Below are 113301 nucleotides of genomic sequence, written 5' to 3'. Positions count from 1 at the left end.
CCAAGGCGGCTTGAGGTGAAGAGGATGGCACTGGTCCGGTTCGTCCTCGCTGCGCTGACGCTCGTATTCGGCGCGAGCGCGGCGAACGCCCACCCGCATGTCTGGGTCACCGCGACCAGCGAGCTGCTCTATGCGGCCGATGGCTCGGTGACCGGCGTGCGCCACGCCTGGACCTTCGACGACATGTTCGCGACCTACGCGCTGCAGGGCCTCGAGACCAAGCAGAAGGGCGTCTACACCCGCGAGGAGCTGGCGCCGCTGGCGCAGACCAACGCCGAGTCGCTGAAGGAATATGCCTACTTCACCTTCCTCAAGGCCGACGGGCGCAAGCAGAAGCTCGAGGACCCCGTCGACTATTACCTCGAATACAAGGACACCAAGCTGACCCTGCACTTCACCCTGCCGCTGAAGGCGCCGGTGAAGACGAAGCAGCTCCAGGTCGAGGTCTACGATCCCAGCTATTTCATCGATTTCCAGATGGCGGAGAAGGATCCCGTCACGCTGGTCAGCGCTCCCTCGGGCTGCAAGTTCGGCCTGGTGAGACCGAGCGACGGCGGATCCGTCGCGCAGACCATGAACGAACAGACATTCCTGAGCGGCGGGGCGAACGCCAATTTCGGAATGAACTTCGCCAACAAGATCTCAGTGGAATGTCCATGACGCCTCGCCCCAGCTCCGCTCGACCGCTCCTGACCTGCGTCGCGATCCTCGTTGCGCTCATTTCCGCGCTCTTGGCCGCCGACGCCGCCTCGCATGCGCTGCTCGCCAAGCCGCCGTTCGGCGCACCGGCCGAGCCACAGGTCGGCGGCATCGTCGGCTGGCTGCTCGCCAAGCAGTCGGAGTTCTACCGCCAGATGTCGGGGGCGATCCGCTCGGCCAAGCAAGATGGCTCGGCGGTGTGGTGGCTGCTCGCGATCTCGTTTGCCTACGGCATCTTTCATGCTGCGGGCCCCGGCCACGGCAAGGCGGTGATCGCGTCCTATCTCGTCGCCAACCAGGAAACGGCGAAGCGCGGCATCGTGCTGTCGTTCGCCTCGGGCCTGATGCAGGCGCTGGTCGCGGTCGTCATCGTCGGCATCGGTGCGGTGGTGCTCAATGCCACCGCGGCCACGATGTGCAGCGCCGAAAAGGTGGTGGAGATCGCGAGCTACGGCCTGATCGCGCTGCTCGGCGCGCGCCTGGTCTGGGTCAAGGGCGCGGCGTTCCTGCGCACCTGGCAGCCGGCGGCGCCGGCTCTGGCGCTGGCCGGTGCGCCCGCGGCTGCCGTGGCGCCGTCAGCCCATGATCATGGCCACGCGCATGATCACCAGCATCGTGAGCATCACGGTCACGGTCACGATCACCATCATGACCACGACCACCACGGCCACGATCATCATCACCACGATCATGCGCATGCGGCGGCTCATGCCCACCACGATCACGTCCACCACGATCACGTCCATGGCGATGATTGCGGTTGCGGCCATTCCCACGGGCCCGCGCCGAGCGAGCTCGCCGGTCCCGGCGGCTGGCAGCGCGGCTTTCAGGCGATCTTCGCCGCCGGCATCCGCCCGTGCTCGGGCGCGATCCTTGTTCTGGTGTTCGCCCTGGCCCAGGGCATGTTCTGGGCCGGCGTCGCCGCGACCTTCGTGATGGGCATGGGCACGGCGGTGACCGTCGCGACCATCGCTGTGCTCGCCGTCGCCGCCAAGGACGTCGCCCGCCGGCTCAGCGCCGGCCGCGAGGGCGGCGGCGCCCTGATCATGCGCGGCCTGGAATTCGGCGCCGCCGGTCTGGTACTGCTGTTCGGCGCGGGCTTGTTGCTGGGCTACATCGCGGCGGAACGCACGACCTGCTTCTGATCGGCGCGGGCTCCGCTCCTGGCCACGCCTTGGTCACTGCGTGCTGGATGCCCCGCATGCGCGAGGCATGACAGCGATGACGGTTGGCCGCGATCGCGCAGCAACAATTGTGTCGTCCCGGGCGAGCCACGAGCGCGCGATAGCGCGGTCGTGGCGCCGACTCGGGACCCATACCTTCCGCCGCGAGTTTTGATAGGCGATTGGAGGTAGTCCCCAGGGCAGAAGCCCACCTCGGCATTGTCAAAGGCCATAGAAGCCAGCGCCTGTTCGACACACGCCCCGCGCGAGGGTCTGCTTTAAGTCAATTCGGCTCCGGCGCGGAAGCCGGCGCAAAGCGTGCGCACGACGTTGCGGGCCATTTTTTCGCTCGGCAGATTGGCCGCGACGGCGGCTGCCACATGAGCGGGGTGGACAAACACGGTGACTGCGTCGCGCACAACGCCCGCGGCAGCCTCGATATCATCAACTCGAATCTCGCGGCGCTTCTTTGCATCAGCCAGAATGCGGGCGATAAGAGCAGTCATTGCTCGTGAGTAAGCGGCGATGATGTCCGGCCGCTCGTCCACAATTCGGCGGTATAGGCCGTAAACCTCGGCATCCGCAGTGAACCGCTCCCGCTTGCGGGCATGCAGCGCGAGCACCATGCCCTCCAGACGCTCCGCGAAAGGTCCTTCCGCCTCGACGAAGCGGCTTGCCATCTCCTCCTCATCACGCATCGCCTCGACGACCAGGGCATCGAAAATGTCCGCCTTGGAGCGGAAGTGGCGATAGATCGTCGTGTGCGAAGTGCCGAGAGCGCGGGCGATGTCGACCACGTTGGTCTTGGCCTCACCATGGCGGCGCACTTGGGCGCGCGCGGTGTCGAGGATCTGCGCCCGAAACGAAGTTTCCTCGGTAGGAGAAGGGGTTGCGGGCATGGATGTCTTCGATTCCATCGTTCAGAAAGGATACTAGAACTCTCCGGTTCATGCAAACGAACATAATATGAAATATGTTCGTTGACTTTTGAACGGGGCGGCCACAAGGTTGGGTCATCTAGCTCAAGGAGGTTCGCCATGACTGCTCCCGCCACGCCATCCGACCAGCGCCGCGTCGCTCTCGTGACTGGTGGCTCCGGCTTTGTTGGCGGCCGCCTGATTACGCATCTCCTCGTGGGGGGATGGCAGGTGCGGGCGCTGGCCCGAAGCGCGGAGAGCGAGGCGCAAGTCAAGACACTCGGAGCAACGCCCGTACGCGGCGAACTCAACGACGAACAAGCGTTGCGAAAGGCGATGACAGGATGCGAGGTCGTGTTTCATGTCGCCGCGCACTTCAAGCTTTGGGGCAACCAGGAGATTTTCGACCGGATCAACGTCGAGGGCACGCGCGCCGTCGTGAACGCGGCCGCAGCGACGGCGAGCGTGCGCCGCCTGGTTGCGGTGAGCGCTGCGGCCGTGGTCATGGGCGATCCCGAACCGATGTTGAATGTCGACGAGAGCCTGCCGCTGCAGGTCCGTGCCTTCTCGCCCTACGGATCTTCGAAGGCCGAAGGCGAGCGCGTGTTGCTGGCAGCTAATGGCATGCGTCCCGGCCTGGAGACCATCGCGCTGCGGCCGCCATTTATCTGGGGAGGCAAAATGCCAACTCTCGATCACATGGTAGAGACCGTGAACGCAGGCCGGTGGCGGTGGGTCGCTGGAGGCACGCAGGCCATGTCGAGCTGCCATGTCGATAATTTGTGCGACGCGCTGATTCTCGCCGCAGATCGAGGCCGGGGGGGCGAAGCGTATTTCATCGCCGATGCCGAGCAGAGCACCTTGAAAAGCTTCATCTCGTCTCTGCTTGCCACTCGTGGGATAACTGCTGCGGACAAGTCCGTTCGTTTCGGAATAGCCTGGACCATGGCCGGCCTCATGGGGGCAGCGTGGCGTGCAATGCGCCTCAAGGGCGAGCCGCCGATCACGCGCCAGATGCTGCGCCTTATCGGCAAGCCGTTCACTATCAGCACCCGCAAGGCTCAGACCGAGCTGGGCTATGCGCCCCGGATCACCATGGACGAAGGGTTGGCCGCGATGCGGCAGCCTGAGTCCAAGCTCGCCAGTTCGTCCGCCCATCGGGGCGAACGTCGCGCGAGCGTCGTCTCTGTATGATTGAGGCGCCGGGTGGGGGTATCTACTTCGTAGGCGACACGGGCTTCGGTGACGGAAGCACCTTCAGAGAGGTGGCCCGGGCGCATCCGCAGTTGCGGTTGGCATTGCTGCCCGTGGGCGCCTACGCGCCGCGCTGGTTCATGAAAGACCAACACATGAACCCGGCCGAGGCGGTCGAAGCGTTCCGGCTGTGCGGCGCGCGGCAAGCGGTTGGTCATCACTGGGGTACGTTCGTCTGACCGACGAAGGTTACGATGAATCTCCCAGAGAATTGGCTTCAGCGCTTCGACGCGCCGGGCTGGCACGATCGTTCGTAACGCTCATGCCAGGCTCCATCGTCAACGAGGCCGGGACGGCGGCGAAGGCGTAGCTGCAGTGTTGCCATGCCCCTGCGGCCGCAGCGCGCGGCCCAAGGCCATCAGTGGGAAGTAGTGACGGTACATGCCGTAGCGGAGCATGAAGGCGCGGGACAGCTCCGGGCCCTGCATCAGCCGCTCCTGCAAAGAGGGATCGGTCAGCTTAATGGTCTGGCCGACGCCATAGCCGGGGAAGCCGGTGCCGGTGAATTCCGGCTCGTCCCAGGTGCCGGCCGACTGGCGCTCGACCAGCCACATGCAGCCGCGCTCGATCGCCTCCTTGTCCTCAGGGCGGTTGACGGCGAGCAGCGCCATCAGCGCCCAGGCGGTCTGCGACGCCGTGGTGGTGCCGCGGCCGACCGCGCTGACATCCATGTAGGAGGCGCAGCTTTCGCCCCAGCCGCCGTCCGGCTGCTGATGCGCGACGAGCCAGTCGCAAGCGCGGCCGATATAGGGTTGCGTCATGTCCTCGCCGATCGCGGCCAGCGCCGGCAGCACCGCGCCGGTGCCGTAGACGTAGTTGACGCCCCAGCGGCCGAACCACGGGCCGCTCGGCTCCTGCTCCCGTCGGATGTAGTCGAGCGCGCGCACCATGGCCGGATGATTGCGCGAGATGCCGAGCTTGCCGAAAGCCTCGACGATGTGGGCGGTGACGTCGACCGACTGGGGATCGAGCGCCTCGCCGTAGTCGCAGAACGGAATCTTGGTCAGGATCTGCTGGTTGTTGTCCTTGTCGAAGGCGCCCCAGCCGCCGCCCTGGCTCTGCATGCCGATCAGCCAGTCGACGCCGAGCTGGATGGACTCGTCGATGCCCTTGGCCTGCCATTTGGGATTATGGCGCAGCGGCGCCAGCGCGATCAGCGCCACGGCGGTGTCGTCCGTGTCGGGATAGTAGTTGTTGGCGTATTCGAACGCCCAGCCGCCGGGCTTGACGTGCGGCAGCTTCATCGACCAGTCGCCGGGCACGCGGACCTGGCGGTCGAGCACCCAATTGACCGCCTTGTCGACGGCTTCGGGGTAGTCGCCGAGCACGCCGGCATCGTCGAAGGCGAGCAGGGTCAGGATCGTGTCCCACACCGGGCTGTTGGTGGCCTGGATGTAGGTGGCGTCGCCGACATCGACCCGCCAGCCGGGATCGTTCAGGGCATCGAGGCCCTTGGCGAGAACGGGGTGATTGAGCGGATAGCCCTCGGCGTAGAGCGCCATCAGGCCGTAGATCCAGGGCGGCTGGATGCCGCCCCAGGCGCCGTCGAAATCCTGGTGGCGGATCATCCATTCCAGCACGCGGCTGGTGGCCGCGGGCCGGAACAGGCCGAGATTGAGCTTGTTGCCGAGGTTCTGCAGGGCATGCAGCACCTTGTCGGCGCCGCGGAAGAACTTGTCCCAGCCGCCGGCATTGGCCTTCACCGGCAGCTCGTAGTCGAACGCGTTGCGCCCATGCGGAAACAGCGCGTCCAGCCGGTTCTCGGGCGGCAGCGGCCGGCTCGGCCGCCGCGCCGACAGCACCGCGATCGGCATCAGGGTGGCGCGCGCCCATTGCGCGAAGTTGTAGATCGAGAACGGAAACCAGAGCGGAAACCAGATCACCTCGGGCGGGATGTTGGGGGTCTTCTCCCACGGCCATTCGCCGATCAGCGCCAGCCAATAGCGCGTGAAGACGCGAATGTTGCGCAAGCCCCCCTTGGCCTCGATCCATTCGCGGGCGCGGCGCACCGGCGGCTCGTCGTCGCGGAAGCCGAGCGAGCGCAGCGCGGCATAGGCCTCGACGGTCGCGTTGATGTCACCATTGGGGGCGCCGAAATAGACCTGCCAGGCGCCGTCCGGGCGCTGGCTGTCGAGCAGCGACTGGCCCAGGCGCTTGCGCAGCGGATGCTCCTCGAGCCCCATGAACCACAGCGCCAGGCACCATTGCGCCTCCATGCAGGCGTTGGATTCGGCGCGGCCGACCCAATGACCGTCGGGCTTCTGGTTGGCGATCAGCCAGTCCGCTGCCGCCCGCACCGTCGATTGCAGGGCGGTCTGGTAATTTCCCGGGTCGCGCGGCGCGCGCGCGGGGGCCGAGCTGGTCAAAGTCATCACGATCCCTCTGGCGGCCTCACAGTGCCGCTGCGGCAGTCGAATTCACTCCGCCCTATAGGGAATTTCGCCGTCAAATCCAATCAACTGGCCGCAGCGGACCGGATCAAAGGAGAAACGAAAGGCGTACAGACGGAGCCCCCATGGCCGTTGTGGTTAGCATCCCGGCGGACACGGCGATGTGACGCGTCTCACGTCCGGAAACCGGCCCACTCAAACCGGCAGGTATTGGCGCAGCAGGGGCAGGAAGAAGATCGCGACGGTGATCAGAAACCCGATCGCCCACAGGATCGAGCGCAGCGACGGCCGGTTGCCGACGTAAGTCAGCACATAGGCGGTGCGCACGATCACGAACAGCACCGACAGCTCGTTGATCAAGTTCTGCGGCGCGCCGCGGAACTCGGCCAGCAGCACCGCCGCGGCAAAGAACGGGAACGCCTCGATGCCGTTCTGATGGGCGCCCAGCGCCCGCTCGCGGATGCCGCCGGCATAGAAGGCGGGATCTCGTGGCCGGGCGTTGTCGTAGCGCCCGGCACCGTCGACGCTGATCCATTTCGCCGGCACGATCGTTAACAGGTAGAGCATCACGCTGGCGAAAATGCACAATTCGGCAATCGTCATGGCTCCTCCAGCCCGATGACATCGGTGAAATGGCCCTTATCTTGACAATGTCGAAACAAGCCGCCAAGCCACGCCCTTCAGCAGTCACGGGCATCATGACCGCCGCCATCTCTCTGGACAATGCCAGGCCTGTCGACGTCAGGCCGTTGCCGGCCGCGAGCACGTCACGTGTCGGCGTGCTGCTGGTCAATCTCGGGACGCCGGATACGGCGGACGCCGCCGGCGTGCGGGTGTATCTGAAGGAGTTCCTGTCCGACCGCCGCGTCATCGAGGACCAGGGCCTGTTGTGGAAGATCATCCTCAACGGGATCATCCTCAATGTCCGGCCGCGCAAGAAGGCGAAAGACTACCAGTCGATCTGGAACACCGAGAAGAACGAATCGCCGCTGAAGACGATCACGCGCGCGCAGAGCGAGAAGCTCGCCGCCAGCATCGCCGATCGCAGCCACGTCATCGTCGACTGGGCAATGCGCTACGGCAATCCGTCGATCAAGGCTGGCGTCGATGGTCTCATGGCCAAGGGCTGCGACCGCATCCTGGTGGTGCCGCTCTATCCGCAATATTCAGCCGCGACCTCGGCGACCGTGTGCGACGAGGCGTTCCGCGTGCTGACTGAGCTGCGCGCGCAGCCGACGCTGCGGGTGACGCCGCCTTATTACAACGACGACTTCTACATCGAGGCGCTGGCGGTCTCGATCGAGGATCATCTGAAGACGCTGGCGTACAAGCCCGAGCTGATCGTGGCCTCGTTCCACGGCATGCCGAAGGAATATGTCGACAAGGGCGATCCCTATCGCGAGCAGTGCGTCGCCACCACCGAGCTGCTGCGCAGCCGGCTCGGCATGGACGACACCAAGCTGCTGCTGACCTTCCAGTCGCGCTTCGGCTTCTCGGAGTGGCTGCAGCCTTATACCGACAAGACCATCGAGAAGCTCGCCAAGGACGGAGTCAAGCGCATCGCCGTGGTGATGCCGGGCTTCTCCGCCGACTGCCTGGAGACGCTGGAGGAGATCTCCGGCGAGAATTGCGAGATCTTCAAGCACAATGGCGGCGAGGAATTCTCCGCCGTGCCGTGCCTGAACGACAGCGCGCCCGGCATGGAGGTGCTGCGGCAGCTGGTGCTGCGCGAGCTGCAGGGCTGGTTGTAAAGGGCTGGCTCTGAGCCGTCGGCGGTATTGCCGGCCCGCTAGGTGAGCCGCCCGCCGGCGCAAGTCGGACGACCGTCCGCGCCTCGAAAATACTTTCCTGAACCGCCCCTAGCGGATCCCCGACAAAATCATGCAGTAATCCCTAGATTGTGATGGCTGCAGAGGCTGGTGAGGGGACGATCGTCTCCTCCCTTGGAGGATCCATGAGCGGTTTCGACATTTTCGCCATAGCGCTGGTGCTGCTGGTCATCTTCACGCTGTATTCCGGCGTGAAGACCGTGCCACAGGGGTTCGACTGGACCGTCGAGCGGTTCGGCAAATACACCCGCACCTTGTCGCCGGGCCTCAACATCATCGTGCCCTTCTTCGATCGCATCGGGCGCAAGATCAACATGATGGAGCAGGTGATCGACATCCCCGAGCAGGAGGTCATCACCAAGGACAACGCCACCGTGACGGTCGACGGCGTCGCCTTCTACCAGGTGTTCGACGCCGCCAAGGCGAGCTACGAGGTGTCGAACCTCAACCAGGCGATCGTCACGCTGACCATGACCAACATCCGCTCGGTGATGGGCGCGATGGATCTCGACCAGGTGCTGTCGCATCGCGACGAGATCAACGAGCGGCTGCTGCGCGTCGTCGACGCCGCGGTGTCGCCGTGGGGCCTCAAGGTCAACCGCATCGAGATCAAGGACATCGTGCCGCCGGCCGACCTGGTCGAGGCGATGGGCCGGCAGATGAAGGCCGAGCGCGTCAAGCGCGCCGACATCCTGCAGGCCGAGGGCCAGCGGCAGTCGGAGATCCTGCGCGCGGAGGGCGCCAAGCAGAGCCAGATCCTGCAGGCCGAGGGCCGCCGCGAGTCGGCCTTTCTCGATGCCCAGGCGCGCGAGCGCGCCGCGGAGGCCGAGGCCAAGGCGACGCAGATGGTGTCGGACGCGATCTCCAAGGGCGACGTCGCCGCGCTCAACTACTTCATCGCCGACAAATACATCAAGGCGTTCGGCCAGCTCGCCGACTCGCCGAACCAGAAGGTGATCATGCTGCCGCTGGAGGCAACGGGCATGCTGGCCTCGCTCGCCGGCATCGGTGAGATCGCCAAGGCGACGTTCGGCGAGAGCGCGGCTTCGGCCGTAGCGGCCGCGCGCCGCGGCGGCTCGGTGCCGTCAGCGGGGACGGCGCCGAAACCGCCGACGCCACCGCAGGCTTGACGCAGGGAGGACACTGATGAGCGACATGTTCGTGACGCTCGGCACCTGGAACTGGCTGATCTTCGGCATCATCCTGATGGCGCTGGAGCTGCTCGCGCCGGGCATCTTCCTGTTCTGGCTCGGCCTCGCCGCCCTGCTGGTCGGGCTGCTGTCGTTTGCGTTTGCGCCGGGATGGCAACTACAGATCCTGCTGTTCGCGCTGTTTTCGATCGCCGCCGTGCCGCTGTGGCGGCGCCTCGCGCGGGCGAGTGCGGCGCCGTCGCAGGACAATCCGTTCCTCAACCGCCGCTCGGCGGCCCTGGTCGGCCGCGAGTTCACCTTGGAGAAGCCGATCGTCGGCGGCAATGGCACCGTCCGCATTGACGACACGGTGTGGCGCGTCGCCGGCCCGGATACGCCGGCCGGCAGCCGCGTCCGCATCGTGCAGGCCGACGGCGCCCAGCTCACGGTGGCCGCGGCGTAGTCCTGCGGGCAACGAGCGAAGCAATCCGGAGTCGTTTCCAAAGCCCTGGATTGCTTCGTCGCTTCGCTCCTCGCAATGACGCCGGTGAGAGCAGGGCTCAGTTCTGCAACCGCACGCCCAGCATCACGACCGTGCCGGAAGAACCGGCGCCGGTGATGTTCGAATCCAGCTTGTCGTAGCGCAGCGTGCCCTTGACCCAGACGTTCCGCGACATCTTGTAGACGAGGTTGCCTTCGGCCGAGTAGGTGCGGTCGCTGCGGCCGTAGCCCTGATAGTCGAGCGTGCCGAAGCTGAACTTGCCGATGCCGGTCAGCCAACGCCGGAAGTCGTGGTCGACCTGAACTGTGTAGGTGCGCACCAGCACGCCGGAGGCGCCGGCCACCGTGGTCTCTGCGAGCTGCGTGTCGGAGAGAAAGCGCGCGGTGGTCAGCGGCGTCGCCGACCACACCAGCGAGGCCGTGGTGAGGAAGCCCTGCAACCGGTTCAGCCGCGGGTCGACATAGCTGCGCGTGGCATAGCCCATCGAGACCTCGCCGGTCACAAGCCGGGTGAACTCGAACGAGGTGCCGGCCTTGGCGTAGCCGCCCGAGGAGTCGCGCTGATAGCCCGAACGGTCGACCCGCTGGTCGTGCACGCGGCTGTCGCCCTGGATTTCGGCGAACGGCTTCAGGCCGGGCATGACCTCGTAGGACACCCGGCCGATGCCGCCGAACTGGTTGTAGTTGCGGTCGTCGTTCGACGTCATCGTGCCGTCGGTCAGCTTGCTCTGCTGATAGCTGGTGCGGTCGGCGGTGGCGCCCGCCGAAATCTGCAGCCGGTTGAAGCGCTGGTCGATGCCGATGGTGGTGCCGAGCGTGGTGTAGACCGGATAGCGCGCCAATCCGGCCTGCACGCTGGGACTGCCGGGATTGTCGGTCGCGGCACGCAGCCGCAGCTGGGCGCCGACCGAGGTGTCGCGGCTGACGTCGAGGCGGCCGTCGACATGGCCGGTGAAGTCGGGGCGGTCGAGCGTGGTCGGCGCCGAATTGATGCCGCCATCCATGATAGCCGGCAGGGTGCTGCCATAGCCGGTGAAGGAGCCCCGCAGGTCGGCGACGAGGGCGTGACGCTCCCAGTTCGACACCGCCAAAAATTCCGGCGCGATCATCCAAGCCGGCATGCCGCGCGGCCTGGCGAGGCGGGCCGGGTTGCTGTCATACCCGGCCGAGAGCTCCACCGCGCCCTTGATCAGGAACGGGCCGGCGTAATCGCCGACTGCGCCGAACGGGTCGTCGTCGATCTTGAGACGCTTGCGCGGCGGCTGGCCGGGCACGGTGCCCGCCATGGCGGCCGGGACCGGCTGCCTGTTGGCTGTGGCCGACGGCGGCAAGGTCGGACGCAACTGCCCGGTCAGCTCGCCGGAAGGTCGCGTGCCGGGGCCCGGCGGCGGCTTGGGCCGCGCCTGGGCGGGATAGTATTTCGGCTTCTTCCGATTGCGGTTCAGCGAATCATAGCCGAATTCGGCAGCGCCGCTCGCCGCGGGCACACCGGGCAGGGGAACCAGATTTCGTCGTGCGGTGGAGCTGGTCGGCGCAGGCGTCGCGGGCAGCCCTGGCGTCGGTACGGCATCGGTCAGGCCGCTGACCACGGTCCGCCGCAGCGGGGAGTCCTGCGGGGCGAGGAAGCCGTCGCGCACCGGCCGGAACGCGTCGATGGTCTGGGAGTGGGCCGCATCGGGGCCGAGCGCGCCGAGCAGCAGGCATGCGGCGGAGGCGCCGCGCCACATCGCGCGCCTTATCGCGCGTCCTGCGCGGCCGCTGTCAGGCCTCCATCCCACGATGAAAAATACTCCAACAAAATCAATTGCGTCGTCGGGACACCCGCGCCGCCGGCAAACCGCCTCGTTAAGGGAGTAAAAACAAATATGGTTAATGGGCTGTTGATGGCGCCTTGCTGCCATACCCATGCTAAAGAGCGGCGCCTGACTGTTCAGCCTTGGAAGTCCGCATGCCGAGATCGAAGCCGTTGCCCGAAGCCGCTCCCGCAAACGCAGATATCCAGTCGGCGCTGCGCACGCTCGACGCCGGCAGCAATGGCATTGCCGCGATCTCCGCTGCACTGCGCGGTCCTCTGGGGCCGGCCTTCGCCGCAGCCGTCGAGCTGATCCGCCAGGCCAAGGGACGGGCGATCCTCACCGGTCTCGGCAAGTCCGGCCACGTCGCCCGCAAGATGGCCGCGACCCTCGCCTCGACTGGAACGCCCGCCTTCTTCGTCCATTCCGCCGAGGCCGGCCATGGCGATCTCGGCATGATCACCTCCGACGACGTCGTCATCGCGCTGTCGTGGTCCGGCGAGCAGCCGGAGATGAAGACGCTGGTCAACTACACCAAGCGCTTCGCCATCCCGCTGATCGCGATTACCTCCAATGCGCAATCCTCGCTGGGGCAGGCGGCGCGCATCGTGCTGGAGCTGCCGAAGGCGCGCGAGGCCTGTCCGCACAATCTGGCGCCGACCACCTCGACGCTGATGCAGGCGGCGATCGGCGATGCGCTCGCGATCGCGCTGTTGGAAGGCCGCGGCTTCACCGCGCTCGAATTCGCCAATTTCCATCCGGGCGGCAAGCTCGGCGCCATGCTCAAGCACATCTCGGACCTGATGCGCTCGGGCGACGCGGTGCCGCTGAAGCCGCTGGGCACGGGCATGCCGGATGCGCTGGCCGAGATGTCGGCCAAGGGACTCGGCTGCGTCGTCATCGTCGATGCTCGCGGCCACGTCGCCGGCATCATCACCGACGGCGACCTCCGGCGGAAGATGCGTGCCGATCTGTTGTCCGCATCGGTCGAGGAGATCATGACCGCGAACCCGCGCACCGTCCGCCGCGAGGCGCTGGCCTCCGAGGCGCTGGAGATCCTGAACTCCGCCAAGATCACCACGCTGATCGTCACCGACGGCGCCAAGCCGGTCGGCATCCTGCACATGCATGATCTGCTGCGGGCAGGGGTGGCCTAGCTCGAAGCGTCGTTTGCGGGCGCCCGGCTGCCGCGCGCTTGGGAAGACCGGTCAGCCTGCGTTGAATCGTGCCGCATCGGCCTCCAGTGGCAGCTGCAGTGCGTTCGCGACATACGACACGGTGCGATAGAAGCCGCACAGCAGGATGATTTCCAGCACCTGATCCTCATCGTGATGCAGGCGGAGGCGGGTGAATTCGTCCTCGCTCAAGGTCGACCGCTGGTGCAAGGCATCGACCGCAGCGATCAGGGCTTGTTCGGGGGCCGACCAGCACGCCGCGTCGGCCGGTGCATTCACGGTGGCGTCGATCTGCTGCGCCGTCAGGCCGGCGTCTGAGCCGAAGATGCGGACGTGCACCCCCCATTCGTACTCGCACGCATTCAGCGCGCAGGTCCGATCGATGACGATTTCGCGCTGACGCAGGGACAGCGGGCCGCGGTCGAGCAGGCTGCCGCCGCGAAATTTGGTCCAGGCGCGCGCATGGCCGGCCATCACCCGGAACAGCATCAAGGGCGGCGCCCCGCGCATGATCTGGTCGAATTGCGCCTGGATGTCGGCCGGGTAGGGCGGCTGCAGCGGGGCGATCCGGGGCATGGCGGTTCCTCCTGCGCGGTGCTACATTTACTGTAGCAGTATGCTACGCTTTCCGTAGCGCTTGGCAAGCTGTTGGAGAGTTTTCGTGCCGAAAGACGTTCAACCGCGCCGGGTGCGCGGCTCGCGCTCGGGCCGGCCGGTCATGGCGCTGCTCGATCTGTTGGGCCGGCGCTGGTGCCTGCGCATCGTCTGGGAGCTGCGCGACGACGCCCTGACCTCCCGGGCGCTGCGCGCGGCCTGCGACGAGGCCTCGCCGACCGTGTTGCAGGCGCGGCTGGACGAGCTGCGCGAGGCGGGCTTCATCGTGCTGGGCGACAGCGGCTACGAGCTGACGCCATTGGGGCGCGAGCTGTTTGAGACCTTCCTGCCGCTGCATCGTTTTGCCGAGCGCTGGAGCCGGCAGACGGGATGAGCCGAGCTTGGGCACGTGCGCGGTCCCGGTCTGGCCGGGCACGGCGGCGTCGTGCTATGGGCTCGCCCGAGACAGGGAGCAGAGCCGATGCCGGGCGCATTCGATCTGGATAGATATCTCGTGCGCATCGGCTATCGCGGGCCGCTGGCGCCGACGCTCGAAACGCTTGCCGGATTGCAGGCGGCGCATGTCGATGCGATCGCGTTCGAGGGCCTGGATCCGCTGCTCGGCCGTCCCGTGAACATCGATCTCGCCTCGGTCCAGGCCAAGATCGTCGACGGCCGTCGCGGCGGCTATTGTTTCGAGCAGAATGCGCTGCTGAAGGCGGCGCTGGAGGCGATCGGCTTTGCGGTGACGCCGCTCTCGGCGCGGGTGCGCTGGCGCCTCGATGCGGCCGCGCCGCTGACGCCGCGCACGCACATGATGCTGAAGGTGGACCTGCCGGAGGGACCTCATCTCGCCGATGTCGGTTTCGGCTCCTGCCTGCTCGATACGCCGTTGCAGATGGTGCCCGACGTCGAGCAGCCGACTGCGATGGGCACGTTCCGTCTGACGCTGTCTGATGGGCTGTATTGGCTCGCGGCGAAGCAGCCGGCCGGCTGGCGCACGATGTATGTGTTTGATCTGGTGCCGCAGATCCATGCCGACTACGTGCTCGGCAACTGGTTCACCTCGACCAGCCCGTTGACGCCGTTCACCTCGATGCTGATCCTGGAGCGGTTGACGCGTGAGGCGCGCTACAAGCTGGTCAATCGCCGCCTGGTCATCGAGGCGCGTGATGGCGTGGTGCGGAGCGAACGGATCATCGAAACGCCCGATGCGCTGCGCAGCGTCATCGAGGAGGTGTTCGGCGTCACGCTTCCGGTGTCCGTCGAGGTGATCTGGAAGCGCATCGAGAGCTGACGGAAGGCATGACGATGGCCGGTGAGCTTCAACTGGATTCCTATCTCGCCCGCATCGACCATCGCGAGCCGCTCGCGCCCGACCTGTCGACGCTCGCAGCGCTGCAGGCCGCGCATGTCGACGCGCTGCCGTTCGAGGCGCTCGATCCGCTGATGGGCCGTCCCGTCCATGTCGACCTGCCGTCGGTGCAACAGAAGCTCGTGCTCAGCCGCCGCGGCGGCTACTGCTTCGAGCAGAACGTGCTGTTCCAGGCGGTGCTGGAAGCGGTCGGCTTTGAGGTCAGCGGCCTGACGGGGCGCGTGCGCTGGCGCTCGGCGCCGACCGATCCGCTCGGGCCGCGCCAGCACATGATGCTGATGGTCAAGGTCGACGGCTATCTGCATCTCGTCGACGTCGGCTTCGGCATCTGCATGATGGATGCGCCCATTCGTCTCGAAGTTGGCTCCGAGCAGCAGACGCCGATGGGAACGTTTCGCATCGGCACGTGGGACGGGCTCTATACGGTCAGCGCGAAGCAGCCGACGGGCTGGCGCATGATGTATGCGTTCGACCTCGTGCCGCAGATCCATGCCGATTATGTGCTCGGCAGCTGGTATACGTCGACCAGCCCGAACGTGCCGGCCACGCATACGCTGATGATGGAGCGTGTCGAGCCCGGCGTGCGTCACAAGCTGGTCAGCCGCCGCTATCAGCGGCAGGCGCGCGACGGAGACGTGATCGAGGAGCGGATCATCGAGAGCGCCGACGAGCTCGGCCGGCTCATCGACGACATCTTCCGTGTGACGCCTCCCGTGCCAATCGAAGACATCTGGGCGCGGACGTCGAGCTGAGCTCCGGACGACCGTGTCGTGGATGATGTTCGATTCTCGAACGTGCTTCGCAATCGATCGAGCTGGCAACAGTCGATACGAAGCTTTTTCGCGTGTTGCGCGGCATTTGAAGGGAATGCCGGCGTCCGCATTGGGCTTATCTTAAGAGTCGCACCTTTAGGTTGCGGGAACCCGAGGGGGCTCGCGGGTCCGGCCGTCGAACAAGGGGGATCGCCCAGCATGACTGACATCGTGATGCACGCGACGCGATTAATCCTGCCGCGGACGTCGGAGCAGGACTGTCACCGCCGCACACGGCCTCACCCTTCCTGACATCAGAGCCGCGCGACGCGGCTCATCCGAGCTGGCCTGACGGCCAGGACGGGTGGGGGCTTCACGGTTGAAACGTCGACCCTGACGCTTCGACGCTCATCCGATCGATCATGCGGCCACGGCCTGACCTGCCACTTCAGGCCGAGCGGCGACTCATGTCGACGAAGCCCCCACCCCTTTTTCTGTTAGCGAGTTGGAGTCTGCTACTCACACCGAAGGCGGTGAACTCCCCTCCCCCTTGCGGGGAGGGGGTGGGGGTCCGCGAGTCGCGCTCTATATGAAAGCTGAGCGATAGGTCCGCGGGCGGGTGCCACCGCGTTATTGCGAGCCAAGAAATCCAGAGTCATTTCCTCGGTCCTGGATTGCTGCGTCGCTTCGCTCCTCGCAATGACGGGAGGGGGGGTGGACGAAGAGCGTCCGGCGAGAGCTGCAACCGCATCAAGCGCATTTGACGCGCTGGCGAACGCAACGAAATTCAGCGTCTGGAGACCCCCACCCCCGACCCCTCCCCGCAAGGGGGAGGGGAGCGCACCGACGGTGCGGCTGCAGATGAGTCCAACTAAGCGGGTCGCATCCAACTAACGCGCTTGATCGGCCGCCGCTAGCGCGGCAGCTCGGTCTTGCCCATCAGGAACTTGTCGACCGCCTGCGCACACAGGCGGCCCTCGCGGATCGCCCACACCACCAGCGACTGGCCGCGGCGCATGTCGCCGGCGGAGAAGACCTTCGGCAGCGAGGTCTGGTAGTCGGTCAGGTTGGCCTTGACGTTGCCGCGCGGGTCGAGGTCGACGCCGAGGCTCTTGAGCAGGCCCTCGTGCACCGGATGCACGAAGCCCATCGCGAGCAGGACAAGCTCCGCATCGAGCACGAACTCGGTGCCCGGGATCGGCTTGAACTGCGCATCGACGCGCACGCAATGCAGCTTCTTGACGGCGCCGTTCTCGCCCTCGAACTTCTGAGTCAGCACCGCGAATTCGCGCACGGCGCCTTCCGCCTGGCTCGACGAGGTCCGCATCTTCAGCGGCCAGTTCGGCCAGGTCAGCGCCTTGTCCTCGCGCTCCGGCGGCGCCGGCATGATCTCGAGCTGGGTGACGGACTTGGCGCCCTGGCGCAGCGAGGTGCCGATGCAGTCGCTGCCGGTGTCGCCGCCGCCGATCACGACGACATGCTTGCCGGCGGCGAGGATGTCGTCGCCTTCGACCTTCTCGTTGCCGACGCGGCGGTTCTGCTGCGGCAGGAAGTCCATCGCGTAGTGGATGCCGGCGAGGTCGCGGCCGGGGATCGGCAGGTCGCGCGGAGCTTCTGCGCCGCCGGTCAGCGCGACGGCGTCATAGTCCTTCAAGAGCGTCTTGGCATCGAGGCCATCCTTGCCACCGACATTGACGCCATAGTGGAAGGTGACGCCTTCGCCTTCCATCTGTCCGATGCGGCGATCGATGATGCCCTTCTCCATCTTGAAGTCGGGAATGCCGTAGCGCAGCAGGCCGCCGGCCTTGGCGTTCTTCTCATAGACGTGGACGTCGTGACCGGCGCGGGCGAGCTGCTGCGCACAGGCGAGACCAGCGGGACCGGCGCCGACGATCGCGACCTTCTTGCCGGTCTTCACGGCGGCCGGCTCGGGCTTGATCCAGCCCTGCTCGAAGGCCTTGTCGACGATGGCGCATTCGATCGTCTTGATGGTCACCGGATTGTCGTCGATGTTCAGCGTGCACGACGCCTCGCACGGAGCCGGGCAGATCCGGCCCGTGAACTCCGGGAAGTTGTTGGTCGAGTGCAGGTTGCGCGCGGCCTCTTCCCAATTGCCGTTGTAGATCAGGTCATTCCAGTCCGGGATCTGGTTGTTGACCGGACAGCCCGTGGTGCCCGGCGCGGCCGAGCCGGTGCCGTGGCAATAGGGGATGCCGCAATTCATGCAGCGCGCCGCCTGGTCGCGCAGCTCCTTCTCGGAGAGCGGCACCACGAATTCCTGGAAATGCTTCAGCCGCTCGGCAACCGGCGCGTACTTGCGATCGTGCCGCTCGATTTCGAGAAAACCTGTGACCTTGCCCATGACCTACGACGTCCCTGACTGCTCGGGCCTCATGGTTCGAGACGGTTGCTTTCGCACCTCCTCACCGTGAGGAATTTCCTCTGTGCTTCCCCTCACCCTGAGGAGCGGCGCTTGCGCCGCGTCTCGAAGGGCGAGGCCCCGCTGTTGGCCTCATGGTTCGAGACGGCGCTACGCGCCTCCTCACCATGAGGAGCGACATCAAGCCCCGATCGCGATCTTCGGCTCGGCGTCGGCGTTGGCCGCGAGCTCCTTCAGGGCACGGCGATATTCCACCGGCATGACCTTGCGGAACTTCGGCGCGTAGTCCTTCCAGTTCGCCAGGATGTCGGCGGCGCGCTTGGAGCCCGTCGCCTTGGCATGGCGCGAGATCAGGACGTGCAGCCGCTCCACGTCGGACGCCAGCAGGTTCTTGAACACGTCGACCCGGCCATGCGCCTCGAGGTCGCCCATCTGGTGATAGGTGTCCTCGGCGATCATCTCCTCCGACAGCACCGGCTCCAGCTCGACCATCGCCATGTTGCAGTGCTTGTCGAAGTCGCCGGCCTCGTCGAGCACGTAGGCGACGCCGCCCGACATGCCGGCCGCGAAGTTGCGCCCGGTCTTGCCGAGCACGACGACGATGCCGCCGGTCATGTATTCGCAGCAATGATCACCCGCGCCCTCGACCACGGCGACCGCGCCGGAGTTGCGAACCGCGAAGCGCTCGCCGGCGATGCCGCGGAAGAAGCACTCGCCGGAGATGGCGCCGTACATCACGGTGTTGCCGACGATGATCGACTCCTCCGGCACGATGCCGGAGTTGCGCGGCGGCCTGACGATGATGCGGCCGCCCGACAGGCCCTTGCCGACGTAGTCGTTGCCTTCGCCTTCGAGCTCGAAGGTGACGCCTTGGGCGAGCCAGGCGCCGAAGGCCTGGCCGGCGGTGCCCTTCAGGCTGACATGGATGGTGTCCTGCGGCAGGCCGGCATGGCCGTAGATCTTCGCCACCGCGCCCGAGAGCATCGCGCCCGCCGAACGGTCGGTGTTGTTGATCTCGGCCTCGATCTTGACCGGCGCGCCACGGTCGAGCGCGGGCTTGGCCTGCTCGATCAGCTTGCGGTCGAGCACGGCCTCGAGGTGATGGTCCTGCGCCTCGGCGTGATGGATCTTCTGGCCCGGCGCCTCCTTCTGCTTGACGAACAGCTTGGAGAAGTCGAGGCCCTTGGCCTTCCAATGCGCCACCAGGCGGGACTGGTCGAGCATCTGGGTCTGGCCGACCATCTCGTTGAACGAGCGGTAGCCGAGCGCGGCCATGATCTCGCGGACTTCCTCGGCGACGAAGAAGAAGAAGTTGATGACATGCTCGGGCTGACCGGTGAAGCGCTTGCGCAGCACCGGGTCCTGGGTCGCGACGCCGACCGGGCAGGTGTTGAGGTGGCACTTGCGCATCATGATGCAGCCGGCCGCGATCAGCGGCGCGGTGGCGAAGCCGAACTCGTCGGCCCCTAACAGGGCGCCGATGACGACGTCCCGCCCGGTGCGGAAGCCGCCGTCGACCTGGACCACGATGCGGCTGCGCAGCCGCTCGCGCACCAGCGTCTGGTGGGTTTCGGCAAGGCCGATCTCCCACGGCGAGCCGGCATGCTTGATCGAGGTGAGGGGAGAGGCACCGGTGCCGCCCTCGAAGCCCGCGATCGTGACATGGTCGGCGCGCGCCTTGGCGACGCCGGCGGCGACGGTGCCCACGCCCACTTCAGACACCAGCTTGACCGAGACCTGACCGTCGGGATTGACGTTCTTCAGGTCGTAGATCAGCTGCGCGAGATCCTCGATCGAGTAGATGTCGTGATGCGGCGGCGGCGAGATCAGGCCGACACCCGGCGTCGAGTGGCGCACCTTGGCGATGGTCGCGTCGACCTTGTGGCCGGGCAACTGGCCGCCTTCGCCCGGCTTGGCACCCTGCGCCATCTTGATCTGCATCATGTCGGAGTTGACGAGATATTCCGTTGTCACGCCGAACCGGCCCGAGGCGACCTGCTTGATCGCCGAGCGCATGGAATCGCCGTTGGGCAGCGGCTTGAAGCGGTCGGCTTCTTCACCGCCTTCGCCGGTGTTCGACTTGCCGCCGATCCGGTTCATGGCGATCGCGAGCGTGGTGTGGGCCTCGCGCGAGATCGAGCCGAACGACATCGCGCCCGTGGCGAAGCGCTTGACGATCTCCTTGGCTGGCTCGACTTCGTCGAGCGGCACCGGCTTGCGCTTGTCGTCCTCGGCCGACTTGATGCGGAATAGGCCGCGCAGGGTCAGCAGCCGCTCAGACTGCTCGTTGAGCAGCCTGGCGAACGCCTGGTAGCGCTCCCTGGAATTGCCGCGCACCGCATGCTGCAGCGTCGCGACCGATTCCGCGGTCCAGGCGTGGTCCTCGCCGCGGGTGCGGAAGGCATATTCGCCGCCGACGTCGAGCGCGGTCTTGTAGACCAGCGCGTCGCCGAACGCGTCGCGATGACGGCGCGTGGTCTCCTCGGCGATCTCCGGCAGGCCGACGCCTTCGATGCGGGTGTGGGTGCCGTAGAAGAACTTCTGCACGAACTCGGCCTTCAGTCCGACCGCGTCGAAGATCTGCGCGCCGCAATAGGACTGGTAGGTCGAGATGCCCATCTTCGACATGACCTTGAGCAGGCCCTTGCCGATCGACTTGATGTAGCGCTTGACGACCTCGTAGTCGCTCAGCGCGCCCGGCAGCTTGTCCTTGAGCGCGATGATGGTCTCGAAGGCGAGATAAGGATTGATCGCCTCGGCGCCGTAGCCGGCCAGACAGGCGAAGTGATGCACCTCGCGCGGCTCGCCCGACTCCACCACGAGACCCACCGACGTGCGCAGGCCGGTGCGGATCAGGTGATGATGCACGGCGGCGCAGGCGAGCAGCGACGGGATCGGAATCCGGTCGGCCGAGACCATGCGGTCGGACAGGATGATGATGTTGACGCCCTCGCGCACCGCGGCTTCGGCGCGGCCGCAGAGATCGTCGAGCATCTGCTCGAAGCCGGCGGCGCCCAGGCTCGCATCGAAGGTGGTGTCGAGCGTGCGCGAGACGAAGTGGCTGTCGGAGACCTCCGAGATCGAGCGGATCTTCTCGAGGTCCGCATCGGTCAGGATCGGCTGATGCACCTCGAGCCGCTTGGTCGAGGCGACGCCTTCGAGGTCGAACAGGTTGGGCCGCGGGCCGATGATCGAGACCAGGCTCATCACCAGCTCCTCGCGGATCGGGTCGATCGGCGGATTGGTGACCTGGGCGAAGTTCTGCTTGAAGTAGGTGAACAGCAGCTTCGGCTTGTCCGACAGCGCCGAGATCGGCGTGTCGTTGCCCATCGAGCCCGTGGCCTCCTCGCCGGTCGCCGCCATCGGCGTCATCAGGATCGCGATGTCTTCCTGGCTGTAGCCGAATGCCTGCTGCCGGTCCAAGAGCGGCAGGTTGGTGCGCGCGCCCGTGGTCGGCGCATCCGGCAGCTTCTCGACCTGGATCTGCGTGCGCGTGAGCCATTCCTGGTAGGGATGGCTGGCGGCGAGCTGCGCCTTGATCTCATCGTCCGGGATCAGGCGGCCCTGCTCGAGGTCGACCAGCAGCATCTTGCCCGGCTGCAGCCGCCACTTGGTGACGATCTGGTCCTCTGGAATCTTGAGCACGCCCATTTCGGACGCCATCACGATGCGGTCGTCCTTGGTGACGAGATAGCGCGCCGGCCGCAGGCCGTTGCGGTCGAGCGTGGCGCCGATCTGGCGGCCGTCGGTGAAGGCGATCGCGGCGGGGCCGTCCCACGGCTCCATCAGCGCGGCGTGATATTCGTAGAATGAACGCCGCTCCTCGCTCATCAAGGGATTTCCGGCCCACGCCTCGGGGATCATCATCATGACCGCGTGCGGCAGCGAGTAGCCGCCCTGCACCAGGAATTCGAGCGCGTTGTCGAAGCAGGCGGTATCGGACTGGCCTTCATACGAGATCGGCCAGAGCCGGCTGATGTCCTTGCCGAACAGCTCCGATGACACCGAGGCCTGCCGCGCCGCCATCCAGTTGACGTTGCCGCGCAGGGTGTTGATCTCGCCATTGTGCGCGATCATCCGATACGGATGCGCCAGCGACCAGGTCGGGAAGGTGTTGGTCGAGAAGCGCTGGTGCACCAGCGCCAGCGCGCTCTCGAAGTCCGGCTCGTGCAGGTCGGCGTAGTACTTGCCGAGCTGGTCGGCCAGGAACATGCCCTTGTAGATCACGGTCCGGCACGACATCGAGCACGGGTAATAGCCCGACATGCCGCGGTCGCGGCGCTGATAGATCGCCTGCGAGATCGACTTGCGGAGGATGTAGAGCTTGCGCTCGAACTCGTCCTCGGTCTTGGCGGCGCCGTTGCGGCCGATGAACACCTGCATGCTGCGCGGCTCGGTCGGCTTGACCGTCACGCCCAGCGAGGAGTTGTCGGTCGGCACGTCGCGCCAGCCGAGCAGCACCAGGCCTTCGTCCTCGATCTGGTCGGCGATGATGCTCTTGATGACGTTCCGCCACGCCTCGTCGCGCGGCATGAACAGCGCGCCGATGGCGTATTCGCCGGGGGCGGGCAAGGTGAAGCCGAGCTCCTTTGCCTTGCGCGAGAAGAAGGCATGCGGGATCTGCACCAGGATGCCGGCACCGTCGCCGAAGCGCGGGTCGGCGCCGACGGCGCCGCGGTGCTCGAGATTGCAGAGGATGCTCAGCGCGTCGGCGACGATCTGATGCGACTTCTGGCCCTTGATGTTGGCGATGAAGCCGACGCCGCAGGAATCCTTCTCCTGGCTCGGGTCATACAGACCTTCGGCTTCCGGGCGCCACGTATGCAGCTCGCGCGTGATCTCGGCCGGTTTTTCACGCGAATCCACAGCCAGCACCGCGCCGCCCAACTTTCCGTGCTCGACCTTCGATCCGCTCATATCCGTCCCCATAAATTATTGGTCAGGGCCTTCACCACAGTCCGGTACAGTCCGTCCGGCGCACCCCGGGCGCTGCGCGGCCCCTCTCCGGAGCCAACGCTCGTCCTTGTCAGCGAGCCGCATTTGCAGAGTTCAGGCCAGCCGCCGGGGGACCATGTCCCCGCTGGACGACCGCGGCCTGTTCATGTCGCAGCGCCCTCAGGCGCCGTAACATCATTGCAAAGTCTCGGTCACCTTTGCAACGAAATTTTAGACAGCATTTCTGTCCTAAACCGCAAGATGCCAAACTTTAACCTATCACACAAGCATCGCGGAGTCCTGAGGTCCGGGCGCAGCAACGCGCCCATTCCCCGGCAAATCTTCCGTTTCAGCCGCTGACCGAACGACCCGACCGGGCCGGGCGATCACGCGCTGCGCTCGATTTTGAAACCTGACGCCCCGATCCCGCCCCCTCGCCGACCCAGGACCGCCGGAATCACGGCAGAACTTCCGCGGCACTTGAGAAGAAGCGAACAGCTTCACGTGCGGGGGCATGCAGGAGCTTTGAGCCATGAAGTTGCTAGTTGGAGTCGTCTCAGCCGCGTTGATTGCGCCGTTTGCCGCGCAGGCCGAGCCGTTGCCGCCATCGGGCGTCCGTGCGCCCTACACGGCGGTCTCCGATTTCGATACGCCCTATCCGGATCTGCCGCCGCCGGCCGTCGTGCCCGCACCGCCGCCGCGTTACGGCTACCGGTCGGGCCCTGACTACGGCTACCGCGACGAGCGCTATGTGCCGCCGGCGCCGGTCTACCGTCAGGACGGCTACCAGCAGGATTATGGCTATGCGCCGACGTTCCTGCCGGTGCATGAGGTCTATGCGATTTTGCGCGACAACGGCTTCTCGCCGCTCGGCGTGCCGCGTCAGCGCGGCAATGTCTACGTCGTGGCGGTGCTCGATCGCGAGGGCGAGGACGGCAAGCTCGTGGTCGATGCCCGCTCCGGCCGCATCATCCGCTTCGTCCCGGCGTTCCAATGGGGCGAGGAGTACGAGCGGATGCGCTATGAGCCGAGCCCGCGCGGCGCCCTCGACCGTCTGCCGCCGCCGAGCGTGATCCGGGCCGATCCGCGCCTGGTGCCGCCGATGCCGGCTGCGCCGCGCGTTGCCACCGCGGTGTCGGTTCAGCCGAAGGTGCCGACGCCAGCAGCCCGACCGGCAGCGCCGTCGCCGCAGACCGCGGCGCTCAACCCGAAGCCGACGGAAGCTCCCAAAGCCCTTCCGCCCAGGCCTGCGGACATCAAGCCGGCCGAAGCCAAACCCGCCGACGTCAAGCCTGCCGAGACGAAGCCGGTCGAAGCCAAGGCCGACGAGCCGAAGACGGGCGAGGCCAAGCCGTCCGAGGCCAAGTCATCCGAGGCGAAGTCATCCGAGGCGAAGCCGTCTGATGCCAAGCCGGTGCAGTCGGCAGCCGCGCCGCCTCAGACCACCGGCTCCGTAGCGCCGGCGGCCGCGGCCAAGCCGACACCGCAGATCCAGCCGACGGCAAAGATGCCTCCGGTGCAGGGGCTGGATTAGAGGCGATTGAGCGGTCTGCCCGGCCGCCAGCCACCACCACAACTGTCATCGCCCGGCGTGACCGGGCGATCCAGTCACCACCAGCATCTCGGTTGCTCATGACTGCCGCGGCGTGCTGAATGCCCGCCTTCGCGGGCATGACAGCGTTGCTTGTTGCCGCTGGGACGAGTCCCGCACCATCAATCGGACTACTCGTGCTGACCGGCGGCCTTCAGGATCAGATCAGCGATCTCCTTCGGATGTGAGACCAGCGACAGGTGCCCGGCGTCGAGCTCGATCGTGGTCGCCTTCATGCGGCTGGCCAGGAAGCGCTCGAAATCCGGATCGATCGTCTTGTCCTGCTTTGACACCGCATAGAAGGAGGGCTTGTCGTGCCATGCCGCCTGGGTGGTGCGGTTGCCGAAGATCGTCGCCGCGGTCGGCCATTGCACCGCATAGAGCTCCTTCGCCGTCGTCGCATCGACGCCGTTGGCGAAATACTTCAGGAAGGCGTCCTCGTTGAGCTTGGTGTCGCCGTCGTGGTCGACGATGCCGGCGCGGGCCGGCGGTGTCGGGTATTGACCGGCGAGCTTGACGAAATCCTCGCCCGCGTCGGGCGCACGCGCCGCGACATAGACCAGCGCGCTGACCTTCGGGTCGGTGCCGACCTCGCTCACGACCGTGCCGCCCCAGGAATGGCCGACCAGCACGGCCGGTCCGTCCTGCTCGGCCAGTGCGCGGCGGGTGGCAGCCGCGGAGTCCGCCAGCGACGTCAGCGGATTCTGCACGGCGGTGACCTTGAGGCCAGCGGCCTGCAGATAGGGGATGACCTTGGCCCAGCTCGAGCCGTCGGCCCAGGCGCCGTGCACCAGCACGACGTTGTGGACCTTGGGCGGCGGCGCCGGCTGCGCCAGAGCGGGGCCGGCAAAAGCCGACAGGGCGGCGATGAGGGTGAGGGTACGAACGACGTTCATGTTAACGGCTCCAGTGGCTCGGGTTGGCGCGGTGATCACTGGGGTCTTCGCGGGCAGGGCGCAGACCGTTACCGTCAGTCACGGTCGTTTGATTGCACTGCAGCACCACACAAAAAAACGCCCCGGCTGCCCGGGGCGTTCGCATTCCTGAGTATGTGTGCCGGTTACGCGGCGGCCTTCTCGGCCGAACCCTCGATCGCCGGCTGCTCAGCTTGCGCGTTCGTCGAGATCGGAATCGACCGCGGCTTCTTGGCCTCAGGGATCTCGCGCACGAGGTCGACGTGGAGCAGGCCGTTCTCGAGGCTGGCGTTCTTCACCACCACGTGGTCGGCGAGCTGGAACGAGCGCTCGAAGGCGCGGGCGGCGATGCCGCGATACAGCAACTCGCTCTTCTTGCCGTTCTCGTTGGCGGCCTTCTCGCCCTTGATCGTCAGCGTGTTTTCCTTCGCGACGAGGGAGAGCTCATCCTTGCCAAAGCCGGAGACGGCGACGGTGATGCGGTAGGCGTTCTCACCGGTGCGCTCGATATTGTAGGGCGGATAGCCGGGGGTGGGATCGCTGGTGGCCTGGTCGAGCAGCGAGAACAGACGGTCGAAACCGACGGTGGAACGATAGAAGGGGGTGAGGTCGTAGGTACGCATGGTCAAAGTCCTCCATTGAGCGACTGTTGGCTAACCCGCCCGCCATCGGGCCGGGCTGTCGTGCAGCCTGACGCGGCCTGCACGGCCTCGATATGGGTCGGACGTTTCGACGTTCAAGGGCGTCCGAGACCTGCTCTTTTTGCCGTTCCACCCCTTGATTCCCACTGCCTTTCACCTATTCGATGGGCGCCTCATGACGCTCGTCTCGATTCCCGCCAATCCCGTCCCCGAAAACGCCACCGCCGGCACCATCAAGACTCCCGATGGCGCCGAGCTGCGCTTTGCGCGCTGGGCCCCGCCGGCCGGGCGCAAGGGCACGGTGTGCGTGTTCACCGGCCGCAGCGAGATGATCGAGAAGTATTTCGAGACGGTGCGCGACCTGCGCGACCGCGGCTTTGCGGTCGCGATCATCGACTGGCGCGGCCAGGGCCATTCGTCGCGGCGCCTGCGCGATTCCCGCAAGGGCTATGTGCGCTCGTTCTCCGACTACGAACTCGACGTCGAGACCTTCGTCACCCAGGTCGTGCTGCCGGATTGTCCGCCGCCTTATTTCGCGCTGGCGCATTCGATGGGCGGCACCGTGCTGCTGCGGCTCGCGCATGCCGGCAAGCGCTGGTTCGATCGCGTCGTACTGTCGGCGCCGATGATCGATCTGCCGGACAGCCGCACCGCGCTGCCGGCTCGGCTGCTGCTGCGGGCCATGCGCATCGCCGGGCAGGGCGGCCGCTACGTGCCGGGCGGAAACGACGAGATCAGCGGGCTGGCGCCGTTCGTCAACAATCCGCTGACCTCTGATCCCGTCCGCTATGCCCGCAACGCCGCGATCCTCGAGGAGGATCCGACGCTCGGCATCGCCTCGCCGACGGTGGCCTGGGCCGATTCCGCCTTCTCGGCGATGATGACCTTCCGCGGCATGACCTATCCCTCCCAGATCCGGCAGCCGATCCTGATGCTGGCGGCGTCCAGCGACACCGTGGTGTCGACCGCGGCGATCGAGGAGTTCGCCTATCATCTGCGCGCCGGCTCGCATCTCGTCATCGCCGGGGCCAAGCACGAGATCCTGCAGGAGCAGGACCGCTACCGCTCGCAGTTCTGGGCTGCGTTCGACGCCTTCGTGCCGGGCACGCCGCTGTTCGGGTGAGCGTGCTGCTGGACACTCCTGGGGCCGGCGAGCTAGCTAGACTCGACCTCTTCCTCGGAGCTTGGCTGCAGACGTGAGTGAACGGCGGAAAAATCAGCAGGCGCAGGCGCTGCAGGAAGCGATCCACGCGCTGCGCGCGCGGCAGTTCGCGCGCGCCGAGCAGATTGCCGCCTCGATCCTGCGCACAGCCAGGACTGATCGCGCCGCGCTGCTCGTCCAGGCCCATGCGTTGCTCGGCCAGCAGCGCGCGAGCGAGGCGATTGCGCCGCTGGAGAAGGCGGCGCTCCGCGGCAGCGATCCGGAGCTCGAGACGCTGCTCGGCGCCGCCTTGTGCGAATCCAGACGTGCCGCCGATGGCATCGCGCAACTGCGCAAGACCGCGGCGCGGCGGCCGCCTTTTCTGCCAGCGTTCCAGGAGCTGGCGGGGCGGCTTGCAAAGTCGGGACAGCTCGGTGAAGCCATCGCCGTGATCGAGGAGGCGCTGACGCTGTCACCCGACAGCGTCGACCTCCAGCTCGATCTCGGACGCCTCCGTCTCCAGGCCAATGACCGCGTCCGTGCCCGCACGCACCTGCTGGCAGCGCGCGAGGCAGCGCCGGGGCGGCCCGACATCCTGATCGAGCTCGCCTGGGTGCAGTTCCTCGACGGCGACTATGCAGAGGCCGCCGGTACCTACCGCCATGCGCTAGGCCTGCGGCCCGACGACACCCAGACCCGCGCCAATCTCGCGATGTGCCTCGCCGAGATGGGGGATCGCGATGGCGCGCAGGCGGCGCTGCGCACGGTGGTGCGCGGCCGGCCGCATCTGCTGACACGCGCGGCCTACACGCTCGCGGTCACCTCGCACGGCCGCTTCTTCTTCCGTCCGAGCGATGCCGCCAGATTCCTGCAGATCGACGGCGCTGCGACAGCTAAGCCCTGAACCGCTTGCGATAGACGCCGGTCTCGCGCTTCAGCGCGTCGCGCACCACGTGGATCTCGGCGATTTCCTCTTCGGTGAAGGCCGAGGTCTGCATCGCCCACGTCTGCCGCTTCACCGGAATGCATTGCGCGACCGGCGTACCCCTCGGGATCACGCCGCGAAACGCCGTGTCATGCCAGTGCGCCGGGAAGTGCACGAACGAGTCGTGAAAGCGGTCGCTGTCGACCAGTCCGGTCACGGTGGTGAAGGGCAGGTCGAAGCGGTTGATGGGATGCGTGAACAGCAATGCCCAGCCCTCCGGCGCCTCGATCGTCCAGAGATTGTGAAACTTGAGCAGGAAGCGGTCGGTCTCGAACAGCGGCGAGCCCGCGACCTGCGCGACGTCGTGGAAGCTGATCGGCGAGCGCGGAAAATCGATCGCGCCGCCCGGCGGCAGCTCGTTGTCCCAACTGATCCCGCCATCCTCGACCTTGAGGTCGCAGATCAGCGGAATGAGGAAGCCCGTCGTCATCGCGTCGATGAAGGGCGGGCAGCGCTTGACGGTCTGCTCCTCGGCCTGGTTGAGCGCGCTGAACGCGGTGGCCGGCATCGTCTTGATCCAGTCGGGAACGCCCATCGGCGCCGGCACCGGCTGCGGAATGAGGCGTTCGAGCTCCTTCGGACAGCGGAATTTCAGCGTGAGCGGTTCAGTCTCGGACATCGGCGCCGCGGCTCTCCTGTGGACGACGGCAGAGGTCTACGCCTTCGCCGCCGAAAGTCCAACAGGGCAGCCGCCGCTACTTGGTCGACAGCACCTCGCCGAACCGCTCCCACTGCTTGCCGGTGAAGCGCATGAACTGCACCTGCTCGACCGGCAGATGGTCGCTCTCGCTGGTGCTGACCTTGATGCCCGGCAGCAGCATCGGCAGCTCCAGGTCCTTGATCGACAGCGCCTGCCGCAAAATGTTCTCGCGCGACAGATCGTTGCCGGCCGCCTTCAGCACGTGCTCCAGCACCATGCCGTTGTTGTAGCCGTTGACGTAGTTGGAATCGCGGATGTCGCCGTCGGGCACGTATTTCGCCATGTAGTCGCGCCAGCCCTTGACGCCGGGATCGTCGGCCCAGGCCGGATCCAGCGGATCCTTCACATAGGCGGTCGAGATGATGCCTTTGCCGGCCTCGAGGCCCGCCGGCTCCATCACCGAGGACATCCACACCGACACGTTGGTCAGGAAGGTCATCGGCCGCCAGTTGATCTCGAAGGTCTTGCGGATCGCCTGCGCGGCGAATTTCGGCGTCGCGGCAATGATCAGCGCGTCGGCGCCGCTGGATTTCAATTTCACGATCTGCGAGTCGATGGTCGGCTCGGTAGCCTCGTAGCTCGCGACGGTCACGGCCGTGTCGAAGCGCTCGCCGAGCACGTCCTTCAGCCCGGTGAGATAGTCGCGGCCGAAATCGTCGTTCTGCGCGAGGATGGCGAAGGTCGCATCCGGCTTCTGCTGCAGCGCGTAGCGCGCATACATCCGCGCCTCGTTGCGGAACGGCGCCATCACGCCCATTACGGCCTGCGGAAACTGCGCGGCATCGCCGAACTTCGAGGCGCCCGAGGCGACGAACAGCTGCGGCACCTTCTTGCCCTGTAGGTACCTGGCGATCGCGGTGTTGTGCGCGGTGCCCATGGTCGAGAAGATGAACGACACCTCGTCGCTCTCGACCAGCCGTCGCGTCTGCTCCACGGTCTTGGGCGGCACGTAGCTGTCGTCCAGCGAGATCAGGTTGACCTTCCGGCCGTTGATGCCGCCGCGGTCGTTGACCATCTTGAAGTAGGCCACCTCGCCTTTGCCGAGGATGCCGAAGGCGGACACCGGCCCGCTATAGGGCATGGTCTGTCCAATGCGGATCTCGCTGGCGGTGATGCCCGGCTGATCCTCCGCCCGAGCGGGTACGGCGAGGACGGACGCGACGACGAACAATCCTGCCGCTGCGATGGCGCTTCGCATGGATACCTCCCTGATGGGCCGCGCTGCCGGCGGCGTTTTGGCGTTGAGCATAGGGGGATGGCGGAGGCTGTGCAATTAAAATATATTTTTTTGATGAAAGTATACTTTTAGGCTCTGCTAGTGTGAATCGATTGTCCCGCGAGAATGAGTCGATGTCCGGCAGCGCCACCCAGACCGTCTACGAGCAGTTGCGTGCCAGCCTGCTCGCCGGCCTCTATCGTCCGGAGGAGAAGCTGAAGATCAGCGAGCTCGGATCAGCCTTCTCGGTCAGCACCGGGGCGATCCGCGAGGCGTTGGCGCGGCTCACGGCGGAAGGGCTGGTGACGGCGACGCCGCAGCGCGGCTTCCGCGTCGCGCCGGTCTCGGTGGCCGATCTGCGCGACCTGACCGACATGCGCGTCGAGATCGAGACCAAGTGCCTGCGCCGCGCCATCGCCAACGGTGATCTCGCCTGGGAGACCACGGTCGTTGCCGCGCATCACCGTCTGGCCGCGACGCCGATCGCGGCCCATGACGGCAGCTTCTCGCCGGCCTGGATGCTGGCGCATGCCGATTTCCATGCCGCGTTGGCCCAGGCCTGCGGCAGCGCCTGGATGATGCGGGTGCGTGATCTCCTGTTTGCGCATAACGAGCGCTATCTCGATCTCGCCCGCAAGACCGATCGTGGTAACCGCGATGCCGCGCGCGAGCATCGCGAACTGATGGAGGCGGTGCTGGCGCGCGACACCGAGCGCGCGGTGACGCTCATGACGGCGCATCTCGACAAGACCCGGGACACGATCGAGGCGGCGCTGCTCGCAGCGACGGCGATGAATGAGGCGAGATAGGATCGAGTCAGGACGCCGACCGCGAACGTCTTCGACGCGATATGTCCCGAGCCGGACGTCATCAACCGGATGACGGGATATGGCCTGGCGGCTACGGCCACGTCATTCGAGGTGTCGATATACTTTCGCTGGGAAACACCGGATTCTCGTTCTCTCGCCGCGCGTACACGAGATCGCTCTGGCGACACAGCCATCGTGCCCCACGCGTGTAGCGGTCCACCCTTGTCGTCGACATTGTGATCCGTTCAGCGCGAGCAGTTACGAAGATTCAACTTTTTCGAGCGCCGGCGCTCTCCTCACCTCGATGCAAATCCAAATCGGCCATCAGTGTTAAGCGGGCTTCATGCCGGGCTTGCTGTGCATTCAAGGATGCATTCACCACGCGCCGATCTCTCCAAGTTTGGAAACGCCCCGGTAACGCACCGTCCCTCTAGTGACGTCCACTAACGACATTCAGGAGGAGGCATTGATGATTATGATGATTGCGCGGAAGCTGGTTGGTCCCCATGCGCTCAATTCCGGATTCGGTCTGGTGACCATGTTCTCGTTGATGGGCGTGGTCGCTTCTCTCGTGCTGGTCCAGCACGGAGTGAATGTCAGCCCGCCCGCGATGTTCTGATCGGGCAGAAGAAGGTAGCTCGCTCCATCCACCTCTGCCCGCGTAAGGCACGCTATGGCGCCAGCCTGCGCCCCATCGCCGCCCGGGAGTATGGGTCCCGGGTCGGCGCACGGACGTCGCTGTCGCGCTCAGTGAGTTGTAGGGACCGGAGCTCATGGACCTCCGTCCCAACCCCTGCCCGCAACCGGGAGGGGAGGGACCGCTCTCGCCGCAAGAGATCAGTCCCACGAGGCCCGTGGCTTCGTCGTGACGAAGGTGCGCAGCCTCACATCCTCACAGCGTCTTCAGATATTCGATGAGGTCCCAGCGCTCGTCCTCCGAGAACGCACCGCCAATGATGCCGTTCGGATAGTCCTTGTTGGGCTTCGTCGGACCTTCGAAGGAATGGCCGAGCGTGCTGTTGCCCTTGATCGGCTTGCCGCTGGAATCCTTGGCCATGAACAGCGTCTGTCCGACCTTGCACGCGCTCTCGCCGCCCTTCGGCACGGCGAAGCCGACCGGCTTCGGGTCATAGTCGCGCGCGCCCTGGCAGAACGAGGTCGGCCGCTCGGCGGCCGGCGTCAGCAGCCAGTACAGCGACGGTACTGAGCCGTTGTGCAGATAGGGCGCAGTCGACCAGACGCCGTTGAGCGGGCGGGCGCGATAGGACTTGCCGGCCGGGTTGGGACAGTTCTTGCGGTCGCCCCACAGCGCGGCGCGCTCGGCCTCGCCGATGTTGCGGTCCTCCATCCATTTGTCGCTCGCCTTCTGCACGACGGCCATCAGCGCCAGCGCGTAGGGCATGTCGGTGGTCGAGCCCTGCGGCAGGTTGCAGCCCTTCAGATCCTTGGCCGGATCGACCTCGAGGAATCCTGCCACCTTGACCTTGCGGTTGGCGAGAATGCTCGCCTGTCCGGGGTCGGTCTGCATCGCGTCGACCGGCTTCTGCACGAGGTCGAGGATCGGACCCTTGGCATTCCAGCCCTTGCTCTCCCAATCCTCGGCGGGCTTGATCTTCCAGAAGCTCTTGTCCGGATAGGTCTTGTCGAACACGGGGTCGGCGACCGGCCCGAGATGGCACTCGACGCAAACAGCGGCATAGAGCTTCCGGCCGCGTTCGACGCGTGCCGGATCGATCTTCCAGGCGTCGTCGCCTGCGAACAGCTTCTCCGGCCATTTCGGCGAGGTCAGCCCGCCGAACGCGGGCGTCGTCGTCGCGAACGGATCGGGACCGCGCAGCATGTTCTCGATGTAGAGCAGGTTATCGATCGCCATCGACGACCGCCACAGCCTGTCACTCGCGGTCTCCGGCGAGAAGTTGATCTGTGCGGAGACGCCGAGCGCCTCGCCGGCATTGCGGATCAGGGGCTGTGCGATCGATCCGTCATATTGCGCCCAGGAGAACCACGGCACGGTCCAGATCGGCGGATAGGACACCGGCGCGTCGATGGCCTCCTGGTTGCCGAGCATGTTCGGCAGCCCGCTCGATGCCATGTCGAGATAGAACACCTGGTTGCCGATGCGGTTGAGGGCATCGAGCCGGCCGAAGCCTTCCTCCGTTTCGGTCTGGCCCTTGGCCTCGATCGTGGTCTTGTAGTTCTTGGCCTGCATGTTGAGCGCGAAATCGGTCGCGGCCTTCAAGCCCTTCTTCAGGGTCTCGCGATCGGCGTCGGAGGCGTTCGGCCCGAGCACGCGATCGGCAAAGCGGGAGAAGCGGCCGGGCACGTATTGCGTGAAGATCATCGCAAAGCCCATGGCTTCTTCCAGCTTGCGTAGGTCGGCCATCCCGGGGCCGCCGTCGAAGCGCACGCTGACGCCCTTGTAGTGGATGCTGCCGGCGTGGCACGCCGCGCAGGTCAGGCCGATCTTGTCGGACTGCGCGGCGCCGGTGGCGGGATCGGTCGCGCCAGTGAGCCGGGCAAAGCCGACTGGCAGGCCGCCTTCGTTGCCGGCCGGGGTCGGCTTCAGGCCGGACGGCAGCGGCGCTGCCGGCTCGGTCTTGGCAGCCGTGGCGGCGTAGCCGAACGGCCGGAGCGCGTTGGGGTCGCCGTCGACGCTCTTCGGGCTCGGGATGAAGCCGAAACGTTCGAGATAGGCGCTGTCGGAGATCAGGCCGGGCGAGCCGAACGGCGTCAGATAAGGCTGCTCCATCGCCATGAACCAGGCGTAGGGAATCGGAAAGGTCGCGGTGCCCTGCGTCACGTGGTGAAACCAGTGCCGGTCCTGCGTGGTCCAGCCCTGATCGAGCCAATAGGCCGCCCTGGTCGGCTCGGTCTCGGGCAAAGCGGGCGGAATGAACGCCGCGGCCTTCTTCGGCAGAACCTTGCCGAGCTTGTCGCTGACGGCGTCGGGCGCGGCCACCCAGGCGAGCAACACGGCGGCGCCGGCCAGCACTGCCGTGCCGACGAGTGCCTTGCCGATGCGCCAGACGATGTTCGCGGGCTTGGGCTTGGCTGTCAGCCGTGCGGCGATACGCTGCGGCAGGCGGCGGTCGACGAACAGCGTGCGGACCTCGGCAACGGACAGATAGCGGCCGTCGCCCTCGCCCTTGCCGAGGATGTTCAGCAGCACTGGCCATTCGCCCTGCATCAGAATGGGGAAGTACCAGCGCGCCCGATCGCCGTCGCGCGTCAGATTGGCCTTCATGAAGGTCTGGATCTGCGCCTCGTTGAGGCCGCGCTCGGTGCCCCCATTGGGATCGGGATAGTCGCTGCCGAAGCTCGCGAACCGGTCGATCTCCTCGGGATGGACCTTGGCCTCGGCGTCGAGGATGCGCGATCCGCCGCCATGCTTGTCGAGCGGACCGTTGCGCAACTGGTCGAGATCGGCGCCGGACCACAGGCTCTTCAGGAGCCGCAGCGGCGACAGGCCGTTCGCGATCAGGGCGACGCCGAAGGTCTCGATGCCGACAAGCCGTTTCTTGAAGCCGGTCTCGCCGCTCGCCGCCTCGACCCGGTCGCCGATGGTCTTCAGGGGGACGCTGTGGCCGTCGACGAAACCGCCGGCGACGAGCGCGCGCAGGAAGGGACACGGGTTATCGGACGAGACCGGAAGCTGTCCGGGCAGGGCGTCACGGACGCGGGCGCTGTCTTCTTGCATCGAAGAACATCCTTGGAAAGCACCTGAGTGATGAAAACGAAATCACGCCAACAAACGAGGGCGGCGCCGAATTGCGCCGAGGAACGGGCGGAGCCCCGCCATCTGAACGTTACAATGCAATCGTCAATGATTGGCGTAACCCGCCCAAGTGTCAACCTCAAGTCGCGATCGCGCTACTCGCCCGCGAATTTCGCCTTGGTGTCCACCAGGGTGAGCTTGGTCAGCGGCACGCCGGCCCTGGTGAGGCCGTCGCGATAATGCGCGATGTCGGCCGGATTGCGCCAGCGGATGTTGCTCAGGAGGCGCTCGATCGTCATCCACGGATGCTGGCTCAAAAGCGCCGCGACGGCCTCGCCGGCTTCGACCGAGCGTCCGAGCTGCGCCAACGCGGCGGCGCGGATGGCGAGGCACTGCAGATGGTTCGGGTTCTGATAGTGCGACTCCCGCGCCCAGGACAGCGAGGCGTCGTACTGGCCGAGCATGTAGTGGCTGAACGCGCTCAGCACCGACCATTGATAGCGCGGATCGCTGTTGCCACGCTGGGCCGCGACCGAGAACAGCTCGATCGCCTGGCGGTGCTCGCCGGCGACGAGATGGCAGACGCCGAGCACGCCGCGCGCACCCATGTCGTAGGGATTGAGCTGCAGCGACTTGCGTGCCGCTTCCATCCCGGCTTCCACCCGACCCTGCATGGCATGGACATAGGCCAGCAGCGAATACGAGAAGGACGAGCGGGAATCGAGCCGGACGCCGGCCTCGGCGAGCGCCATTGCCTCGTCCCACAGCTCCCGCGAATTCCTGATCCAGCCGAAATGGATGCCCTGCAGCAGGATGGTGCCGAGATAGGTGTGGGCGATGGCGAGACCGGGGTCGATCCTGATCGCCTCGCGGAACAGCGAAATCGAGCTCTCGTAGTCGGCCTTGGTCGGCTGGTAGTAGTGCGACAGCCCGCGCAGGAAGCGGTCCCACGCCGTGAGGTCGGTGGTCTTGGACCGCACCGGCACCGCCGCCTCGGCACGGTAGATCTCGGGGATCAGCGCGGTGCACAGATTGGCGGTAATGTCGTCCTGCACGGCGAACAGGTCGCCGATGTCGCGGTCGTAGCGGCCGGCCCACAGCTGCTCGCCGTTCTCCGGCGCGACCAGCTCGGCGGTCACCCTGATCTTGTCGCCGGAGCGGCGCACCGAGCCCTGGATCAGATAGGTCGCATCGATCTCGCGCGCGATCAGGCGGGCGCTCATGCCGGCATGCTTGAAGGCGAAGGTGGAGTTGCGGCTGAGCACGCGGAAGAAGGACTGCAGCGACAGCGCGTGGATGAGGTCTTCCGCCAGGCCGTCCGAGAAATATTCGTCGGTCTCGCCGCTGAGATTGGCGAACGGCAGCACGCCGACGATGGCGGTCCGGTATTGCGCCGGCAGGGTCGTGGCGGACCGCTGCTCGCGGCTCTTCTCCGGCGAGGACGGATCCCAGGTCCAGACGTTGATGGTGTCTTCGATGTTCTTGAAGCGGAACGGCCCGCGGTCGACGAAGGTGACCGTGAGGTGCTTGCTGGCTTCCTGGTAGGCCTTGTGGGAGACGGCAATTCCGCCGGGCGGTGCTGCGGCTTCAAGTCGCACAGCAGTGTTGACGCCGTCGCCGAATACCTCGTCCTCGTCGAAGATGACGTCGCCCATGTTGAGGCCGAGGCGAAACTGCATCACCCGGTCGGCCGGCAAATGAGCATTGCGCTCGGCCATCAGCTTCTGCACCTCGACCGAGGCCGCGATGGCGCCGACGACGCTCGGAAATTCCAGGAGAAATCCGTCCCCTGTGTATTTCACGATGCGGCCGCCGTGATTGAGGATGATCGGGTGGATGGCGCCGCGATGCGCCTTGAACGCGGCATGGGTTCCCGCCTCGTCGGCGCCCATCATCCGCGAGTAACCGACCACATCGGCACAGACAATCGCGGCCAGCCGTCTCTCCATTCCGTCTTTGCTCCTACTCAGGGCGATACCACGGCAACAGCAGTCGAATCCAATCAATTTGCGGAAGCAATGTGTAGGCCATGTGGCGGGCCGACGACATGCGGCCCGATTGGCTCACGTCAGCCCGGCCCTGATCAGTCCGTCGCGGTAGTGGTCGATGTCGTCCCGGCGTTTCCACCGGATGTTCTTGATGTGGCGATCCAGCGTGAGCCAGGGATATTGCGCGCGCAGCGCGTCGACGGCGTCGCTCGCCTGGTCCGTCGCACCAAGTTGCGCCAGGGTTGCCGCGCGGATCGTCAGCGCCTGCAGATGGTTCGGGTAGAGAAACAGCTCCTCGCGGGCCCACGACAACGCGGCCTCATAACGGCCGAGCAGGTAGTGGCTGTAGGCGTTCAGCGCCGGCCATTGATAGCGCGGATCGCTGTTGCCGCGCTGGGCCGCGATCGAGAACAGATCGATGGCCTGCTGGTGCTCGCCGTTGACCATGTGGCAGAGCCCGAGCACGCCGCGCGCGCCCATGTCGTAGGCATTGAGCTCGGTCGCCTTGCGCGCCGCCTTCATGCCGTCCTCATGGGCGCCCTGCATGGCCTGCACGAAGGCCAGGATCGCATAGGCGAAGGAGGAGCGCGCGTCGAGCCGCACGCTGTCCAGCGCCAGGTTCTTCGCCTCGTCCCAGAGCTCGCGCGAGCCCTTGATCCAGCCGAAATTGATGCCCTGCATCAGAATGGTCGCGAGATAAGCGTGCGCGAGGCCGAGCGTGGGATCGAGCGCAATGGCTTGCCGAAACAGCGAGATGGAGATCTCGTAGTCGGCCTTGGTCGGTCGGTAGTAGTGCGACAGACCGCGCAGGAAGCGGTCCCAGGCGGTCGGGTCGGTCGCCGGCGCACGGACCGGAATCGAGGCTTCGACACGATAGATCTCCGGCATCAGCGCCGCGCACAGGCTGGTGGTGATCTCGTCCTGCATCGCGAACAGATCACCGACGTCGCCGTCATAGCGACCGGTCCACAATTGAGCGCCGGTCTCGGGCGCGATCAGCTCCGCCGTCACGCGGAGCTTGTGACCAGAGCGCCGCACCGTTCCCTGAATCAGGTAGGTCGCATCGATCTCGCGTGCGACCAGGCGGGGATTGAGGCCGCGGTCCCTGAAGCGAAACGTCGAGGTGCGGCTCAGGACACGGAAGAACGATTGCAGCGACAGCGCATGGATCAGGTCGTCCGCGAGCCCGTCGGCGAGATACTCGTCGGCGCCGTCGGAGAGGTTGACGAATGGCAGCACGCCGACGATCGCCGTGCGATATTGCGGCGGCAGGCCGGTGACGCTCGTCCCGGCCCGGATCGCCGCCTCGCTGCCGGGCTCCCATGTCCACGCCTGCACCGGCTCCTGCAGGTTCTTGAACTGGAAGCTTCCGGCGCTAGTCAGCTCGATGGGGAGTTGCGGGCCGGCCTCCTCATACGCCTTGGCCGAGACAGCAACACCGCCCGGGACGGCGATCGATTCGAGATTGATGGCGACATTGATGCCGTCGCCGAAGGCCTCGCCGTCGTCGATCGTGAACTCACCCTTATGAATTCCGAGCCGGAAGCGCATGTTGCGGTCGGCCGGCAGATCGGCGTTGCGCTCCGCCATCAGGGACTGCATCTCGACCCCGAACTGGATGGCGCTGGCGGCGTTGGCGAATTCCAGCAAAAAGCCATCGCCGGTGTGTTTGACGATGCGGCCGGCGTGATTGAGAATGATCGGGTGGATGGCGCCGCGATGAGCCTTGAAGGCGGCGTGCGTGCCGTCTTCGTCGATTCCCATCATGCGTGAATAGCCGGCGACGTCGGCGCAAAGGATGGCAGCGAGGCGTCTTTCCATCACATCGTGCTCCCGCCTCGCGCATACCACGACCGAGGCGGCCGAATCCAACGCTTTTCCGGACCCTATCGCGGCACCTTTGCCATGCGGCCCCGCGCCGGCCTCTGCGGTGCGAGACAGCAATGCCGAGGCCAGGTAGATGATTAGACCGGTATCGTTAGGAAATGTTCAATCATGCTCGGCATTCACGATCTGCCTTTGTTTCTCGTCTCCGGGCTGCTGCTCAACGTCACGCCGGGTCCCGACACCGCCTACATCGTTGGCCGCAGCGCGCAGATCGGCTGGCGCGGCGGGGCCGCTGCCGCTTTCGGCATCAGCACGGGGTGCCTCGTTCACGTGTTCGGAAGCGCGATCGGGCTGTCGGCGCTGCTCACGGCCTCCGCCGCGGCCTTCGCGGCGGTGAAATGGGCCGGTGCGGCCTATCTGGTCTATCTCGGCATCACGCAGCTTCTGGCGCGACGGCCGGACACCGCCAGGGCCAGTGATGCGACGTCGATGCCGGCGGTGACGCTCCGCCAGGTGTTCTGGCAGGGCGCGCTCACCAACATTCTCAATCCGAAGGTCGCGATGTTCTTTCTCGCCTTCCTGCCGCAATTCGTCGCAGCCGATGCGCCGCACAAGGCGCTCGCCTTCCTGCTGCTCGGCACGATCTTCATCGTCAACAGCACGATCTGGTGCCTCGGCGTCGCCGTCGTCGCGGCCCGGGCTGCGCGCCGCGTGCGCGGCTCGTCCGCCGCGCTGCTCTGGCTCAACCGCGCGATCGGCGGGCTGCTGATCTATCTCGGCATCCGGATCGCGATGCTCGAGGCGCGCTGACCTACCAGAGCAACTCGACGACCGCCGTGCCGGCGAGATACAGGCCGAGCAGGATCATGGCGATCAGGAACACACGGCGGAACGCTTCGGCCGGCAGTCGGGATCGCGCCGCCTGGCCCGCGAACATGCCGACAAAGGCGCAGGCCATGGCGACCGCGCCGGGCAGGGCGGTGGCCGTGCTGAGCAGGCCGGAGCTCGTCAGGTTGAACGCCAACGTGACGGTGGCGACCGTGAAGAACACGCCGAGCGCCTGGACCAGCTCGTCCTTCTCCAGCCCGATCGCCTGCATGTACGGCACCGAGGGCACGACCTGCACGCCGGTGGCGGCCGAGATCAGCCCGGTGACGAGGCCGACGATGCCGCCGACCCATTTCTCGTGCGGGGGCGCGACCTTGAAGGCGAACTTGGTGAGGCCGAGCAGGGCATAGAGCATCAGCAGCACGCCGAGCGCGACGTTGCCCCAGCGCGTCGAGGCATGGCTGAGCGCGCCGGCGTTGAGGCAGATACCGATCGCGGTGCCCAGCATCAGCGGCCAGAGGCGCCTGGCGATATCGCGCAGATAAGGGCCGGCGAAGGTCTGCCAGATGTTGGTGATCACTGCCGGCACGATGACGATGGCGAGCGCCCGGCCGGGCGGCATGGCGACCGCGAGCAGCCCGACCGAGATGGTCGGCAGGCCGAGGCCGAGCGCGCCCTTAACGAAGCCGGCCAAGGTGAGCGCCAGGGCGATGAAGATGAGGATGGGGTCGATCATGGTCGTCACATTGACCAGACCGCGCTGGCGGCACAATGTGGAGGTTACGGAGCAAGCCTTCGTCCAGGACTGAGGCAGGATGACCATGCGTTTCGATCTGGTCGATCTCAGGCTTTTCATTGCCGTGGCCGAGGCCCGCAGCATCACCGGCGGCGCCGACCGGGCGCATCTGGCGCTGGCCTCGGCGAGCGCGCGGATCAAGGGTCTGGAGGACGCGTTCGGCGTCGAGCTGTTCAAGCGCGGCCGGCGTGGCGTGGATCTGACCGCGGCGGGCGAGAGCCTGCTCGACCACGCCCGCATCATCATGGCCAATGTCGAGGCCATGCAAGGCGAGCTTTCGGGCTTCGCGTCCGGCCGCCGCGCCAATGTGCAGCTGCTCGCCAACACGGTCGGCCTCGCCGAGCATCTGCCCAAGGCGCTGGCCGCCTTCCTGCGCGAGCATCCCGACATCAACGTCGACGTCGAGGAGCGCGAAAGCACCGAGATCGCCGAGGCGATCGCGTCCGGCAGAGCGGATCTCGGCTTTGCGGCGGAGCATGCGTTGCCCGAGACGATCGAGCGCTTCGCCTTCGGCGAGGACCGGCTGATCCTGGTCGCCGGGCGGCGCAGCCCGTTCGCAGCCCGCCGGCAGATCGACTTCAGCGAGACCGCGGGGGAGGATTTCATCGGCCTCACGCAGGGGACGGCGCTCAACGTCCATATCGGCCGGCACGCCGCGCGGCTCGGCATCCGCCAGCACGTGCGGGCCAGGCTGCGCGATTTCGACGCGATCTGCCAGATGGTGGCGGCCGGGATCGGCATTGCCGTCGTGCCGGAAGCGGCGGCGCGGCGTTGCGCGCGGTCGATGCCGATCAGCCTCGTCGCGCTGCGCGATGCCTGGGCCGATCGCCGGCTCGTGATCTGCGCCCGCAGCTTCAAGGCGCTGCCGCGTCCCGCGAAGCTGCTCGTCGAGCATTTGCGCCGGGCCGCTGCATGAGGTGTCCGACGACAGGCCGGACGTCTCCGTTCAGCTCGAGGCGGAGCCAGGCCGGTGGAGGCGGGCTCAGCCCGCTGCCAGCCGCTTCAGCGCCGCTTCATGGACGCGCTTGTCGCCGGCGGCGACGATCCGGCCGCCGTTCTGCGCCGGGCCGCCTTCCCAATCGGTGACGATGCCGCCGGCGCCGTTGATGATCGGGATCAGGGCGGCGATGTCGTAGGGCTTGAGCTCGGTCTCGATGACGAGATCGAGATGGCCGGCGGCCAGCATGCAATAGGAGTAGCAGTCGCCGCCATAGCGCGACAGCCGGGTCTCGGCCTCGACCCGGCCAAAGGTGGCGCGATCGGCCTCGTTCATCAACAATGGGCTCGTCGTATAGCACACCGCGTCCGCGAGACGCTCGCAGCGCCGGACCGAGAGCCGGCGCTCGCCCCCGCCGTTCTTGTAGTTGGCGGAGCCGTTGTCGCCGGCGAAGCGCTCGCCGATGAAAGGCTGGTGCATCATGCCGAACACCGGCGTGCCCTTGTGCAGCAACGCGATCAGCGTGCCCCAGGTCGGAAAACCGGCGATGAAGGACTTCGTGCCGTCGATCGGATCGAGCACCCAGACGTAATCGGCGTCCTCGCGCTCATTGCCGAACTCCTCGCCGACGATGCCGTGCTGAGGAAAGTTCGCCTTGATCAGGCGGCGCATCACCGCCTCGGCGGCGCGGTCGGCCTCCGTCACCGGATCGAAATCGTGCCGGCTGCTCTTGTTGTCGACCAGCAGCGAGGTCCGGAAGAACGGCAGGATGGTTTCGCCCGACGCGGTCGCCAGACGACCGATGAAGGCGGAGAAATCGATGACCGTCACAACGCGTCCTTGGGTGAGGGAATCGGGTGGCAATGAGCGGCTATGCCTAGCTCAAAGCGGTCCGGCGTGCATCCGGATATGGAACGCTGGCGTGGCATCTTGGATACCGTTTGGTGTCCGGCCCGCTGGCCGGGCGCGATTGATCCGTCGCTGGCCTCTCATGTGAAAGTGAAAGTGAAACCCGCGGTCCCTCTCGGGTCGTTTGGAATCTCCAATCAAGCCATTGACATCTATGATGAAAAGGAGAGGGCTGGGTCGCGCTGAACGCAACCCGGCCTATGTTTTTTTGCATGGAGAAGGGCGGAAAAACCCTTGCGCTTTGTGCAGCGCGATTGCATATTGTTGCGGTGCGGTAGCGCTTCGCGTTATCGCTGCCCTCCTTGGGCGTTTCCTCCCTAGACTTGGGCCGCTTGTCATTCAAGCGGCCCTTTTTTTTGTGCCGACGCCACCCGCCGAAATCCCTCGTACCGAAAGCGCAGCCGCTCTATTCCGCCGCCGCCTGGAACGGCCCGAGGTCGCCGAGCGGCACCGTCGCCAGCACCTCGGCGAGCACGGCGAGATCGGAAGCGACCTGCGCGAAACGCGGTCCGCGCTCCCTGCGGCGCTCGTCCATGTAGACCGCGCGATTGAGCTCGATCTGGATCGCATGCAGGCCCGTGGCCGGATTGCCGTAATGCTCGGTGATGAAGCCGCCGGCATAGGGCTTGTTGCGGCCGACGGAATAGCCGAGCCGGCCGAGCACGTCCTCGACCAGGTCCGGCAGCAGCGACGCGCAGCTCGTGCCGTAGCGGTCGCCAATCACCATGTCGGGCCGGCGCGGCTCGTCGCGCGAGACGCCGACCGACGGCATCGAATGACAGTCGACCAGGACGACCGTGCCGAACTGCTGGTGCACGCGGTTGATCAGCCGGCGCAGCGCGCGGTGATACGGCTTGTACAGCGTCTCGATGCGGTGCAGCGCCTCGTCGACGCTCAGCCGGTCGCGATAGATCTCCTGGCCGTCGCCGACCACGCGCGGGATCGTGCCGAGGCCGCCGGCCACCCGCATCGAGCGGGTGTTGGCAAAGCTCGGCAGCCGCCCGGTGAACATCCGCGGATCGAGCTCATAGGGCTCGCGATTGACGTCGACATAGCAGCGCGGGAAATGCACCCGGACCACCGGAAACCCGCGCGACAGGAGGTCGCCGATCAATTCGTCCATGAACGAATCTTCGGAGCGCCTGAGCGACGGCAGATCGATGCGCGAGGCCTGGAGGAAATCGTCGGGGTAGGCCGATCCGGAGTGAGGGGAATTGAAGATGATGGGCGCGCGCCATTCGGTCGGCTCCATGATCTCGAACGGCGGCAATTCGCCATCAAAGTCCGTCATCTCTGGGCGCCGTCCCCTTGGTCACGTGCGTCGATGTCACGTCCGTTGATGCGCCGGTATCCTCCGGCCGATTCGCGCTGGACAACGCAGGCACTGCTCTTGCCAACGCACATCTTCGATAATCCGAGCCGTTCTGCCAAGCGAAAAGCAATGAAAAAGTTCACCCGCCGTTTGGAACAACTCTGAGCTGGCGTGCTGTTTCGGTCGAAGACCGCACCTTCAGCCCTCAAATTGCCTTGCCGATGTCGGATCAAAAGGCGCAATCTTTCACCCGAAATTTACCGCCCGTCAGGCTTAGTGGCGGCAACGCTCCGCCTCTCACCCGGACCAGACAACCCCTCGCCATGCACAAAATCCTGCTCGCCGAAGACGACAACGACATGCGCCGCTTCCTGGTCAAGGCATTGGAAAATGCCGGGTTCCAGGTCTCGCCCCACGACAATGGCATGTCGGCCTACCAGCGGCTGCGCGAGGAGCCGTTCGAGATGCTGCTCACCGACATCGTGATGCCGGAGATGGACGGCATCGAGCTGGCGCGCCGCGCCTCCGAGCTCGATCCGGACATCAAGATCATGTTCATCACCGGCTTCGCCGCGGTCGCGCTGAACTCCGATTCGGAGGCGCCCAAGAACGCCAAGGTGCTGTCCAAGCCGGTGCACCTCCGCGAGCTCGTCAGCGAGGTCAACAAGATGCTGGCGGCCTGAGCCGCCGGGGACGGACGTCCGGAACTGGCGGATTATTCCCAATTTCGGCATTTTGCGTCCTTGCCTGCCTGCGTGGGAGCCGATATAGGGACGCCCACCCGAACGGACTTCTGGACTAGGGCACGTAGCTCAGCGGGAGAGCACTACCTTGACATGGTAGGGGTCACAGGTTCGATCCCTGTCGTGCCCACCATCGGCCGATCCGGCCGGTGACCCAACCTCGGTCCATTCCCCGACCTTCGAAGAACCAGGCACCGAGATCCAGGCGCTGACATTGTCGGCGCGTGCGATTTTCCGGTGCACGGAGGCGCACCTGCGCCGAACGCGAGGCCTGCAGAGCGGCATGCCGATGGACGGTCCGGTGCTGGCCGATTTGGCGAACTTGACGTTGTCGACATGATCAAAGGACATGGCTTCGCTGTCTCGCGGCGCGCTGTCGCGTCCGAGGCTTGCTGATCGATCGCCCTCTTCGAGAAGAGGGCGCGGGGAATGCCGGGCGCTGGCCGCACCCATGGCCCGCCTGCAGAAAAAAAGCAGGCGGCAGTCACCACAGGTTCAGCCGAGAACACCCGGCATTCCCCGCGCGATGGTTTTGACGGCTGCTTCGCGATCTCCCCGGTGCGCCGGGCTTTCTGGCCACCGTATCGCACAACGTGCTTGCGCACGTTGCGCTGGACATCAGCATCGGGATGCCAGGACCACGCGACTTGACCGTGCGCATCAACGTCGTTCGTCGGCGCGGCTCAGCCACGCTGCAACATCGACACGCCCACCGCATCCCGCCTCGACGTTCGTGACGACCGCGAAGCGCCCCTCTTGTGAGACGGGACGGACGAGAGGAAAGCACGATTTCTGGAAAAAAGAAACAGAAATCTTCTTGCTCGAATGGCCGGCGAGGGCGATGTGTTTGAACCGGCGCGCGAAATGAGTTTTTCGGCGCATGCGGTTGGGGCCGCAATCGACCTCGAGCCCGCGGGGATGAGCCGGCACATCGCGCCTCGTGCAGGCTGCTTGCGCGGCAGCGATTTGCCCGGCGGGCCGGGCCACTCGATCTTTCGCCGACGGGTCGTGAGTTCGAAGAGACTGGCCGACGGCCGAACGGACCATTCACCGCGCTGCCTTCAAACCATCGGCGACTTCATCGATCGATGGTCCTGAGGCCGAAAAGCAAGCAGGCTGACGAGAGCGAGCCCCCAAACGCCAACCCCACCGTAAAGCATCACCCATCCAAAGCCTTGGACAAGCGCCTGATGGACGAGCGACTCCGACAGCTCTGGAACGGAAACAAGACTTCCTGCGGCGATCCTCTCGGCGAAGAAGCGCAGATGCGCGGCGTCCAATGAATCCGGCAGCGCATTTTTGAGGTGTGCCAGCACGCCGCTGATCAAGATGAAACCCATCACCGCGATATTGATCGCCAGTGAGATCATCCGGGCGCTCATGTCGATGCCGGACGCCATACCGGCACGATCGCTCGAAACCGCACCCGTTGTCGTATTGGTAACAGGGGTGTTGGTCAGGCCGAGGCCGATCCCGGCGAACAGCGACCCGGGCAGCATCGTCAGCCAGCTTGCCTGCGCGGCGGCGCTACCAAATTTCATCAGAATGAAGCCCAGACCGATCATGAACAGGCCAACGGGAATGACGAAACCGGGCTGATAGCGTAGCGAAAGCCGCTCCGCCAGCGGCGGCACGACGAGCGTCGGAAGGGTGTAGGCAAGCAATGCGAGACCAGCAGAGACACTGTCGTAGCCGAGGCCCGCCTGAAACCAGATCGGCAAATAGATCATGAAGGGCCAGAAGCTGAAGTTCATCGCGGCCGAGCCGATGATTGCGCCGGAAAAAGCGCGGATGCGGAATACCGAGAAGTCGAACATCGGTCGCGGGCTGAACTTTTCGGCGATGATGAAAGCGATGAAGCTCGCGATCGCAACGCCAATGACTCCCAGGGCGGTCGGGCTGGTGAAGCCAAGATCCGGTCCCTGCGTGATGAAGAAAGCGAGACAGAAGACCGACAACGACAGTGTGATGATGCCCGCAACGTCGAGACTGCCGGCCTCAGAGTCCTTCGATTCCTGAACGCCGCTGAGGGTGAGCATCAGTGTCAGGATCGCAAACGCGACATGGACGAAGAACACCCACTCCCAGCTCGAGACCGCGACGATCGCGCCGCCGATGATCGGACCGAAGCCGAGACCAATGCCGAAGATGATCCCCCACCAGCCGAAGGCGATGGCGCGCTGCCGTCCTTCCTGGAATTGATGAGAAAGGATGGCGATCTGACAGATCAGCATCGCGCCGCCGCTCAGGCCCTGGAGAAATCGGGTACCGATCAGCACCGAGACGTTTTCGGTCACGCCGCAGACAAGCGACGTCACGCCGAACGCCGCGATAGAGACCATGAAGATGCGCTTGCGCCCATAGCGGTCGGCCAGCGTCCCAGTCGCCATCAGAACGGTCGTCACCGCGATCGTATAGGCGTTCATGATCCATTGGAGTTGCTTGAAATCGGCGCGCAGCACCTGCTCCAGCGTCGGCAGGATTGCGGGGATGCTGGAAATCTCCAGGCCGAACATGAGGGACGAGAGGCAGGCGGCGGCCAAGGCGATTGTACTTCGGCGTGTCAGTGCAGGGGTCATGATTCGGCCTTCCGACGTTGTGGTCGGCAATGGTGAAATCCAGCGGTGATGAGAGGCGGCGCAACTCGGTTCGCGTGTTGCGGTGGGACGCAACATAGTCGGGACTTGACCATTCCAGAACTGGATGGTTGGATATTTCAAAGACAGCAAATTTGGATAGATGGGATGACCATACTGGACGTAGATGCCGTCCAGGCCTTCGTGACGATCGCCGATCAGCAGAGCTTCACACGGGCGGCGGAGGTGCTTGGCACCACCCAGGGCGCGATCAGCGTAAAGCTGAAACGGCTTGAAGACCGGCTCGGCCAGAAACTGATCGAACGGACGCCGCGGTTGGTCCGGCTGTCGGCGCAGGGCGCGGTGTTCCTTGAATCGGCGCGCGACTTTCTTGCCGCCCATGACCGCGCCGTCGCGGGGCTATCCTCGACTCGTCGTCGGTTTGCGCTCGGCATTGCCAGCCATGTGGCGGGATCGGAGATTCCGACGCTGCTGGCGCGGTTGAACGCACACGACCCGGCGCTCACCATCGAAGTGCGGCTCGACAATTCGCGCAACCTGCTGGACGCTTTCGACCGTGGCGAAATCGATGCGGCGATTATCCGCAGGGAGGACGACCGGCGTGACGGCGAGGTGCTTGCGCCGGAACACTTCGGCTGGTTTGCATCTCCGGACTTCGTGCATCGAGCAGGCGAGCCGCTGCGTTTGGCCGCGTTGTCGCCATCCTGCGGAGTCCGTGACATCGCCACCCGCGCGCTCGACGCTGCGGGAATAGCCTGGACGGAGGTTTTCCTCGGCGGCGGTTCCTCCGTGGTGTCCGACGCGGTTTCGGCCGGCTTGGCCACCGCCGTATTCTCGTGCCGGCTCGCGCCGGCCGGCACGGTCGAGGTTAGCCGGCGGTTCGGACTGCCCTCGCTTCCCTCGTCCGAAATCATTCTTCTCTCGACACTCTCGGACGCCAAATCCCGCGAAGCGCTTAGAACCCTCGCGACTGCGTTTCGCGAGCACCGTCCACCCTCGGCGTAAATTTCGCTTGTCGTCGTCGATCACTCCCCGTCGAGTCGCCCAGGCCGACATCGGCGCTTTGCCCTGCGTGCGGATGACTGGAAGCCGTTCAGCAGACCGCTGACGTCAGACCACATCGATGGTGGGAAACCGCGCGTCGCCCGCGATGCAATCCCAGGCGAACAGGCGCGCGCGGTCGAGCCGGACCGCCGGTGCCATGGCGGAGGTTCGAGCCCTTGGTCAGCGGCCCGGCGGCCCAGGTGAAGCGTCCGCCGTCCAGGAGCAGCGCGTCGAGCGCCTTCGGCACGAACGCGGCCACATCAGCCTGCTGAGCCGGCGTCAGCCAATCCCATCCGAGCAACAGCGGGATGACGTTGCCGGCAAAGCCATGCACGGGTCCGAGAATGCGGTCCTTGGCGCCGCCATACAGATCATGGGTCCAGAGCGGGCCCTGCGGGGGTGTCCTCCAGCTCGGACAACAGCCGTGCCGCCTGCACCTCGAACAGGCGGCGCCAGCGCGACTCCTCGGTCATCCTGGCCATGTGGACCGCCGCGACCATCGACCCCGGCAGGCCCACATCAGCTCGCGGGTCGGTAGCTCGTTGTTCTTCTCGGCGTGCCAGTACACCAGGTCGGCGGGGCTCGACATCGGCGTGAGCCGCATGACGAGAAGGGCCGCGCCATCTCGCCACGGAGCAGCGAGCCAGCTGGCGCTTCAAGAGCCGCGACGACGATCACGTCCCATCCCGCGCTCGCGGCGTCTCCGCAACCCCGGGCAGCTCCGCCCCCGCGAGCGCTATCGCCAGAACACGCGGCCGGAGGCGGTCAAAATTGGACGCCGATCAGGGGGCAATTTTGGATGCCGATTGACAGGTCATCAGACCGAGTTGTCCGCGCGGCAAGTCGTTTCAAGTTGCCCCATCGGGTGGACATGAATCGAGCTAACATGTCCACTCGTGGACAATTGCTCGCTGAAGCCCGCGTCATGTTCTAAGACGATATCTTTGGACACATCGTCGATCGTGCGTATGAGCTCCTGGGCGTCCCGCCTCTCGTCGCCGCCGAAGACCCATGCCTGGAACCAAAAAGTGGCATTTTGCGCGGGCATCCCCATATTAGGTGGATGGCAAAATGGCAGAAATCGAGCACGCGGCAACCGCATAAGACGAAGGCTGAGCTCCGTGAGATGCTGACCGAGGCAGTCCGGAATACGGCGAGTTCGGGCCCGCGACCGAAGCGCCTGGCGAAACTCGACGGCGTTGCTGATGGGGCGGCGGCTTCCGTCGATTAGGCTTCTGCGTCCTGGCCTGGTTCGTTCAGTCCATACGAGCGAAGTCTTTCGAAATTTCGTGAAGGAGTTAGGATGCGCAAGTTTCCCGAGCCCGTCAACGCCGGGCCGTCTGGTCAACGTATTGCTTACTCGTAGCGCAGCGCTTCGATGGGATCGAGCCGAGCGGCCTTTCGCGCGGGGTAGTAGCCGAAGAATATGCCAACGGCTGCCGAGAACAGGAACCCGCCGGCAATCGCGGCCAGGGATATCGGCGCCGGCCAGCCTGTGAGGATGGAGATGGCGACGGACAACGCCGCGCCGATGACAATTCCCACGATGCCGCCGCTGACGCTGATGAAGATCGCCTCGGCAAGAAATTGTAGCAGGACGTGCAATCTTCGCGCGCCAATCGCCATCCGTAGTCCGATCTCCCGCGTTCGCTCCGTCACCGAGACGAGCAGGATGTTCATGATGCCGATGCCGCCGACCACAAGCGAGATGGACGCTACCGCGGCCAAGAGGAGCGCCATGATGCGGCTGCTTCCCTCCGCGGTCTGCGCAATCTGACTGAGGTTGCGCACGGAAAAATCGTTGATGGTGCCTGGGCGGATGCGGTGACGCCGCGCCAGGATTTCAGTAGCCTGATCGATGGCCGCCTGGATGCCGGCCTGATCCACCGCCTGCACGTAAATCTGATTCACATACCCGGTCATGCGCGGTTGAAGCCCATACGGATTCGGCGGCGTCGGATAAATCCAGTTGATCGCCGTTTGCTGCTGGCTTGGGGCGGCAACGCCGATAATCTTGCGCTCGGCGGTGGTGAACGGAACCATGATCAGATCGTCCTGGTCCTGCCCAAAAGATGTCTGTCCCTTGGTTTCGAGAATTCCGACCACCCGCAACGACACACCCTTGGCCTGCACCGTCGCCCCGATCGGATTCTGAGAGGTGCCGAAGAGTTGCCGGCGCACGGTCTCGCCGAGGACCGCAACCAGCGCCGAGCTTCGCTCGTCCTCCGGCGTGATCGCCCGCCCTGCGGCGATCTGCCAGTTCGTCATCGGAGGATAATTGGCGCTTACGCCCTGAATGCCGGTGGTCCAGTTCTGGTTCGCAAAGCGGATCAGCCCCGGCTGGCGAATGAGGTAGCTCACCGCCCCGGCGGCGGGTGCCTCCTGCCGGATCGCCCGGACGTCGGCAACGGTCAGCGTCGAAGCGCTTCCGGAGCCCCCCCGAGCGCCCCCGCTTGTGGCGGCGCCCGGCAGGATGACCACGAGGTTGGTCCCGAGCCTTGCGATCTCCTTTCGGACCGCCTCGTTCGCTCCCTGGCCGACGGACACCATGACAATCAATGCGGCGACGCCGATGAAGACTCCAAGCATTGTCAGCGCTGAACGCATCTTGTTGCGCCAGATCGCCTCGGCGGCCGCCGTCATCACCATCCAGGCAAAGGGCCATGATGCGACCGACATTGCGACGTAGGCCGACCGTTCCCTGGGCTGGACCAATTTGTCCGCCGTCCCGCTCGCCGGCTGCGGCGCCTTGGCGGGCTTTGTCTTCTTCACATCCGTGATGATCTGGCCGTCGCGCATGGTCAGCACGCGATCGGCAAAGGCCGCGACATCCGGCTCGTGGGTCACCACGATGATGGTGACGCCCTGTTCGCGATTGAGCGAGCTGAGCGTCTGCATGATCTCGTTGGAGTTGCGGGTATCGAGATTGCCGGTCGGCTCATCCGCCAACAGCAGGCTCGGCTGATTGATCAGGGCCCGCGCGATTGCCACCCGCTGCTGCTGCCCGCCCGACAACTGGCCCGGCGTGTTGCGTTCCCGGTCGCGCAGCCCGAGCTTGTCCAGAACCGCGCGGGCCCGCTCGAAGCGCGCGCTCGCATGGCTCTGGCCGGACATCGCGTACAGAAGCGGCAAGGCGACGTTGTCGATGGCGCTGGTGCGCGGCAATAGATTGAAGCTCTGGAATACGAACCCAAGCCGCTCGCTGCGAAGGCCGGCGAGATCCGGCTCCGCAAGCTGCGCGACGTCGATGCCGTCGAACCAGTAATGACCGGCGGTAGGCCGATCGAGGCAACCGAGGATCGACATCAGCGTCGACTTGCCCGATCCGGACGCGCCCATGATGGCGATGAACTCGCCATGTTCGACGATCAGGCTGACGTCCGAAAGCGCGCGAACGTCGATGTCGCCGACATGATATGTCCGCGACACTCCCTCAATCCTGATAACCGGCTCCGCCATGTGCCTTCAATCGTTGTAGCCGATGCGATCAGAGGCGGGGCCGCGGCACGCTGGAACGTGCTTTCGCTGAATTCCGTTGCTCCGCGACGATCACCCGGTCGTCGATCTTCAGGTCGCCCTGCACGATCTCCGTAAACTCGTCGTCGTCGAGCCCGACCATGACCTGAACCGGCACCGGCGATCCGTCCCGCAGCACCCAAACGCGCGCTTGTTTCGTGTCGCCAAGGGCGGTCCCGGTCGGGACATAACGCAACGCCCGGTTCGGAACTCGGAGCACGCCGCTGCGCCGATCGACGATGATCCTTGTCGCCGCCGTCAGGCCCGGCTTGAGCGCCAGATCAGGGTTGTTGACGCTCACGACGACATCGTAAGTGATGACGTTCTGCACGGTTTGCGGGGACTGGCGGACCTGGGTCACCGTTCCCTCGAACAGACGTTTCGGATATGCGTCGACCGTGAACGTCGCCTTGTCGCCATTCTTGATGCCGCCGATGTCGCTCTCGCTGACATTGGCGTCCACCTGCATCCTGGTGAGGTCGGTCGCGATCAGAAACAAGGTGGGAGTCTGGAAACTCGCCGCCACAGTTTGTCCCATGGTGACGGCGCGCGAAACGACCGTGCCATCGACCGGCGAGATGATGTTGGTATAGTCGAGATTGACCTGTGCCGCGGCGAGCACGGCTTCGCGCTGCTGGATGGTGGCCCCGTCAAACGCAATTTGCGCCAGAGCCTGATCGTACACGTTTTTCGCATTGTCGTAGGCGTCCTCCGACACGGCGCTTGTCCTGACGAGCGTGGCGAGGCGTTCCAGGTTGGCCTTGGCATAGGTGAGCGATGCCTTGTCCTTTTCCAGTTGCGCTTTCGCGATGGCGAGACTGGCTTTCGCCTGATCGACGATGCTCTGATAGGGGCGGGGATCAATCTTGGCGCAGCTTTGTCCGCGTTTGACCTGCGTGTTGTAATCGCAACTCAATTCCTGGATCACGCCGGAGACATAGGTCCCGACAATGATCGTCAATTCCGGATTGACCGACCCCGTGGCGTTGATGTCGCGCGCGATGTCGCCGATCGCAACAGATGCTGTCTCATATCGAACTGAAGCGTCGCCGCTGAACGACCACCAGATGCCCAGGGATGCAGCAAGAAGCAGTGCCGCGATCCCAACGAGAACCCAGCGCCTCGTCGCAAATCGTGGCTGTACGGCCGGCTCGCTGACCGGGCGTCCAGTCGATGGACGCGGCACATAGGGCAGAGCTTCCCTGCTTTCGGCCGCAGCACCAGTGCCGAGCTGCGTGTTCATCTCGCTTTGGCTCCGGGCCTGGGATGATGGTCATTGCCACCATAGGCTACGGCTAGGCCGAATTGTTGATTGGGATCAAGCTATACGGCCCGGTGCCGGCCAAGGCTGCGGCGCTCATTGGGGGGCCGGTGGAATACCAGCCAACGTCGTCTGGGCGCGGCCTCAGAGACTTCCCTTCAGGCCGAGAAATGGTGGGTGTTACATAGAAAATGTCCCGCCGCGTCACGGGATCCTTTGGAGGGCGCCGGCCAACGCAGCCGGCACCGGCAGAATCAGATCCGACCCAAAAGTAGCAACACGACGAGGACGATCAGGATGAGGCCGACGACACCAATCCCGCCGTGGCCGTAACCGTAGCCGTAGCCGCCAAAGCGGCCGCTGAAGCCACCAAGCAGGAAGATGACGAGAAGGATGATGAGGATAAGTCCGATCGACATTGCCCGCCTCCTTTTTATGGGTCCCGTGGATATTGGGTCTCCTGGTCGTCCGAGTTGAGTACGCAATCTTCAAGCTTCCGGCACAGGCCGTCGCCGGCAGGGAAAGAGCTATGCTACTTCTTTTCTATTGAAATACCGCGCTCGCCGATGCTGATTTCGACGCCAGCGGTCTTCTGTCGATCCCGGTAGACTTGATAGCCCAATGTCACCGCGACGACGGCGAGTGCGTTGAAGCTTACGAGGCCGTCACTACGTCATTTTGATGCAAATCAACCGACACAAGCGAGACCTAGGCTGCAGTCCAGGCGGCGGGTGTCCAAGAGCAGACGAACGCGACCCCGTTCCCTCTACTAGGCTGCGGGGTCGGGCGGCAGCGGGTTGAAGTAGGCTTATGGCGGCCCGAAGAAGACTCGAGGGCGTAATCATCTAGCCGCGAGATCGGCTTCTATGGTATTCCATCCATGGGCCGCAGATTGCCGTCTGCCGGAAAGCGCAAACAGGAGTTGAGAATGTTCGGGCTGAAACGGCCGACTCGCATTGAACTCCGTGCCAACGACGCGGCTATCGTTGTTCGTGAAAATGGCGAGATGGAAAATGTTCATCCGGCAGGCAAAGGGCGACGAGGAACTTCCGCCCGGCCAGGTCGTTCTGGCCCTTTTCGGAATGACATTTCACGATGAGCGAGTGCGCAGACTGTTGGCGCAAATTGTAAAAGAGAAGCAAAGCCCAACATGACGTCGCCGCAGGTCGTCGTGCGCGCGGCGCCGGATCAGTCGGCTTGGGGTGCGGAGTTCATCAGATGATGGCGGTGAAAAGGCGCGGCGAAGTTAGACCTCACGCGAGGGGCCGGCACCGTCGCGATCCTCGTTGAAGAGCGCTCTCAGCAAACGCCAAAGTTCGCGGTGACCAGCTGTTTGACCGCCCTGCGTCAGATAGTCCGAAATATCCATTGTCGCCGTTTGGTATTCGATCGTGCCCCCAATGCCAGTCTCCAAACGCGCCACCTCTCGCTCGACATACAAGTTCTTGGTGTCTGTATCGAAGACAAGGAAACAGCGATCCTCGCGTGTGATATCGGGGCCTTTTACCTGGCGATACAGTTCCCTTTTTAGGAAGGCCATTGTCCGCTCCCGACGAGGACGATGCGATAGCTATGTGTCTTGGGTCAACAAGGTTCTGCCCCTTGTAGCGGCGTCATAGATTTCGATTTTGAGCATCGGATAAGTCGACTTCAGTTTACGACCTGATGCTTCGGCCGCTTCGGCCGTCTCAAACGCCGACTTGAAGTGCCCGTCGACAATGACCACAAATCCTTCCGACGGCGGCCGGTCGGCACGTGGCACCTTCTGCTCAGACTCCTCAATTGAGCGAACTGACTTCTTCATCGGAGCTCTCATTCTATCGCAGAAGCGTGATGGCGGCTCGCTGAGACCATGAAGCCGATCAAGCTACGAAGTCTCATTCGATCGCGGCACCGGAGGAGGCGAATGACCAAATCCGGAGACCGCGACCGGCTTACCTCGGTCTGGTCTCCGGCTTTCTGCCGCGCAGAACTAAGCGGCCTTGCCAGGTGCGGCGGCCTTGTTCGGTGCGGGGCTTGCGCTCGGTGGAGCACCTGTCTTGATATCGATCGTCTTGGTGGTCTTCACCGCCTTGGCCGGCTTCTTGATTGCGAGATGCAGCACGCCTTTGTCGAAGTGAGCTTCGACGGCTCCCTCTTCCGGCTCGAATGGGAGAGACATCGATCGATAGAATGAGCCGTAGCTGCGCTCCTCGACGTGCCAGTCCTTTTCGTCCTTCGTGCTCTCCGCCTTCTTCTCGCCGGAGATAACCAGCTGGTTGCCGTCCAGGCTGACCTTGATATCTTTGTCGTCCACGCCGGGAAGTTCGGCGGTCACTTCGAAGGCATCCTTGGTTTCCGCCACGCTGACTGCTGGCGCCCCGGCACCGATGCTGGGAGAAGGCAAACCCTGATCGAAAACGCGAAGCGCGTTCTCCATTTCACGCCGCATGGCCCTGAATGGGTCGAATGCAGGCTCCTGGCTGGTAGTCCACAATCTCGGAAGGCTCATCTGGTTTCTCCGCAGGTTGAAGAAAGAAAAAAACAGCCTGCTCCTCGCGGTCATGGCGACCTTGATGTAGCGCAAAACCGCGGGGGTAATTTCGAGGCGGAAAGGCCGGCATGACGATAAGGGAGAACGCGTCAACGGAGTTGACCTAGTCACAGCAACAAGCTTGGGCGCCGCTGCGCGGCGCATGTTTAGCCGTGACATTCCCAAACGCAGATGAGCGCTACCGCGTCTCTTCTATATATCTTGGATTAATCGTGCCCTCAGCATGGCACGTGGCGGCGACGATAGCAGTAGGGACAACCGTATTGGCCTGGTGCGTAGTAGCCGGCGCGAAATGGCCGGGTCCGTAGGCAGCGACTCCAGCTTCGGCGCCGGGGATGCCAGAGCCAGTTGCGGACTCCGGAGGCGCGGTAGTAGCGGCCACGATAGCGTCAGCAGTCGACCTCCGTCACGCCGGACGAGCAGGCCCTTGTTTCAGAAGAACAGCGCCCGGCGAGACTGGAGCAGCCTCTGAAGGGGAGCACGGAGTCCAATAATGTCCACTCATTTTCATGAGTGGACAAGGAGGAACGGAGCCCGCCAATGAGGCGTCCAGCTATAGCGGATTTGTTATATTTCGAGCGGTTGATCTGAATAGATCACAGGCTTGAATCACAACAGACAGGCGGAGACTCCGGTTACTCTCACGGGCACGGATGTCGTAAGCCGTCGTAACCAAGATACGTGCCGGAATACGGGTCATAAGACCTGAAGCGTTGCGCACAATAGTTGACGGCGTCGCCCACATAGGGAGCCGGAGCGACGTAGACCGGCCCGGGACCGTAGCCGTAGTATCCGTAGGGTTGCGTTGCCCCAATGATCGCTCCGCCGATCAGCGCGCCAGCGATGCCTGCACCAATTCCGACACCCGCGCCGCCGTGCCAGCCATGGCGATATCGCACGGTCTCGACCGATGGCGCCACGGCGCTGCGCAGCATCAGCGGGGAGGTTACCGGAGCGGCAATGACGGGGGCAACGAGAAGTGGTGTGGTGGCGATGATGAGTGCAGCCAGCACGGTTTTGGACGACTTGTTCATAGGAGCATCTCCAAGTTCATTTTCGGGGAGCGCAGCTACCCGCATCCGGTGTCTCAAAAACGACAATGATCCGAGAAGGCCTGTATGAATTGATTTAGCGCAACGTCAGCGTGCATTGATTGGACAAATCTGATCTCGTCTCATCGGAGAGCTCGTGAAGCTGCAGCGCTGCGTGATTGAGCGCGGTCAGCGCATCCTCGTCATCATCGAAGGTCGCGACGCCGCCGGCAAGGATGGCACGATCAAGTCGATCGTCGAACATCTAAGCCCGCGTGATACCCGCGTCGTAGCGCTGGGGCCGCCAAGCAATCGGGAACAGTGTTCATGGTACTTCCAGCGTCACGTTTCGCACTTGCCCGCGGCAGGAGAGATCGTGCTGTTCAATCGCAGTTGGTATAACCGGGCTGGAGTTGAGCGCGTCATGGGCTTCTGCACTAAGGAGGAAACCGAGGAATTCCTCGAGACCGTGCCGGCATTCGAGGCAATGATCGAGCGTTCGGGTATCACGCTGCTCAAGTACTATCTTGATATTTCGAAACAGGAGCAGTGGAGGCGGAGCCTTTTGCGGGTTGCGAGACGGCCGGGCCGCATAGCAGGATCGTCGCCAATACTGCAACGAATGACGGCGCCACGACGCGAGACGACAATCGCGTGACAACTCCTTTCCGGGACGGACCAGTCGCCCAGTGCATCTACGTAACGGCAATTAGTTGCCCTATCACGAGTGCGGGAACCTGGCTACTGATGGTGAGAAAGATTCTCAGCGGCCGCTGTCGCCAGCGCCGTGATGGATCAGACGCGAATGAGTTGCTTGGGTTTGGCCCGTCGGGACATTGGCCGAATTCGGATTGTTGGAATCGTGCGTGGAATGTTTCATCAAGGAACAGCTTGAAATGGATCGCCTGCCGGCCGGCGCGTTCGTCAGCCCATGCGGCGCGGCAACACGGTTCGACGTCGAGGGACAGCGGGCCGCGGCCGGTTGGAAGTTCCTATGGAGCGGGCGCGGCGGAAGCTGCTAGAATCGACGCATTCACGAGGACAGAACAATGACAGCCAAACGCGTGGTGTTCACCGGGGGAACAGGCAAGGCGGGCAGGCATGTGCTGCCGCATCTGCAGGACAAGGGCTACGAGCTCCTCAACGTCGACCTCAAGCCGTTCGATCACCCCGGGATCAACACCCTGATCGCCGATCTGACGGACAGCGGCCAGGCCTTCAACGCGCTGACCACGCATCATGGCTTCGGCGGCTTCAACGCCGGCCGGCCGCCACGGGCGCCGGATGCGGTGGTGCATTTCGCCGCGATCCCGCGGGTGCTCATCGAGCCCGACAATGAGACCTTTCGCGTGAACACGATCAGCACCTACAACGTCATCGAGGCCGCGGCCAAACTCGGCGTGCGCAAGATCATCATCGCCTCCAGTGAGACCACCTATGGCGTATGCTTCGCGGAGGGCGACAAGGACTTCAGGAGCTTTCCGCTCGAGGAGGACTACGACACCGACCCGATGGATTCCTACGGGCTGTCCAAGGTCGTGAACGAAAAGACCGCGCGGGCGTTTGCGATGCGCTACGGCATCGACATCTATTGCTTGCGCATCGGCAACGTCATCGAGCCGCATGAATACGACAGGTTTCCCGGCTTTCTCGCCGATCCCCCGTCGCGCAAGCGCAATGCGTGGTCCTATATCGACGCCCGCGACCTCGGCGAGATCGTGCACCTGGCGATCGAGAAGGACGGGCTCGGCTTCCAGGTCTTCAACGCCGTCAACGACACCGTCACCGCAACGATGCCGACGCGCGAGCTGCTGCGGCGTTACTGCCCGGACGTGCCGGTGACCCGCGAGCTCGGCGAACGCGAAGCGCCGCTGTCGAACCGCAAGGCGCGCGAGGTGCTGGGGTTCAAGGAAGCGCATGACTGGCGGAAATATGTAAAGGTGGGATAGCGCGACCACATCCAACGATCAGAATTGTTGCCCAGCTCTCTCAACGACGTCGTGGCCGGGTCAAGCCCGGGCATGACGGGTCACTCAACTGGCGGATGCGCACGGCAGCTCGCTCGTCACGACATCCGCCGCCGGATCGCGAGCATCGCCAGCGACAGCGCGATCGTGCCGACGATGAACACGGCCGCCGCCGAGACGATCGCCGGGCTGATGTTCTCGCGGATGGTGGCGAACATCTGCCGCGCCAGGGTGCGCTGATTGGGGCCGGCGACGAACAGCGTCAGCACCACCTCGTCCAGCGACGTCGCGAAAGCGAACAATGCGCCGGAGATGATGCCGGGCAGCGCGATGGGAAAGGTCACCGAGCGCAGCACCATGGCGGGCGAGGCGCCGAGGCTCGCGGCGGCCCGCTCGAGCTGGATATCGACGCCCTGCAAGGCTGAGGAGACGTTGACCAGCACGAACGGAACGGCGACGACGGTGTGCGCGATGATGACGCCGAGATAGGTGTTGGTGAGCCCGTAGCGCGAAAACATCAGCTGCATGCCGACGCCGAGCACGACCGCCGGCACGACCATCGGCAGCAGGAACACGGTGCGCAAGGTCGAGATCAGCAGCGAGGCGCGCCTGCCGCGCAGGCCGAGCGCGGCGAGCGTGCCGAGCAACGTTGCAAGGGCTGTGGTCCCCGAGCCGATCAGCAGGCTGTTGACGATGGACAGCCGCCAGGATTCGGCGGTGACCAGCTCGCGAAACCAGCGCGTCGAATAGCCGGGAATGGGATAGTTCAGGAATACGCTGTCGGTGAGCGACAACGGCAGCACCGCGATCAACGGCCCGAGCAGGAACACGACGACGGCGATCGCGAACAGCAGCTTGATGAGCGGAAGCCATTTCATGCGCGCTGCTCCTCGGCCGAGGTCAGCCGGATGTAGACGGCATAGAGCAGGATCGTCATCGCCAGCAGGACGAGACCGAGCGCGCCGGCCATGCCCCAGTTCGCCGCCCCCGTGGCGTAGTAGGCGATCACCGAGCTGATCATCTGGTCGTTGGCGCCGCCGATCAAAGCGGGCGTGATGTAGTAGCCCAGCGCGGCCATGAACACGAGCAGCGCGCCGGAGACGACGCCGCGCATCGAAAGCGGCAGCAGCACGTGGACGAAGGCGCGCAGCGGATGCGCGCCGAGCGAGGCCGCCGCCGGCATCAGGTTGCGCGGAATCGCGATCAGCACGCTGAAGATCGGCAGCACCATGAACGGCAGCAGCACATGCGTCATCGCGATGACGACGCCGAGCCGGTTGAACATCAGCGGCACCGGCGCTGAAGTAAGGCCCAATCCCCTGAGCGTGGCATTGATCAGGCCGTTGTCCTGCAGCACGACATACCAGGCCGCGGTGCGCACCAGGAGCGAGGTCCACAGCGGCAGCAGCACCGCGCCGAGCAGGATCTGCCGGCGCCAGCCCTCGACCGAGGCGGCCACCATCGCGAACGGCAGGCCGATGAGGATGCAGGCCAGCGTCACCAGCGCCGAGGTCACGAAGGTCCGGATCATGATCAGGCGGTTGGCCGAGGCGCCCTCCGGCATCGCAGCGATATTGCCGGCGGCGTTGCGCTCGAGGTCGACGGCGGCGAGCAGGTTCTTGTCGGTCCAGGGCGAGGCCACGGCCTCGGCGATGGTCGTCCAATAGGAGGTCTCGCTCCAGCGCGAGTCGATCGCGGCGAGGTCGACCGCGCCGGAGCTGTCGAGCGCGCGGCGGGTCTTGCCGAGCAGGCTGCGGAAGCCGGACTGCGCGCTGTTCAGGCGGCGAACGAGATCGCCGAACTGCTCGTCATTGGCCAGCTTGCGGATGTCGTCGACGAACGCGGCCTGTGCGGTTGCAGGAGGCACGCTTGTGCGGTCCCAGCGCGCCAGCGCCTTGTGGGTGCGGGGCAGGGACTCGGTCGCGACCGGATCCGATACCGCCGACTTCATCATCGTCACCAGCGGCACGACGAAGAACGACAGCATGAACGCCAGAAGCGGCGCGAGCAGCAGGGCCGCCTTCAGGCGCTGGGCGAGGTCTGGTCGCATGATCCCACCACCCAGACATCCGACGCCGCGAATGACAGCGCCACGTCGCGGCCGACCTCCGCCGCCTCGCTCATGCGGTCGCCCTTGATGATCAGCCGCTGCTCGCCGACTGACGCCACGAGCCGTACGTGGTCGCCGAAATAGACGGCATCGAGGATGCGGGCGGTGAGACGGTTCGCCGTCGCCGCAGCATGATCGTTGATCCGGATCGCCTCCGGGCGGATCGAAACCTGCACCTTGCCGCCGTCGCCGCGTACGACGCCAGAATGCGCCGACAAGGACAGCCCGGAGTCCGTGGTCAACCGCACGGCTTCGCCGGCCTGCTCATCGACCTGGCAGGTCAGCAGGTTGGTTTCGCCGATGAACTCCGCCACGAACGGCGTGCGCGGCAGCTCGTAGATCTCGCGCGGCCGGCCGATCTGCTCGATCCTGCCGTGGTTGAACACGGCGATGCGGTCGGACATCGTCAGCGCCTCGTCCTGATCGTGGGTGACGAACACGATGGTGAGGCCGAGCCGGCGGTGCAGGTCGCGGATGTCGAGCTGCATCTGCTCGCGCAGCTTCTTGTCGAGCGCGCCGAGCGGCTCGTCCATCAGCACCACCTGCGGCTCGAACACCAGGGCGCGGGCAAGCGCGACGCGCTGCTGCTGTCCGCCGGACAGCTGCGCCGGCTTGCGCTCGGCCATGGCCGACAGCTTGACCATGTCGAGCACGCGGGCGACGCGCTGCGCGATCTCGGGCTTGGACGTGCCGCGCATCTTGAGCGGAAAGGCGATGTTGTCGCGCACGCTCATATGCGGGAACAGCGCGTAGTTCTGGAACACCACACCCATGTTGCGCTTGTGCGGCGGCAGCCCGTCGACCCTGGCGCCGCCGACCTCGATCGTGCCGCTGGTCGGCTGCTCGAAGCCGGCGAGCATCATCAAGAGCGTGGTCTTGCCGGAGCCGGAGGGCCCGAGCAGGGCGACGAACTCACCGCGCGCGATATCGAGATCGAGATCGTCGACCACGGTCAGCGCAGCGAAGCGCTTGACCACCTGCCGGAACGAGATGAAGGGGGTATCCATGACGGAGGCTTTCGGCGCGGACCTCGCCGGGACTCATGCACGAGGAGGGCTGGCGCGCGTCGCGACGACGATCATCGCGCGCCCGGTTTGCTGAAGCGGCGAGCCTCAGCGCGCCAGCCAGGCGTTGAAGCGCTTCGACAGCTCTTCCGAATTGTCGGTCCAGAAGCCGACGTCGAGCGCGATCGCCTGCTTGAGATTATCGGGGGTCGTCGGCAGCTCGGCGGCGAATTTTTCCGGCACCAGCTTGGCGGCGGCGATGTTCGGCAGGCCGTAGGCGATGTATTCGGGCAGCTTGGCCTGGTTCTCGGCCTGGCTCGCAAACGCGATGAAGTTCATCGCGGCATCCTTGTTCGGCGAGCCCTTCAGCACCACCCAGCTATCGACCGCGTAGATGCTGCCCGGAAACACGAAACCGAAATGCTTGCCCTCGGTGCGGTTGATGGCGCTGATGCGGCCGTTATAGACCGAGGTCATCGCGACCTGGCCGGACGACAAGAGCTGCAGCGGCTGCGCACCGGCCTCCCACCAGACGATGTCGGCCTTCAGCGTGTCGAGCTTCTTGAAGGCGCGGTCGACGCCCTCCTTGGTCTTCAGCATCTTGTAGACGTCGGCCGCCGGCACGCCGTCGGCCATCAGCGCGAATTCGAGCGTGTATTTGGCGCCCTTGCGCAGGCCGCGCTTGCCGGGAAACTTCGCCGTGTCCCAGAAGTCCACCCACGTCTTCGGCGCCTCCTTGATCTTGTCGCCGTCATACGACATGCCCGTCGACCAGACGATGGCGCCGACGCCGCAATCGCTCACGCCGGCCGGGATGAAGCCTTTCTTGTCGCCGATCTTGCTCCAGTCGATCTTCTCATAGATGCCGTCGCTGCAGCCGAGCTCGAGCTCCTCGGCCTCGACCTGCACCGCATCCCAGTTCGGCACCCCGGCCTTCACCTTGGCCTGCAGCACGCCGTAGCCGCCGTCCCAGCTCTCGTCGAGCACGGTGGCGCCGAGCTTGGCGGCGAACGGCTGGAAGTAGATCTTGCGCTGCGCGTCCTGATAGTTGCCGCCCCACGACACCACCGTGAGATCGCGCGCTTGCGCCGCCGCGGCGAGGCTCAGCACGGCTGCCGCAGCCACCAGCACCGTCTTCGAGACGGTGAGGACCGCCCGTGGCGTCGCCCGACCCGTTCCGTTCGACACCTTCACACCCGTGGGGCTGGTCCGCCGTGAAAACATGCTCGATGATCCGTCGCGCTTTGAAAGGTTCAAAAAAGCTATCGGCTGTTCCCAGCCGTGGCAAGCGCGAGTTTTGATCGTGAGATGATGCCATTTTGGCGCTAGGTGCGGCGTCGGCCGCGCTGCGGCAGGGCGTGTTGAGATCGTCCGCTGTCGGCGTCCGGCCTGGTTCGGCCGGGTTCACGCCCGGGGCGTGCTGGGGGCTTGCGGCCCTACAATCCGGCGCCGCAGCCTCGATCGTCCGGGCAGGCAAGCGCCGGTACCGGTTCGCTCTCCGCCGAATTGTCGACGACGAGGCCGAGCGCCGGTCTGCTCGTCGCCCGTGCACGGGTCGGAGCCGGCAGCCGCCGCGCTGCACCGTGTGCGCCGATGCGTTCAAAACCCTTTGCCGTCTTCTTCAGCCTGGCGGCGACGAGATGATTCAAAAAATCCATGTTGCAACTCCTTCGGTCGAATGACCCGGCGGCCTGGTGCGGGACAGGCCGCCGGGTCGGCGCAACGTGCTGGAGTTGGCGTCCTCCATTCCGCTGCGCTGGTCTGTGATCCAGTTCACAGTCGCTGAGAATTGATCGTGCCCCGGATCATCGGGGAAGCGTGATGAGGACGCCGACTGTCACTTGCCTCTACGAAACAAGAGACGATTGCGTTTCTCCGCGTCCGACATCACGCTTGTTCACATGCCGTTTACTCCGCAGGCTGCGCTGCCACCGTGCCGTGGCCGCCGTGCTGGGTCAGCGGCTTCATGCCGGTCAGCGTCCGCAGCAGCACGTAGAACACGGGCGTCAGGAACAGGCCGAACACGGTGACGCCGATCATGCCGGAGAACACCGCGACGCCCATCGCCCGCCGCATCTCCGAGCCTGCACCGGTCGATAGCACCAGCGGCAGCACGCCCATGATGAAGGCCATCGACGTCATCAGGATGGGGCGCAACCGGAGCCGGCTGGCCTCGATCGCGGCGCGCAGCGGCGTGCGCCCGGCGAATTCGAGCTCGCGGGCGAATTCGACGATCAGGATCGCGTTCTTGGCGGAGAGGCCGACGAGCACGATCAGGCCGATCTGGGTGAAGATGTTGTTGTCGCCCTTCGAGAGGTAGACACCGAACATCGCCGCCAGCAGCGCCATCGGCACGATCATCAGGATCGCGAGCGGCAAGGTGAGGCTCTCGTACAGCGCGGCCAGCACCAGGAACACCAGCAGGATCGCGAGCGGAAACACCCACAGGCCCGAATTGCCGGCGATGAACTCCTGATAGGTCAGGTCGGTCCATTCGAAGGCGAAGCCCGGCGGCAGCACCTCGGCCGCGACCCGCTCCGCCGCCGCCTGCGCCTGGCCCGAGGAGAAGCCAGGTGCCGCTGCCGCGTTGATGTCCGACGACAGGAAGCCGTTGTAGCGGATGGCGCGTTCGGGACCTGCGCTCTGTCGCACGTTGAGCAGCGCCGACAGCGGCACCATGTCGCCGGAGGCGGAGCGCACCTTGAGCTGGCGGATATCGTCGGCACGGGCGCGGAACGGCGCGTCGGCCTGCACGCGCACCGAATAGGTGCGGCCGAACTTGTTGAAGTCGTTCACGTAGTACGAGCCGAGGTAGATCTGCAGGGTGTTGAACACCTCGGTCACGGGCACGCCGAGCTGCAGCGCCTTGGTGCGGTCGATGTCGGCGAACAGTTGCGGCACGTTGACCTGGAAGCTCGAGAACACGCCGGCGATCTCCGGCGACTTTTGCAGGCCCGCCATGAACGCCTTGGTGACGTCGTTGAGCGCCTCATAGCCGAGCCCGGCGCGGTCCTCGATCTGCAGCTTGAAGCCGCCGATGGTGCCCAAGCCGTTGACCGGTGGCGGCGGGAACATCGCGATGAAGGCGTCTTGAATGCCCGCATATTTCTTGTTGAGCTCCATCGCCAGCGCGCCGCCGGACAGCGACGGATCCTTGCGCTCGTCGAACGGCTTCAGGGTCGAGAACACGATGCCGGCATTGGAGGAGTTGGTGAAGCCGGAGATCGACAGGCCGGGGAAGGCGACCGAGCTCTCGACACCGGGCTGGGTCAGCGCGGTGTCGCTCATCTTGCGGATGACCTCCTCGGAGCGGTCGAGCGTGGCGCCATCGGGCAGCCGCGCGAAGCCGACCAGATACTGCTTGTCCTGGCCCGGCACGAAGCCGCCCGGCACCTGCTTGAACAGCACGGCGGTGGCGCCGACCAGCAGGACATAGAGGATCATCACCGCGGCCTTGCCGATGATCACCTTCGACACGCTGCCGCTGTAATTGTTGGAGGCGCGGACGAAGGCGCGGTTGAAGCCGCGGAAGAACCAGCCGAGGCTCTTGTCGAGGATGCGGGTGAGGCGGTCCTTCGGCTCGTGATGGCCCTTGAGGAGCAGCGCCGACAGCGCCGGCGACAGGGTCAGCGAGTTGACGGCGGAGATCACGGTCGAGATCGCGATCGTCAGCGCGAACTGCTTGTAGAACTGTCCCGTGAGGCCGGAGATGAAGGCGAGCGGCACGAACACGGCGACCAGCACCAGCGCGATCGCGATGATCGGTCCGGACACCTCGCGCATCGCCTGGTAGGTGGCGTCGCGTGGCGACAGGCCGCTCTCGATGTTGCGCTCGACGTTCTCGACCACGACGATGGCGTCGTCGACGACGATGCCGATGGCGAGCACCAAGCCGAACAGGCTGAGCGCGTTGATCGAGAAGCCGAACAGGTGCATCACCGCGAAGGTGCCGACGATCGAGACGGGCACCGCCAGCAGCGGGATGATCGAGGCGCGCCAGGTCTGCAGGAACAGGATCACCACGATCACGACCAGCACGATGGCCTCGAACAGCGTGTGCACGACGGCCTCGATCGAGGATCGCACGAACTGGGTCGGATCGTAGACGATGTGATACTCGACACCCTCCGGCATCGTCTTCTTGATCTCGGCCATGGTGGCGCGGACGTTGTCTGAGATCTGCAGAGCGTTGGAGCCGGGCGCCTGGAAGATCGGGATCGCCACCGCCTGCTTGTTGTCGAGCAGCGAGCGCAGTCCATATTCCGAGGCGCCGAGCTCGATGCGCGCGACGTCGCGCAGCCGCGTGATCTCGCCATGGGCGCCGGTCTTCACGACGATGTCGGCGAACTGGTCCTCGTTCGACAGCCGGCCCTCGGCATTGACCGAGAGCTGCAGGTCGAGCCCCTTGACGCTGGGCGATGCGCCGACCACGCCGGCCGCGGCTTCGACGTTCTGCGCCTGGATCGCCTTGACGATGTCGGACGCCGACAGGCCGTGCTCGGCCGCCTTCTGCGGATCGACCCAGACCCGCATCGAATAGTCGCCGGCGCCGAACAGCTGCACGTCGCCGACGCCGTCGATGCGCGCCAGCCGGTCCTTGACGTTGAGCACCGCGTAGTTGCGCAGGTACGTCGTATCGTAGCGGCCGTTCGGCGAGATCAGATGCACGACCATGGTGAGGTCGGGCGAGCTCTTCTTGGTGATGACGCCGAGCTGGCGCACGACGTTGGGCAGCCGCGGCTCGGCCTGCTGCACGCGGTTCTGCACCAACTGCGTGGCCTTGTCCGGATCGGTGCCGAGCTTGAAGGTGACCGTGAGCGTCATCGCGCCGTCGGTGGTCGCCTGGCTGCTCATATAGAGCATGTTCTCGACGCCGTTGATCTGCTCCTCGATCGGCGTCGCCACCGTCTCGGCGATCACCTTCGGATTGGCGCCGGGATAGGTCGCGCGCACCACGACGGAGGGCGGCACGACGTCGGGGTATTCGGAGATCGGCATGGAGAACAGCGCGATCAAGCCGCCGAGGAAGATCAGCGTCGACAGCACGCCTGCGAAGATCGGCCGGTCGATGAAGAATTTGGAGAGGTTCATGGGAGGCCCCGTGGTCGGGAGATGTCGGTCGTCGTTATCTGATTTGGTCTAAGGGGCTGGGGCGGTGCCCACCCTCCCCTGGAGGGGGAGGGTCGGCTCACATGAGCGCAGCGATATGTGAGCCGGGGTGGGGTGGCGGCCCCTCCGCGCGTGCGGTGCTCAATTGAGACGAACCCGCGACGCACGGATGCTGAGGAGGTGCGAGCAGGTTTTCAACAACTGAGACCGTCACCCCACCCCGCCGCGCGCTGTGCGCGCGTCGACCCTCCCCCTCCAGGGGAGGGTGGGCATCGCGTGCGTGGTGACGGTTTAGGTCCATCGAAATCAGCGCTGCGCCAGTTGCTTGTTGTCTGACGCCGCCCCATCGCGTGCGCCCATCGCGGCCACCTGCGTCTTCAACAACGCACCCGGCCGCACCCGCTGCAGGCCGTTGACGACGACGCGCTCGCCGGGCTTGAGACCGGCGGAGATGATGCGCAGGCCGTCGACGCTGCCGCCGAGGCTGACCGGGCGATAGACAGCGCGCTCGTCGTCACCGACCACCATCACGAATTTCTTGTCCTGGTCGGTGCCGATGGCGCGCTCGTCGAGCAGCACCAGCGATTGCTGTTGCGGCTGGCCCATGCGCACGCGCGCGAACTGGCCGGGGATTAGCCGGCCGTCCTCGTTCTTGAACACGGCGCGGACGCGGATCGTGCCGCTCTGCCCGTTGACTTGATTGTCGATCAACTGGATGTGGCCGGATGCCGCGATGCCGCCCGAGGTCGTCATCTCGACCGGGATGCGGTCGAGATTGCCGCGCTTGCCCGAGCCATCGGCGATCGCCGACAATGCGCGCAACACCAGCTCTTCGGTGGCATCGAAGCTCGCATAGATCGGATTGACGGACACCAGCGAAGTCAGCACCGGCGAGGCCGAGCCGGCGGCGACGAGGTTGCCGACGGTGACCTCGATCCGGCCGACCCGGCCGTCGACTGGCGCCCGCACCTGTGTGTAGTCGAGGTTGAGTTTGGCCGTCTGCAAGGTCGCCTCGGCGGCCTTGACGTTGGCGATCGCCTCGCGATTGCCGTTGTCGCGCTGGTCGTAATCGCGCTTGGTCACGATCGAATTGCTGACCAGCTGCGCGCCGCGCTCCAGTTCGTTGGCAGCGAAGGCGGCGCGGGCGCGCGCCGCTTCCAGCTGCGCCTGCGCCCGGTCGACCTCGGCTGCGTAGGGCGCCGGGTCGATCTTGAAGAGGACGTCGCCAGCCTTGACCAGCGAGCCCTCGGTGAAATTGGTGCCGAGAATGGCACCGGCCACCCGCGGCCGGATCTCGACCCGCTCGACGGCTTCGAGCCGGCCGGAGAACTCGTCCCACAGGCTCGCCTTTCGCGGCTCGACCACGGCAACCGTAACGGCGACGGCCTGTTCGGGGGCCGCAGCGCGGGCTGCATTCGGCGCGGAACTGAAGTTGAAATATTGGGAGCCGGCATAGGATCCGGCGGCAATCAGCAGGCCAGCGGCGGCGACGGTGCTCAGCCACCGCTTCAGGCGGCCGGAGGAACGAATTTCGGGCGAAGGCATTGGCGCGCTCCAGTTTTGTAGTGCTCGCTACAAATGTGGCGCTGGCAACCCGTTCGCAAGAGACTTATGTAACGGATACTACGAAAATAGTAGCCCGACTTTCGGCGACTGCGCCAGATCAAAGAAATCGCGTTCAATAACAAATAGATAAGAAATCGGACGGGGCGGAGACGGAACAGGAGTTTTGCACATGGGCATCGGACGGCCCCGGACTTTCGATCGCGACACCGCGCTGGACCAGGCGATGGAGGTGTTTTGGCGCCATGGCTATGAGGGCGCCACCATCGCCCAGCTCACCGACGCCATGGGCATCAACCCGCCCAGCCTCTATGCCGCGTTCGGCAGCAAGGAGGCCCTGCTCAGGGCCGCGCTCGACCGCTACACGGCGCGACGGGAGGCCTGGATGGACGAGGTGCTGAGTGCGCCGACCGCCCGCGAGGTCACCGCGCGGATGCTGATGGGCGTCGCCGAGAAACAGACCGATCCGTCCAATCCACCCGGCTGCCTGCTGGTGCAGGGCGGTCTCGCCTGCGGCTCCGGCTCGGCCAATGTGCCGTTCGAGCTCGCGGCCCGCCGTGCGCAGACCGAGGCGCAGCTCCGGCAGCGTTTCGATCGCGCAAAGGGCGAAGGCGATCTGGCTGCCACCGCCGACCCTGCGGCGCTCGCCCGCTATGTCTCGGCCGTCATCACCGGCATGAGCGTGATGGCGTCGTCAGGCGCCGACCGCGAGGCGCTGACGCAGGTCGCGCTGGTCGCGATCAAGGCGATCGAGGATCAGTCGGTCGCGTTTGAGAGGGCGGTCTGACGCCGCTCATGCGCTGGGCGACGGGCGCTCTTCCTTCCTGCCGGCTTGTGCTGATGGACGCGATGCGGTCCCCTGCGCCGCATCCTCGTTCCTCGCGCGAACCAAGAGCCTCCCCTCCATGCGTGTCTTCTCCGCCGCCCTTGCCACCGAGACCAACACCTTCGCGCCGATGCCCACGGGGCTCGCGACCTTCCATGAGCGCGCCTACTTCCCGGCCGGCCAGCATCCGGACAAGATGCAGATGCATGGCGGGCCACTATGGGCTGCTCGCCAGGTCGGGCCGTCCAAGGGCTGGACGCTGATCGAAGGGCTGGTGGCCGCGGCCGTGCCCAACGGGCTGGTCACCCGCGCCGCGTTCGAGACCCTGCGTGACCAGATTCTTGCCGACCTCAAGGCCGCGCTGCCGGTCGACATGGCGTTGATCGGCCTGCACGGCGCGATGATCGCCGACGGCTATGATGATTGCGAGGGTGAGCTGCTCGCGCGCATCCGCGAGATCGTCGGGCCCGATGTGGTCATCGGCGCGACGCTCGACCCCCACGTTCACATGAGCGAGCTGGTGGTCAGAAGCGCCGATCTGCTGATCTGCTGGAAGGAATATCCGCACACCGACATCCTCGAGCGCGCGCAGGATCTGGTGAAGCATTGCACCGAGATCGCCGAGAAGCGGCTGAAGCTGCAGAAGGCCCTGGTCGACACCGACATGATCGTCACCCTGCACACCACGCGCGAGCCGGTGCGCAGCTTCGTCGACCGCATCACCGCGCTCGAAGGCAAGGACGGCATCGTCTCGGTCTCGATCGTGCACGGCTTCGGCTGGGGCGACACGCCTGACATGGGCACCAAGGTGCTGGTCTATAGCGATGCCGCCGTCGATCCGGATGGTGTCAGGGCGAAGGCGCTGGCACGCCGCCTTGCGGACGAACTGATCGGCATGCGCGAGGCGGTGACCGAGCGTATGCCCGCCGTCGATGCCGCGCTTGACCAGGCATTGGCGACAGACGGCACCATCGTGCTCGGCGATGCCAGCGACAATCCCGGCGGCGGTGCGCCCGGCGATTCCACGTTCATCCTGCGCCGGCTGCTCGACCGCAACATCGGCAATGCCTGCCTCGGTCCACTCTGGGATCCGATCGCGGTGCGCATCGCCTTCGATGCCGGCGTTGGCGCCAAGCTGCCGCTGCGGATCGGCGGCAAGATCGGTCCGCTGTCGGGTGATCCGGTCGATGCGACCTGGGAGATCAAGGCGCTGAAGGAGAACATGGTGATGACGGGCCTTGCCGGCACGCCCGCCAAGCTCGGCGATTGCGCGTTGATCGGGAGCAATGGCGTCGAGGTCGTGATCACGACGTTCCGCTGCCAGGCGTTCGGCACCGACTTCTTCACGCAGCTCGGCTGCGATCCTGCCACGCGCAAGCTCGTCGTGGTGAAATCCGCCCAGCATTTCCGCGCGGCATTTGCGCCGATCGCGGCCGACATCATCATGGTCGATGCGCCCGGCGTGGTCGCGCGCGACGTGACGACGTTGCCCTACAAGAAGATCAAGCGTCCGAAATGGCCGCTCGATGAGTTGCCGCAATCATTGCGCGCATGATGTCCCAGAATGCGACGAGCATCGCACCGCCGTTAACGTTCGGAACGCGGCTGGAACGAACCGCGTCCGAATCGCTTGCGAATCACGGTTTGAGATCTGTTCACGGCTAGATGTCGTAGCTCTCAGATATGGCGCGCAACATGCAGCGCCAGCGCTTCTGATCGCGCGGCTCGGCTTTCGCCAGAAGGTTAAAGGCGTTGAGGCGCGCCGGCGTTGTTGGAGAGGAAGCTAGGACCCGAATGCGGGGTCGGGCCCGCTCACGTCGTCGACGTTCCGAACCGTCGCATCCACGCCGCCCTCAGACCGATCGGTGTCGGCGCGAATGGCCCCGGCGGCGCGCGCGTGATCAGGGCGACCAGCAGGAGCGCGGCGATCGCGAGCCAGAAGCACAGCCAGAACGCGTCGAGATAAGCGAGCACGTTGGCCTCGCGCTGCACCTCCGCCGCCAAGGTCCCGACGGCGCGGGCCTTGGCCTGGCCGCCGCCATGCGCGGCGAAATAGCCGGTCAGCCGTTGCAGCGCGCGCGCGACGTCGAGATTGCCGCTCTGGATGTTGAGGCCGAGATAGGCCGAATGCACCTGCTCGCGCACCCGCAGCCACGTGCCCATCAGGGCGACGCCGATTTCGGCGCCGCCGAGCCGCATCACCTGGATATAGGCCGCAAAGGACGTCGCCCGCGCCGGATCGGAATTCGACAGCGCGAGGATGATGATCGGAAGCAAGGTCAGGGCCTGTCCGATCGACTGCAGCACGACGATGACGATGAAATCCTCGCGCGCCCAGGCATGGGTGATCTGGGTGCCGAGCAGATTGGCCGCCGCGAAGGCACTGAGACCGAGCACGACGACGATGCGAGGATCGAGATGGCGAAGCAGGACGATCGACAGCGGCACCAGCACGACCATCGGCAGCGCGCCGTAGAACAACAGCAGCGAGCCGCTCTGCTCCGGCCGCAACTGCGTGATGGTGACGAGGAAGTTCGGCACCAGCGACGCATTCGAGAGGCTGGTCAGCGTGTAGAGCAGGATCACGACCAGCGACAGGCCGATGTTGCGCGAGAACAGCACGTTGAAATGCGCCCATGGCTGCGGGGCGAGCGCCTCGTTGACGAGGAACAGGACGAACAGCACGGCGCCGCCGCCTAGCAGCGCCATCACCGTGCCCGATTGCAGCCAGTCGAGCCGGTTGCCCTGGTCGAGACCGGCATAGATCATCGCCAGGGCGCTGCCGAGCAACAGCATCCCGCCCCAGTCGGCGTTCTCGAGCAGCGCGCGGTTGACGGGCTCGGCCGGGGTGCCGAGATAGACCATCAGCGCCATCAGCGGCGCCAGCACGACGCCCTGCCAGTACAGCCACTGCCAGCCGAGATGCTCGACATAGAAGCCGACCAGCGAGGTCGAGGTATCCAGCGCGAAGCCGACCCGGATCGCATAGATCGAGATCGCCGGCAGCCACCAGCGGATCGGCAGGTTGCGGAAGATGATCATGAGCGTGGCCGGCACGAAGGTGCCGAGCAGCATGCCGTGCAGGATCGCGAGCGCGATCAAGGTCGGATAGTCGCGCACGAACGGAATGATCAGGGACAGCACCGCATAGATCAGGCTGGGAATGCCGAGCACGCGTCGCAGGCCGAACACGGTCGCGAGCCACGCCACGGCCGGCGCGATCACGATCTGCGAGCCGATCGCCGCGGTGGACAGCCAGGCGCCCTGGTCGAAACCGAGCGAGAAGGCGCCGCGCAGATCGGGCAGGCCGACCGAGGTCAGCCGGCTGTCGAAATTCGCCAGGAACGAGCCGAGCAGGACGGCGCCGACGGCAAACAGCGGATGAGCCGCCTGGCCGCCGCGCGACAGCGGTCCGCGCTCGGTCTCACTTGGTGCCATCGGCCTGGCCGGCGGTGCGGATGTGGGTCACGACCGACATGCCCGGCAGCAGCCGCGCGAGCAGCGGCTGGTCGCCGTCGAGGGCGATGCGGACCGGAATGCGCTGCACGACCTTGGTGAAGTTGCCGGTGGCATTGTCGGGCGGCAGCAGCGCGAATTGCGAGCCGGAGGCCGGCGCGATCCGCTCGACGCGGCCGTGCAGGCTCTCGCCGGGGAACGAGTCCACGGTGACCTCGACCGGCTGGCCGGGCGCGACATGGGTGAGTTGCGTTTCCTTGTAGTTGGCGATGACGAAAACATGCGGCAGCGGCACCACCGCGATCAGGCTGCTGCCGATATTGACGTAGTCGCCGACCTGGACCTGGCGCTGCCCGACGACGCCGTCGAACGGCGCGGTGATCCTGGTGTAGCCGAGCTTGAGCCGCGCGGCGGCGAGCGCGGCCTTGGCGCCGGCGAGATCGGCGCCGCGCTGCTTCTTGGTGCCGGTGAGCACCTCGAGCTGGTGGCGCTGCGCGGCGATCACCGCGCGGCTCGCGCGCACGTCCGCCTGTGCCTTGGCATAGGCGGCCGTTGCCTGTTCCAGCCGCTGCTTGGTACCTGCCTCGCTCTGCGACAGCGACTGCTGGCGCTCTTCCTCCTGCCTGGCCTGCACCTCGGCCGCGCCGGCCGAGACCTGCTGCGCTTCGGCCTGCGCGATGGTTGCGTATTGCAGCTCGACCTGATTGCTGAGGTTGTCGAGCGCCGCCTGTGCCGCCTCGACATTGGCCTCGGCCTGCGACACCTGTGCCTCGTAGTCGGCCGGATCGATCTGGACCAGCAGGTCGCCGGCCTTGACCTGCTGGAAATCGCTGACCGCGACCTTCGTCACCTCGCCGGCCACGCGGCTCGAGAGCTGCGTCAGGTCGGCGCGCACATAGGCGTCGTTGGTCGACTGGGTCGTTGCGTTGCCGGTCCAGGCGTTCCAGCGCGTGGTCGCGAGCGCCACGAAGGCGAGCGCTGCGATCACCGCAAGCAGCGGAATGCCGAGACGCGCCGAGAGCCCGGGCGCCGCGGCGGACGAGGGCGGTGGCGTCGCTGCAGCGCGCGCCGCCGCGTCGACGTTGCTCGGTGTTTCACTCAAGGGACGTCTCCCGCATCGGCCGACGCTGATCAGTCCGACGACTCGTACCCCATTCTGCGCCGCGTGCCACCTGGACTCTGGATTGTGAGCCATGCACCCGGGGGCATGGACATCTGCGCGCCGAACGGACCGGCGTGCCGGGCGGGCGCACAGGCACGGCCTGCACCTGGAGCCGCGCCGACCTCGCAGCGCCGTGATCGCGCCAACGACATCAGCGCTGGACTCGCTGCCACGGCCAGCCTGCGCATGATGTCCCAGAATGCGACGTCGTGCGCGCTCACGTTAACGTTCAGAACGTGGCTTGAACGAACCGCGTCCGAATCAGCGGCGCAGCCCGGTACGAGGTCTGTTCACGGCTAGATGTCGTGCTGTCATCGCGGGACATCAGCTATTCGGCGTCACCTGACCGCAATCGGACGACCGGCCGGGTGCGAAAGCGTTAAGAGCGCGGAGCGGCCTGCCGCCAAGCGGTTGTCGGTGACGCCGGCCGGCGCGCGCTGCCCGGTTGCAGCGGTCGCCTCGCTGGGTCACATTTCTCATCCGCGACTCGATCCAGCCGTTTGCTGATCAGAAGGCTTTCATGCATGGGTCACAAGGGAGCGATCCTGGTTGCCGGCGGCGCCGGCTACATCGGGGCTCATTGCTGCAAGGCTGTCGCCGGGGCCGGCTACGCGCCGATCTGCTACGACAATCTGTCCACCGGCGATCGCCGCACTTCAACGCCGGCGATGCCGATGCGTCAGGCCTGATCGGTGAGCTGCGCGATCCCGAGACGCACCTGATCCCGCGGGCGCTGACGGCGATCCTCAGCCATGTGCCGGACTTCGCGATTTTCGGCACCGACTATGACGAGCACGATCATCCGCTCGGCCTGGACCTGGCACCAGACCGCGCACCCGCGGATCGCGTGAGGCCGATGCCGCGTGCCTTGAGCTCGTCGGGGAAGCTGTTACGCCGCGGCCGGCGGCGTGTGCGCGAACTGGTCCACGAAGCTCATCTCCGCGCGCTCGTCGTCGACCGACCAGCAGCCGATCTCGGAAGCGCCCCGGAAGAAGTGGACGCTGTGCACCGGTGAGCGGACATCGTCGCCGCGAATGATCTGGAGCAGGGTCCGCGCCACGCGGCGGTGATCGCCGGGGAGCCTGAGGTCGAAGAATGCGTCGCCATAGCCCGGCAGGATGGTGCCGGTCGAATCGCGAACTTCCATGCGCAACTGTGCCATGCTCGCATTGAACGCCAGCAACGGTTTCCGCCCGGTAAATGCCGCCGGGCTCGCGCATGTTCGGATTTGCGGTGTGGTCTCATCATGAAGCGTGTAGCGCGCTCGTCGCCACCAGCGGCACGTGGACGAGGAGCATTGACAAAGAGCTGCCGTTCGAGAAAGCGGCCGGCCTTGTCAGCGGCGCATCGAGGATCACGTCATCGGCCGTGCTGGCAATTGATGATCGCCCAAGGGATCACCGGGTCTTCTCCAGCACCGGTCGCTCTGCGGCGACGAGTGCTGTCGCCGGGGCAATCCCTTCATTGCGGGGGAGCATCGGCAGTTCGACCAGGACACGCGTGCCGGTCGACTGGTTGGCGCTGACGGAGAGGCGGCCGCGGAGCTGCTCGACCATCCCCTTGATCATCCGGAACCCCAGGCTCGCGCGCGGTTGATCGATGTCGAAATCGGCCGGCAGACCGACACCATGATCGGACACGCTGAGGTGCAGCCAGCCGTCGATGTCACGGGCGGAGATGTCGATCGTCCCGTCCCGGCCGGGGTAGGCATGTTTCACGGCGTTGCTGACCAGCTCGTTGATCAGGAGGCCGAGAGGAACGGCATGATCGGCCGAAAGCCGTATCGGGTCGGAGTCGCAGCGCAGCACATTCGTTCCCGCGACCCGTTGCAGCCGGCTGCAGAAGTCATTGAGGAAGACGTCGACGTCGATCAAGCCGATCTGCGAGGCCCGCGAGAGATGATCATGAACCTGGGCAATGGCCGCCACGCGCGATCCTGCGTCTTCGAGGGCGCGCTTGGCTTCAGCCGAATGCGACCCGAACGACTGGACGCGGAGCATGGCCACGACGGATGCGAGGCTGTTCTTGACGCGGTGGCCCATTTCGCGCGTCAGCATGGCTTGATGGTCCAAGGCTTCCCGGAGCCGCGTCTCCTCATGCAGGCGCTCGATTGCAATCCCGACGATGTCGGCGAATGCAGTGAGGAAGGCAACGTCTGCCTCGTCGAAGCGGCGGGGGGCCGGACTGTCGACCTGGAGCACGCCGAAATAGCCGCCGCCTTGTCCGCCGCGATCGATCCGGACGCTGATCGACGTCTTGATGCCGCGGTCTACTGGAAGAAGTCCCGGTGTCTCGAAGCGACCATCAGGGGGGCCGCGACTGGTGATGATGGCTTGACCTGTCTGGAAGGCGCGGCCAGCAGGCGAGGCGCTGTCCACGACGAACGATGATTGCTCGACCGGGCTCGGCCATCCGTAACCCGCGCGGACCAGCAGTCTCTTGCCATCCGCCACGAATTCCATCGCCATCGTGAACGGTGCATTGAGGCCCTTGGCGCAGAGCGCGGTGGCGCGCTGAAGAACGCTGTTGATATCGCGGGTCTGCAATGCAGCACGACTGAATTCGGCGAGCACAGATTGTTGGATGAGCCTGTAGCTGCGTATGTCATTCCGGACGCCTGCCCGCTCGAGAAAGATCGGAAAAGCGGTATCTTGGCTCTGATGTCTCAACACGCGAATTCTCCAAAACAGGACGCACTCCGACTACAAATTCCCCGCTGCTCTCTTCCTTACAATTTGATATTATGAGACTATTGTGTTGCTGTTCCCGGTCGGAGTCTGAGCAAAAGCGAACATGGGTCCAGTTTGCCGCAGCGCAATTCGTCGGGAGCCGAATCGAGGAGAATGGCTCCCCGGCGCGGGCAGTAGCACCTGACGCTCGCTGTGCCCCCCGCGCGCTCATCCAGAGGACCTTCCACGGAGAGCGGGCACTGATGCCGTGGCGAGGGGCGTGCTCATGCCAGCCTTTCAGTGGGCGGGGCAGCACCCTCATCACCGGAGACCGCCCTATGCGAGCCAGGCGGCAGGCCGGGTTGGCGCGTCGGCCAGATCCGCTCATTCGGCGGCAATTCTTTCCGCTCGGTGGTGTGGCCCACCGACAGCGAGTCGTGGGGCGTGTGACAGATGGATCCCGTCGAGCGCATCTGCCGATGGCTGCTGATGATGCACGACCGGGCCGAAGGGGCGGTGCTTCCGTACACGCATGAATTCCTGTCGCAGATCCTCGGCGCCAATCGCAAGTCGGTGACGCTTGCCGCGCAATCCATGCAGGCGGCCGGCCTGATCAGCTATCGTCGCGGCACCATTCAGGTGCTCGACCGGCCCGGCCTCGAGAAAGCCTCGTGCGAATGCTACGCCATCGTCAAGCAGCGGTTCGATGCATTTCTCCAGCCGCCCACGACGGCGGTGCGCAGCCAGCATTGATTTAGCGGTGGCGTGGATCGAGCAGGGCGGCCCAGCTCGATCTCGAGATGCACGGTCATAGGCTCTTGAGGGGAGCCTTGCCTTCAACCGACTTCACGCCTGCGATATGCGGCTGATCGTGCAGAACCACGTTCAGCAGGGAGTTGTGGATCACGAGATGGCCGTTGTAGTCGATGAAGCCCAGCTTGCGGAACTTGTTCATGAAGTGACTGACCCGCGAGCGGGTGGTGCCGATCATGTCGGCCAGCATCTCCTGGCTGACCTTCGCGATGACCCGCTGCGGCTTGCCGTCATTGCCGAAATTGGCCAGCAGCAGTAGCGCCCGCGCAAGGCGCTTCTCGCTCGAATTGAACAACTGATCGATGAGATCGGCCTCGACGCGGATCGTGCGGGCGAGGATGTGCGAAACGAACACCTCGGAGAACGCCGGCTGCTCACGCAGGGTGCTGATCGCGGCCGATTTGGTGATCCGCAGGATTTCGCTGTCCGTGATGGCCGACGCCGCCGACAGCCGATGAGACTGGCCGGCCAGGCACCCCTCGCCGAAAAAATCGTCCTGACCGAGCAGCGCGATGACCGCCTCCTTGCCCTGCTCGGAATGGACGACGATCTTGACCGTGCCCGTGATGATATAGAACAGCACATCGGCGAGGCCGCCCTGGGAAAAGATCTGCTGGTCCTTTCGGTATTTCCCGATCGTCCGGCCTGGGCCTTCGGTCTTCAGGAACACCGCCGGATCGAAAGCCTGCTTCTTTGGCTGCGGCTTTGCGGCCGTCGGCGGCTTTACGATGGGTCGCTTCGCCATGTGTTCTCCGGGTGAAACGCGAGTGCTGAATACTTCGAAACCGGATCTCGGCATCACAGTTGGGCAGGCGCGAACGCAGCATAGCGCCTTTCGCGGCCGCTTGACAGCGCAGCGCCTATTTCGACGGGACACGCGCAGCCGTTTCGTGTTCCAGTGACGCAGCGGAGCGAGAATTAGTTAATTCATGTTATCAGGCATTAGCATCGCACCGCTAATGCAGCGCAAACAGACCCAGCGCCTCGCGTACGTCGCGCAAGGTCGCATCGGTGACGGTGCGCGCCAGTTCGGTGCCGTGCCTGACGATCTCGAGAACATGGTCGGGATCACGCGCAAACGCTGCCCGCCGGTCGCGGATCGGCGCGACCACGGCCTGCAGCACGTCATCAAGTCGCTGCTTCACGACGCTGTCTCCGAGGCCGCCGCGGACGTAGCGCGCCTTCAGGTCCGCGACCGCCGCGTGATCGTCGTCGAACGCGTCGAGATAGGTAAAAACGACATTGCCTTCGACACGCCCCGGATCGGCGGCCCTGACGTGGCCGGGATCGGTGAACATGCGGCGGACGGCATCGCGAATCTGGTCCGCGGTGGCGGAGAGTGGAATCGTGTTGCCCTGTGATTTGCTCATCTTGGCCTTGCCGTCCACGCCAGGCAGGCGTCCGACGCTCGGGATCAGCGCGCGTGCCTCGGGGAGCACCTCCGTGCCCGCTTGGCGGTTGATGCGGCGGACGATCTCGTTGGTCTGCTCGATCAGCGGCGCCTGGTCCTCGCCGACCGGCACGATGGTCGCCCTGAAGGCGGTGATGTCCGCGGCCTGCGCGACGGGATAGCACAGGAAGCCGGCTGGTATATCGCGGCCGAAGCCGCGTGCCTGGATCTCGTCCTTGATGGTCGGGTTGCGCTCGAGCCGCGCCACCGTGACGAAGTTCATGTAGAGCAGCGTGAGATCGGCCAGCGCCGGCAGGTGCGATTGCAGGCAGATGGTCGTCATCTCTGGGTCGATGCCGACGGCGAGATAGTCGGTCGCGATCTCCAGGATGTTACGGCTCACCTTGCCCGGATCGTGGGCGTTGTCCGTCAGCGCCTGGGCATCGGCCAGCAGCAGGAATTGCCGATGCGTCGATTGCAGCGCGACGCGGTTCTGCAGCGAGCCGACATAGTGGCCGAGGTGCAGGGGGCCGGTGGTCCTGTCGCCGGTCAGGATGACGGGACGTTCTGGCATTGAGAGAGGCATCGTGGTTCTCCAGAAGTGAGAACCGCCGCTCGATCGAGCTCTTCGATGCTGTTGATGACAAGAACCGCGTCGCAGGCCGATGAACGGCGGCGACGGGCGAATGAATGACGAGGCCGTGCCGCTCCTAGATGGAGCGCCACCACGTGTTCGCGTGCAAGGTCTCAGTCTTGATCATGCGATCGATATGGCCGAAACCGCCGATGAAAGCAACCCGCTCATGCACGCTGCACGGAGCGGCGAGCCCAGGCCATTCAGCCTATTCGAGATCTATTGCGTGATACTGGCCGGTCTTGTCGAGCTGCGTGCCCCAGACCTTGTGCAGCGCCTGGTGGTCGGACGGGCCGAAGCTCACCTTTGATCCAACGCCCAGCTCGTAATTCCGCATCGATTCGAGGACATCGACCAGCGACTCGGTGTCGACAGCGGGACCGGCGCGACGCAGTCCTTCGATCAGGATGTTGGCGGTGAGATAGGCTTCCAGGGACGAGTAGTCCGCCGGCTCTCCCGGGAAATATCTGTCGAGCGCCTTCTTGTAGTTCAGGGTGACGGACGCGTAGCCGTCGACCGCCGGCGTGACCTGGGTGCAGATGACGCCGTCCGCATAGCGCGGGCCGAGCACCATCAGCTCACTGGCGAGGCCGGTGCTGCCGACACCCGAAATCGTCGCGTAGATCATGTCCGGATACAGGTCGCGGGTCTTCTCGATGAACTTGGCCGCGGCGCGAAAGGTGGCGACCAGCACCACCGCCTTGATCGCATGCTTCTGCCGGCGCAGTTGCGCGATGGCCTCGTCGACATTGACGGTGTTGCGGCTGTAGCTCATGCGGAAGGCGTCGCCCACGCCGCCGCGCAGCCCGTGCATCGCCTTGCTGACACCCTCCCACCCCGCGTCGCCGTAGGCATCCTGCTGGGTGAGAACTCCGATCTCCTGCGGACGCAGCTTGCGGCTCTTGACGAGATAGTTCACGAGCGCATGGGCTTCCTCGGCGTAGCCGGCACGGTAGTTGAAGACGTAGCGATCCGGCGGATCGTGGCGGAGCGAAGGAGCGCCGGTGAAGGCGCCGAAATAGAGCGCATGATGCTCGAGCGCGTACGGCACCGAGATCAGGGCCGTCGGACTGCCGTAGTTCTCGACGAAGCCGAACACCTTGTGCTGCTCGTAGAGCTCCTTCATCGCGTTCAGCGTCCGCGTCGGCTCATAGGCATCATCGGCCGTGTAGAGCTTGAGCTGCCGGCCATGCACGCCGCCTTCCTCGTTGGCCTGCGCGAAGGCGAGGTCGATGCCGAGCTTGAGCTGATGGCCCATCTCCCTGGCCGGACCCGAGAACGGCGCCGCCATTCCGAAGCTGATTTCGGTATCCGTCACGCCCTGGACCGGGGGCCGCGCGCTGGTCGGCTGCGCCGACGCGGCATTGGCCATCCGCGTATCGAACTTCGGCACACGGTCGTCCTCCCTCAGCGGCATGTTCTGGTCCGGCGCGACCGCCGGAGCGGCGCTCGCGAGCGCTCCGGTCCGGAGAGTATCCTGGACTGGCGCAACGGTCTGCGCGGCTTGGACCGGCGGCGATGGGACTGTTGCCGTCGTTGTCGCCTCCGCGCTGCTCTTGGCGGAGAGCGCAGCGGTCCACCGCGTAGGAAGTCTCGTCGCTGCAAAGCCGGCCACGCCCGCGGCAACAGCCACGAGCCCCATCATGCTCAACGCGCCGAGGAGACGCCGTTCCCGTGGCGGCGGAGGAACCTCCTGCACGCCGTAACGGGACGCGAATTCAGCAGGGGTAGGCCGATCGTGCTCGTCGCGCCACGGTTGTTCATACAGCGGACGCCGGCCGTCGTCGTAGCCGGACGGGTATGGCGGATCGCGGTCGTCATTGGGCGCACGCAGATGTCTCACGATTTTCCCCTTGGCTCGCGCGTCATGGACTCGTTGGAGTTTTTTCTGGATCGCGCGGCATACGCTGCAGGTTCTGCCGGCCGGATGAGCGTGGCCATGCGCCGAGATCTGCACATGTCACACGAACTAACACTCGTCGTCGAGCGTCGGTGGAACGGCAGTTCCAGACATGTTGTCTGGAACAAGTCCGAACGTCGGCATGATACTGCGAAGCAATGGGGCGGTTGTTTGTTCTCGCCGTCAATTCCGGCTGAACAAGGCGGGAGCCGCGCCGCCGGGGCAGCAACTAGCTATCGCAGCAGGCAGGAGAGAAGTGCCGTGAAGCAGCCGTACTTGTTGTTGGCATCAGCATCCGATGACGCTGCGCGCGACGCCGAGCTGCGCGTCACCGGCCGGCCGTCTCCTCCGCCACCAGTCCCGTCACCATCGCCTGCACCATGGTCGCGATCTGCTGGCGCAGGGCGGCGAGCGGAACGGCGATCAGCTTCTGCTCCAGCCCGAGCGCGACCATGCCGTGGACCGCCGAGAACAGGCTGCGCGCGGTGACGCTGATGTCGTCGAACGAGCGCTGCGGAAACAACGCCGCCAGCGGCTGGTGGATGTGACGGAACAGGTGCATCTGGTCGGCGATGGCCCAGTCGGGCAGCGGCTTCTCGGGCGCCATGCGATGCTCGAACAGCGCGCGCCAGAGCTCGAGATTGTGGGCGGCGAAGTCGCAATAGGCGATCGCGATGCGCACCAGCGCAGCCTCGGGGCCCGGCGGCCCGGCGCTTTCGGCCGCCGACAATTCCGCGTCGAGCCGCGCCAGGGTGCGTGATCCAACCATCAGCACGAGTTCGTCGACATCGGCGACGAGATTGTAGACCGCGCCATTGGCGACGCCGATCTCCTGGGCAAGATCGCGCGTCTTCAGACCGGCGAGACCCCTCGTCCGGATCATCCGCTCGGCGGCCTCGATCAGGGCTTCGCGCTGTTTTGCACGTCTTTCCAGTGTCTTGGACATTGTTAACCAAAATATTGAGCGGTGCTCAAAATATTCCTTGAGCGCCGCTCATGATTGCGCTAGAAGAACCATATGAGCAATGCTCATAACAGGGAGTTCACAATGTTCAAGACTGTTCTGACGCTGTTTCGGGGAACCGTGGCCGTCGCGGAGGAGGAGCTGCAGGACCGTACCGCACTGGTGATCCTGGATCAGCAGCTGCGTGACGCCGCTGCCGCCGTCGATCGCAGCAAGCGCGCGCTGGCGCTGGCCATCGCGCAGGACCAGCAGGAGGGCAAGCGGCTCGAGGCGACCTTGGCGCGGATCACCGATCTCGAGGTGCGCGCCACCGCAGCGCTCGACGGCGGCCGCGAGGATCTGGCCCGCGAGGCGGCGCAGGCGATCGCCGGCCTCGAGGCCGAGCGTGACGCTGCCAGGACGGCGCGGGCGCTGTTCGCGACCGAGATCACCAGGCTGAAGAAGCATGTCGCCAACGCCGAGGCGCGCATTGCCGAGCTCGATCGCGGCCGGCGGATTGCGCGGGCCTCCGAGGCCGTGCGCAATCTGCGCCGCGGCGGCATCGAGGCGGCGCGTCCCTACGAATGCACGCTGCCCGAGGCCGAGGCGACGCTGAAACGGCTGCGCGAGCGGCAGATGGAAGCGCAGGCCGCCGACGAGGCGCTGATGGAGCTCGATGCCGCGACGGGCCCGATCACCACGGCCGAGAAGCTCGCCGAGCAGGGCTTTGGCCCGCGCATCAAGACCACCGCCGACGACGTGCTGGCGCGGCTGAAAGCCGGCCGCACTGCACCGGCCAACTGAATTTCGTCACCACCGATCGAAACGCATCAACCAACCTGATCGTCATCATAGGAGCCGACCATGAACCAGAACACCCAGCCCCACAGCAGCGCCTTCATCACCTTCTCCTACGCCTCGTTCGCCGCCTCCGCTTTCCTCGTCGCCCTCGGCGTGTTCTTCATGCCGATCGATCTCTGGATGAAGGGCTATCTGACGATGGGCATCGTCATGCTGGTGCAGACTTGCGTCACCCTGACCAAGACCCTGCGTGACCGCCACGAGAGCGGCAAGCTCGTCAACCGCATCGAGGACGCCCGCGCCGAGCGCCTGCTGATGGAGGTGTCGAAGGCGGCGTGAGCAGCGGTTTCCTCGCCTCTCCCCGCCTGCGGGCAGAGGCCGGATTGCATCGAAGATGCAATCCGGTGAGGGGGACACTCCGCGCGTGCCGGGAAGCGGTGGATGCGATGGCGTCCACCGCTTGCGGTCGTTCAACCTGCGTTTACCGTCACTGACGCTCCGTCCTGCGTCATGATCATGAATTAACGGCGCGGAGCGTATGTCGTGAACTTCCGGCACGGCTTCGGCGAGCCGTTTCTGATCGGGCAGGTGGATGAGAGCAATGAACGTCGTCGCAACGGCCAGGCGTATCCACGACAATGTCGGCTTCTGGCTGACGGCGCTGGGGCAGGAGGCGATGGACCTGTCGCTGCGAACCCATGCGGAGTTGCGCACGCGCATCGTCGAGAGCCCGGGCACGACCCTGGACGACGCGGCGCTGGCGGCGCTCGTGGCCGATCTCCGCACCGTCGCCGGCAAGACGCTGCCCGCCGGCGAGCTCACCTATGGCATCTTCTCAGGCGAGCGCGACCCGCTCGCGCGCGCCATCATCACGGTGGTGTCGGAGGAGGCGGGCGGCCGGCCGATCGCCTTCAATGCGCTCGCGGTGATGCAGGTCGAGCGCGATGGCGACAGCCAGCAGGTGATCCATCTCGGATTGGTCATGGTCGATCCGGAAGCGCGCGGCAAAGGGCTGTCCGGCGTGCTCTACGGCCTCACGACGCTGCTGCTGTTCGTCCGCGACGGGCTGCGGCCGAAATGGATCTCCAACGTCACGCAGGTGCCGGCGGTGGCCGGCATGGTCTGCGAGACCTTCTCGGACGTCTATCCGTCGCCGCTGCCGCAGGCCCGACAGAGCTTTGCGCATCTTCAGCTCGCGCGCGGCATCATGCGGGCGCATCGCGCGGTGTTCGGTGTCGGCGGCGAGGCCGGGTTCGACGAGGCGCGCTTCGTCATCACCAACGCCTATACCGGCGGCTCCGATGCGCTGAAGAAGACGTATGACGATGCGCCCAAGCATCGCGACGCCATCTACAACGGCTTCTGCGCGCGCGAGCTGGACTACACCAGGGGCGACGATCTGCTGCAGCTCGGCCGAATCGATCTCGCCGCCGCCCGGCGCTATCTGCTGCGCGAGATCCCCTCCGGCTCGCTGCCGGCGCTGCTGGCGACCTCGGCCGTGCTGGCGCTGCAGCGGATGATCCTGCCGCTGGTGCATTGGCTCGACGACACCAGGGCGTTCGGCACGCTGCGTCCGCGCCTGCAGTCCGGCGAGCCCGCGCCATGACGGCCGGCATCGTTGCGGACTCCGTCGTCAACCTCTGCGGCGCGCTCGGCCTCGCGGTTGCCGCTGCCATGCTGCACCGGCGCGACCCGAGGGGACCGCTGACGGCACGGCTGGTCGTTCTGCTCGGGACCGTCGCCTCGCTGTTCCTGTTGCGCGGCGTCGCCTGGTGGACGGACAATGCTTTTCTCGACCGCATCTCCCTGATTCCGGCGGCGCTGATCCCGCTCGGCGCGCTGGCGGTGACGGAAGGTCTGCTACGGCGGCACGCGCATCGCACGCTCAAGGCGATCGCGCTGGCCGGCGGCGTGGTGCTCGCGCTCGCCGGCGCGCTCGGTCCGGCCGAGTTCGAAAGCCACCACACAATCGTGCTGTCAGCCTTTCAGCTCGCGGGCTTTGCGACCTGCGCCTGGCTGCTGCTTCGCCGCGACCGCGCGAGCCTGCTGGCCTGGGAGAACCGCGTCATCGATCGCGTCGCGTTCGGCGCCGTCATGGTCATTCCCTTCATCATCACCGATTTCCGCGTCCTGGCGCCGAGCATGCCGGTGCGGCTCGGCGCATTGGGCGCGCTGCTGGCGGTGACCGCGATCCTGATCGCCGGCGCCAGCGCGGAGACGCAGCGTCAGGGCGGGCTGCTGACATTGTTGCGAATCCTCGGCGCCGCCCTGCTCGGCGCCGCCGCGGCCGCGCTGTCGCCGGACGTCGATGCGGCGCAATTGATGCGTTTCTGCGCGGTCGCGGTGGCCGGCGTGCTCACGATCGGGCTGATCGGCGATGCCTTGCGCGCGATGCTGCAAGCCCGCGAGCCGGGCGTGCTCGACTCGATCGGGGCGTCGCGCGCGACGACACGCGACGAACTGATCGCCGAGCTCACGCACCAGCCGGTCTTCGAAAGCGCACGCCGCTGTCGCGAGGATGAGCTGACCGCCTATGATCCGCCGCTGCTGCGCGACTTTCTCGCGTCAAGCCGTGTGCTGCGCCGGGCCGATGCGCCGTGGCGGCGGGCGGTCACCGACCCCGCTGTCGAGCGCGTGGTGGCGCTGATGGATGCGCGGCATGCGACGCATGTGATCGTGCTGTCGCACCAGCCGGTCGATCTCATCGTGCTCGCGGTCTCCGTGATCTCGGCCGATCCGGCCACGGAAACCGCGCTCGCGCTCGTCAGGCGCCTGCTGGTGCAGGCGCCCGAGCGACAAGTGATCACGCCCACATGTGATGATGCTGATGCTGTGACATCTCCATCATCGGCCCCTCCATCATCGGACCGTCCATGACCAGGGTTGCCGGAGCGGCGCTGGCCTGTGCTGCCGGCGCGGCGCTGGGAAGCATGATCACGTTCGAGGCCGGCGCGCTGGTGACCGCGGCCAGCAGCGCGGCGGCGTCGGCACTGTTGCCGCCGCCGGTGGTCGCCAGCACCTGGCCGATCGTGGTGCCGTCGACATTGTAGGCGCCGCCATTGACCGGGATGTTGTTGCCGCCGACATCGGCTGCGTTCTGGTGCATCTGGTCGGCGGCCGCGGCGACCAGCGCCTTGTTGCCGGCCTGGAAGCCCTCGAGGATCTTGGCGATCTCGGCGCCGAGCGTGCTCTGGTCGCCGAGCAGCTCATTGTCGAAGCGGGCCTGGAAGATGCCGCCCTGCGCCGCGTCGAAATCGGTGACGTCCTTCTTGAAGGTCATCAGGTCGGCGGTGACCTTGGCCATCGCGGCGGCGTCGCCGGAATTGACGGCGGCGATTGCAGCCTTGCCGAGCGCGTTGGACTGGGCGATGAACATGGCCCAGAAATCGGTCTGTGCCTGGTTGTCCTGATAGGCCGGCGTCGGGTTGAGGAAGTCGCCGAAGCCGCTCCAGCCGGTCAGGCCGTTCTGCTGCGCCATGTTGGCGAGATTGGTGTCGCCGGCGACGATGTCGATGATGTCGAGGAAGTCGTCGTTCAGCGCGCGGCCGATGTCGACATTGCCGGCCGCGCCGTTGATGTGGGTGTTGACGAGCGCGAGCTGGTCGATGATGGCGAGCGCGTGCACGCCGGTCAGGCCGCCGAACTGCAGCGGATTGGCGGCGACCAGCGCATTGAGGCCGGCGATCAGCGCGTCGACATCGTCCTGGATGACATCGACATTGCTTTCGTTCACGCCGCCGATCAGCCGGTTGGCGGCATCGTTGAAGATCAGGCCGAGCTCGGCCAGCGTGCCCTTGGCGGCGGTTGCGGCCGTCACGCCTTCGGGCAGCAGCGCCGGCGCCTGCAGGAAGCCGGTGACGCCGTCGGCGTTGGTCGCATTACCCGCAAGGTTCGGATCGTTGTTGACGACGTTGAGGATGTCGAGATGCGCGTTGCGCAGCGCGGTCTCCGCGGCGGCGATGCTGCCGAACGCGCCGCCGCCGGTCACCGAAGCCATCGCGGCATCCTGCGCGACCGTGATGTCGGCGAGGATCTTGTTGATGTTGGTGAGCGTCTGACCGGTGAACTGGCCGGCGGCAACCATCGCCTTCAGACCATCCTGAATCACGGTGAGATCGCCAGTGTAGTTGTAGACGCTGCCAAGCCCCTGGCCGCCTTCCTCGACCACGTTGCGCCACAGCCCGCCTTCGAGAAAGCGCGTCGCGTCGTTGAAGACGACGCCGAGATCGGCAAAGCCGAGCGCGGGCGTCGGCGGCGTGGGCGGTGTCGGCGTGGGCGGCGTCGGAGGCATTGGCGCCGGCGCCGGCTGGCAGTGATGATTGTGATGATGATGGTGGTGGTGGTCGTTGTGATGATGGTGACCGTGGTGACTGTCGTGATGGTGACGGTGATGGCGCGACATGTCCAACGTACTCCTCAAAGCTGCGCACCACTGCGGATGAGCCGAAGCAACGGGGCGCGGCTGACGCGGGTGCGGATGATGAGGGCTATCTGCTGCCTGCTTCGTGGCTGCTTCGCGCAGGGATTGTGGAATGCGTCTGCGTCAGATTGTCGTGCGGCGTACGGATGGCGCTCCCGCAGAGCTGCGACATCTCACCGCTTGACGGTCGAGGGGCGCTTCAAGAGCCGGTGACCAGCGGCGATGTCGCGCCCGCGGCAAATCAGTGAGTTGGAAGAGCGTTCGACCGTAGCGATTCGGTCGACGGGTAGACGTCCCGAACGCACGCGGACCGCCTTGCGACGATCCGACGCGTCTGGGAGCTTGTGCTGAGACCGGGAGCAGCTACGCGCCGCCGCTCCGATGTGGTCGGATCATGGCGATATCTTTGCGAACTCCGCGAATGCGTCGGCGTAGTCGGCATGCCAGCGCGACAGCGGCGGCCGGTTCTCGACGATGTCGGAGGCTGCCCACAGGATGCGCCGCTCGTCAAGCGCCCGCGGTACGTCGTTGTCGGGGCACAGCACGTAGAAGTCGCCGGCCGTAACGCGCTCCAGCATGAAGTCGACCGTCTGCTCCGGCGTCCACGCGGCGGCCGGCTTCTCGACGCGGCCATTCGCGGTGAGCGGCGTGAACACGAAGCCCGGAATGAACAGATGCGCCGTCACCTGGCAGCCGGGCGTGTTGCGCAGCTCGTGCTGCAGCGCCTCGGTGAACGCCTTCACGCCGGCCTTCGAGACGTTGTAGGCGGGATCGCCGGGCGGCGTGGTGATGCCCTGCTTGGAGCCGGTATTGATGATCAACGCCGGCTTGCTCTGGGCGATCATGTTGGCTGCGAACACCTGCGAGCCGTGGATGACGCCCCACAGATTGACCCCGAGGATGCGCTGCCAATTGTCGTCGGCAAGCATCTTGCTGCCCGGCTGGATGCCGGCATTGTTCATCAGCACGTCGATCGCGCCGAAGCGTGCGCGCACCGCCGTTTCGAGCGCGACCACGCTGTCCCGGTTGCTCACATCGACCGTGGCGGTCATGACCGCAGCCTCGCCACGCTTGGCCGCGGCCGCGAGCTTGGCGGCGGCGTCGCGCAGCCGGGCCTCGTCGACATCGGCGATGCAGACGTTCATGCCGCGCTCTGCGAAGCGCATGGCGGCGGCGAGCCCGATGCCGGAGGCGCCTCCGGTGACGACGGCGGTGTGGTCGGCGGACAAGGCGGGGTGAGACACGGCAGGTTCTCCGGCATGACGATGAGATGCTGGTGTATGACGTCCTGGCGCGGCCGCAAGATCATCCGGCTGACGGCAAGACGGGTTTTTTGCGGCTGCAACGCGAGGGCACCAGTCCGGTCGCAGATGCATCGCGTCGTCTGGAACCGGCTTACGACGCGGCCTTGGCCCCGCGCGCCTTCCTCGGCTTCTCGATGTCGCTGCGCAGCGCGGCGAGATCCTTCTTCACGGCGTCAGCCGCATCGCGCTCGATGCGCCGATAACGTTCGACCAACTGCGCGCCGAATGTCGTCAGCGCCGCGCCACCGCCATTGCGGCCGCCGGTCTGCCGCGCGACCGCGGGCTGCCGGCATACCCGGTTGATCTCGTCGACGAGGTCCCAGGCCCGCTTGTAGGACATGTCCATCGCGCGCCCGGCCGCAGAGATCGAGCCGTGTCGCGCGATGTTCTCCAGCAGCGCGATCTTGCCCGGCCCGATCCGGCTGCCGTCATCGAGATCGATGCGCAGGCTGAGCGAGGGCAGGGCGTTCGCTTTCGGCATGGAGGGTCTGCTCGTACTGACGTGGGGCGGACATTGCCACCATCATGTTTTGCGAACAAGATGATCCCAATCGACAATCGCAACGACATCTGGGGACGAAATGCTGCCTGCGCTGTTTTCACCGCTCACGATCGGTCCTTATCACCTCAAGCACCGCGTCGTGATGGCGCCGTTGACCCGCATGCGCGCCGCAAGGGAGACCCTCGCGCCGCGGCCGCTCAACGTCGAGTATTATGCGCAGCGCGCGACGCCGGGCGGGCTGATCATCGCCGAGGCCTCGCCGGTGCTGCCGACCGGCACCGGCAGCCCGAACGTGCCGGGGATCTACAGCGCGGCGCAGGTCGCCGGCTGGAAGCAGGTCGTCGACGCGGTGCATGCCAAGGGCGGAGTCATTTTCCTACAGCTCTGGCACGTCGGCCGCGTCTCGCATTCCTCGTTCCAGCCGGGCGGCGTGCTACCGGTGGCGCCGTCGGCGATCGCGATCGGCGACGATCTCAAGGCGATGACGGCGGACGGCAAGCCGGCGGCCTACGAGACGCCGCGCGCGCTGGAGACGGACGAGATCCCCGCGCTCGTCGCGGCCTATGGCCAGGCCGCGCGCAACGCGATCGCGGCGGGCTTCGACGGCGTCGAGGTGCATAGCGCGAACGGCTATCTCATCGAGCAGTTCCTGCAGACCCGCAGCAACCAGCGCACCGACCGCTATGGCGGCGCAATCGAGAACCGCTGCCGCTTCCTGCTCGAGGTCACGCAGGCGGTGATCGACGCCTGCGGCGCCGACAAGGTGGGCGTGCGGCTGTCGCCCTATGGCATCGCCAACGGCTCCGGCGAGGCCGAGCCGATGCCGCTCTATACCTACGCGATCGAGGCGCTCAACAAGCTCGGCATCGCCTATCTGCATCTGATCGAGCCGCGCTCCTCCGGCGCCGGCCGCGCCGACGTCAACTGGCAGAACGTGCCGTCGGCCATCGTTCTGTTCCGGCCGCTGTGGAAGGGCGTGCTGATCGGCGCCGGCGGCTTCACCGGCGAGCCGGCGGAAGCCGCGATCCAGGCCGGCCACGCCGACGCCATCGCCTTCGGCCGCACCTTCATCTCCAACCCGGACCTGCCCGCCCGGCTGCGGCACGGCTGGCCGCTGACGCCGTATCACCGTCCGACCTTCTACGGCGGCGAGGAGAAGGGCTACACGGACTATCCGGCGTATGACGCCATGGCGAAGGCGTAGCTCGCGCTCTCTCCGCCGTCATTGCGAGGAGCGTAGCGACGAAGCAATCCAGAGTCGCGTGCGCCACCCTGGATTGCTTCGCTTCGCTCGCAATGACGGTGGAGCGAGAGTTGGCGTCAACTAATAGGACCGTGCCTGGAGGAGCCGACCCATGAAAAACCGCACGACCGGACGCTCGGCCTTCCTCGCGCTGCTCAAGGACGAGGGCATCACGCATCTGTTCGGCAATCCCGGCACCACCGAGCTGCCGATCATGCACGCGCTGAAGGACCATCCCGATCTCACCTATGTGATGGCGATGCAGGAGAGCCTGGTGGTGGCGATCGCCGACGGCTTCAGTCGCGCCTCGGGACGCCTCGTCGCCTGCAACGTCCACGTCGCGCCGGGTCTCGGCAACGGCATGGGCGCGCTCTACAATGCGCAGTTCACCGGAACGCCGATGATCCTCACCGCCGGCCAGCAGGAGCAGGGCCACGGCCTGATGGAGCCATTGCTCTACGGCCCGCTGGTGCGGATGGCCGAGCCGCTGGTGAAATGGGCCGTCGAGGTGACGAGGCTGGAGGACCTGCCGCGCATCATCAGGCGCGCCGCCAAGGTGGCGACCACGCCGCCGACCGGTCCCGTCTTCATCTCGCTGCCCGGCGATATCCTCAATGCCGAAGCCGGCATCGAGCTCGGCCGTTCCACCCGGGTCGATGCGCGCGTGTTGCCGGCCGCGGACGCGTTGCAGGCGCTGGCGCAGCGCATTCTCAGGGCGCAGCGGCCGATGATCATCACCGGCGACGAGATCGTCAAGAGCGATGCGCTGCGGCAGGCGGCCGAGTTCGCGTCGGCGATCGGCGCTCCCGTGCATCAGCAGTCCGCGCCCTATGGCGCGCATTTCCTGTCCGAGCATCCCTGCTACATCGGCTCATTGTCGCGCGCGCAGCAGCAGGTCCGCGACCTGCTCGCGCCACACGATCTTCTCATCGTGCTCGGCGCCGATCCCTTGCGGATGTCCGTGCATAGCGACATCGAGCCCCTGCCCGAGGGCTTGCCGATCGTGCAGATCGGCCTCGTCGATTGGGAGCTGGGAAAGAATTTCGGTGCCGAGATCGCGCTCAAGTCCGACGTTCGCGAGACGCTGCTTCAGCTCACGCCGCTCTTGCGCGAGCTCGGCGGCGCGGCCCTGCAGGCGCGTGCGCAGGAACGCCTGGCCGAATTGTCCTCGAAGAACTGGAGCGCGCGGCGCCGCAAGCTGGCCGCGCAGATCGAAGCGGCGCGCGAGCGGACGCCGATCGATCCGGACTACCTGGCGCTGCAGGTCGCCGAGGCGATGCCGGAGCACGGCATCCTGGTCGACGAGGGCCTGACCTCGGCGCGCTACATGACGGCGCTGTGGCCCTATCGCGACCGCTACAATTATCACGGCCTCGCCTCCGGCGGCATCGGCTGGGGCCTGCCGGCCTCGGTCGGCGTCAGTCTCGCCAATCTCGATCGTCCGGTCGTGTGCTATTCCGGCGACGGCAGCGCGATGTATTCGATCCAGGCGCTGTGGACCGCAGCGCATCACAAGCTGCCGCTGTCGGTCGTCATCGTCAACAATGGCGGCTACCGCATCATCAAGCAGCGGCTGCTGTCGTTCCACGGCGACGACAACTACATCGGTATGGATTTTGTCGACCCGCCGGTGGATTTCGCAGGGCTGGCACGGTCGCTCGGCTGCGAGGCGATGCGCATCAGTGATCCGCGCGAGCTGAAGCCGAGCTTGTCGGACGCGTTCCGCAGGCCCGGCGCCAAGCTGATCGAGGTGATGGTCAGTCACGCGGTGAATTGAGAGACTGCGCCTCTGGATTGTCAGTTGACCACGTTCGTCCGGGACGAGGACGGGGCTGGCGTTACACGGGCGGGCGAGGAGTACCGAGCAAGCCGCAACGCGATCCAACCACCGAGTTTGATGGCAGGCTACGCGGTTCCGAAATCCGAGACTTGCTTGATATCAGCATTGAATTCAAACCCAGCCCCTTCCGCTCGCCGCGCGATCCCGATATGACGCCGCCTTCGTTGTGACTGGAAAAGCGCCATGACCAGGATTGATGCAATTGCCCGTGCCCGTCAGACGCTGACGAGCGGTGACTTCTTGGCCGAGCTCGGCCGCCGGGTCGCCTATCGCACCGAGAGCCTCAATCCCGAGCGCAAGGACGAGCTCGCGGCGTATCTGACCAAAGAGCTGACGCCGTCCTTTGCCGCCCTCGGCTTTTCCTCCGAGATCGTGCCCTCGCCGAGCGGCAAGTCGCCGTTCCTGATCGCGACCTACCACGAGAGCGACAGTGCCCCGACGGTGCTCAGCTATGGCCACGGCGACACCGTCGACGGCATGGCTGGCGAATGGCGCGACGGCCGCGATCCCTGGGCGGTGACGCCGGCGGGCAATCGTCTCTATGGCCGCGGCACCGCCGACAACAAGGGCCAGCACAGCGTCAACATGGCGGCGCTGCGCGCGGTGCGCGAGGCGCGTGGCGGCAAGCTCGGCTTCAATGCCAAGTTCATCATCGAGATGGGCGAGGAGATCGGCTCGCCCGATCTCGCCAAGGTGGCCGATCTGCATCGCGACGCCTTGAAGGCCGACGTCTTCATCGGCTCGGACGGCCCGCGGCTGTCGACCGCGCGCCCCACCATCTTTCTCGGCTGCCGCGGCGGCATCCGGTTACATCTCGACGTCAACCTGCGCGAGGGCGGCAATCACTCCGGCAATTGGGGCGGCGTGCTCGCCAATCCGGCGACCATCCTGGCGAACGCGATCGCCACGCTGGTCGACGGCCATGGCCGCATCAAGCTGGAGGCGCTGAAGCCGCCGCGTCTCACCAATGCGATCCGCGCCATCCTCGCCGACGTGAAGGTGGAGCCGACCGCCGACGAGCCGGCGCTGTCGGACAATTGGGGCGAGGAGGGGCTGACGCCGGCGGAGCGGCTCTATGCCTGGAATACGCTCGAGGTGCTTGCGATCTCCTCCGGCAATATCGACAAGCCGGCGAATGCGATCCCCGGCCGCGCCCGCGCCGTGCTGCAGCTGCGTTTCGTCGTCGGCACCAAGGTCGACAGCATCGTGGCCGACGTGAAGAACCATCTCGCCGCGCATGGCTTCCCGATGATCGAGGTCAGCATGGCGCAGAGCTTCATGGCCTCGCGCGCCGACATCGACAGCCCCTGGATCAAATGGGCCGCGGATTCCATCAAGATGAGCACCGGCAAAGCGCCCGCCGTGCTGCCGAACTTCGGCGGCTCGCTGCCCAATGACGTGTTTGCCGACGTGCTGAAGATGCCGACCATGTGGGTGCCGCATTCCTATCCGGGCTGCTCGCAGCACGCGCCGGATGAGCACATTCTGCTGGATGTCACGGAGGAGGCGCTCGGCCTGATGGCCGGGCTGTTCTGGGATCTCGGCGAGCTGCAGAAGCCGTTGTGAGGCGAGAAGGGGGGCATGAGCACACATCTCTTGGCGTTATCGGTGCTCACCTCTCGCTGCCTGAGGCGGGGTGAGCGACGCCCCGGTCGTGTTCAGCGCCTGCGGCCGCCCTTCGAGACGGCCGCCTTCGGCGGGCTCCTCAGGGCGAGGACTGGTGCCTTGGCGAAGTCCGCGGTGACGTTCATGGTGAGGAACGCCGCGCCGGTCAGGAAGATGGAAGGCGGGGTTGCTGCGCGCGGCGCGTCTCGAACCACGAGGCCCGTGTGCCGTGCGGTTGCATTGCCGCGTGCGGGAACCGCCCGAGTGAGACTTTCGTCTGGTCGCGGGGCTCGCGAGCCCCTCGCAGTTTACCATCCCGACGTTCGGCGCTGCCGTTTCAGCCCGAACGTCTTGTCGAAGGGGACGCGGGACAGGCAATTTGTCGCGATCGTCCGAGGACGTCCCGCCGCGGGGCGGTTTATGGTGCCCGCGCTCGTCCGGCCGGAGATCGTCCGGGGGGCGGGGGCCATTTTGAGTTCGCTGTGGTTTATGCAAGCATCCGGCAATCAGCCGGATTGAGGAGATCAGTTATGAAGCAGCTTCGCCTATTCGGTCTTGCCGTCGCCGCCGCGCTCTGCGCCGGCCAGGCGCAGGCCGAGGACCTGACGGGGACCCTGAAGAACATCAAGGAGACCGGCACCATTACGCTCGGCGTCCGCGACTCCTCGATCCCGTTCTCCTATCTCGACGACAATCAGAAGCCGATCGGCTTCGCCATCGACATCTGCATGGGCATCGTCGATGCCGTGAAGAAGGAGCTCAAGCTCGACAAGCTCGACGTGAAGCTCAACCCGGTGACGTCGTCGACCCGCATCCCGCTGCTCGCCAACGGCACCATCGATCTCGAATGCGGCTCGACCACCAACAATGCCGAGCGCCAGAAGCAGATCTCCTTCACCAACACCCACTTCCTGACGGCGAGCCGCTACGTCTCGAAGAAGGCGAGCAAGATCAACGCGATCGACGATCTGAAGGGTAAATCGGTCGTGTCGACCGCCGGCACCACCAACATCAAGCAGCTGACCGAGGCCAATGCCGCGCGCAATCTCGGCATCAACATCATCCCGGCCAAGGATCATGCCGAGGCCTTCCTGATGGTGGAGACCGATCGCGCCGTCGCCTTCGTGATGGACGACATTCTTCTGGCGAGCCTCGTCGCCGGTTCCAAGGATCCGGCCGCCTATGTCGTTTCCAAGGACGCGTTCTCGAAGCCTGAGCCCTACGGCATCATGCTGCGCAAGGACGACCCGCAGTTCAAGAAGGTGGTCGATGCGGCGACCGCCAAGATCTACACCAGCGGCGAGGGCGCCAAGCTGTATGACAAATGGTTCATGCAGAAGATCCCGCCGAAGGGCCTGAACCTCAACACCCCGCTGTCGCCGGAGCTGAAGGCCGAGTTCGCCAAGCCGTCGGATTCGCCGGATCCGGATTCGTACAAGCCGTAAGGTGAGGTCGCAGCTCTCGCGCCGAATTCGATGCGCCCCCCTCCCCCTTGCGGGGAGGGGTCGGGGGTGGGGGTCTCAGGAAAGACTGCCCGTGTGGACTCCCCACCCCGACCCTCCCCCGCAAGGGGGGAGGGAACGCAGCGAGTTTTTGGCAAAGACTGTGTATTGCGACTTGCGAGCTAATTCCCTCTCAGGATGTCCCCGTGAACTACACCTGGAACTGGCACATCTTCCTGGAGCCGAACCCGACTGGGGCCGGCACCTATTTCGACATGCTGCTGGCGGGGCTGAAGGTCACGATCGTGACCTCGCTGTCGGCTTGGGTGATCGCGCTGATCTGCGGCACGATCGTCGGCATCCTGCGCAGCTTGCCGTCCAAGCTGGCGACCTGGATCGCCTTCGCCTATGTCGAGTTCTTCCGCAACATGCCGCTTTTGGTGCAGCTGTTCCTGTGGTTCTTCGTGCTGCCGGAGCTGTTGCCGCCCACGATCGGCCTGTGGCTGAAGCAGATGCCCAATGCGCCATTCTATACGGCGGCCGTCGGCATCGGCCTGTTCATGTCGGCGCGTGTCGCCGTGCAATTGGCGGCCGGCATCGGCTCGCTGCCGCGCGGCCAGAAGCTGGCGGCGACCGCGCTCGGCCTCACCACCTTGCAGGCCTACCGCTACGTGCTGCTGCCGATGGCTTTCCGCATCATCCTGCCGCCGCTGACGTCCGAATTTCTCAACACGGTCAAGAACAGCGCCGTCGCAATCACGATCGGTCTGATCGAGCTGACGGGCGCTGCGCGCGCCATGCAGGAATTCTCGTTCCAGGTGTTCGAGGCCTTCAGCGCCGCCACCTTGATGTATCTCGTCATCAACGTCATCGTCGTGATCGGCATGCGGCTCCTGGAGCGCGCAGTGGCGGTCCCTGGCTACATCACGGGCAAATGAGATGCTGGCCAATTTCGATTTCGACGTCATCCGCCGCTCGCTGAGCTATCTTTTCATCGACGGCATGACCTTCACGCTGACCTTGACGGCGCTGTCGGCGACGGGCGGTCTTGTGTTCGGCACCCTGATCGCGCTGATGCGGCTGTCCGGCTATCGGGTGATGGGCTTTATCGCCGGGCTCTATGTCGACTTCATGCGCTCGCTGCCGCTGGTTCTGGTGATCTTCTGGTTCTACTTCCTGGTGCCCTATATCGGGCAGTGGATCACCGGCTCGTCGCGGCCGATCAAGGTCGGCGCGTTCGCGTCCTCCCTGATCACCTTCATCCTGTTCGAGGCGGCCTATTTCTCCGAGATCATGCGCGCCGGCATCCAGTCGATCTCGCGCGGCCAGCCGGCCGCGGCCTCGGCGCTCGGCCTGACCTATGCGCAGACCATGCGCTACGTCGTGCTGCCGCAGGCGTTCCGCAACATGCTGCCGGTGCTGCTGACGCAGACCATCGTGCTGTTCCAGGACACGTCGCTGGTCTACGTGCTCTCGATTCCGGACTTCCTCGGCGCTGCTTCGAAAGTCGCCCAGCGCGACGGCCGTCTGGTCGAGATGTACCTGTTCGCGGCCCTGGTCTACTTCACCATCTCCTGTGTCGCGTCCTACGGCGTCCGTCGCCTGCAGTCGCGCATCTCCATCATCAGATAGTCGGCTCCCATGATCGAAATCAGCCACGTCAACAAATGGTACAGCCCGAGCTTCCAGGTGCTGAAGGACTGCACGACCTCGGTCGCCAAGGGCGAGGTGGTGGTGGTCTGCGGCCCCTCCGGCTCCGGCAAGTCGACCCTGATCAAATGCGTCAACGCGCTGGAGCCGTTCCAGGACGGCGTGATCACGATCGACGGCCTCAAGGTCAATGATTCCAAGACCAACCTGCCGAAGCTGCGCTCTCGGGTCGGCATGGTGTTCCAGCACTTCGAGCTGTTTCCGCATCTCAAGATCATCGACAACCTCTGCCTCGCCCAGCAGAAGGTGCTGGGTCGTGGCCATGAGGAAGCGACCGCGAAGGGCATGAAGCTCCTGGATCGCGTCGGCCTCAAGGAGCAGGCGCAGAAGTTTCCGGCGCAGCTCTCCGGCGGTCAGCAGCAGCGCGTGGCGATCGCACGTGCGCTCGCCATGGACCCGATCGCGATGCTGTTCGACGAGCCGACCTCGGCGCTCGATCCGGAGATGATCAGCGAGGTGCTTGACGTCATGGTCGATCTCGCCCGCGAGGGCATGACCATGATGGTCGTGACCCACGAGATGGGCTTCGCCAGGAAGGTCGCCCACCGCGTCATCTTCATGGACCGCGGCGAGATCGTCGAGGACGCCAAGAAGGAGGATTTCTTCGGCCAGCCGCGCAGCGAGCGCGCGCAGCAGTTCCTGTCGAAGATCCTGTCGCATTAGTTGCGTCCGTCATTCCGGGGCGCCCGTAGGGCGAACCCGGAATGACGGCGAGAGTAACAAGTGGTGTACGCAGATGGCTTTGCGTGCGCAGATGAGAATGGAGACACGTCCTTGGACCCGATCGCTTACGTCAACGGCGCCTTCGTGCCCCTGTCCGAGGCCAAGGTCTCGGTCCTCGATCGCGGCTTCCTGTTTGCCGACGGCATCTACGAAGTGGCGGCGGTGCTCGATGGCAAGCTGGTCGACAGTGCCCCGCATCTTGCCCGCCTGGAGCGCTCGGTCGGCGAGATCGGGCTGGCGCTGCCGGAGAGCCTGGCGCGGATCGAGGAGCTGCAGAAGGAGCTGGTCGCACGCAACCGGCTCGACCAGGGTATGGTCTATCTGCAGGTGACGCGCGGCGCCGACAAGGGCCGCGACTTCCCGTTTCCCAAGGGCGACGTCAAGCCGACCTTGGTGATGTTCGTCACCGCCAAGGATATCATCAATGCGCCCTCGGCGAAGACGGGAATTGGCGTCATCACCGTGCCCGACATCCGCTGGGCGCGCCGCGACATCAAGAGCGTGGCGCTGCTCGCGCAGGTGCTCGCGAAGCAGGCGGCCGCCGCGGCCGGGGCCGGCGAGGCGTGGATGGTCGAGGACGGTCATGTCACCGAGGGCGGCTCGTCCTCGGCCTTCATCCTGACCAAGGACGACGTCATCGTGACGCGGCCGAACTCCAACGCCATCCTGCCGGGCTGCACCCGCAAGGCCGTGGTGAAGCTCGCCGAGGAGCGCCAGCTCAAGGTCGAGGAGCGGCTGTTCACGGTGGAGGAGGCGCTCGCGGCGAAGGAGGCCTTCATCACCAGCGCGAGCTCGTTCGTGCAGCCGGTGGTCACGATCGACGGCAAGCCCGTCGGCGACGGCAAGCCGGGACCGGTGGCGGCGCGGCTGCGCGAGATCTATGTCGATTTTGCGCGCGCCACGGCGGTGTAGTTGGAGGAGACGATAGAGCAGGTGCAGCATCGAAACCCGTTTGCATTGTCCGGCGCTTTGCTATCGTGGCGACGAACGAAACAGAAATCAGGGAGGAGTTTCGATGCGGTATCGCTTGAGTGGACTCGCGGCCGGACTATTGATTGCGGGCGCAGGCATGACGGGAGCGGCATTGGCCGATGACGGCTGGGTGACCCTGGTCGACTCCACGACCAAGGCCGACTTCACCGAGGTCGGCAAGGCCAATTGGGAGATGAAGGACGGCGCGCTGTCGGCCGACAAGCTTGACGGCAAGGATCCATCGTATCTGGTGAGCAAGGCGAGCTACAAGGACTTCCAGATCAAGGCCGAGTTCTGGGTCGATGACGCCGCCAACAGCGGCATCTTCATCCGCTGCGACCAGTCGGCGAAGATCGACTCCAACATCTGCTACGAGGTCAACATCTTCGACAAGCGGCCCGATCCGAAATACGGCACCGGCGCGATCGTCGACGTGTCCAAGGTCGATCCGATGCCGAAGGCCGGCGGCAAGTGGAATACCTACGAGATCACCGCCAAGGGCACGCGGCTGACCGTGATCCTCAACGGCGAGAAGACCGCCGATGTTGACGACAGCAAGCACGCGGCGGGACCGATCGCCCTGCAGTACGGCTCGGGCGTCGTGAAGTTCAGGAAGGTGCAGATCAAGCCGCTGTAGCGGCCGCGCATTCCGGGCAGCGGCGCTGGCCGCGGCTGGCGCGGTAGAGGCTCTTGCAGTACCAGCGGCGCGCCATCATCTGCAGGGGATGGCGGGCCAACCGGGCCAGCGTCACCAGTTCGAGCATGGCGGGCATTGCGGACTCCTCTCCTACTTTCCAACTCTTGTGAAATGGGGCGGCACTTCGTTTGCGGAAGTGCCGCCCCAGTCGCATCAGCCATGCAGCTTCTTTGCGGTCTCGGCGATGACGCGGCCCTGATAGCGCGCCCCCGCCAGCTCGTTCGCGCTCGGCTGCCGGCTGCCGTCACCGCCGGTGATGGTGGTGGCGCCATAGGGCGAGCCGCCGGTGACCTCGTCGAGCTTCATCTGGCCGGCGAAGCCGTAGTTGAGGCCGACGATGGTCATGCCGAAGTGCAGCAGGTTGGTGATGATCGAGAACAGGGTGGTTTCCTGGCCGCCGTGCTGGGTCGCGGTCGAGGTGAAGGCGCCGCCGACCTTGCCGTGGAGCGCGCCCTTGGCCCACAGGCCGCCGGCCTGATCGAGGAAGTTGGCCATCTGCGAGGCCATGCGGCCGAAGCGGGTGCCGGTGCCGACGATGATCGCGTCGTAATCGGCGAGCTCCTCGACCTTGGCGATCGGGGCAGTCTGGTCGAGCTTGTAGTAGGAGGCCTTGGCAACGTCGGCCGGCACCAGCTCGGGCACGCGCTTGACGTCCACGGTGGCGCCGGCCTCGCGGGCGCCTTCGGCCACCGCGTTGGCCATCGCTTCGATGTGGCCGTAGGCGGAGTAGTAGAGAACGAGAACCTTGGTCATGGCAGTCTCCGTGGGGACGAGGATGATCGGGAAGAGCGTCCCGGCCGGATGCCCGGCCGGGATCGCGTGAGACGGTTAGGCGGCGTCGACGAGCACCAGCTCGGAATCTTCGAGCGCGGTGATCTTCAGCGTGGCCTCGTCGCGGATGGCGGCGCCGTCACGAGCGTTGACTCGGACGCCGTTGACTTCGACGCTGCCGGCTGCGGGCACCAGATAGATGTGCCGGGCCTTGTCGGCGCTGTACTCGGCGGTCTCGCCTGCCTTCAGCGTGGTGCCGAGTACGCGCGCCTTGGCGCGGATCGGCAACGCGCCGCCGTCATCTGCGAAGCCGCTCGCCAGTGTGACCAGCTTGCCGGAGCGGTCGGACTTCGGGAACGGCTTGGCGCCCCAGGTCGGCTGGCCGCCATCGGTGGCAGGCTCGATCCAGATCTGGAAGATCCGTGTCGTGGTCGGCTCCAGATTGTACTCGGAGTGGCGGATGCCGCTGCCCGCGCTCATCACCTGGACGTCGCCGGCCTCAGTGCGGCCCTTGTTGCCGAGGCTGTCCTGATGCGTGATCGCGCCTTCGCGGACATAGGTGATGATCTCCATGTTCCGGTGCGGATGTGCAGGGAAGCCGGTGTTCGGCGCGATCTCGTCGTCGTTCCAGACCCGCAGGGCGCCATGGCCCATGTTGCTGGGGTCGTAATAGTTCGCGAACGAGAAATGGTGCTTGGCCTTCAGCCAGCCGTGGTCGGCGCCGCCCAGCGCCGCAAAGGGCTTCAATTCGATCATGGGTTTGCTCCGTTGTTGCACGTCGGCCGCGAGCCGCCGTGCCGTTGGGCACTGGAATAGGCTGACGGTCCGAGTATAGAAATAGAAACTATTGAAATCCATTGTTTCCAAAAGTGAGATTGCCGCCGATGGCGCGACTTCCGGATTTCGAGGCGATGGCGATCTTCGCCAAGGTCGTCGAGCTGCGCTCCTTCGCCGGCGCGGCGCAGGAGCTGAGCCTGTCCAAGGCGTCAGTGTCGAAGGCCGTGAGCCGGCTGGAAGAACGCCTGGGCACGCGGCTGTTCAACCGCACCTCGCGCCGTCTGGCGCTGACCGATGCCGGGCAGCGGCTGTCAGAGAGGGCCGCGCAACTGCTCGCGGATGGCGAGGCGGCGGAGACCGAGGCGTTGGCGCAATCGCTGACGCCGCGCGGGCTGGTGCGCTTCGCGGTGCCGATGACCTTCGGTGTGAAGAAGATCGCACCGCTGCTGCCGGTCTTTCTCGAACAATATCCGGAAGTGTCGATCGATCTGCACATGAGCGATGCAACCGTCGATCTCATCGGCGAGGGGTTCGATCTCGCGCTGCGCATCGCGCGGCTGCCGGACTCATCACTGGTGGCGCGCCGCCTCTGCGCGATGCCGCGCTACACGGTGGCGGCGCCGTCCTATCTGAAGCGGCACGGACGGCCGACGCATCCGATGCATCTCGCCGAGCACAAATGCTTCGGCTACGCCTATCTCTCCACCGCCGGCGTCTGGCACTACACCAATGCGGCCGGCGAGCAGGCCAGCGTGCGGCCGGCGGGACAGCTGCGCGTCAACAATGGCGAGGCGCTGCTGCCGGCGGTGCTCGCCGGCCTCGGCATCGCCGACCTGCCGGACTTCATCGTTGGCGACGCGATCGCGTCGGGCGAGGTCGAGGTGATCCTGAAGGGCTGGAGCCAGCCCGAAGGGGCGATGCATCTGGTGATGCCGCCCGGCGGCCCGCGCCCCGCCCGGGTCGAGGTGCTGGCGGAGTTCCTGGTCAAGGAGCTGGCGAAAGGGAAGCGCAAGTGACGTTCGAAGGAGTGGTTTCCATGTGGAAGCAGCTGCCGAGCGCCGTTGCAAGGTGCGCCGTCGCTCTCGGAATCATTGGGTTTTTGCTACCGCTCGGATTGGGGGTGTTTCCGGACGATTGGCTGAATGCGATCGAGCTTCCAAACGCGCTTGGCTCGGCCCGGGTTGCAGCTCCAAATGGACGCGTGTTCGTTGCGAGCGAGCCGTTGGGGAGAGTGCAGCGCTATGGTCCCCAGGGCTTCGAGCGAGGTTTTTACGTCGGTTCGCAAGGCGGCGCCTTCGATATCGGTGTCAGTGACGCGGGAGATGTGCTGATCTGCTCCGTGCGTGCACGTGCGTTGATCACCTACACACAAGACGGCGTCGAGACCGCCCGGCGTGGACCCTGCACCTTCAACGACGCAAATGGTGGACTCATGCCCGCGTCCCGGAGCTATGAGCGCAACGCTCGAGTGCCGGAAATCGCTTTCGGATGGTTCGGACTGCTGGCGGTGCCGCTCTGGCATCCCTTCGTTGCATGGTTCATGGCGCTCATGGGGGCGCTATTTTTGAAGTCGGGCACCGCTCGCTCGCAACAGAGCGAGCTTTCGTCAGTCGCCAAATGAGCGCACGACGCGATGAAGCTGCCGCGCCTGGTATCATTTCGGTGCGACGACTAAGTCGCGACCTCGCAAACGTCGACCCATTCGGCCGATGTCAGCTCGGCCATGCGGTCCGGCGTGATCTTGACGGCGCTATGGGTCGAGCCTGCCGCCGGCACGACGATGTCGAAGGCTTTCAGCGAGACGTCGCAATAGACCGGCAGCGGCGATTTCAGCCCGAACGGACAGACGCCGCCGACCTCGTGACCGGTGATGTCGGCGACCTCGTCGAGACCGAGCATCTTCGGCTTGCCGCCGAACTGCGCCTTGACCTTCTTGTTGTCCATCCTTGCGTGGCCCGCGGCGACGATCAGGATGACGCGCTCGCCGACGCGCAGCGACAGCGTCTTGGCGATGCGGGCCGGCTCGACACCATAGGCTTCCGCCGCGAGCGCTACGGTGGCGGAACTCTGGCTGGAGACGAGGACGTCGATATCGGGGGCTTTTTCGGTGAAGAAGGCGCGGACGGAATCAAGGCTCATGTTTGGCGACGATCTCGGGCAGTTCGGATAGCGCAGCAATACGATAGTCCGGCGCCAAACCCAACTCGTCCATCTGGGTGCGCAGCGCCTTGAACAGGGTGAGCGGCGCGACGAGGTCGGTCTGGCTGCAGGCAGCCGCCATGGCGTCCGGGGTGACGCGCTCGATCCAGGCGACGTTCAATCCGAACGCCTTGGCGCCGCAGACGTCCCAGGGGTTGGAGGATACGAACAGCACCTCGTCGGGTGCAAACCCGAGCGTCTCCTCGATCAGTGCGTACGCCTGGGGACTCGGCTTGAAGATCTTCCGGGCATCCACGCTGATGACCGCATCGAGCGGAGCATCGAAGCCGCTGGCCTTGACCAGGCTGTCGAGCATCGCAGGGCTGCCGTTGGAGAGGATCGCGAGCCGATGATCCTTCATCGCGGCGAGCGCAGCCCTCGCATCGGGGTAGGGATCGAGATCGAGATATTTGGCGATGATGCGGTCCAGCGTCGCCGCATCGGCCTGCAGCCCGAGAACGCGCAGCGTGTAGATCAGCGAGTCGCGGGTGACGGCGGTGAAGTCCTCGTAACGCTGCATCAGCGAGCGCAGCCAGGTGTATTCGAGCTGCTTGATGCGCCAGATCTGCGTGATGATGTCGCCATGGCCGGGAAAGGCCTGCTCGGTCACGGCCGCTACCGACTGGATGTCGTACAGCGTGCCATAGGCATCGAAGACCACGGCTTTGAAGGGCACGGCGCTCACCTGATCGAAAGCATACAGGCGCTAAGGCTGATGGCCACCGCGCCTGCGGATGATAGCATGATGCCCGTGACTTGCGCGGGGCGGCAAGGACAGGACCGACGACGTCAGATCCCGAGCAGCTTGCGGGCGTTGGCCTTCAACACCTTCGGCCGGATCTCGTCGCGAATCTCGAGCTTGGCGAAATCGGCGAGCCAGCGGTCGGGGGTGATCACCGGCCAGTCCGAGCCGAACAGCATCTTGTCCTGCAGGATCGAGTTGATGTAGCGCACCAGGATCGGCGGGAAGTACTTTGGCGACCAGCCCGACAGGTCGATATAGACGTTCGGCTTGTGGGTCGCCACCGACAGCGCCTCCTCCTGCCAGGGGAAGGAGGGGTGGGCGAGGATGATCTTGAGGTCGGGGAAGTCGGCCGCGACGTCGTCCATGTACATCGGGTTGGAATATTTCAGCCGCATCCCCATGCCGCCCGGCATGCCCGAGCCGACGCCGGTCTGGCCGGTGTGAAACAGTGCGATCGCGCCGCCGTCGTTGATCGCCTCATACAGCGGATAGGCCAGCCGGTCGTTGGCGTAGAAGCCCTGCATCGTAGGGTGGAACTTGAAGCCGCGGACGCCATACTCCTCGATCAGCTTGCGCGCCTCGCGCACGCCGAGCTTGCCCTTGTGCGGATCGATGCTGACGAAGGGGATGAGGACGTCGAGATGGTCGGAAGCGACCTCGAGCATCTCGTAATTGTTGTAGCGCCGAAAGCCGGTCTCGCGCTCGGCGTCGACCGGGAAGATCACCGCGGCGATGTTCTTGGAGCGATAATAGGCGGCGGTCTCCGGCACCGTCGGCGGATGCTTGTGCGGCGACTTGAAGTAGTCGGCCATCTGGGCCTGGAAATCGTCGTAGCCGTCATCCGCATGCATGCCGCAGGGCTCCTCGGCATGGGTATGGATGTCGATGGCGACGACATCGTCGATCTTGGGCAGAGCGAGCTTGGGCATGGGCGTTCCCGGCGGTTGGTTCTTGGCTTTGGAAAATTGATTATAGGATATAACAAATTTGGCAATCGCCAAGTTGGATCGAGGGGCGCGTCGCCGGCCGGTTCTGTTGAAGCTGGGGCCCGCCATGATTGACATCCGGCGGGCCGGTGGTTAGAAACCGGCCAATCCGGGCGACCTGGTCGCTTGCGGAACTCCCTTTGTATTTGCCACTTCCGGCCTGTCCAACACGGCCTTTCAACGTATCAGGATGTCCCATGAAGGTCCGTAACTCGCTGAAGTCGCTGCGTGGCCGCCATCGCGCCAACCGTCTGGTCCGCCGCAAGGGCCGCGTCTATGTGATCAACAAGGTCCAGCGCCGCTTCAAGGCGCGCCAGGGCTGATCCCGTAGATCTCCCCTCGAGAAGAGGGGCCTCCTCACAGGTCTTTGAGGCGCGTGCTGCTTTGCAGGACGCGCCGACTGCGTTTAGACTTGGGGTATGGCCAAGCGATCCTTGCGGGCGATTCTTCTCGCCGTTGTCGTCATTTCGGTACCGCATCTTGCCTTTGCGCAGGGGGAGCCGCGGGCCGGCGTCAAGCCAAAGCCGCCCGAGGCTCCGGCCAAGCTGCCGAAGATCGGGGCCGACAAGACCAAGGGCCTCGATTTCCTGTTCGGTGCCCTGAAGGCGGCGCCCGACGAGATCAGCGCCAAGCATGTCGAGGCGCGGATTTGGGCGATCTGGCTGCAGACCCCCAGCGATACCGTCGCCCTGCTGATGTCGCGGTCCAAAGCCGCGATGGACGCGAAGCAGAACGAAGTTGCGCTCAAATTGCTCGATTCGGTGATCAAGCTCCGGCCCGATTATGTCGAGGCCTGGAACCGTCGTGCGACCATCTATTACCTCCAGAACGATTACGGCCGCTCGCTTGCCGACATCCAGCAGGTCCTGCTGCGTGAACCGCGGCACTTCGGCGCGCTCGCAGGTCTCGGCATGATCATGCAGGATCTCGGCGAGGAGAAGCGGGCGCTGGACGCGTTCCGCAAGGCGCTCGAGGTCAATCCGCATCTCGACAAGGTGCCGGAGCTGGTGAAAACCCTCACCGAGAAGGTCGAGGGGCGCGACATCTAGCCGTAACGGCCGATTAACCACGTCTGGGCGGCCGTCCTTGTCGGTCCGGCCACGCGAACCTAGCTGCCTCTCAACGATGGATCTCGGCAGGAGAGACGCGATGCGGCGGGCGGTGCTGACGGCAGCGCTGGTGATGACGACGATGTCGGCCGCCCGGGCCGAGGATCCGGATCTGTTCTGGGTGGTCGGCAACCGCGCCACCAATCGCTGCGAGATCGTGACCAGCAATCCGGTCGTCACGATCATGGGCGACATCTGGTTCGCGTCCGGCCCCTTCAAATCGAAGGATGACGCCAAGCTCGCGAGATCCACGATCAACGCGTGCCCGAACAAGGACATGACGCAGGAGGACTGATCGGCTCGCCCGCGAGCGGGCTGGCGGCTCAGTGGAACGCGGTGCTGCGGCGGTCCGGCAGGCCGTACTGGGCGGCCGCGGCATAGAGTTGTGCGATCTCGGCCTCGAGATGCTCGTTGACCAGCAGCAGCGCCTTCAGCGCGCCGCGAAGGTCGCCGTTGCAGCTCGCGACGATCTCGTCGATGGCTGCCTCGCTTGAACGAAAGCTCATCGGTAACCCCCTCCCAAAACACCAAACTAAACACAGGGCCGGTCATCGTGCTTCGACTGCGCAATGACCCGACCGGAAGTAATTCACGGCCATCGGCTGATTGCGAGGAAATGTCCTGACCATGGTTATAAAATGGCCGACGACGCCATCATGACAGGATTCGCAAGACAAACGGGGGGAGACGGAGGCCGCAGCCGCAACCTGCTGCGATCTGACCCGTATCTGTCCAGGTGACAGGCAGAAAATCATCAATGATTTCAATACTCGTAGTGGGGGCCCTGGGGCTGCTGGCGCTGCTGACCCAGGCCGGCGTCGTGCTGATGGAAAGACGCTATCCGGCCCAGGGAGAGGCGGTCGAGGTCGGTGGGGCGACCATCAATCTTGTGGATATCGGGCCGCGTGACGGGGAGCGGCCGCCGCTTCTGCTTGTCCACGGCGCCAGCTCGAACCTCGAGGCGATGCGCAGGCCGCTCGGCGACCTGCTCGCCCGGCGTCATCGGGTGCTCCTGGTCGACCGTCCCGGCCACGGCTGGAGCCCGCGCGATCGCGCCGAGGATTCGACGCCCGCGGTTCAGGCCCGCATGCTGGACGAGGCGCTGGCCCGGCTCGGCATCGGCCCGGTGATCCTGGTGGTCCATTCCTGGAGCGGTGCGCTCGGCCTGCGCATGGCACTCGACTTCCCTGACCGGGTCGCGGGCCTCGTCATGCTGGCGCCGGTCGCCTATCCCTGGCGGGGCGGGGTCGGGCAGTACAATGCGGCCGTCACGACGCCGGTGGTCGGGCCCTTGCTGGCGCATACGATCACGCTGCCGCTCGGCCTGGCGCTGATGGCGCCTGGTGCCCGCGGCGTGTTCGCGCCGCAGGAGATGCCGGACGATTTCGTCGACCGGACCGCGACGCCGCTGTTGCTGCGGCCGCGCGAGTTCCTGGCCAATGCGCGCGACCTCGTCACCCTGAAGCAGGCGGTGATCGAGCAGGCGCCGCGCTATGGCGAGATCAAGGTGCCGGTCACGATCCTGGCCGGCGATGCCGACAGGACGGTCTATACCGAGATCCATTCCCGGCCGCTCGCGCGGGTCTTGCCCCAGGCGCGCCTGATCGTCGTGCCCGACCTCGGGCACATGGTCCAGAATGCGGTGCCGGAGCTCGTGGTGGGCGAGGTCGATCGGATGGTCAGCACGCTCACGGCCGTCGAAGCGGCGCCCTGATGATGGAAAGGCCCCGGCGTCTGCCGGGGCCTCCAGGTCTCGAGCGGAGGGCCGCCGCCGGCCGCTTACTGCTTCTGCTTGCCGTCCTTGTCGAACGACGCGACATAGGCCCAGAGATTGTTGATCTCGGTCTCGTTCTTGATGCCCGCGAAGGTCATCTTGGTGCCGGGGATCTTGGCCTTCGGGTCCTTGATGTATTCCTTGAAGACCGCCTCGTTCCAGGTGATGCCCGAGTTCTTGTTGGCTTCCGAATAGTTGTAGTCCGGCGCGCTGCCCGACTTGCGTCCATCGAGGCCGTTGAGTTCCGGACCGACCTTGTTCTTCGCGCCTTCGCCGATCGCGTGGCAGGGCAGGCACTTGTTGAAGGACGTCTTGCCGGCGGCCGCATCCTGCGCCAGCGCGGCAGACGCCAGCGACGACGAGGCGAGGATGACGAGCGCGCTCAAAGTCATTTTCTTCATGGATCAGGCTCTGTGGGTTACGAGACGAGTTTGCGCGCAGGTTGTGGCATGGCCTCAGGCGACGCACAAGCGGGGAAGCGCTGAGGCAAATCAGCATAATGGCGGAGTTTGTTGCTCTGCCGCAAACTCCGATGCTGATCCGCTGCCTATCCAAACCGTTTCCGTTGTGATTGATATGCCAGGGCAAATCGGGGGCCGGAGGAACGCGATGGCGATCATGATGCCGGAAGCTGATCGGGCGGTGCTGGCGCGCCGCGACGAGATCGTTGCTGCACTGCGCGCAATCGTGCCGGGCGAAGGCGTCATCGACAGCGCCGCCGAGATGCTGCCTTACGAGTCCGATGGGTTGATGGCCTACCGCCAGCCGCCGATGGTCGTGGTGCTGCCGGAGACCACCGCGCAGGTGTCGCGAGTCCTGAAATATTGCCATGAACAAGGCATCAAGGTGGTTCCGCGCGGCTCCGGAACGTCGCTGTCGGGCGGCGCGCTGCCGCTGGCCGACGGCGTGCTGCTCGGCCTCGGCAAGTTCAAGCGCATCCGCGACATCGACTTCGACAATCGCGTCGTGGTCACCGAGCCCGGCGTCACCAATCTCGCCATCAGCCAGGCGGTGGCGCATGCCGGCTTCTACTACGCCCCCGATCCGTCCTCGCAGATCGCCTGCTCGATCGGCGGCAATGTCGCGGAGAACTCCGGCGGCGTGCACTGCCTGAAATACGGCATGACCACCAACAACGTTCTCGGCTGCGAGATCGTGCTGGTGACCGGCGAGGTGCTGCGCATCGGCGGCAAATGCGCCGAGAACGCCGGCTATGATTTGATGGGGCTCATCACCGGCTCGGAGGGCCTGCTCGGCGTCGTCACCGAGGTGACGGTGCGCATCCTGCAGAAGCCGGAGACGGCGCGCGCGCTGATGGTCGGGTTCGCCGAGGTCGAGGCGGCCGGCGAATGCGTCGCCCGCATCATCGGCGCCGGCATCATTCCCGGCGGCATGGAGATGATGGACAAGCCCGCCATCCACGCCGCCGAGGCCTTCGTCCATGCCGGCTATCCGCTCGACGTCGAGGCGCTGCTGATCATCGAGCTCGACGGCCCCGGCGTCGAGGTCGACGAGCTGATCGGTCGCGTCGAGACAATCGCAAACGCCTGCGGCTCGACCACCTGCCGGATCTCGACCTCCGAGGCCGAACGGAACTTGTTCTGGGCCGGCCGCAAGGCGGCGTTCCCCGCCGTCGGCCGCATCTCGCCGGACTACCTCTGCATGGACGGCACCATCCCGCGCGGCGCGCTGCCCAAGGCGCTCGCGCGCATCCGCGAGCTGTCGGAGAAATACCAGCTCGGCTGCGCCAACGTCTTCCACGCCGGCGACGGCAACCTGCATCCGCTGATCCTGTACGACGCCAACAAGCCGGGCGAGATGGAGCGCGCGGAGGCGTTCGGCGCCGACATCCTGCGCTGCTGCGTCGAGCTCGGCGGCGTGCTGACCGGCGAGCACGGCGTCGGCATCGAGAAGCGCGATTTGATGCCGGAGATGTTCACCGAGATCGACCTCAACCAGCAGCAGCGGGTCAAGTGCGCGTTCGACAGCCAGGGGCTTCTCAATCCCGGCAAGGTGTTCCCGACCCTGCATCGCTGCGCCGAACTCGGCCGCATGCACGTCCACGGCGGCAAGCTGGCGTTTCCCGATCTGCCGAGGTTCTGAGCCGGGCGTAGGCCTCTCCACGTCGTCATTGCGAGGCGCCCTTGCGCCGAAGCAATCCAGAGTCGTGGGCGGGACTCTGGATTGCTTCGCTTCGCTCGCAATGACGGCGGAGAGAGTCGTCCATACCATCCGCATCGCACCCCGCAGACACACACGCCATCATCCCCGCAGCGCCTTGCGCCCAGGTGAGACAATCAACACCGCCCTTCGAAACATCGAGAGGGCGCAGGGAATGCCGGGTGAAGGCCTCACCCATGGCCCGCCTGCAGAAAAGAATGCAGGCGGCAGGTACCACAGGTTCAGCCGATCAACCGGCATTCCCCGCGCGCTGGTCTTAACGCTTATACGTGCTCTCCCCGGGGACCGGCTTGTTGCCCCCGTCGCCCGCATGCCCGTTACCGAGCATCGCAGGGCTTGGTCTCAGCACCGGGAGACCAGGACCACACGATTTCACGTCCGCATCACAGTCGTTCGTCGGCATGATCAGATCACGCTGCGACCCGACACGGCCACCGCATCCCCACCTCGCATATCGTGACGACCGCGCGTACGCCCCTCTCGGTGAGGCGGGATGGACGGAGGATTGCATGATTTCTGTAAAAACGAAAGAGGAAAATTTCGGCGCTCGGAGGAGGCCTGCGGCTCCGCACTGAAATAGCTCGCGAAATGAGCTTTTGCGCGCCTGCGATTTTGCTGTGGCCGGCCGTTCTTGTGCAGTGAGATCGCGCAAAATCAGCAAAGCTGATTTGCCCGGCGACTCGAAAATGCCCTGCATCCCGTCGGGTTCGAATTGTCGACGTTCAACGGATCGACCTTGGACCTCTCCCGTGTGAAGGTAGGGCGCCTCTAATGGTATCGCTTTGATTTTCCTCAAATATTGTTTGATCCGGCTTTGAAATGGGCGGATTTTGAGCATCGCGGTGCGGAACGCCCTTAGAACTGTTGTGGAGCAAGAAACTCGGATAGGTTGTAAAAATCAGAAGGTCCAACCGGAGATTCCGCCATGCTGGCCGATGGTTTCTATAGCGTGCTCTTTAAGACACCGAGAGGCGAAGGCGCCGGGGTTGTGGTGCTGGCTGGTGGGCAATTGCGAGGAGGTGATTCTGGGATCGCTTACTCCGGCACGTTCGCTCAGAACGGCGATGATTTCACGGCCAAGGTCGTCACCAGCCGCCACGCACAAGGCAATCCCTCCGTCTTCGGCATAGACGCCGCAACTATTAGTCTGACCGGCAAATCCTCAAGCACGAGTGCAACTTGCGTGGGAACGGCTGCTCAAGCGCCCGGCCTGACGTTCCAAGCTGTGTTGAACCGCATCAGCGACTAAGCCGGTTAGGCTTGTCGCCTCTCGCCTCCTCGCGGCCGGCTTCATAGGCTTCGCGGAGCGCCGGCGATGCGAGCGCCGAGCGCGGCGCAAGACTCGGCGAGGTTTGTCCTGTGCGGCGGTGCCTGGGCGGATTTTTGGGCTAAGCCTTCGCCGCCTCGATGGCCAGAACGATGTTCGCGGCTGACAGATGAATTGCGTAAGCCGCAATGTAATCCGGCACTTTTGGTGTTCCGGGTGCACTGCCATGAGGACCCGCGTCGTTACGAACGCCGGGTAGGCCCGTTTTCATTGCGGCAATGTAGCTGTCAAAGCCCTTGTCGAGGTAGCCGGGGAAAAGCCCTTTGGTCCGAACCGCCGTGATGAGTTGGCCAACCGACGCGCCCGGTTCGTAATCCCAACCCTTCATTTTGCAGATAGCCTTGAGCGTCGACTCGAATGCACTGCAGGCGAAGGTCACAGCCTGCTTGTTTTCTCTTGCACGGTAGTGAGCGTGCGCCTCCATGAAATCGGCGCTTGCCGTTTTGAATACCTGGTCACTTGCTAGCAGAACGATCGCTGGCTTAACAATTTCGGCGTGCACGAATTGGTCGGTGATTTTTATGATCTTGCCGTTTTCGACTTGGTAACCTATGCCGTTTTGCCGGAAACGAAAATTTAGGTCATCGATATAGGCGCCCTTCCTAATGTGCTTGATCGCGATCGCTGACAGCTCGATTATGCTTAGTGCACCTTCAACAAGGTGCATGTTCAAGAGCCATTCCTTGCAGGACAGAGAAGCGTCGGGATTCCGCGTCAAACGTGGAGCGCCGATCGCTGCGGCGATAGTCTTTTCCATCCACCTATAAGCCTCGACAGCCGATGTGACTGGCATTTCGCTGAAAGCGTTGTCCCAGATGTGAATGATCTGATGCTTCAGACGTTGTGGAATATCGTCGTAAATGTATACATCGGGAGCATTACCTTTTTGCAGTCGTTCCATGCGCTCGAAGTACGTTTCGTAGATCGCCATGTTCGTTTCTTTCGGAGTGAAACCTCAACATCTGAGATAGAGATCGCTAGGACGCCTCGTCGCGGCCGGCTTCATAGCTTCGCGGAGCGCAACGGCGATGCTAGCGGCGAGCGCGCCGCATGCCTCGGGTGAGAGCAGCGGCAAGCCTTGCGCCTGTTTCCAAGCCTCGACGATCGCCGCCGGCTGGTCGGTCGTCGTGCCGCTGGTGTGAACTTCGAACAATCCGGCCGTGATCGCCTCGTCAACGGCGCCGGGCGTCTCGGTTGGGTGCTTATCATCTGTCGAGGAGCTCACGGTGCGGGCGAAGGCTTGCGCCGCCGATCGCGCCGCTCTCAGGTCCGGCCGGCCGTTGATCGATCGCCGCCCCGCGTTGGCGTCGAAATAGAAATATCGGCTGATCCGCACCTCGAAACTCTCATCGTGCGGAATCAGTCGCACCGTCGTCTGCTCAGTCGTCGTCTTCATGATGCCGTCCAATCGAAATTTATCGCGCCGAATGTTGCCGGCCTTCTCACTATTCGCTCGCGCGCTTTTCCCAATCGGGACCACATTCCGCGTCAGCGCAGTTGTGCCTCTCGCAGTAGGCGCCGTTGAGTCGAATCGGTTGGCACTTCGGAAAATCCTTAACGTCGAGTGGAGGAAAGTTGGCTGAATAGCAGTATTCGGTTAGGTGTCGATCGCCAAAAACGTCCGTGTACTTGATGACTCCCATCGCGCCGATTGGCGCCTTCCTGCCGGTCAATGGTGTCAAGTTCGACGGTCCCATGATCAACCATCCTGAGGCCATTTGTGATCGCGGGCCGATCACACCCTGCGTAAAGCTTAGTTTGTACGGATTTCTTTGTTCGAACACCTCGCTACTTGCATAAACCCCGATCAGAAGGTCAATCGAGAACTTAAGTTGGCTCGTCGGCGTATTCCCTAAGTTCTCGATAATTGGATTGATCAGCCACCTGGGCGTCTCTTCATCGGTAGGTCCCTTTCCGCCGTACGTAACCAGTTGGATGCTGTTCGACAGAACGAAAGCGCGGCTTTGTGCGCTGTAGGCTCTTCGGGCTGCATTGTATTGAAGGAACGCCACGAATGCGCTCGAAATGGCGACCGTAAGAGTTGCAATGCTTAGGAGAAGTGGAGCTTTTCCACCTCTTGCTTCTGGTTGCCGTCTCTTAGGGCGACGCTTTGGTGAGGTCTGTTTGGTCGCATTCCAAACTGATCTAGCTCGGAAAAATGGCATCTCGCTATCCTGCTAATTCATGGCAGAAGCCACGTGTCGAACCGAGCAAGAAATAGCCGTCCTGTTAATAGGACGGTATGAAGCCGGAAAGTACTGTCGTCTTGGAATTACGGTGACAGTGCGCTCAATTTGGCAGCTTCATGGGCCGGAGCCTTGCCGGCCTGTCGGATTTCCCAAAACTTAACTATTGAGTGTACTGTTACCGTAACTCTTGCTGATCCTGATAGGTCCATCGTCTTCCTTTTTTCGCCGGAAGCTGAGAACACTTATGAGCAGCGAAGAAAGGCTAATGGCAACCCCCCCGACAGAGATAACGCGAGAGATTTGCGACTCCCTTCGCGCCATAGTCTCCTTCTGAAGATCAAGGGCATTCTCAACGAACGGCTTCAGATTTGCACTTTGGACGCCCCTACACTGCAAAATTTCTGGATAGCCGCACGGGTCGCCAGCTTTCAAGAGATATAAGTCTTCCATAGACAACCCAACCAGCTCAACAAGCAGCCGGCGAAAGATATCCTTCTGACTCTCGGGCTGCTGTTCA

At 65.1% G+C, this 113301-nt stretch carries 103 protein-coding genes, 1 tRNA gene and 2 pseudogenes (2 of these 106 only partly in view); 49 read left to right on the top strand and 57 right to left on the bottom strand.

Annotated elements, in window-relative coordinates:
- The 3 genes in view from QX132_RS07590 to QX132_RS07580 are tightly spaced (at most 10 nt apart) and all read left to right on the top strand, a layout consistent with a single transcriptional unit that may run on beyond the window.
- A protein-coding gene (locus QX132_RS07590) for a M3 family metallopeptidase (RefSeq protein WP_315777661.1) crosses the window boundary here: on the top strand, positions 1-14 show its 3' end. 2068 nt of this gene lie to the left of the window's left edge; the window shows 14 of its 2082 coding nt (coding positions 2069-2082); the start codon falls outside the window, past its left edge; it ends in the stop codon at positions 12-14.
- A gap of 10 nt (positions 15-24) precedes the next feature.
- Positions 25-660 carry a DUF1007 family protein gene (locus QX132_RS07585; RefSeq protein ID WP_315759461.1) on the top strand — a complete coding sequence of 212 codons (636 nt, stop codon included), beginning with the start codon at positions 25-27 and terminating at the stop codon, positions 658-660.
- Positions 657-1844 carry a nickel/cobalt transporter gene (locus tag QX132_RS07580; protein ID WP_316160611.1) on the top strand — a complete coding sequence of 396 codons (1188 nt, stop codon included), beginning with the start codon at positions 657-659 and terminating at the stop codon, positions 1842-1844. The genes QX132_RS07585 and QX132_RS07580 overlap by 4 nt, the downstream gene beginning before the upstream one ends.
- A 296-nt stretch (positions 1845-2140) precedes the next feature.
- On the opposite strand, the gene QX132_RS07575 is transcribed toward QX132_RS07580, so the two are convergent.
- On the bottom strand, positions 2141-2761 hold the full coding sequence (locus QX132_RS07575; protein ID WP_315777659.1) for a TetR/AcrR family transcriptional regulator: 621 nt from the start codon (positions 2759-2761) through the stop codon (positions 2141-2143).
- A 138-nt stretch (positions 2762-2899) separates the two neighbouring features.
- On the opposite strand from QX132_RS07575, the gene QX132_RS07570 reads away from it, so the two are divergent.
- Positions 2900-3973, top strand: coding sequence for an NAD-dependent epimerase/dehydratase family protein (locus tag QX132_RS07570; RefSeq protein ID WP_315777658.1), 1074 nt, complete (start codon positions 2900-2902; stop codon positions 3971-3973).
- Positions 3970-4212, top strand: a complete 243-nt coding sequence (locus QX132_RS33020) for an MBL fold metallo-hydrolase (protein WP_409998127.1) — start codon at positions 3970-3972, stop codon at positions 4210-4212. Before QX132_RS07570 ends, QX132_RS33020 begins: the two co-directional genes overlap by 4 nt.
- Before the next feature lie 99 nt (positions 4213-4311).
- Here the strand turns inward: QX132_RS33020 and shc are convergent, their stop codons facing one another.
- The gene (gene shc, locus QX132_RS07560; RefSeq protein WP_315777657.1) at positions 4312-6405 is read right to left on the bottom strand and encodes a squalene--hopene cyclase; all 2094 of its coding nucleotides are present in this window, start codon (positions 6403-6405) and stop codon (positions 4312-4314) included.
- 213 nt (positions 6406-6618) lie between these two features.
- Positions 6619-7026, bottom strand: a complete 408-nt coding sequence (locus QX132_RS07555) for an MAPEG family protein (RefSeq protein WP_316160610.1) — start codon at positions 7024-7026, stop codon at positions 6619-6621.
- 95 nt (positions 7027-7121) lie between these two features.
- On the opposite strand from QX132_RS07555, the gene hemH reads away from it, so the two are divergent.
- The 3 genes from hemH (at position 7122) to QX132_RS07540 (ending at position 9845) form a co-directional block, all read left to right on the top strand.
- Complete coding sequence (gene hemH / locus QX132_RS07550; protein ID WP_315772396.1) at positions 7122-8174, top strand: ferrochelatase; 1053 nt, start codon at positions 7122-7124, stop codon at positions 8172-8174.
- 203 nt (positions 8175-8377) lie between these two features.
- Complete coding sequence (locus QX132_RS07545; RefSeq protein WP_315716547.1) at positions 8378-9382, top strand: SPFH domain-containing protein; 1005 nt, start codon at positions 8378-8380, stop codon at positions 9380-9382.
- 16 nt (positions 9383-9398) lie between these two features.
- Complete coding sequence (locus QX132_RS07540; protein ID WP_316160609.1) at positions 9399-9845, top strand: NfeD family protein; 447 nt, start codon at positions 9399-9401, stop codon at positions 9843-9845.
- A 97-nt stretch (positions 9846-9942) separates the two neighbouring features.
- Here QX132_RS07540 and QX132_RS07535 read toward each other — a convergent pair whose 3' ends face one another.
- On the bottom strand, positions 9943-11661 hold the full coding sequence (locus tag QX132_RS07535; protein WP_410052851.1) for an outer membrane beta-barrel protein: 1719 nt from the start codon (positions 11659-11661) through the stop codon (positions 9943-9945).
- 170 nt (positions 11662-11831) lie between these two features.
- Here QX132_RS07535 and QX132_RS07530 point away from each other — a divergent pair, with 170 nt between their 5' ends.
- Complete coding sequence (locus tag QX132_RS07530; protein WP_315736464.1) at positions 11832-12833, top strand: KpsF/GutQ family sugar-phosphate isomerase; 1002 nt, start codon at positions 11832-11834, stop codon at positions 12831-12833.
- Between the two features lie 51 nt (positions 12834-12884).
- Here QX132_RS07530 and QX132_RS07525 read toward each other — a convergent pair whose 3' ends face one another.
- Positions 12885-13427 carry a carboxymuconolactone decarboxylase family protein gene (locus QX132_RS07525; protein WP_315736465.1) on the bottom strand — a complete coding sequence of 181 codons (543 nt, stop codon included), beginning with the start codon at positions 13425-13427 and terminating at the stop codon, positions 12885-12887.
- 142 nt (positions 13428-13569) lie between these two features.
- On the opposite strand from QX132_RS07525, the gene QX132_RS07520 reads away from it, so the two are divergent.
- From QX132_RS07520 to QX132_RS07510, 3 genes are all read left to right on the top strand, one after another.
- The gene (locus QX132_RS07520; RefSeq protein ID WP_315772421.1) at positions 13570-13839 is read left to right on the top strand and encodes a winged helix-turn-helix transcriptional regulator; all 270 of its coding nucleotides are present in this window, start codon (positions 13570-13572) and stop codon (positions 13837-13839) included.
- Between the two features lie 87 nt (positions 13840-13926).
- Entirely contained in the window at positions 13927-14742 is an 816-nt protein-coding gene (locus QX132_RS07515; RefSeq protein ID WP_316160607.1) for an arylamine N-acetyltransferase, read from the top strand.
- A 14-nt stretch (positions 14743-14756) separates the two neighbouring features.
- Positions 14757-15572, top strand: coding sequence for an arylamine N-acetyltransferase family protein (locus QX132_RS07510; RefSeq protein WP_316160784.1), 816 nt, complete (start codon positions 14757-14759; stop codon positions 15570-15572).
- A gap of 913 nt (positions 15573-16485) precedes the next feature.
- Here QX132_RS07510 and QX132_RS07505 read toward each other — a convergent pair.
- Together QX132_RS07505 and gltB are read right to left on the bottom strand one after the other, a co-directional pair.
- A complete protein-coding gene (locus QX132_RS07505) occupies positions 16486-17934 on the bottom strand; it encodes a glutamate synthase subunit beta (RefSeq protein WP_315777888.1) in 1449 nt (482 codons plus the stop codon).
- 198 nt (positions 17935-18132) lie between these two features.
- On the bottom strand, positions 18133-22869 hold the full coding sequence (gene gltB, locus QX132_RS07500; RefSeq protein WP_316160606.1) for a glutamate synthase large subunit: 4737 nt from the start codon (positions 22867-22869) through the stop codon (positions 18133-18135).
- A gap of 550 nt (positions 22870-23419) precedes the next feature.
- On the opposite strand from gltB, the gene QX132_RS07495 reads away from it, so the two are divergent.
- Positions 23420-24421, top strand: a complete 1002-nt coding sequence (locus QX132_RS07495) for a hypothetical protein (RefSeq protein WP_316160604.1) — start codon at positions 23420-23422, stop codon at positions 24419-24421.
- 188 nt (positions 24422-24609) lie between these two features.
- Here the strand turns inward: QX132_RS07495 and QX132_RS07490 are convergent, their stop codons facing one another.
- Together QX132_RS07490 and QX132_RS07485 are read right to left on the bottom strand one after the other, a co-directional pair.
- Positions 24610-25374: an alpha/beta hydrolase gene (locus tag QX132_RS07490; RefSeq protein ID WP_315777890.1), complete on the bottom strand. Its 765-nt coding sequence runs from the start codon at positions 25372-25374 to the stop codon at positions 24610-24612.
- Between the two features lie 164 nt (positions 25375-25538).
- Positions 25539-26015 (bottom strand): Hsp20 family protein, encoded by a 477-nt coding sequence (locus tag QX132_RS07485; RefSeq protein WP_315759446.1) that lies wholly within the window; start codon positions 26013-26015, stop codon positions 25539-25541.
- A 193-nt stretch (positions 26016-26208) separates the two neighbouring features.
- Here QX132_RS07485 and QX132_RS07480 point away from each other — a divergent pair, with 193 nt between their 5' ends.
- Complete coding sequence (locus QX132_RS07480; protein ID WP_315736473.1) at positions 26209-27156, top strand: alpha/beta hydrolase; 948 nt, start codon at positions 26209-26211, stop codon at positions 27154-27156.
- Between the two features lie 73 nt (positions 27157-27229).
- The gene (locus QX132_RS07475; RefSeq protein ID WP_315736474.1) at positions 27230-28078 is read left to right on the top strand and encodes a tetratricopeptide repeat protein; all 849 of its coding nucleotides are present in this window, start codon (positions 27230-27232) and stop codon (positions 28076-28078) included.
- On the opposite strand, the gene QX132_RS07470 is transcribed toward QX132_RS07475, so the two are convergent.
- Positions 28068-28778 (bottom strand): hypothetical protein, encoded by a 711-nt coding sequence (locus QX132_RS07470; protein WP_315795948.1) that lies wholly within the window; start codon positions 28776-28778, stop codon positions 28068-28070. The genes QX132_RS07475 and QX132_RS07470 overlap by 11 nt on opposite strands.
- Before the next feature lie 76 nt (positions 28779-28854).
- Positions 28855-30057, bottom strand: coding sequence for an ABC transporter substrate-binding protein (locus QX132_RS07465; RefSeq protein WP_315795950.1), 1203 nt, complete (start codon positions 30055-30057; stop codon positions 28855-28857).
- 152 nt (positions 30058-30209) lie between these two features.
- Between QX132_RS07465 and QX132_RS07460 the strand changes: the two genes are divergently transcribed.
- Entirely contained in the window at positions 30210-30884 is a 675-nt protein-coding gene (locus tag QX132_RS07460; protein ID WP_316160603.1) for a GntR family transcriptional regulator, read from the top strand.
- Between the two features lie 469 nt (positions 30885-31353).
- The gene (locus tag QX132_RS07455) at positions 31354-31503 is read left to right on the top strand and encodes a hypothetical protein (protein WP_315736478.1); all 150 of its coding nucleotides are present in this window, start codon (positions 31354-31356) and stop codon (positions 31501-31503) included.
- 273 nt (positions 31504-31776) lie between these two features.
- On the opposite strand, the gene QX132_RS07450 is transcribed toward QX132_RS07455, so the two are convergent.
- The 3 genes from QX132_RS07450 to QX132_RS07440 all read right to left on the bottom strand — a co-directional run bounded on the left by QX132_RS07450 (position 31777) and on the right by QX132_RS07440 (position 38408).
- Complete coding sequence (locus QX132_RS07450) at positions 31777-34581, bottom strand: di-heme-cytochrome C peroxidase (protein WP_316160602.1); 2805 nt, start codon at positions 34579-34581, stop codon at positions 31777-31779.
- Between the two features lie 173 nt (positions 34582-34754).
- On the bottom strand, positions 34755-36548 hold the full coding sequence (locus tag QX132_RS07445) for an adenylate/guanylate cyclase domain-containing protein (protein ID WP_316160600.1): 1794 nt from the start codon (positions 36546-36548) through the stop codon (positions 34755-34757).
- A gap of 114 nt (positions 36549-36662) precedes the next feature.
- Entirely contained in the window at positions 36663-38408 is a 1746-nt protein-coding gene (locus tag QX132_RS07440; protein WP_316160599.1) for an adenylate/guanylate cyclase domain-containing protein, read from the bottom strand.
- 174 nt (positions 38409-38582) lie between these two features.
- Between QX132_RS07440 and QX132_RS07435 the strand changes: the two genes are divergently transcribed.
- Positions 38583-39224 (top strand): LysE family translocator, encoded by a 642-nt coding sequence (locus QX132_RS07435; protein WP_315795955.1) that lies wholly within the window; start codon positions 38583-38585, stop codon positions 39222-39224.
- A 1-nt stretch (position 39225) separates the two neighbouring features.
- On the opposite strand, the gene QX132_RS07430 is transcribed toward QX132_RS07435, so the two are convergent.
- Positions 39226-39978 carry a sulfite exporter TauE/SafE family protein gene (locus QX132_RS07430; protein ID WP_315759390.1) on the bottom strand — a complete coding sequence of 251 codons (753 nt, stop codon included), beginning with the start codon at positions 39976-39978 and terminating at the stop codon, positions 39226-39228.
- Between the two features lie 85 nt (positions 39979-40063).
- On the opposite strand from QX132_RS07430, the gene QX132_RS07425 reads away from it, so the two are divergent.
- Complete coding sequence (locus tag QX132_RS07425; protein ID WP_315737053.1) at positions 40064-40954, top strand: LysR substrate-binding domain-containing protein; 891 nt, start codon at positions 40064-40066, stop codon at positions 40952-40954.
- A 66-nt stretch (positions 40955-41020) separates the two neighbouring features.
- On the opposite strand, the gene hisN is transcribed toward QX132_RS07425, so the two are convergent.
- Together hisN and QX132_RS07415 are read right to left on the bottom strand one after the other, a co-directional pair.
- A complete protein-coding gene (gene hisN, locus QX132_RS07420) occupies positions 41021-41806 on the bottom strand; it encodes a histidinol-phosphatase (protein WP_315795959.1) in 786 nt (261 codons plus the stop codon).
- A 484-nt stretch (positions 41807-42290) separates the two neighbouring features.
- Positions 42291-43175, bottom strand: a complete 885-nt coding sequence (locus QX132_RS07415; protein ID WP_315736485.1) for an N-formylglutamate amidohydrolase — start codon at positions 43173-43175, stop codon at positions 42291-42293.
- A 344-nt stretch (positions 43176-43519) separates the two neighbouring features.
- Here QX132_RS07415 and cpdR point away from each other — a divergent pair, with 344 nt between their 5' ends.
- Positions 43520-43879, top strand: a complete 360-nt coding sequence (cpdR, locus tag QX132_RS07410) for a cell cycle two-component system response regulator CpdR (RefSeq protein WP_006610087.1) — start codon at positions 43520-43522, stop codon at positions 43877-43879.
- Positions 43880-43997: 118 nt separating this feature from the next.
- Positions 43998-44072 (top strand) — tRNA-Val (locus QX132_RS07405).
- A gap of 527 nt (positions 44073-44599) precedes the next feature.
- Here the strand turns inward: QX132_RS07405 and QX132_RS07400 are convergent.
- Both QX132_RS07400 and QX132_RS07395 read right to left on the bottom strand, forming a co-directional pair.
- Complete coding sequence (locus tag QX132_RS07400) at positions 44600-44986, bottom strand: hypothetical protein (protein ID WP_315736486.1); 387 nt, start codon at positions 44984-44986, stop codon at positions 44600-44602.
- Positions 44987-45000: 14 nt separating this feature from the next.
- Complete coding sequence (locus tag QX132_RS07395; protein ID WP_315777902.1) at positions 45001-46518, bottom strand: MFS transporter; 1518 nt, start codon at positions 46516-46518, stop codon at positions 45001-45003.
- A 165-nt stretch (positions 46519-46683) separates the two neighbouring features.
- On the opposite strand from QX132_RS07395, the gene QX132_RS07390 reads away from it, so the two are divergent.
- Entirely contained in the window at positions 46684-47541 is an 858-nt protein-coding gene (locus QX132_RS07390) for a LysR family transcriptional regulator (RefSeq protein ID WP_316160597.1), read from the top strand.
- A gap of 88 nt (positions 47542-47629) precedes the next feature.
- On the opposite strand, the gene QX132_RS07385 is transcribed toward QX132_RS07390, so the two are convergent.
- The 8 genes from QX132_RS07385 to QX132_RS07350 all read right to left on the bottom strand — a co-directional run bounded on the left by QX132_RS07385 (position 47630) and on the right by QX132_RS07350 (position 55924).
- Positions 47630-47914 (bottom strand): hypothetical protein, encoded by a 285-nt coding sequence (locus QX132_RS07385; RefSeq protein WP_316160595.1) that lies wholly within the window; start codon positions 47912-47914, stop codon positions 47630-47632.
- A gap of 1022 nt (positions 47915-48936) precedes the next feature.
- A complete protein-coding gene (locus tag QX132_RS07380; RefSeq protein WP_315779135.1) occupies positions 48937-51039 on the bottom strand; it encodes an ABC transporter permease in 2103 nt (700 codons plus the stop codon).
- A gap of 28 nt (positions 51040-51067) precedes the next feature.
- The gene (locus QX132_RS07375; RefSeq protein ID WP_315771215.1) at positions 51068-52339 is read right to left on the bottom strand and encodes an efflux RND transporter periplasmic adaptor subunit; all 1272 of its coding nucleotides are present in this window, start codon (positions 52337-52339) and stop codon (positions 51068-51070) included.
- Positions 52340-52611: 272 nt separating this feature from the next.
- Positions 52612-52776, bottom strand: coding sequence for a DUF3309 family protein (locus tag QX132_RS07370; protein WP_315736491.1), 165 nt, complete (start codon positions 52774-52776; stop codon positions 52612-52614).
- Positions 52777-53603: 827 nt separating this feature from the next.
- Positions 53604-53897, bottom strand: coding sequence for a hypothetical protein (locus tag QX132_RS07365; RefSeq protein WP_315736492.1), 294 nt, complete (start codon positions 53895-53897; stop codon positions 53604-53606).
- Between the two features lie 30 nt (positions 53898-53927).
- Complete coding sequence (locus tag QX132_RS07360) at positions 53928-54161, bottom strand: hypothetical protein (RefSeq protein WP_315771217.1); 234 nt, start codon at positions 54159-54161, stop codon at positions 53928-53930.
- Between the two features lie 168 nt (positions 54162-54329).
- The gene (locus QX132_RS07355; RefSeq protein ID WP_315795972.1) at positions 54330-54848 is read right to left on the bottom strand and encodes an Hsp20/alpha crystallin family protein; all 519 of its coding nucleotides are present in this window, start codon (positions 54846-54848) and stop codon (positions 54330-54332) included.
- Positions 54849-55531: 683 nt separating this feature from the next.
- Positions 55532-55924 carry a BA14K family protein gene (locus QX132_RS07350; RefSeq protein WP_315771219.1) on the bottom strand — a complete coding sequence of 131 codons (393 nt, stop codon included), beginning with the start codon at positions 55922-55924 and terminating at the stop codon, positions 55532-55534.
- A gap of 142 nt (positions 55925-56066) precedes the next feature.
- Between QX132_RS07350 and QX132_RS07345 the strand changes: the two are divergent.
- Positions 56067-56480, top strand: a pseudogene (locus QX132_RS07345) (polyphosphate kinase 2); the annotation flags it as partial.
- 490 nt (positions 56481-56970) lie between these two features.
- Positions 56971-57870 (top strand): NAD(P)-dependent oxidoreductase, encoded by a 900-nt coding sequence (locus QX132_RS07340; RefSeq protein WP_316160593.1) that lies wholly within the window; start codon positions 56971-56973, stop codon positions 57868-57870.
- Between the two features lie 116 nt (positions 57871-57986).
- Here QX132_RS07340 and QX132_RS07335 read toward each other — a convergent pair whose 3' ends face one another.
- The 7 genes from QX132_RS07335 to QX132_RS07305 form a co-directional block, all read right to left on the bottom strand.
- Positions 57987-58766, bottom strand: coding sequence for an ABC transporter permease (locus tag QX132_RS07335; RefSeq protein WP_315736497.1), 780 nt, complete (start codon positions 58764-58766; stop codon positions 57987-57989).
- Positions 58763-59875, bottom strand: a complete 1113-nt coding sequence (locus QX132_RS07330) for an ABC transporter permease (RefSeq protein ID WP_316160782.1) — start codon at positions 59873-59875, stop codon at positions 58763-58765. The genes QX132_RS07335 and QX132_RS07330 overlap by 4 nt, the downstream gene beginning before the upstream one ends.
- A gap of 35 nt (positions 59876-59910) precedes the next feature.
- Entirely contained in the window at positions 59911-61005 is a 1095-nt protein-coding gene (locus QX132_RS07325) for an ABC transporter ATP-binding protein (RefSeq protein WP_316160591.1), read from the bottom strand.
- A gap of 105 nt (positions 61006-61110) precedes the next feature.
- The gene (locus QX132_RS07320; protein ID WP_316160590.1) at positions 61111-62226 is read right to left on the bottom strand and encodes an ABC transporter substrate-binding protein; all 1116 of its coding nucleotides are present in this window, start codon (positions 62224-62226) and stop codon (positions 61111-61113) included.
- Positions 62227-62438: 212 nt separating this feature from the next.
- Entirely contained in the window at positions 62439-62660 is a 222-nt protein-coding gene (locus tag QX132_RS07315; protein ID WP_316160588.1) for a hypothetical protein, read from the bottom strand.
- A 250-nt stretch (positions 62661-62910) separates the two neighbouring features.
- Positions 62911-66093 (bottom strand): multidrug efflux RND transporter permease subunit, encoded by a 3183-nt coding sequence (locus QX132_RS07310; protein ID WP_316160587.1) that lies wholly within the window; start codon positions 66091-66093, stop codon positions 62911-62913.
- 324 nt (positions 66094-66417) lie between these two features.
- Positions 66418-67656, bottom strand: coding sequence for an efflux RND transporter periplasmic adaptor subunit (locus tag QX132_RS07305; RefSeq protein ID WP_316160586.1), 1239 nt, complete (start codon positions 67654-67656; stop codon positions 66418-66420).
- A gap of 190 nt (positions 67657-67846) precedes the next feature.
- Here QX132_RS07305 and QX132_RS07300 point away from each other — a divergent pair, with 190 nt between their 5' ends.
- Together QX132_RS07300 and QX132_RS07295 are read left to right on the top strand one after the other, a co-directional pair.
- Positions 67847-68461, top strand: coding sequence for a TetR/AcrR family transcriptional regulator (locus QX132_RS07300; protein ID WP_315736503.1), 615 nt, complete (start codon positions 67847-67849; stop codon positions 68459-68461).
- Positions 68462-68579: 118 nt separating this feature from the next.
- Complete coding sequence (locus tag QX132_RS07295; protein WP_316160584.1) at positions 68580-70055, top strand: M81 family metallopeptidase; 1476 nt, start codon at positions 68580-68582, stop codon at positions 70053-70055.
- Positions 70056-70312: 257 nt separating this feature from the next.
- On the opposite strand, the gene QX132_RS07290 is transcribed toward QX132_RS07295, so the two are convergent.
- The gene (locus tag QX132_RS07290; RefSeq protein WP_316160583.1) at positions 70313-71938 is read right to left on the bottom strand and encodes an MFS transporter; all 1626 of its coding nucleotides are present in this window, start codon (positions 71936-71938) and stop codon (positions 70313-70315) included.
- On the bottom strand, positions 71925-73058 hold the full coding sequence (locus QX132_RS07285; RefSeq protein ID WP_315736506.1) for an HlyD family secretion protein: 1134 nt from the start codon (positions 73056-73058) through the stop codon (positions 71925-71927). Before QX132_RS07285 ends, QX132_RS07290 begins: the two co-directional genes overlap by 14 nt.
- Before the next feature lie 584 nt (positions 73059-73642).
- On the opposite strand from QX132_RS07285, the pseudogene QX132_RS07280 reads away from it, so the two are divergent.
- A pseudogene (locus tag QX132_RS07280) lies at positions 73643-73917 on the top strand (NAD-dependent epimerase/dehydratase family protein); the annotation flags it as partial.
- A 90-nt stretch (positions 73918-74007) separates the two neighbouring features.
- Here QX132_RS07280 and QX132_RS07275 read toward each other — a convergent pair.
- Both QX132_RS07275 and QX132_RS07270 read right to left on the bottom strand, forming a co-directional pair.
- Positions 74008-74265 (bottom strand): hypothetical protein, encoded by a 258-nt coding sequence (locus QX132_RS07275; RefSeq protein WP_315779118.1) that lies wholly within the window; start codon positions 74263-74265, stop codon positions 74008-74010.
- A 250-nt stretch (positions 74266-74515) separates the two neighbouring features.
- Positions 74516-75790, bottom strand: coding sequence for a sensor histidine kinase (locus tag QX132_RS07270; RefSeq protein WP_316160582.1), 1275 nt, complete (start codon positions 75788-75790; stop codon positions 74516-74518).
- Positions 75791-76240: 450 nt separating this feature from the next.
- Between QX132_RS07270 and QX132_RS07265 the strand changes: the two genes are divergently transcribed.
- Positions 76241-76540 carry a Crp/Fnr family transcriptional regulator gene (locus tag QX132_RS07265; RefSeq protein WP_409997651.1) on the top strand — a complete coding sequence of 100 codons (300 nt, stop codon included), beginning with the start codon at positions 76241-76243 and terminating at the stop codon, positions 76538-76540.
- A gap of 55 nt (positions 76541-76595) precedes the next feature.
- On the opposite strand, the gene QX132_RS07260 is transcribed toward QX132_RS07265, so the two are convergent.
- From QX132_RS07260 to QX132_RS07245, 4 genes are all read right to left on the bottom strand, one after another.
- Positions 76596-77345 carry a Crp/Fnr family transcriptional regulator gene (locus tag QX132_RS07260; protein WP_315736510.1) on the bottom strand — a complete coding sequence of 250 codons (750 nt, stop codon included), beginning with the start codon at positions 77343-77345 and terminating at the stop codon, positions 76596-76598.
- 211 nt (positions 77346-77556) lie between these two features.
- Positions 77557-78576 (bottom strand): tryptophan--tRNA ligase, encoded by a 1020-nt coding sequence (gene trpS, locus QX132_RS07255; protein WP_315777919.1) that lies wholly within the window; start codon positions 78574-78576, stop codon positions 77557-77559.
- Positions 78577-78832: 256 nt separating this feature from the next.
- A complete protein-coding gene (locus QX132_RS07250) occupies positions 78833-80041 on the bottom strand; it encodes an ABC transporter substrate-binding protein (RefSeq protein ID WP_316160581.1) in 1209 nt (402 codons plus the stop codon).
- 811 nt (positions 80042-80852) lie between these two features.
- Complete coding sequence (locus QX132_RS07245; protein WP_316160580.1) at positions 80853-81470, bottom strand: TetR/AcrR family transcriptional regulator; 618 nt, start codon at positions 81468-81470, stop codon at positions 80853-80855.
- A 102-nt stretch (positions 81471-81572) separates the two neighbouring features.
- On the opposite strand from QX132_RS07245, the gene QX132_RS07240 reads away from it, so the two are divergent.
- From QX132_RS07240 to QX132_RS07225, 4 genes are all read left to right on the top strand, one after another.
- Entirely contained in the window at positions 81573-82271 is a 699-nt protein-coding gene (locus tag QX132_RS07240) for a PspA/IM30 family protein (RefSeq protein WP_315779109.1), read from the top strand.
- 60 nt (positions 82272-82331) lie between these two features.
- Positions 82332-82607: a YiaA/YiaB family inner membrane protein gene (locus QX132_RS07235; protein ID WP_315716622.1), complete on the top strand. Its 276-nt coding sequence runs from the start codon at positions 82332-82334 to the stop codon at positions 82605-82607.
- A gap of 262 nt (positions 82608-82869) precedes the next feature.
- Positions 82870-83874 carry a hypothetical protein gene (locus QX132_RS07230; RefSeq protein WP_316160578.1) on the top strand — a complete coding sequence of 335 codons (1005 nt, stop codon included), beginning with the start codon at positions 82870-82872 and terminating at the stop codon, positions 83872-83874.
- Positions 83871-85145: a hypothetical protein gene (locus QX132_RS07225; protein WP_316160576.1), complete on the top strand. Its 1275-nt coding sequence runs from the start codon at positions 83871-83873 to the stop codon at positions 85143-85145. The genes QX132_RS07230 and QX132_RS07225 overlap by 4 nt, the downstream gene beginning before the upstream one ends.
- Here QX132_RS07225 and QX132_RS07220 read toward each other — a convergent pair.
- From QX132_RS07220 to QX132_RS07210, 3 genes are all read right to left on the bottom strand, one after another.
- Positions 85072-86670: a hypothetical protein gene (locus tag QX132_RS07220; RefSeq protein ID WP_316160575.1), complete on the bottom strand. Its 1599-nt coding sequence runs from the start codon at positions 86668-86670 to the stop codon at positions 85072-85074. The two genes, QX132_RS07225 and QX132_RS07220, sit on opposite strands and share 74 nt — an antisense overlap.
- Before the next feature lie 410 nt (positions 86671-87080).
- On the bottom strand, positions 87081-87932 hold the full coding sequence (locus QX132_RS07215; protein WP_316160573.1) for an SDR family NAD(P)-dependent oxidoreductase: 852 nt from the start codon (positions 87930-87932) through the stop codon (positions 87081-87083).
- Positions 87933-88083: 151 nt separating this feature from the next.
- On the bottom strand, positions 88084-88473 hold the full coding sequence (locus QX132_RS07210; RefSeq protein WP_316160572.1) for a winged helix-turn-helix domain-containing protein: 390 nt from the start codon (positions 88471-88473) through the stop codon (positions 88084-88086).
- Between the two features lie 100 nt (positions 88474-88573).
- Here QX132_RS07210 and QX132_RS07205 point away from each other — a divergent pair, with 100 nt between their 5' ends.
- From QX132_RS07205 to QX132_RS07165, 9 genes are all read left to right on the top strand, one after another.
- Positions 88574-89698: an alkene reductase gene (locus QX132_RS07205; protein WP_316160571.1), complete on the top strand. Its 1125-nt coding sequence runs from the start codon at positions 88574-88576 to the stop codon at positions 89696-89698.
- 151 nt (positions 89699-89849) lie between these two features.
- On the top strand, positions 89850-91514 hold the full coding sequence (locus QX132_RS07200; protein WP_316160569.1) for a thiamine pyrophosphate-binding protein: 1665 nt from the start codon (positions 89850-89852) through the stop codon (positions 91512-91514).
- Between the two features lie 246 nt (positions 91515-91760).
- Complete coding sequence (locus QX132_RS07195) at positions 91761-93143, top strand: M20 family metallopeptidase (protein WP_315771228.1); 1383 nt, start codon at positions 91761-91763, stop codon at positions 93141-93143.
- A 569-nt stretch (positions 93144-93712) separates the two neighbouring features.
- Positions 93713-94627: an amino acid ABC transporter substrate-binding protein gene (locus tag QX132_RS07190; protein ID WP_316160568.1), complete on the top strand. Its 915-nt coding sequence runs from the start codon at positions 93713-93715 to the stop codon at positions 94625-94627.
- 203 nt (positions 94628-94830) lie between these two features.
- Complete coding sequence (locus tag QX132_RS07185; protein WP_315736524.1) at positions 94831-95562, top strand: amino acid ABC transporter permease; 732 nt, start codon at positions 94831-94833, stop codon at positions 95560-95562.
- Between the two features lies 1 nt (position 95563).
- Positions 95564-96256, top strand: a complete 693-nt coding sequence (locus QX132_RS07180; protein ID WP_315736525.1) for an amino acid ABC transporter permease — start codon at positions 95564-95566, stop codon at positions 96254-96256.
- A 9-nt stretch (positions 96257-96265) separates the two neighbouring features.
- Entirely contained in the window at positions 96266-96997 is a 732-nt protein-coding gene (locus QX132_RS07175) for an amino acid ABC transporter ATP-binding protein (RefSeq protein WP_315736526.1), read from the top strand.
- Positions 96998-97108: 111 nt separating this feature from the next.
- Positions 97109-97969: a D-amino-acid transaminase gene (locus QX132_RS07170; protein ID WP_315736527.1), complete on the top strand. Its 861-nt coding sequence runs from the start codon at positions 97109-97111 to the stop codon at positions 97967-97969.
- Between the two features lie 103 nt (positions 97970-98072).
- Positions 98073-98666 carry a DUF1080 domain-containing protein gene (locus QX132_RS07165; protein ID WP_316160566.1) on the top strand — a complete coding sequence of 198 codons (594 nt, stop codon included), beginning with the start codon at positions 98073-98075 and terminating at the stop codon, positions 98664-98666.
- Here QX132_RS07165 and QX132_RS07160 read toward each other — a convergent pair.
- The 3 genes from QX132_RS07160 to QX132_RS07150 all read right to left on the bottom strand — a co-directional run bounded on the left by QX132_RS07160 (position 98653) and on the right by QX132_RS07150 (position 100253).
- Positions 98653-98802 (bottom strand): hypothetical protein, encoded by a 150-nt coding sequence (locus tag QX132_RS07160; RefSeq protein WP_316160564.1) that lies wholly within the window; start codon positions 98800-98802, stop codon positions 98653-98655. The two genes, QX132_RS07165 and QX132_RS07160, sit on opposite strands and share 14 nt — an antisense overlap.
- A gap of 77 nt (positions 98803-98879) precedes the next feature.
- Positions 98880-99479 (bottom strand): NAD(P)H:quinone oxidoreductase, encoded by a 600-nt coding sequence (gene wrbA, locus QX132_RS07155; RefSeq protein ID WP_315779088.1) that lies wholly within the window; start codon positions 99477-99479, stop codon positions 98880-98882.
- Between the two features lie 75 nt (positions 99480-99554).
- Positions 99555-100253 (bottom strand): pirin family protein, encoded by a 699-nt coding sequence (locus tag QX132_RS07150; RefSeq protein WP_316160563.1) that lies wholly within the window; start codon positions 100251-100253, stop codon positions 99555-99557.
- 128 nt (positions 100254-100381) lie between these two features.
- On the opposite strand from QX132_RS07150, the gene QX132_RS07145 reads away from it, so the two are divergent.
- A complete protein-coding gene (locus QX132_RS07145; RefSeq protein WP_316160562.1) occupies positions 100382-101290 on the top strand; it encodes a LysR family transcriptional regulator in 909 nt (302 codons plus the stop codon).
- Between the two features lie 20 nt (positions 101291-101310).
- Positions 101311-101895: a hypothetical protein gene (locus QX132_RS07140; RefSeq protein ID WP_316160560.1), complete on the top strand. Its 585-nt coding sequence runs from the start codon at positions 101311-101313 to the stop codon at positions 101893-101895.
- 50 nt (positions 101896-101945) lie between these two features.
- Here the strand turns inward: QX132_RS07140 and QX132_RS07135 are convergent, their stop codons facing one another.
- The 3 genes from QX132_RS07135 to QX132_RS07125 all read right to left on the bottom strand — a co-directional run bounded on the left by QX132_RS07135 (position 101946) and on the right by QX132_RS07125 (position 104147).
- Positions 101946-102413, bottom strand: a complete 468-nt coding sequence (locus tag QX132_RS07135) for a YbaK/EbsC family protein (RefSeq protein ID WP_315736534.1) — start codon at positions 102411-102413, stop codon at positions 101946-101948.
- Entirely contained in the window at positions 102403-103149 is a 747-nt protein-coding gene (locus QX132_RS07130; RefSeq protein ID WP_315736535.1) for a haloacid dehalogenase type II, read from the bottom strand. Before QX132_RS07130 ends, QX132_RS07135 begins: the two co-directional genes overlap by 11 nt.
- A gap of 113 nt (positions 103150-103262) precedes the next feature.
- Positions 103263-104147: an amidohydrolase family protein gene (locus QX132_RS07125; protein WP_315754629.1), complete on the bottom strand. Its 885-nt coding sequence runs from the start codon at positions 104145-104147 to the stop codon at positions 103263-103265.
- A gap of 254 nt (positions 104148-104401) precedes the next feature.
- Between QX132_RS07125 and ykgO the strand changes: the two genes are divergently transcribed.
- From ykgO to QX132_RS07110, 3 genes are all read left to right on the top strand, one after another.
- Complete coding sequence (gene ykgO / locus QX132_RS07120) at positions 104402-104527, top strand: type B 50S ribosomal protein L36 (protein ID WP_006611362.1); 126 nt, start codon at positions 104402-104404, stop codon at positions 104525-104527.
- A 96-nt stretch (positions 104528-104623) separates the two neighbouring features.
- Entirely contained in the window at positions 104624-105253 is a 630-nt protein-coding gene (locus tag QX132_RS07115) for a tetratricopeptide repeat protein (protein WP_315736537.1), read from the top strand.
- 100 nt (positions 105254-105353) lie between these two features.
- Positions 105354-105608, top strand: coding sequence for a hypothetical protein (locus QX132_RS07110; protein WP_315754631.1), 255 nt, complete (start codon positions 105354-105356; stop codon positions 105606-105608).
- A 28-nt stretch (positions 105609-105636) separates the two neighbouring features.
- On the opposite strand, the gene QX132_RS07105 is transcribed toward QX132_RS07110, so the two are convergent.
- Positions 105637-105819, bottom strand: coding sequence for a hypothetical protein (locus tag QX132_RS07105; protein WP_231319498.1), 183 nt, complete (start codon positions 105817-105819; stop codon positions 105637-105639).
- A gap of 251 nt (positions 105820-106070) precedes the next feature.
- Here QX132_RS07105 and QX132_RS07100 point away from each other — a divergent pair, with 251 nt between their 5' ends.
- Positions 106071-107027 carry an alpha/beta hydrolase gene (locus QX132_RS07100; RefSeq protein ID WP_316160559.1) on the top strand — a complete coding sequence of 319 codons (957 nt, stop codon included), beginning with the start codon at positions 106071-106073 and terminating at the stop codon, positions 107025-107027.
- A 65-nt stretch (positions 107028-107092) separates the two neighbouring features.
- Here the strand turns inward: QX132_RS07100 and cycA are convergent, their stop codons facing one another.
- Positions 107093-107488: a cytochrome c-550 CycA gene (gene cycA, locus QX132_RS07095; protein ID WP_315736540.1), complete on the bottom strand. Its 396-nt coding sequence runs from the start codon at positions 107486-107488 to the stop codon at positions 107093-107095.
- A gap of 208 nt (positions 107489-107696) precedes the next feature.
- Between cycA and QX132_RS07090 the strand changes: the two genes are divergently transcribed.
- Both QX132_RS07090 and QX132_RS07085 read left to right on the top strand, forming a co-directional pair.
- Positions 107697-109190: an FAD-linked oxidase C-terminal domain-containing protein gene (locus QX132_RS07090; RefSeq protein ID WP_316160558.1), complete on the top strand. Its 1494-nt coding sequence runs from the start codon at positions 107697-107699 to the stop codon at positions 109188-109190.
- Between the two features lie 1003 nt (positions 109191-110193).
- Complete coding sequence (locus QX132_RS07085) at positions 110194-110517, top strand: GrlR family regulatory protein (protein ID WP_316160556.1); 324 nt, start codon at positions 110194-110196, stop codon at positions 110515-110517.
- Between the two features lie 139 nt (positions 110518-110656).
- Here QX132_RS07085 and QX132_RS07080 read toward each other — a convergent pair whose 3' ends face one another.
- The 4 genes from QX132_RS07080 to QX132_RS07065 all read right to left on the bottom strand — a co-directional run.
- Positions 110657-111526 (bottom strand): STM4504/CBY_0614 family protein, encoded by an 870-nt coding sequence (locus QX132_RS07080; protein WP_316160555.1) that lies wholly within the window; start codon positions 111524-111526, stop codon positions 110657-110659.
- A gap of 24 nt (positions 111527-111550) precedes the next feature.
- Complete coding sequence (locus QX132_RS07075; protein ID WP_316160554.1) at positions 111551-112003, bottom strand: hypothetical protein; 453 nt, start codon at positions 112001-112003, stop codon at positions 111551-111553.
- A 37-nt stretch (positions 112004-112040) separates the two neighbouring features.
- Complete coding sequence (locus QX132_RS07070; protein WP_316160552.1) at positions 112041-112607, bottom strand: hypothetical protein; 567 nt, start codon at positions 112605-112607, stop codon at positions 112041-112043.
- 333 nt (positions 112608-112940) lie between these two features.
- On the bottom strand, positions 112941-113301 hold the 3' portion of the coding sequence (locus tag QX132_RS07065) for a hypothetical protein (RefSeq protein WP_316160551.1). 200 nt of this gene lie beyond the right edge of the window; 361 of the gene's 561 nt are visible here — the last part of the coding sequence; the start codon falls outside the window, past its right edge; its stop codon occupies positions 112941-112943.

The sequence above is a fragment of the Bradyrhizobium sp. SZCCHNRI20481 genome (assembly GCF_032485055.1).
Classification (GTDB): domain Bacteria; phylum Pseudomonadota; class Alphaproteobacteria; order Rhizobiales; family Xanthobacteraceae; genus Bradyrhizobium.
The sequence above is the reverse complement of the archived record's forward strand: the minus strand, read 5'-3'. Positions and strand labels throughout refer to the sequence as shown.

Coding starts and splice junctions, on each gene's coding strand:
- QX132_RS07125 (WP_315754629.1), bottom strand. CDS start 104,147: ATGCCCAAGCTCGCTCTGCCCAAGATCGACGATGTCGTCGCCATCGAC.
- QX132_RS07425 (WP_315737053.1), top strand. CDS start 40,064: ATGCGTTTCGATCTGGTCGATCTCAGGCTTTTCATTGCCGTGGCCGAG.
- QX132_RS07115 (WP_315736537.1), top strand. CDS start 104,624: ATGGCCAAGCGATCCTTGCGGGCGATTCTTCTCGCCGTTGTCGTCATT.
- QX132_RS07090 (WP_316160558.1), top strand. CDS start 107,697: ATGGCGATCATGATGCCGGAAGCTGATCGGGCGGTGCTGGCGCGCCGC.
- QX132_RS07230 (WP_316160578.1), top strand. CDS start 82,870: ATGAACGTCGTCGCAACGGCCAGGCGTATCCACGACAATGTCGGCTTC.
- QX132_RS07510 (WP_316160784.1), top strand. CDS start 14,757: ATGGCCGGTGAGCTTCAACTGGATTCCTATCTCGCCCGCATCGACCAT.
- QX132_RS07430 (WP_315759390.1), bottom strand. CDS start 39,978: ATGATCGACCCCATCCTCATCTTCATCGCCCTGGCGCTCACCTTGGCC.
- hemH (WP_315772396.1), top strand. CDS start 7,122: ATGACCGCCGCCATCTCTCTGGACAATGCCAGGCCTGTCGACGTCAGG.
- QX132_RS07585 (WP_315759461.1), top strand. CDS start 25: ATGGCACTGGTCCGGTTCGTCCTCGCTGCGCTGACGCTCGTATTCGGC.
- QX132_RS07110 (WP_315754631.1), top strand. CDS start 105,354: ATGCGGCGGGCGGTGCTGACGGCAGCGCTGGTGATGACGACGATGTCG.
- QX132_RS07340 (WP_316160593.1), top strand. CDS start 56,971: ATGACAGCCAAACGCGTGGTGTTCACCGGGGGAACAGGCAAGGCGGGC.
- QX132_RS07220 (WP_316160575.1), bottom strand. CDS start 86,670: ATGTCGCGCCATCACCGTCACCATCACGACAGTCACCACGGTCACCAT.
- QX132_RS07325 (WP_316160591.1), bottom strand. CDS start 61,005: ATGGATACCCCCTTCATCTCGTTCCGGCAGGTGGTCAAGCGCTTCGCT.
- QX132_RS07295 (WP_316160584.1), top strand. CDS start 68,580: ATGCGTGTCTTCTCCGCCGCCCTTGCCACCGAGACCAACACCTTCGCG.
- QX132_RS07570 (WP_315777658.1), top strand. CDS start 2,900: ATGACTGCTCCCGCCACGCCATCCGACCAGCGCCGCGTCGCTCTCGTG.
- QX132_RS07275 (WP_315779118.1), bottom strand. CDS start 74,265: ATGGAAGTTCGCGATTCGACCGGCACCATCCTGCCGGGCTATGGCGAC.
- QX132_RS07365 (WP_315736492.1), bottom strand. CDS start 53,897: ATGGCCTTCCTAAAAAGGGAACTGTATCGCCAGGTAAAAGGCCCCGAT.
- QX132_RS07225 (WP_316160576.1), top strand. CDS start 83,871: ATGACGGCCGGCATCGTTGCGGACTCCGTCGTCAACCTCTGCGGCGCG.
- QX132_RS07485 (WP_315759446.1), bottom strand. CDS start 26,015: ATGCGTACCTACGACCTCACCCCCTTCTATCGTTCCACCGTCGGTTTC.
- QX132_RS07195 (WP_315771228.1), top strand. CDS start 91,761: ATGACCAGGATTGATGCAATTGCCCGTGCCCGTCAGACGCTGACGAGC.
- QX132_RS07515 (WP_316160607.1), top strand. CDS start 13,927: ATGCCGGGCGCATTCGATCTGGATAGATATCTCGTGCGCATCGGCTAT.
- gltB (WP_316160606.1), bottom strand. CDS start 22,869: ATGAGCGGATCGAAGGTCGAGCACGGAAAGTTGGGCGGCGCGGTGCTG.
- ykgO (WP_006611362.1), top strand. CDS start 104,402: ATGAAGGTCCGTAACTCGCTGAAGTCGCTGCGTGGCCGCCATCGCGCC.
- QX132_RS07180 (WP_315736525.1), top strand. CDS start 95,564: ATGCTGGCCAATTTCGATTTCGACGTCATCCGCCGCTCGCTGAGCTAT.
- cycA (WP_315736540.1), bottom strand. CDS start 107,488: ATGAAGAAAATGACTTTGAGCGCGCTCGTCATCCTCGCCTCGTCGTCG.
- QX132_RS07245 (WP_316160580.1), bottom strand. CDS start 81,470: ATGTCCAAGACACTGGAAAGACGTGCAAAACAGCGCGAAGCCCTGATC.
- QX132_RS07330 (WP_316160782.1), bottom strand. CDS start 59,875: ATGCTGTCGTTCTTCGTCGTGCCGCTGGTGACGATGATGAAGTCGGCG.
- QX132_RS07350 (WP_315771219.1), bottom strand. CDS start 55,924: ATGAACAAGTCGTCCAAAACCGTGCTGGCTGCACTCATCATCGCCACC.
- QX132_RS07390 (WP_316160597.1), top strand. CDS start 46,684: ATGACCATACTGGACGTAGATGCCGTCCAGGCCTTCGTGACGATCGCC.
- QX132_RS07580 (WP_316160611.1), top strand. CDS start 657: ATGACGCCTCGCCCCAGCTCCGCTCGACCGCTCCTGACCTGCGTCGCG.
- QX132_RS07140 (WP_316160560.1), top strand. CDS start 101,311: ATGTGGAAGCAGCTGCCGAGCGCCGTTGCAAGGTGCGCCGTCGCTCTC.
- QX132_RS07080 (WP_316160555.1), bottom strand. CDS start 111,526: ATGGCGATCTACGAAACGTACTTCGAGCGCATGGAACGACTGCAAAAA.
- QX132_RS07265 (WP_409997651.1), top strand. CDS start 76,241: ATGGATCCCGTCGAGCGCATCTGCCGATGGCTGCTGATGATGCACGAC.
- QX132_RS07505 (WP_315777888.1), bottom strand. CDS start 17,934: ATGGGCAAGGTCACAGGTTTTCTCGAAATCGAGCGGCACGATCGCAAG.
- QX132_RS07135 (WP_315736534.1), bottom strand. CDS start 102,413: ATGAGCCTTGATTCCGTCCGCGCCTTCTTCACCGAAAAAGCCCCCGAT.
- QX132_RS07380 (WP_315779135.1), bottom strand. CDS start 51,039: ATGGCGGAGCCGGTTATCAGGATTGAGGGAGTGTCGCGGACATATCAT.
- QX132_RS07355 (WP_315795972.1), bottom strand. CDS start 54,848: ATGAGCCTTCCGAGATTGTGGACTACCAGCCAGGAGCCTGCATTCGAC.
- QX132_RS07470 (WP_315795948.1), bottom strand. CDS start 28,778: ATGTCCGAGACTGAACCGCTCACGCTGAAATTCCGCTGTCCGAAGGAG.
- QX132_RS07455 (WP_315736478.1), top strand. CDS start 31,354: ATGATTATGATGATTGCGCGGAAGCTGGTTGGTCCCCATGCGCTCAAT.
- QX132_RS07490 (WP_315777890.1), bottom strand. CDS start 25,374: ATGAACGTCGTTCGTACCCTCACCCTCATCGCCGCCCTGTCGGCTTTT.
- QX132_RS07150 (WP_316160563.1), bottom strand. CDS start 100,253: ATGATCGAATTGAAGCCCTTTGCGGCGCTGGGCGGCGCCGACCACGGC.
- QX132_RS07520 (WP_315772421.1), top strand. CDS start 13,570: ATGGCGCTGCTCGATCTGTTGGGCCGGCGCTGGTGCCTGCGCATCGTC.
- QX132_RS07375 (WP_315771215.1), bottom strand. CDS start 52,339: ATGAACACGCAGCTCGGCACTGGTGCTGCGGCCGAAAGCAGGGAAGCT.
- QX132_RS07460 (WP_316160603.1), top strand. CDS start 30,210: ATGTCCGGCAGCGCCACCCAGACCGTCTACGAGCAGTTGCGTGCCAGC.
- QX132_RS07250 (WP_316160581.1), bottom strand. CDS start 80,041: ATGCCGCTGAGGGAGGACGACCGTGTGCCGAAGTTCGATACGCGGATG.
- QX132_RS07205 (WP_316160571.1), top strand. CDS start 88,574: ATGCTGCCTGCGCTGTTTTCACCGCTCACGATCGGTCCTTATCACCTC.
- QX132_RS07530 (WP_315736464.1), top strand. CDS start 11,832: ATGCCGAGATCGAAGCCGTTGCCCGAAGCCGCTCCCGCAAACGCAGAT.
- QX132_RS07310 (WP_316160587.1), bottom strand. CDS start 66,093: ATGAACCTCTCCAAATTCTTCATCGACCGGCCGATCTTCGCAGGCGTG.
- QX132_RS07370 (WP_315736491.1), bottom strand. CDS start 52,776: ATGTCGATCGGACTTATCCTCATCATCCTTCTCGTCATCTTCCTGCTT.
- QX132_RS07335 (WP_315736497.1), bottom strand. CDS start 58,766: ATGAAATGGCTTCCGCTCATCAAGCTGCTGTTCGCGATCGCCGTCGTC.
- QX132_RS07315 (WP_316160588.1), bottom strand. CDS start 62,660: ATGGATTTTTTGAATCATCTCGTCGCCGCCAGGCTGAAGAAGACGGCA.
- QX132_RS07105 (WP_231319498.1), bottom strand. CDS start 105,819: ATGAGCTTTCGTTCAAGCGAGGCAGCCATCGACGAGATCGTCGCGAGC.
- QX132_RS07415 (WP_315736485.1), bottom strand. CDS start 43,175: ATGACGGACTTTGATGGCGAATTGCCGCCGTTCGAGATCATGGAGCCG.
- shc (WP_315777657.1), bottom strand. CDS start 6,405: ATGACTTTGACCAGCTCGGCCCCCGCGCGCGCGCCGCGCGACCCGGGA.
- QX132_RS07545 (WP_315716547.1), top strand. CDS start 8,378: ATGAGCGGTTTCGACATTTTCGCCATAGCGCTGGTGCTGCTGGTCATC.
- QX132_RS07360 (WP_315771217.1), bottom strand. CDS start 54,161: ATGAAGAAGTCAGTTCGCTCAATTGAGGAGTCTGAGCAGAAGGTGCCA.
- QX132_RS07300 (WP_315736503.1), top strand. CDS start 67,847: ATGGGCATCGGACGGCCCCGGACTTTCGATCGCGACACCGCGCTGGAC.
- QX132_RS07190 (WP_316160568.1), top strand. CDS start 93,713: ATGAAGCAGCTTCGCCTATTCGGTCTTGCCGTCGCCGCCGCGCTCTGC.
- QX132_RS07445 (WP_316160600.1), bottom strand. CDS start 36,548: ATGGAGAGACGGCTGGCCGCGATTGTCTGTGCCGATGTGGTCGGTTAC.
- QX132_RS07495 (WP_316160604.1), top strand. CDS start 23,420: ATGAAGTTGCTAGTTGGAGTCGTCTCAGCCGCGTTGATTGCGCCGTTT.
- wrbA (WP_315779088.1), bottom strand. CDS start 99,479: ATGACCAAGGTTCTCGTTCTCTACTACTCCGCCTACGGCCACATCGAA.
- QX132_RS07575 (WP_315777659.1), bottom strand. CDS start 2,761: ATGCCCGCAACCCCTTCTCCTACCGAGGAAACTTCGTTTCGGGCGCAG.
- QX132_RS07100 (WP_316160559.1), top strand. CDS start 106,071: ATGATTTCAATACTCGTAGTGGGGGCCCTGGGGCTGCTGGCGCTGCTG.
- QX132_RS07165 (WP_316160566.1), top strand. CDS start 98,073: ATGCGGTATCGCTTGAGTGGACTCGCGGCCGGACTATTGATTGCGGGC.
- QX132_RS07260 (WP_315736510.1), bottom strand. CDS start 77,345: ATGGCGAAGCGACCCATCGTAAAGCCGCCGACGGCCGCAAAGCCGCAG.
- QX132_RS33020 (WP_409998127.1), top strand. CDS start 3,970: ATGATTGAGGCGCCGGGTGGGGGTATCTACTTCGTAGGCGACACGGGC.
- QX132_RS07240 (WP_315779109.1), top strand. CDS start 81,573: ATGTTCAAGACTGTTCTGACGCTGTTTCGGGGAACCGTGGCCGTCGCG.
- cpdR (WP_006610087.1), top strand. CDS start 43,520: ATGCACAAAATCCTGCTCGCCGAAGACGACAACGACATGCGCCGCTTC.
- QX132_RS07480 (WP_315736473.1), top strand. CDS start 26,209: ATGACGCTCGTCTCGATTCCCGCCAATCCCGTCCCCGAAAACGCCACC.
- QX132_RS07395 (WP_315777902.1), bottom strand. CDS start 46,518: ATGACCCCTGCACTGACACGCCGAAGTACAATCGCCTTGGCCGCCGCC.
- QX132_RS07175 (WP_315736526.1), top strand. CDS start 96,266: ATGATCGAAATCAGCCACGTCAACAAATGGTACAGCCCGAGCTTCCAG.
- QX132_RS07160 (WP_316160564.1), bottom strand. CDS start 98,802: ATGCCCGCCATGCTCGAACTGGTGACGCTGGCCCGGTTGGCCCGCCAT.
- QX132_RS07555 (WP_316160610.1), bottom strand. CDS start 7,026: ATGACGATTGCCGAATTGTGCATTTTCGCCAGCGTGATGCTCTACCTG.
- QX132_RS07200 (WP_316160569.1), top strand. CDS start 89,850: ATGAAAAACCGCACGACCGGACGCTCGGCCTTCCTCGCGCTGCTCAAG.
- QX132_RS07400 (WP_315736486.1), bottom strand. CDS start 44,986: ATGGTCCGTTCGGCCGTCGGCCAGTCTCTTCGAACTCACGACCCGTCG.
- QX132_RS07435 (WP_315795955.1), top strand. CDS start 38,583: ATGCTCGGCATTCACGATCTGCCTTTGTTTCTCGTCTCCGGGCTGCTG.
- QX132_RS07540 (WP_316160609.1), top strand. CDS start 9,399: ATGAGCGACATGTTCGTGACGCTCGGCACCTGGAACTGGCTGATCTTC.
- QX132_RS07450 (WP_316160602.1), bottom strand. CDS start 34,581: ATGCAAGAAGACAGCGCCCGCGTCCGTGACGCCCTGCCCGGACAGCTT.
- QX132_RS07145 (WP_316160562.1), top strand. CDS start 100,382: ATGGCGCGACTTCCGGATTTCGAGGCGATGGCGATCTTCGCCAAGGTC.
- trpS (WP_315777919.1), bottom strand. CDS start 78,576: ATGCCTCTCTCAATGCCAGAACGTCCCGTCATCCTGACCGGCGACAGG.
- QX132_RS07235 (WP_315716622.1), top strand. CDS start 82,332: ATGAACCAGAACACCCAGCCCCACAGCAGCGCCTTCATCACCTTCTCC.
- QX132_RS07305 (WP_316160586.1), bottom strand. CDS start 67,656: ATGCCTTCGCCCGAAATTCGTTCCTCCGGCCGCCTGAAGCGGTGGCTG.
- QX132_RS07465 (WP_315795950.1), bottom strand. CDS start 30,057: ATGCGAAGCGCCATCGCAGCGGCAGGATTGTTCGTCGTCGCGTCCGTC.
- QX132_RS07085 (WP_316160556.1), top strand. CDS start 110,194: ATGCTGGCCGATGGTTTCTATAGCGTGCTCTTTAAGACACCGAGAGGC.
- QX132_RS07210 (WP_316160572.1), bottom strand. CDS start 88,473: ATGCCGAAAGCGAACGCCCTGCCCTCGCTCAGCCTGCGCATCGATCTC.
- QX132_RS07525 (WP_315736465.1), bottom strand. CDS start 13,427: ATGCCCCGGATCGCCCCGCTGCAGCCGCCCTACCCGGCCGACATCCAG.
- QX132_RS07440 (WP_316160599.1), bottom strand. CDS start 38,408: ATGGAAAGACGCCTCGCTGCCATCCTTTGCGCCGACGTCGCCGGCTAT.
- QX132_RS07290 (WP_316160583.1), bottom strand. CDS start 71,938: ATGGCACCAAGTGAGACCGAGCGCGGACCGCTGTCGCGCGGCGGCCAG.
- QX132_RS07320 (WP_316160590.1), bottom strand. CDS start 62,226: ATGTTTTCACGGCGGACCAGCCCCACGGGTGTGAAGGTGTCGAACGGA.